The following is a 108,803-nucleotide window of genomic DNA, read 5'->3' as shown; positions in this document are numbered from 1 at the left end:
CCACGTGGTTATGGCCATATTTGATGCTTACGCTGCTCTTTTTCATGCGGGAAATCGTTGTTTCGACCCTGACGCTATAGTGTTTAATTACCGTATAAAGTAAATAATACTTTAGTTTTTGACTATTTAGATGTCGCGTTCAGAAGCGCCTACGTCGTTTGTAAAAATAAATAGCTTGCCGATAAAGGTACATTGAAAGCTACATTTAATAAAAATCGGCAGGGAACCTACGTCATGACAACGCTAAAATTCCAAAATCATCGATTCATCGCCGGTAAAAGTCTCATCGCCGCGCTGGGGCTCGCGATTGTTAGCGGCCAATCGCATGCCCAGTCGTTCAGCCTGGATTTTTCAAATGAATACAACGCAAGCTCAATCCACGCTCAGGGCGACGCCTACTTTATCGACAAGGTAGAGGAACTGACCAACGGTGACATCAGCATTACCCTGCATACCGGTGGCGCGCTGGGGTTTAACTCCGGCGATCACTTCTACGCTGTGGCGGATGGCGCTGTCGATATCGCGGATACGCTTTCAGGCACCATGAGTGGCGTAGACTCCCTCTTTTTGCTCTCCTCCTTGCCGTTTTTGGTCAACGATATCGAGGATGCGCGCCAGCTTTACGATATCGCCAAGCCTTATTACGAAGCGGTGTTTGAAGATAGTGATCAGGTACTGCTTTACGCCTCGCCCTGGCCGCCCAGCGGTATCTGGTCGAAAGACGCGATCGACAGCGCCGATGATCTGAAAAATCTCAAGATTCGCACTTTTGACCGCAGTGGCACTGAAACCTTTAGAAACGTCGGCGCCTCGCCGGTGAGTCTCTCTTGGGGTGATGTAGTGCCGCAATTGGCCACCGGCGGTATTAGCGCCGTGCTGACCTCCGCCGAAGCCGGCGCCAACGGCAGCTTCTGGGAGCATCAAAACCACTTCTCTGCCGTTCAATATGCCATCCCGCTCAACATGGTGCATATGAACAAGGCCGTGTTCGATTCATTCAGCGAAGAGCAGCAGCAGGCAGTACTGGAAGCCGCTCGCCTGACCGACCAACACAACTGGGCCGCCGTTGAAACGCGCACCGCAGAGAACTACCAGACGCTTGCGGAGAACAACGTTGAAGTGAGCGACCCGGTAGCCCAAGACCTGACCGACGCGCTTTCTGATGCCTCGGAAAGCGTGATCGATAACTGGCTTGAAAGCACTGGCGACACCGGCAAGACGATCATGGATGAGTTTCGGAGCCAGCAATGAGGTTTTTCGAACCCATAGAAAAAGCCTCGAAATTGCTTAATCGGGTGGGCGCCTTGATTGCCGTGGCGCTCATCATTTACATGTTTGGCCATATCATCCTCGAAATCGTGATGCGGCTGTTTGGCCGCTCGACCTTTATTTTGGATGAGTATATCGGCTACGCCGTGGCCACCATGGCGTTTATGGGGCTTCCCTACGTGCTCGAAAAGGGCGGCTTGATTCGGGTGTCGCTGCTCATGGAGCGCATTCCCGCATCCAGCCGGTGGCCGCTGGAGCTGTTTAGCAGCCTGGTCACTGCCGGCTGCTTTCTATGGCTCTCCACGTTCTGGCTACAAAACGTCCAGCGCAGCTACCAGCGCGGCGTGGTGAGTGAGACGCTGGCCGAAACGCCTATCTGGCTTCCCGAAGGCGCGATCCTTATCGGCATGTGGCTAATTTCCTTCACGCTGCTGGTGAGATCAATAAAAATCATCTTACTGCGCTCGCGGTATTCACCCAACACGGCCTAGGCCTGGCTAACAGGAACAGACTATGGATATTTTCTGGACGGCCGTTGGTGTGGCGCTGCTGCTGGTGTTTTTCCTGTCCATGGGGACGTGGATATTTGCCTCGATGCTGGCAATTTCCATCGGCTCACTCTGGATTTTCGGAGACTTCAGCGCTGACCGTATCGGTTTGATCTTTTCGCGTATTTTGTATCGTGCCAGCAACAGCTGGGAGCTTTCGGCGATCCCGTTGTTCATCTTGATGGGCGAGCTGATTTTTCGCTCGAATCTTTCGGAGCGCTTGTTCAAAGGGCTGGTGCCCATTACCAGCCGTCTGCCGGGCGGCATTCTGCATACCAATGTGCTGGGCTGTACGCTGTTTGCTGCTGTAAGCGGCTCAAGTGCTGCCACCACAGCCACTATTGGCAAGATAACCACGCAAGAGCTCAAGCAACGCGGCTACGACCGGCACCTGTCGATTGGCTCGCTAGCTGGCGCTGGTAGCCTGGGCCTGCTGATTCCACCGTCGATCGTCATGATCGTATACGGGGTTCAGGCGGAAGTATCGATCAGCCGGCTGTTCATGGCGGGTGTGGTGCCGGGGCTTGTAATTGCGCTGCTGTACAGCGGCTATATTGGCATACGCGCCACGCTTTCACCGGCGCTTGCGCCTAAACAGATAGCGCACGGGCAATCCATCGGCCAGTCGATTCTGCTGCTGTTGCCAATCCTCATATTAATCGCGATCGTGATCGGTTCGATCTACAGCGGTATCGCCACGCCCTCCGAGGCGGCGGCGGTGGGCGTGGCAGCCACGCTGGTGCTGTTGGGCATCGAGCGGCAAATCAATTTGGCCATGCTGACCGAGGCGTTTCGGGGCACGCTGATTACCTCGATCATGGTATGTAGCCTGTTAATTACGGCAACCCTGCTGTCGACGGCGATGGGCTATCTGCACTTGCCGCGCGAGCTTGCCAGCTGGATCGCCGAGCAGAACTTCAGCCCGACCATGCTGCTGCTGGCTCTGGCGGTGTTCTACATCGTGCTGGGGCTCTTTCTGGACGGTATCTCGATCACTGTAATGAGCTTGCCCATTACGCTGCCGATCGTGCTGCTGGCAGGGTTCGATCCGATCTGGTTCGGCATTTTCCTGATCATCATGATCGAGCTTGGCCAGATTACCCCGCCAGTGGGCTTCAACCTCTTCGTGCTGCAGAGCCTGACCGGAGAGAGCATCGGCCGCGTGGCCTGGGCGGCGCTGCCATTCTTTTTGCTGATGTGCCTGGCGGCTATCATCATCAGCGTATGGCCTGACTTGGTGCTTTGGCTGCCGCGCTACATGAACGGCTGAACCGTTAGTGCCGGGTAAATATAAGAACGCCGCCCCATCGGGCGGCGTTCTTGCATGCAGGCTGCATTCAGGGCGTGTTAAATCAGCGACTCCAGGCAGGATTCGATGATATCGAGTCCTTCGTTGAGTACGCTATCGTCGATGGTGATGGGCATTAAGAACCGAATGGTATTGCCGTACATACCGCAGGAAAGCAGGATTAAGCCCTCTTCGCGGGCTTTTTTACACAAGGCACCGGCAAGCTCGGCATTAGGCGTCTTGGCGTGTTTATCAGATACCAGCTCAAAAGCGGCCATGGCGCCCATATGGCGTACGTTATCCACCGCGTCATAACGCGCCTGCCACTGGTGGAAACGCTTTGCGAGCTTCTCGCCCAGAGCCTGGCTCCTCTCCAGGATATTTTCTTCCTCAAAAACATCCATGACGGCAAGCGCTGCGGCACAGGCGGTAGGGCTGCCCGTATAGGTGCCACCCAGCGAGTTCGGGCCTGAAGCATCCATGAGTTTATCAGTGCCCACTACGGCTGAAATCGGCATACCGTCGGCCATGCTTTTAGCCATGGTCATGATGTCGGGCTCAACGCCGCTGTGCTCAATGGCGAACATCTTGCCGGTGCGCCCAAATCCTGACTGCACTTCGTCGATAATCATCAGGATGCCGAGTTCATCGCAGATGATGCGGATCTTTTCCAGAAACGATGTCGGTGCTGGGTAAAAGCCGCCTTCACCCAGCACTGGCTCTAAAATGATAGCCGCCGTATTCGCGGGGCCAGCGTCGGTTTTCAGCGTCATCATCAGGCCGCGAATCGCCTCGTCTTCACTGACGCCGTGGTAGTCCACCGGGTAGGGCGCACGAAACACGGTGCCGGGCATGGGGCCAAAGTCGGTCTGATACGGCGCGACCTTGCCGTTCATCGCCATGGTGAAGAAGGTGCGGCCGTGGTAGCCGCCATCAAAGCAGATAACGTTGGAGCGCCCGGTGGCGGCGCGAGCTATCTTGACCGCGTTCTCCAACGCTTCGGCGCCGGAGTTGGCGAGCATGACCTTGGCATGGCCGCGAACGGGCACTAGGTGGCTCAGCCGTTCTGCAACCCTGACGTAGCCTTCATAGGGCATTACCGTTTGGCAGGTATGCATTACCTTATCGAGCTGTGCTTTCACCGCCGCAACCACTTTCGGATGGCGATGGCCGATATTCAGCACACCGATGCCGCCGGCAAAGTCGATAAACCGGTTGCCGTCGGCATCCCACACTTCGGCATTTTCGGCATGGTCGGCAAACGCTGTGGCAGGGCTCGCTGCGCCGTTGGCAACGTATTTTTGCTTCAGTTTGTTTAGCTCAGCATTGCTCATAACGTTACTCCTCAGGCTGGAGAGTCGATTTAGCATCGCGGGCGCCGATGTTGATTCACCAGGTATGATGATTCACTAGGCAGTGACGGCACCGTTTCCACCGGCCTCCTTGGCTTGATACATGGCGTTATCTGCACGATCCAATAGGCAGCGGTTGGAGGTATCAACGTAGCACGCAATACCGGCGGATACAGTGACGATTAATTGCTGCTTAGTAAAAGGCGTGCTGGCAACGGCATTACACACCCGTTCAATCGCCCGCTGCGCTGCTCTAATATCGACCTGCGGCATGATCACCAGAAATTCTTCACCGCCCAGGCGTACCTGTATATCGGTAGTGCGCAGAGTTTGACTGACCAGTGAGGTGACTTCCTTGAGTACGTCGTCACCAATGCCGTGGCCGTAGGTATCATTGATCGTTTTAAAGCGATCCAGATCGAAAATAGCAACGCTCAACGTGCTTTCATAACGCTGGCAGCGCTGAAGCTCTTCTTCCAGGCGCTTAAGCCCGGCACGGCGGTTGAACAGGCCGGTTAATTCATCGCGATGCGCGAGTTGATCCAAACGCTCGTTGGCCAGCTTTAAACGCTCTTCGAGCTGCTTGCGCTCCGTAATATCGACAATAAAGGTTACCTTGCGCGGTAGGCCGTCATCGCCTTCGATGCGCGCCGCTTCAGCGATGATGGTGCGTGCCTCACCTTTTTTGTTCAGCACTTCCCACTCCTGGCGTAATTCCTGGTTGCTGTCGCCTTGGATAAATTCGTCGTGTAGTGCTGCTAATCTATCACGATAGGTAGGGGAGACCATTTGGGTGAAGTGCTTGCCTATAAGCTCGCTTTCCGTGTAGCCATAAAATTGGCAATAAGCGCTGTTAACCATCTCAAAATAGCCATCAGGGCTGGTAACGCAAATGCCTAGCGGGGCGGTTTGGATAATATTCTCAGTATTGCGTTTTGAGCGGGTGAACAGCTGATAGACTTGCTCAAGATTTATATCAAGCATGTAGACCCCCTTGTTCCCGGCCTAAGCGCACCTCTTCGCGTAGTGAACTCAAACGCACGGAGAGGTCATCCCCCAGTGAGTTAACGACTGGTTTGGCATAATAAAAGCCCTGCTGGCGCATGATGCCGTTGCTTGCCAGCCAAAGCGCCTCGGCGTGGGTTTCTACACCTTCAGCGATGACGACAATGCCCAACTGTTGGGCCAGGGTAATAATTGCTTGCAAAATGGCTTGGCGACGCAGGTCTTGATCGCAGTTCATGACTAGTTGGCGATCAATTTTTAACTTATCAGGAGTAAGGTCGGTCAAGATATCCAGGTTGGCATAACCACTGCCAAAATCATCCAGCGCGGTTTTGAAACCCATTGAGCGATAGGCGTCGATGATATTGCGCAAATGCTGACGATCGATAACGCGCTCGGTTTCAGTAATCTCAAAGATAAGTCGCTTGGATGGCCAGCCTACCTGTCGCGAGATATCCAGCGTTGCCTGAATGCAGGCGGTTGGCTCGTAAACCGCGTTGGGAAGAAAATTAATCGACAGATTGGTCTGCATGCCAAGGTGGCTTGCCATTTCAATGGCTTTGACGCGGCAGGCTTGATCAAACTGGTAGAGCAGATCGTCCGTTACCTGGGAAATAATGCTCCAGGCGGATTCACCATTGGGCCCGCGTACCAAGGCTTCATAGGCATCTACTCGGGCAGTCGAGAGATTAACAATAGGTTGAAATGCCATGGTGAACGCAAAGGGCAATTCACCTTCACAGCGTTTGCAGCTGCCGTTAATGCGTGCACAGTTCCCCATAAAGCCTCCTAGCTTACTGTGTCCGCCCAATCCTTTGTTGCAAACCATTGCTTACAAACGGACACATGGTTGTAAAACAGTGAATAGTGTAGCGGATAAGCGTGGCTTATGATGGACTTCCTAGCCTTTATTGATGGGGTAAAGACTAGGTGGCAATAAAAAGCGCCCCGTTAAGAGCGCTTCAAACGTTAAACCTGCTAATGGACAGTGCTCAATCAAATAATGCCTGCCTCGCGCAGTGCCTGCTGTTGGGCTGGCGTAATGCCTATATCGTTTAATACGTGTTCGGTATGCTCACCCAAGCTCGGCGGCGCGGTGGTAGCGCTTAGCGAATGCCCGTTAATGCGAATAGGGTTGGCGACAAGGTCTACCTGGCCTGCCTGAGTGTGCGGTAGCGTCTGCTTCAAACCGCGCGCTTTGACATGCGGATCATCGAACACGCGGTCAAGCGTATTGATGGGGCCGCAAGGTACGCCTACTGCCTCAAAAGCCGCGAGCCACTCATCAATGGTGCGCTGAGCCAGTGCTGCCTCAAGCAGAGGTACCAGGCTTTCACGGTGATGGACGCGCGCCCCGTTGGTGGCAAACCGCTCATCAGCGGCCAACTGTCCTAACGCAAGCACTTCGCAAAAGCGTCTGAACTGTTCGTCATTACCCACCGCGACAATGATGTGGCCATCCCGAGTGGCAAACGCCTGGTAGGGCACAATGTTGGGGTGGGCATTGCCCAGGCGCTGCGGCACGTTGCCGGAGGTTAGGTAGTTAAGCGCCTGGTTGGCCAGCACGCCTACCTGAACATCCATCAACGCCATATCAATATGGCAACCCACACCGCTGTCACGGCGCTGATAAAGCGCTGACAAAACGGCGTTGGTGGCATACAGGCCGGTGAAAATATCGGTAAACGCCACGCCGCTTTTTACCGGGCCACCGCCGGGCTCGCTGTCGGGCTTGCCGGTCAGGCTCATGATGCCACCCATGGCCTGAATCATGAAGTCGTAACCAGCGCGGTGGGCGTAGGGGCTCTCCTGACCAAAGCCGGTGATTGAGCAGTAGACAAGCTTGGGGTTCAGCTCTTTCAGACTTGCGTAATCCAGGCCGTACTTCTTCAGCCCACCGACTTTAAAGTTCTCGAGCAGCACATCTGACTGACTTACCAACTGCCTGATAAGCGCCTGGCCTTCCGGCTTGGCCATATCAATGGTGATCGAACGCTTACCGCGGTTGGCGCACAGATAATAGGCCGACTCCGTTGTGCCGTTAAGCCAGGGAGGCCCCCAGTGGCGCGTATCGTCACCGGCGACAGGGCGCTCGACCTTGATCACATCGGCGCCCATGTCGGCGAGCATCTGACCACACCACGGGCCAGCCAGCACGCGTGATATATCGAGTACTTTGATGCCAGCTAGCGGTTTGGAAGGAGTGCTCATGGTGGTTCCTTTGGCCTATAGGATAAAGCCGCTTAGAAGAACGACTGAATGCCGGTCTGTGCACGACCCAGAATCAGCGCGTGAACATCGTGGGTACCTTCGTAGGTATTTACCGACTCCAGATTCACCATATGCCGAATCACGCCGTACTCATCGGACACGCCGTTACCGCCGTGCATATCCCGCGACATACGTGCAATATCCAGTGCCTTGCCACAGTTGTTACGCTTGATCAGCGAGACCATTTCCGGTGCCCAGTTGCCGCTGTCCATCAACCGGCCTACCTGCAGTGCAGCCTGGAGACCCAGGGTGATCTCGGTTTGCATATCGGCGAGCTTTTTCTGAATCAGCTGGTTGGCGGCCAGCGGGCGGCCAAACTGCTTGCGATCTAGAGTGTACTGGCGGGCGGCGTGCCAGCAGAATTCAGCCGTGCCCATAACGCCCCAAGCGATGCCGTAGCGCGCTTTGTTCAGGCAGCCAAACGGGCCTTTCAAGCCGCTGACATTAGGCAGCAGGTTCTCTTCGGGCACAAACGCGCTATCCAGCACGATTTCACCGGTAATCGAGGCGCGTAGCGACACCTTGCCTTCAATTTTCGGGGTGGAGAAACCTTCCGTGCCGCGCTCTACGATAAAGCCTTTGATCTGGTTGTCGTGGGCAGCAGACTTGGCCCATACCACGGCGATATCGGCAATCGGGCTATTGGTAATCCACATCTTGGCGCCGGTTAGTCGGTAGCCGCCGTCGACTTTTTCAGCGCGGGTAATCATGTTGCCGGGGTCGGAGCCGTGGTCTGGCTCGGTCAGGCCAAAGCAGCCGACCATTTCGCCGCTGGCAAGTTTGGGCAGGTACTTTTGTTTCTGTTCTTCAGAGCCGTACGTCTCGATGGGGTACATAACCAGCGACGACTGAACGCTCATGGCCGAGCGGTAGCCGGAATCGACGCGCTCTACTTCGCGGGCGATCAGGCCGTAAGCCACGTGGTTGACGCCCGCACCACCGTACTCTTCCGCCACGGTAGCGCCCAAAAGGCCAAGCTCACCCATCTCAGACATGATCTCGCGATCAAAGCGCTCCTCGCGGAAGGCACTCAATACGCGGGGCTGGAGATTTTCTTGGCAGTAGTCATGGGCCGCGTCGCGAATCTGGCGCTCTTCGTCAGTGAGCTGGTGCTCCAGCAGTAGCGGGTCATCCCAGTTGAAATGTGTCATTACGAAGCTCCTGGCTAGTTCTTAAGAAGAATTCTTGAGGAAAGCATTTCGCGTAGACACACCCAGGCGCCCACGGCGATCCATTGATCTAACGTAGTTAAAAATTGATCTACTACGTAGTTAAAAACGGTGCAAGTAAACTCAATGTATCGCCGTTATTTAAAAATATCTACATTTTTTTAAAATGCAGAATTTAGCTGATTCCCCGGTTCTGAAGTACTCGGGTAATAATGGGAACGGGCGTCATCAGATGGTCGCGCATCAAGATCGCGGCCTTTTCAGCATCGCGCGCTAGAATTACGTCGACCAGCGCGGCGTGCTCCTGGCGCTTTTGCTCAAGCGCGGCTGGCGACATGACGGTTTCCTGGAGCCACAAGTGGCGATAGCGCTCAACTTGATCAAACAGCGTATTGCGCATCTGCAGCAGGTGAGGGGAGTTGCAGCCGCTCGCGATGGCGGTATGAAAAGCTTTATGGCGCAGGTCCCAGCCATCCAGCAGCTCATCGGGGGAGCTTATATCGGTCACTTTGGCAAGCCGGTGGGCTGTGGCCAGCACCGACGCTTCCCAGTCGTCGTCACCCCGCTCAATGGCAAGGCGTAGAATCAGGCCTTCCAGCTGGGCACGGGCGTCGTAAATATCGTTGAGTTCGGCAAGAGACATCGGAGCTACGCGGTAACCGCGCTGGCTAATCGCCACCACCAGCCGGTCGGCGACCAGTTGGGAAAGGGCTTCGCGCAGCGGCCCTGTGCTAACCCCGTAGCACTCTTTCAGACGGCTCATTAATAGCTTTTCTTTAGGCGCGTAGCGGCCACGGATAATATCGTGCTTGAGCGTGCTATAAGCGCTAATCGCTAAGTTCTGACGCGGCGCATCTGGCTCCATGGCAACCTCCCTATCAATCACCATGGCAATCGCCATAACAGTTTCCATAACGACGCGACTCCCTGGTGATCTTGTAGCAAATAAGTGAAAGTAGAAGAATAACGGCTATTATCAATAAATTTTAACAATTTGGCACAGGAAGCGTTATTAATGTGGGATTTCATCATTATTGGCGGGGGAATTCTGGGCATGTCGACCGCCATGCAGCTGCAGCAGACGTACCCCGACAAGCGCCTGCTTGTGCTGGAAAAAGAGAGTGGCCCCGCGCAGCATCAAACCGGCCATAACAGCGGCGTCATTCATGCCGGGGTGTATTACACGCCGGGAAGCTTAAAAGCCAAGTTCTGTCTTGAAGGAAACCGCGCTACCCGCGAGTTTTGTGATCAGCACGGAGTGGATTACTCCATCTGTGGCAAGCTTTTGGTGGCCACCAACGCGCTAGAAACCCAGCGTATGCAGGCGCTTTGGGAGCGCACGGCGGCCAATGGGCTTGAGCGCGAGTGGCTAAGCGCTGAAGCACTCAAGGAGCGCGAGCCGAATATCCGCGGGGAGGCGGGGATTTTTGTGCCTTCAAGCGGCATCGTCAACTACGCCCAGGTTACCCGTGCCATGGCGGCGGAGTTCGAGCGCCTGGGGGGTAAAATCCAGTATGGCGTTGAGGTTAAGGGGCTGGAAGAGCGACGTACTGAGGTGGTGGTGACCACCACTAACGATACCTTCTCAAGCCGTTATCTGGTGACCTGTGCCGGGTTAATGGCCGACCGGGTGATTCGCATGCTGGGCCAGGATCCTGGCTTTACCATCTGCCCGTTCCGAGGCGAATACTATCTGCTGCCCGAGAAGCATAATCACATCGTCAACCATCTGATTTACCCCATTCCTGACCCGGCCATGCCCTTTCTGGGTGTACACCTGACCCGTATGATTGATGGCAGCGTAACGGTGGGCCCCAATGCCGTGCTGGCACTTAAGCGCGAAGGTTACCGCAAGCAGGATATGTCGCTGCGTGATATGGGGCAGATGTTCACCCACCCGGGAATTTTAAAAGTGTTGGGCAGACACCTGAAGCCAGGGCTTGGAGAAATGAAAAACTCGTTTTACAAGCGCGGTTACCTGGAACTTGTACGCAAATACTGCCCGCAATTAACGATTGAGGATCTCAAGCCTTATCCGGCGGGCGTTCGCGCACAGGCGGTTTCTAAAGCGGGCAAACTTGTGGATGACTTTGTGTTCGTGAATACACGCCGAACGGTGAACGTCGGCAACGCACCCTCACCGGCGGCCACCTCGGCGCTACCCATTGGTGCGCATATTACTCAGCAGGTCGTCGCACTATTGTCCCATTAACATCAACGCACGAGCCGTGCTAACGTCACTCTATCGCTTCTGATGGAACAGGGGCGGAGCTTCATACCTCCCTATCGTCAAACCATACCTATAAGTCCAAGCAGGACGGAGGCAATACGCATGAAAACATTAAAATATGCAGCCGCAGCATCCATGTTAGCCGTCGCTTTACCGGCCAGTGCTCAACAACTTTCAATTGCAACGGGCGGTACGGGTGGCGTTTATTACCCCATCGGTGGCGGCCTTGCGGAAATGATTAATAACCGTATCGAAGGTGCCCAGGCGACCGCTGAAGTTACCGGCGCCTCGGTTGAAAATATGGGTTTGATCATGCGTGGCGACGCCGACCTTGCCTTGGCCCTGGCCGACACCGTGTATCAAGCGTATACCGGTACCGGTGATTTTGAAGGCCGCCAGATTGAAAATACCCGTGCGCTGGCCTCGGTATATCCCAATGCTGTCCAGCTGGTAACCCTTGCCGAATCGGATATTGAGTCGATTGCCGATCTTGCCGGTAAACGTGTATCTGTTGGTGCACCGGGAAGCGGTACGGAACTTAATGCCCGCGCAGTGCTTGAAGCCAACGGTATTAGCTACGAAGACTTTACCCCCCAGCGCCTTAACTTCAACGAAACCGCCGATGCTATTCGCGACGGCGATATCGATGCCGGTTTCTGGAGCGTTGGCCCGCCGACTAGCTCGATTCTTAACCTGGCAGCCACGCGCGATATCCGCCTGATTGGTTTGTCGGATGAAGAAATCGCCAATGCTCAGGAAGAAGAAGCGGTTTTCGCACCTTACGAACTGGCCGCCGGTATGTACGACGGCATGGATGAAGCGGTTGAGACTATTGGTATCCCCAACGTATTGGTGGTTAACGCCGATATGGATGAGGAGCTTGCGTACCAATTGACCCAGCTGTTGTTTGAAAACACCGATGAGCTGATTGCGGTACACCCGGCCGCTAATGACACCACGGTTGAATTCACTATGAAATCAACGCCAGTACCGCTGCACCCGGGCGCTATTCGTTATTTTGAGGAAATGGATGTCGAAATTCCGGACCGTCTTCGTCCTTAACGGATGGCCTATACAGCTGCTTTTATTAAGCGGCTGTTTTGCAAATAGCTAATAAAGGGCATTTCGCCATGCAGTGGCAACAACGACGACTGATGGCGCTCTTGTTCATATGCTTACCGTTCGCCGGAGCAGGGGCTTCCCCCGCTCCGGCGACTGCGTCTACGCGGTTAGCAGTGGTGACTGAGCAGGGTAAAGCGTTAGTGGACGAAGTGGTGCCCGCCGGGGCACGCTGGTGTATTCAATGGAATCATTCCGTTGAGAAGTTCACGGTGCTGGATTGCTACCGTAATGTGGCAGGCGTGATGCAGTTAGAACGCTCCCACCAGCCAGATTTTGCCGCAGGGCTAGGACATATATTTGGACGTGGTGAACAGGTGTCCGATGGTCACGGTGGATATTGGATCAACGCGATTGATGAGCCGGTTGCCAATAACCGCTACGTTCTCCGGGTCGGCTCGAAAGCGGTCAATCATCAGGTGGTGTGGCCTGACGGCGAACACCCAGCCATTAGTTTAAGCGAGCAGGCAGCCGGCCAGCGGGTAACGATCCAGCTCACAAGCAATGCGCCACGGGCTAACAGTTCGCCGCGCTAAATACGCAAAGCTTAATAAATATGCTGTAAATAAACCCGCAGATAATAAAAACTGCAGCACTACACACTAAGCCGCTAGAGCTTAAGCAACCAAAACACTGGTCAGTACAAACAAGCTAGACAACATTTTCCGAGGACTTCATGAGCGAATCCAATCCACCGCCGGTATTAATGCCAGGCGGTAATGCGATTCAACCGCGCGTGGTGCTGTGGCTTATCACCATCGTGGCGGTAGGACTTTCCCTGTTCCAACTCTACTCCGCCGGCATTCAGCCGTTGGGACTATTTTATCAACGCGGTATTCACCTTGCGCTAATCATGCTGCTGGCGTTTTTAATGTTCCCAGCGTTTGGGCCCAAGCGTAAACGCGGTGTGATTGGCTGGGGAATTGATCTCATATTTTTTGCTGGTGCGTTGATTACCGGCGGCTATTTGGTGTTCTTTTTAGACGAGATTATTAATCGCGCTGGTTTCTGGAGCGAGACCGATATTCTGGTCGCCTGTATCGCTACGGTCACGGTACTGGAAGCCAGCCGTCGCGCGGTGGGCTTTGGCATGACGATTATCGGTGTGTTAGCCATCGTGTATGCGTTTGCCGGTCCGCGCGGTGAGCTGCCTTGGCTTGGCGAGTGGCTGCCTGGCATCTTGAATCACCGTGGCTATACGCTCGACCGGGTCGCCGGGCAGCTCTATCTGGGGCAGGAAGGTATCTTCGGCCTGCCGCTGGGCGTGGCGGCTACCTACATCTTTATCTTTGTGTTGTTTGGCGCCTTTCTGGAAAGTACCGGGGCGGGCAAGTTCTTTATCGATATGGCCTACGCCGCGACGGGCCGTCAGCGTGGTGGGCCGGCCAAAGCCGCTGTGCTTGCCTCGGCGGGTATGGGGTCTATCTCAGGTAGCGCGATTGCCAACGTGGTAACGACCGGCGCCTTTACTATCCCGCTGATGAAAAAACTGGGCTATAAGCCCAAGCAGGCGGGCGGTATCGAGGCAGCCGCCTCAACCGGTGGGCAAATCATGCCGCCATTGATGGGCGCAGGCGCCTTTTTGATTGCCGAATATACCAATACGCCGTACCTGGATATCGTCAAGATCAGTATTCTGCCAGCGATTATGTACTTCGCGACGGTTTACCTGTTTGTACACATTATTGCCCTTAAACAGGGTATGCAGGGCATGCCCAAAAGCGAGCTGCCGCAAATGCGCCAGGTGATGAAAGAGGGCTGGCATTTCCTCCTACCGCTGGCGGTATTGGTGTGGCTTCTGGTGATGAACCTGTCGCCCATGCGGGTAGGTTATTACGCGGTCATTACCATGGTAGCCGTGGCCGTCATACGCTATGCGCTATGGTACTTTTTCGTAGCCCCAGGGCAGGGCCAGCCGGTGACGCTTAGCCGGACCAAGGGCGTTATCTGGGCCGGGTTAACCAAACTGGTGGAAGGGCTTGAACTGGGCGCCCGTAATGCCGTGGCGGTTTCCATGGCCTGCGCAGTGGCGGGTATTATCGTCGGCGTTGTGGGTTTGACGGGCCTGGGGCTCAAATTCTCCTCTATGATGCTGGCATTCTCGGGCGGTAACCTGGTGCTGGCGCTGGTCATGGTGCTGTTGGCGAGCCTGATACTGGGGATGGGACTTCCGGTAACCGCCAGCTATATCGTGCTGATTGTGCTAGTTGGACCCGCGCTGACCTCTGAGTTTGGCGTGCCGCTACTGATTGCACACCTGGTGGTGTTCTGGTACTCCCAGGACTCTAACGTGACGCCGCCCATTGCCCTGGCAGGGTTTGCCGGGGCGGCCATCGCGGGCAGTAAACCCATGGAGACCGGTTTTCAGGCCTGGAAATTCGCTAAAGGGCTTTATCTGATTCCGCTGTTTATGGTGTTTAACCCTGAAATTATTATCGGCGGGCCAGTATTGGTCGTGGTGTGGAACGCGGTGATTGCTATTCTGGCGCTATGCGCCTTTGCGGCGGCGCTGGAAGGGTATCTGTTTACCCGCATGTCATGGCTGCCGCGCCTGGCGATCAGCGCCGCGATCTTTGGCGTGTTCTACCCAAGCCTGCTGACCGAGGTGGCCGGTGTTGTGGTCATGGTGATCGCCATTGGCCTTAATTGGAGAGCCAGCAAGCATGAAGCGCCTATAGCTGCAGCTTAAAGCTTGCAAATAGGCATCTGTCAGTAAGACAGGCGTATAAAAAAGCCCGGAGACCATTAGGTTTCCGGGCTTTTGCGTTTCTTGAGCTAGCTGCTAGCGCTAGTTGTTACTTAGAAGATCGATTCCGCGGTGCCAGAGCCTTGTGAGCCGCTGGCTTCCTCTAGCTCACGGCTGATGCCACGTGGCTGGTAGTCGGGCAAGTGATCTTGGTGGAAGAACTCACTAATACCTCCCGGCTGGCCTTCATGTAAACGACGACCAGAGTTAGGATCTATCCGAGCAGTTACAACAGTAGACGGGCGTTCCGGTATCGCCGACGGTGTGCCTTCCAGCGCTTTACCCATAAAGTCTTTCCAGATAGGTAGCGCTGCATTTGCCCCATATTCCGCAATGGTTTCGTTGCTGTCTTTACCTACCCACACGGTGGTCACCAAATTGCTGTTAAAACCGGCAAACCAGGCATCACGCTGGCTATTGGTGGTACCCGTCTTACCCACGATATCGTCACGGTTGAGGCTTAACGCGCCGCGACCGGTGCCCGAGGTAATAACATCACGCAGCATATCGCGCAGAATATAGGTGGCCGCCGCATCGGCAACGCGCTTGGCAACCGGATATTCACGCCCATCGATCTCGACGGTTTCCTGACCTTCTGCACAGCTGGGGCAGGCAACCTGGGGGGTGGCTTCATCAATAAGCTCGTGATCGTCATTGCGAGTAACGCGTTCGATAAACCAGGGAGCTACCTGGAAGCCACCGTTGGCAAGCACGGAGTAGGCGTTGGTCATTTCCATAGGCGTCAGGCTTGCGCTGCCCAGGGCCAGAGAAAGGCCGTGCGGTAGGCGATCCTGAGAGAAGCCAAAGCCTTTCAGGAATTCGATCGTATGATCCAGCCCCATGGTTTGTAAAACGCGAATGGTGACTAGATTGCGCGAGCGAGCCAGTGCCGGGCGTAAACGCATCGGTCCTTGGAAATCACGGCTGGAGTTGACCGGGCGCCATAGTGAGTTGCTGCCATCATCGAGCACGACCGGTGCGTCGTTGACCACGCTTGCTGCGTTCATTTCACCATCTTGCAGCGCCGCCAGATAAATAAACGGCTTGAAGATGGAGCCTGATTGGCGCTGGGCCTGAACCGCACGGTTGAACTTGCTGGCATTGAAATCAAACCCGCCCTGCAAGGCCAGAATAGCGCCGGTACGCGGGTCTTGGGCAACGATTGAGCCTTCTGCATCTGGCCGCTGTGAAAGGCGTACCGTGCCGTCCTGGGTTTCTAAAATACGCACCAGGTCACCACGTACGGCAATTTGGTCGGCAGAGCTAGGCTCAGCGCCGCGGCTACGCGGGCTTTGATAGGCGCGTGCCCAGCTTAAACCCTCCCAGTTAATGGTATGCAGCTCACCGCCGCGAGCCAATACCTGCATTTCACGGCCACTGCTTTTGACCACAATCGCTGGCTTCAGCAGGCCATAGTTAGGTGTACGCTCCAATACTTGCAGCCAGTTACTAACGTCGCCTTCAACGCCAGTGATTTCCGTTTGACTACGTTCGGCGGCTTGGCGGGCGGTTTGACGAATTTCGGGCGACTCGGAAAGCTCCTCCTCAAGGCCCTGTGTCGCGGTGCGTTCCTGCGCTTCGACCAGGCTCGGGGCGATATCGCGTTGCTCGGCACCGCGCCAGCCGTGACGCAAATCATACTCACGCAGGCCATTGGCCAGGGCGTCACGCGCAAACGGCTGTAGCTTGCTATCCAGCGTCGTATAGATGCGGTAACCGCCGGTGTAGGCTGTATCACCAAAGCGCTCAACCGCGTACTGGCGTGCCATTTCAGCCACGTAAGAGGCGTCTACTTCGGTCTGGGTAAAGTGACGGCGTGCGGTGACGGGGTCCTGTACCGCTGACTGATAGGTGGTGTCATCGATATAGCCCAGTTCGCGCATGCGGAACAGAATCCAGTTGCGGCGAATCAGCGAACGCTCGGAATTGGCCAGCGGGTTAAATGCGGAAGGCGCTTTGGGCAGACCCGCAATCATCGCGGTTTCAGCCAGGGTAAGCTCGGAAAGCGGTTTGTCGTAATAAGTATCGGCGGCTGCTGCAATGCCGTATGCTCGATTTCCTAAGAAAATTTTGTTAACGTAAAGTTCGAAGATTTCCTGCTTGCTCAACACTTTTTCCATCTGCAAGGCAAGCAGGATCTCGCGGATTTTACGGGTAAACGTCTGGTCCAGCGTAAGCATGTAGTTACGCGCCACCTGCATAGTGATGGTCGAGCCGCCTGACTGTATGGCACCGCCGCTCTGGGCAAGCTCTACCGCCGCCCTGGCAAGCCCGCGGGGGTCAACACCCGCGTGATCAAAGTAGTTGGTGTCCTCGGCGGCTATCAAGGCGTTCACCATGTCCTGGGGAATTTCATCAAAATCCACAACGACCCGGCGCTCCTCACCAAATTCACCAATTAGCTTGCCGTCATTGGTGAAAATGCGTAGCGGTGAATGCAGCTCAAAGTTTTGTAGCTGGCGCACATCAGGCAGGCCGGGAGAGAAATAGATAGCAGCGCCCACCACGGCGAGCGCGGTGGCCCCTACTAACGACACGATAAGAAAGAACAGCGACAGAATGAGGGTTCGCAAAAACGTCATGAACAGAGGGCACCCATGAAAAGGAGAATAGGATCGGCATCTAAACGGCCGTATCACGCAATTGGCTGCCATTATAGGAAGGCGAGGCAGCCGCCACCAGTGTTGATATGCCGTAAATTTAACTGCGGACTATTTAACTAATGTGTTTTATCGCCGCACAGCAGGCATATCACAAGGCAGGGCCAAACCGACAATGCGCTTATTGAAAGCCAGTAAAGAGTTGATCGGTATCGATATTACTTCAAGATCCGTCAAGCTGCTGGAACTTAAAAAGAGGCCTGATACCTACCAGGTAGAAAGCTTTGCGATTCACCTGCTGCCGGAGGGCGCGGTGGACGAACAGCGTATTAATAATATAAACGATGTCTCGAATAGCTTAAACCACGCGATTCACCAGGCTAAGCCCACCACCCGCAAAGCCATTGTGGCGATACCGGCCAGCGCTGCTATTACCAAAGTGCTCACCTTCCCTCGGGCTTTGAACGAGCAGGAGATCGAGGAGCGCATTGTGGTCGACTCAGACCAGCATATCCCTTTTCCGTTCAATGAGGTGGCTTTTGATTTCACCTGCTTGGGCGCTGTACCGTTGGCCCCACATTTACAGCAGGTCCTGCTCGTAGCCTGCCGCCAGCAGGATATTTGGCAGATGACCGAAACGCTCGAGCGTGCAGGCCTTGAGCCGGTGGCGGTTGATGTCGACACCTTTGCCATTGAGCGTGGATTTGCCGCCATGCGCGCCTCGTTACCTGTGGACATTGCCGCAGGCGTCGGTCTTGTGGATATAGGCCCGCATAAAAGCGCGCTACATGTTATTCACGAGGGCCGCATCGTCTACTCGCGCACTCAAACTAACGCGCACGATGACCTGCCTGATGACGTTCCAAAAGCGATACTCAGCTCTTTTGGAGATACGCTGGCCCGGCACATCGCTCGCGCCCTGCAGCTTTATTATGTAAGCGACTGGCAGTCGAAGGTGACGCACCTGGTATTAACCGGACGCTTCAGCGCTATTCCTGGGCTGGCCGCCTATCTGGCGAAGGCCACCGGCATGACGGTGACGCTGGCCAATCCGCTTCAGCATATGCAGATCAACAAACGTCTGGATCGCCAGGCGCTAGCCCGAGATTTGCCGGCGCTGCTTACCGCTAGTGGTCTTGCCATGCGGGTGAGGGCGTGACTATCGATATCAACCTGCTGGCGTGGCGCGAAGCACGCCGCGAAAAACACACGCGCCGTTTTTACGCCGTTATGCTGTTGTTGCTCATCATCGGTATTGCTCTGGGTGGTGTGGTCGCCCATGTCTATCAGCGAGCGCTTGCTATTCAGGAGCAGCGTAATGCGCATATTGCGACCCATATAGAACGCTTTGACCATGAAATTGCCGAGGCGGAGCGTTACGTTCAGAAGGTAGAGCAGTTAAGCCAGCAGTTAACTCAGTTTCAGCGCCTGTTTGATGAACGCGTCCAAACGCCCCAGCTATTTAATGCGCTTGCTTCAAGCCTTACCGAGGGCGTGACTTATCGGCGCCTTGAACGGCAAGCGCATCAGATAAGCGTGTCGGCGGTGGCGGACAATGAGCGTCAGGTGTCGGAGCAGCTGCGCCGCCTTGCTGAGATGCCGGGCCTGGGTGTTCCTCTACTATCTGAAGTAAGCAGTGGTCAGGATGGCGGAAGTGTTTTTCACTTTGAAGTGACGCAAACCGGCCAACGCTCAGCATCGGTTGATGGAGGTGGCTCGCCATGAAGTTTAGTCGCCAGCGGTGGCCGAGTGAATGGCAAGGTGAGTGGCAGCGGCTGCGTGCGCTTGACTGGCAAGCGCTTGATCTGCGCGATGCGGGAACCTGGCCGTGGCTTGTGAAAGTGCTGTGTGGCGTACTGGTGTTGGTAGCGGCGCTGGCAGTCAGCAGCGTGTGGTGGGTTAGCGATTACCGCTCGGCATTGATCAGTGCGCAGCGTCAGGAAGTAAGGCTATTAAATAACTACCGCAGCAGCGTTCATGCTGCCGGGTTGCTCAACAACGTGCGTAGCCAACTGACGGACCTGGCCGCGCAGATGGTGAGCATCCACGGCATGTGGACCACCCGCGCCGAGATCCCGTCGCTGCTGGACAGTATTAGTAGCGCCGCTGAACAGAACCAGCTGACCATTGAAGCTATCCATTTACGGCCCACCGTCATCCATCACTTTTATAGCGAGCATCCACTCGATATCAGGGTGCTGGGCAGCTACCACCAGTTGGCGCAGTTTATTAATGATATCAGTTCATTGCCTCGTCTTGTCACACAGCACACTATCACTCTGGCGCCAGCTGAAGGCCCTAGTGATGGATTAACCTTGAGTCTGGTCGCCAAGGCGTACAGCAGCGCTGCGAGCGAAGATTCGCGTCAAGAAGAGCTGAATAGCGGAGTAACAGCCCCATGAAGTGGCTGGCCAGCCTGCTCGCCGCCCTGTGGCTTACAGGGTGTCATGGGCCTGAGCTTGATCAGCTAGACGCAACGCTTGAGGCGCTGCGTCTGTCCCCTAATCCCCAATCTGTTGAAAGTCATGAGCCATTCAGCGTGCCTTCAGTGCCGGGTTATCACTTCGCTGAGCGTCGTAGTCCCTTCCAAGCATCTGCCCGTGTCCCCGAACAAGCGCTTGTTCAAAGCGGTACGCAGGCGCCAGACCCGCAGCGCCCATTAGAGCCTCTTGAATACTATCCGCTTTCTGCGCTGCGCCTGGTAGGCACGCTTACCATGCAAGGGCGGCGAACTGCTCTGATTGAAACCCCTGGAGAAACCGTCATCAGTGCCCAAGTGGGGGCTTTTATAGGCGAAGAGTATGGGCGTATTACCCATATTACCGAGCAAGACATTCGTATTACCGAACGTATCGCAACGCCGCAGGGATGGCAGGAGCATCAGACCTCACTTGCCCTGAAGACATCGCCTTAACCTCTTGCCGGAGTACGCCATGGCCATTGTTATTCGCCGCACGCTGCTAATACTGCTCGCTTTCATGCCTTGTCAGGTTCTGGCATCGGAGTTGACGGATATAGATGTGCATCAGGGAGAGCACGGCGCGCTGGAGATGGATCTGCATTTCAGCGGTGGAGTGGCTGGATTGCAGAGTTACCGTCTGGATAACCCCCCACGTCTGACGCTAGACCTAATCGCTACGCAAAATGGACTGGGGCGCCGTCATATCGAGGTAAATCAGCCGGGGATTGAGCACATTAATGTAGCCGAGGGTAACGGCCGTACCCGGCTGGTAGTCGGTTTAACCCAGCCGATGATTCAGACTTCGCAGGTGATGAGGGATCGGCTGAGAGTTTCTCTGGTGGAACCTGCGGCTACTCGTGCCTTCGTTGCTCAAGAAAGTCCGCCTGTTAGTGAGGCTCAGCAAGAGCATTTTACAGGCGAGCGGCTGAGTTTAAATGTTCAGGACATGGATATTCGCGCCGTACTAACAACGCTTGCTGAGTTCAGCGGGCTTAATCTTATCGCTAGTGAGAGCGTGACCGGGCGTATCACGCTGAGCCTGAATCAGGTGCCCTGGGATCAAGCGCTGGCGTCGATTTTACACAGCCGGGGGCTTTCAAGTCGTGAGCATGGCAATGTGATACTGATCGCCCCAATGGGCGAGCTTGCCGAACTTGAAAGCCAGGAAATAGCGGCGCGTAGCCATCACGAAACGTTGTCGCCGATCGTGAACGAGTTTATTGAAATAAAGTATGCCCGCGCTGAAGACCTGGCCCAATTGTTGCGCGGAGACGATGGCCTGGGGGTTTTGAGTGAACGTGGGCGGGTGAGCGTTGATTCCCGAACCAATGCGCTGATAGTGCGGGATACGGCCGAACAAGTGCGTAGCATTAGGCGCACGCTGGCGCGTTTTGATGTGCCGGTACGTCAGGTACAGATTGAGGCGCGCATTGTGATAGCCCGGGACACCGCCTCCCGCGAGCTGGGGGTTAACTGGGGAGCCTCCAGTACGCGCGGTTTTAAGGATCTGCCCGACGGTACTCAAGGGCCGCGCAATATCAACCCGCGCGGCTTGAACCGGGCACGCGGTGGTTTGGCGGTAGATTTAGGTGCGCCGTCAGGGGCCGGGACCGGGTTTAGCTTTGGCTACTTGTCCGGCGATATTCTACTCGACCTGGAGCTTCGCGCGCTGGAAAGCGAAGGTAAAAGCCAGACTATTTCGCAGCCCCGGGTAATCACCGCGAACCAGCGTACGGCGATTATTCGCCAGGGTGAAGAGCGGGCGTTTCAGAGTGTGGACGTGCAGGGCAATCCGGATACCCAGTTTAAAGAGGCGGAACTGTCGCTTGAGGTAACGCCGCAAATTACCCCGGATAATCGTATTATCATGGATCTGGTGATAAAAAATGATAGTTTCAGGGAGTCGGGTTTTGGCGGTGAACCGCCTATTGATACCAATCAGATTGAAACCCAGGTACTGGTGGATAATGGCCAAACGGTGGTGTTGGGTGGGATTCTAACCACTGAACAGCTGAGCCAAATGGCAAAAACTCCGCTTTTAGGAGATATTCCTTGGCTCGGACGGCTGTTTCGCTATACCGCAGAGAGCAATGAGAAGGTAGAGTTGTTAGTCTTTATTACTCCACGATTACTTGACGATGGCTTGGCGGTTCGCTGATGCAGGATTTACCCAACCTTTTTCTGATCGGCCCCATGGGGGCTGGTAAAAGCACGATAGGTCGCCTGTTGGCGGCAGAGCTATCGCGTACCTTCTATGATAGCGACCACGCCATACAAGATCGCTGCGGTGCCGATATCCCATGGATTTTTGATGTGGAGGGTGAGCCAGGCTTTCGGCTGCGTGAAATGCAGATGATCGATGAGCTGACCCAGCTTTCTAGCGTAGTGGTGGCCACCGGAGGCGGCGCCGTGCTTCGCGAAGATAATCGGCGCGTACTGCGTGAGCGGGGTACGGTGGTTTACCTGATGACCACGGTCGACCAGCAGCTTAAACGCACCGCGAAAGATCGCAATCGCCCGCTTCTCCAGTGCGCTAACCGAGAGCAGGTGCTCAACGATATGTTTGCCACCCGCGACCCTCTTTACCGTGCTACCTCGGATATTACCGTGCGCACTGATCGGCGCAGCCCGCGTGCCGTGGTCAATGAAATCCTGCGCCGGGTACACCGTTTGACCGACCCGCTAGAGCACGCCGTCACGCTTAACTCAAAGGTATCCCCATGACTCAGCCCGCCACTGCCCAGCGTACGTTAAATGTTGCGTTGGGTGATCGCAGCTATCCGATCCATATTGGTTCTGGCTTATTAGATGATCCCCAGGCGCTAACGCCTTATCTGGCGGGCAAGCAGGTAATGGTGGTAACCAATGAAACGGTTGCACCGCTTTACCTGGAAGCGCTCTGCGCACATCTACCCAGCGATGTGGACGTGCGCACGGTCATCCTGCCTGACGGCGAACAGTACAAGACCATTGAGCAGGTTAGCCGCATTTGGGATGCGCTTCTTGAAGCCGGCTTCAATCGTCGCTGCACGCTGGTCGCGTTGGGTGGCGGGGTGATTGGCGATATGGTGGGCTATGCCGCGGCGTCTTATCAGCGCGGCGTTGCCTTTATCCAGGTGCCTACCACGCTGCTTTCCCAGGTGGACTCTTCGGTAGGCGGCAAAACCGGCGTTAATCATCCGCTCGGCAAGAACATGATTGGCGCTTTCTGGCAGCCTAAAGCAGTGCTGATTGATATCGCAACGCTTGCGAGCCTGCCTGCGCGTGAGCTTTCTGCTGGGCTTGCCGAAGTCATTAAGTATGGGCTGATTCGTGATGAGCCGTTTCTCAGCTGGCTTGAAGACAATATGGCCGCGCTACGCCACATCAGCCCAGAGGCGATCATCGAAGCCATTGCGCGCAGCTGTCAGATAAAAGCCGACATCGTGGCGGATGACGAAACCGAGCAGGGCGTTCGGGCGCATCTTAACCTTGGGCATACGTTTGGCCATGCGATTGAGGCCCATCAAGGTTACGGCAACTGGCTGCACGGCGAGGCGGTTGGGGCAGGCATGGCGTTGGCTGCCACGCTCTCCCAGCAGCTGGGCTTTATCAGTGGCGCTGATTTAACGCGTGCCCAGGCGGTGATTGAGAGTGCCGGGCTGCCGCTGGCGGCGCCAACTGATATGCAAAGCGATGACTTTTTAACCCGCATGCGTCTGGATAAGAAAAACGTGGACGCCAAGCTGCGGCTGGTACTGTTACATGCTATCGGCAATGCGTGTATTGATGACACGACCTCGGAGGAGGTCTTGCGCGCTTTGCTGGATAGCTACCCGCGTCTGTAACTCGACTGTAAAAGCGTTGTGTGTTCAATAAGCCCACCTTCACGGTGGGTTTTTTTATGGCTCAACGATACTGCAATGCACACATGTATAATGCAATTCGCATGGCTTATGCGCTATCGGCATGGTGTTTTTAGTGCTCGTTAGACTAAAGTTTAATTCTTGTGGTTTTTCGTTGAAATAACGTTATATGGCTTTGCAAGTGCTTGAAGTGTATATCTTTTTTCCTGTTAACTGGGTTGCAACTGTAGGATTTGAAAAGACTTTCTGTTAATTGTCGTTTTGCAGTGATTGCGCAGGAAGGGGGCGAATCGCTATGCTGAGCGACCATTTTCTTGCAGCAGCGGATCGGGCGGGCGCCCTGTTCTAGGCGGTTAAAAAGCTTCATAAAAAAAGAAAAACCTGCCATTAAACCATAAGAACGCTGCTAATAAAATACCTTGACTAGAGGCACGCCCATGAATAGAGGTCTCCACCAGCCTGGCGAGTTTCGCGATAACTGCGGCTTTGGCCTTATTGCGCATATGGAAGGGCAGGCCAGTCACGACTTGCTGAAAACGGCGATCGAATCGCTCACGTGCATGACACACCGGGGCGGTATCGCTGCTGACGGTAAAACCGGCGACGGCTGTGGTCTATTGCTCAAAATGCCGACCCAGTTTATGCGTGAAGCCGCCCAAGAAGCCTTGGGCGTGGCGCTTAATGAGCAGTTCGCGGTAGGCGTTGTATTTCTGCCTAGCGATGATGCTCAGGCAACTGAAGCGCGTGACACTGTCGAGCGCGAGCTGAGCGCACGTGGCCTTCAGGTGGCGGGCTGGCGTGTGGTGCCTACCGATTCAAGCGTATGCGGCCCGATGGCGCTGGACTGCCTACCGCGTATTGAGCAGGTTTTTGTCGAGCCAGGCAAGAGCGAGCAGTTCACCGTGGACCTCTTCATGGCCCGTCGTTACGCCGAGCAGGCGTTGCGCGGCGATGAAGATTTCTATGTGGCGTCGCTCTCGGCGGAAGTGGTGTCTTATAAGGGACTGGTAATGCCGGAAGATCTGCCGGCATTCTATAAGGACTTGAACGACCCGCGTCTGGAAACTGCTATCTGCGTGTTCCACCAGCGCTTCTCGACCAATACCGCACCGCGCTGGCCGCTGGCGCAGCCGTTCCGCTTATTGGCTCACAATGGTGAAATCAATACCATTGAGGCTAACCGCGGGTGGGCTAACTCGCGCAAGGCTAACTTCGTGAGCGAGTATTTGCCCGATATCGATAAGCTCGATGAAGTCGTCAATACCACCGGTTCCGACTCCTCCAGCATGGATAACATGCTCGAAGTGCTGCTGACCGGCGGTATGGAGCTGCATCGTGCCGTGCGTATGATGGTGCCGCCGGCCTGGCAAAACGTTGAAACCATGGACGCGGAGCTGCGCGCCTTTTACGAATACAACTCCATGCATATGGAGCCGTGGGATGGCCCTGCAGGCGTGGTAATGACCGATGGCCGCCAGGCGGTGTGCATGCTGGACCGCAACGGCCTGCGCCCGGCGCGCTGGGTAATCACTAAAAACGGCTATATCACCCTGGCGTCGGAAGTCGGCACCTATGGCTACAAGCCTGAAGACGTCGTCGCTAAAGGGCGCGTGGGTCCGGGGCAAATGCTCGCTGTCGATACCCAGACCGGCGAAGTGCTGCATACCCAGGATATCGATGACCGCCTGAAATCGGCCTACCCCTACAAGCGTTGGCTCAAGCAGGAAGCCAACTACCTTGAGTCGGCACTCACCGAACTTGCAAGTTTCCAGTCCATGGAAGCCGATGCGCTGAATGTGCAGCAGAAAATGTTCCAGGTCAGCTTTGAAGAGCGCGACCAGGTGCTGCGCCCGCTGGCGGAAAGCGGCCAGGAAGCCGTAGGGTCGATGGGTGACGATACGCCCATGGCGGTACTTTCAAGCCGCCCGCGCCTTTTGACCGACTTCTTCCGTCAGAAGTTTGCTCAGGTAACCAATCCGCCGATTGACCCGCTGCGCGAAGCGATCGTGATGTCGCTGGAAACCTGCTGTGGCGCGGAGCTCAATGTCTTTAAGGCAACGCCCGAGCACGCCCATCGCCTGATTCTTACTACGCCGGTGCTTTCACCGCGTAAATTTACCGCGCTGATCGACCAGGACGACCCGGCGTTTGCAAGCTATACGCTGTCCATGGGTTACGATCCCGAGCAGCAAAGCTTGCAGCAGGCGGTCAATGCGCTTTGCCAGGAAGCCGAAGCCCAGGTAAAAGCGGGTAAAGTACTGCTGGTGCTTACCGATGCGGACCTGCCCAAGGGGCTGATTCCCATTCAGGCACCGCTGGCTGTTGGCGCGGTGCACACGCATCTGGGTCGTCTGGCGTTGCGTCCTAATGCCAATATTATCGTTGAAACCGGCTACGCCCGTGATGCGCACCAAATGGCCGTGCTGTTTGGGATTGGTGCCACCGCCGTGTACCCATGGCTTGCCTATCAGGTTATGGCCGATATGCACCGCACCGGCGAGCTTTCCGGTAATCCGGCCGACGGCCGGGAGAACTATCGCAAAGGCCTGCAGAAAGGGCTGTTCAAGATACTCTCCAAAATGGGTATCTCGACGCTGGCTTCATACCGTGGCTCCATGCTGTTTGAAGCCGTCGGGCTTTCAGATGAAGTGATGAACACCTGCTTTGTGGGTATGGCCTCGCGTATACAGGGCGCAGGCTTCGCTGAACTACAGATGCAGCAAGAGCTGTTGGCCAAGGACGCCTGGATTACCCGTAAAGGTATCTCCCAGGGCGGTATGTTCAAGTATGTGCATGGTCATGAGTACCATGCGTACAACCCTGATGTAGTAAAGTCGCTGCAGGCAGCCGTTCAGGAAGGCAGTTACGCCAAGTGGAAAAAATTCGCGCAGCTGGTGAACGAGCGTCCTGTCGCGACCATTCGTGATCTGCTCACGCTTAAAGCCGCTGAAACGCCAATTCCGCTGGATGACGTTGAGCCGGTTGATGCGCTGCTGCCACGTTTTGATAGCGCGGGCATGTCCCTGGGCGCACTCTCACCAGAAGCCCACGAAGCCCTGGCCCAGGCCATGAACGAAGCCGGCGGACGCTCCAACTCCGGCGAAGGCGGCGAAGACCCCGCACGTTACGGCACCATTCGCAGCTCCAAGATCAAGCAGATTGCCTCGGGCCGCTTTGGGGTCACGCCGGCTTATCTGGTCAATGCCGAAGTGCTGCAGATCAAGGTGGCCCAAGGCGCCAAGCCGGGCGAGGGCGGTCAGTTGCCGGGTGGCAAGGTCAACGCGCTTATCGCTCGCCTGCGCCATGCGGTGCCCGGCGTCACGCTGATTTCACCGCCGCCGCACCACGATATCTATTCAATCGAAGACCTGGCACAGCTGATTTTTGACCTCAAGCAGGTTAATCCAGAGGCGCAGGTATCGGTGAAGCTGGTATCCGAGCCGGGTATTGGCACTATCGCCACGGGCGTTGCCAAGGCTTACGCCGACCTCATCACAGTATCTGGATACGATGGCGGCACCGCTGCAAGCCCGCTCACCTCGATCAAGCATGCTGGTTCCCCCTGGGAGCTGGGCTTGCCTGAGGTGCATCAGGCGCTGCGTATCAATGGCCTGCGCGACAAGATTCGTCTGCAGACCGATGGTGGCCTTAAAACCGGCTTAGACGTGGTCAAGGCGGCCATCCTGGGGGCGGAGAGCTTTGGTTTTGGTACCGCGCCAATGGTAGCGCTGGGCTGCAAGTTCCTGCGTATCTGCCACCTGAACAACTGCGCTACTGGGGTTGCCACCCAGGACGACTTCCTGCGCGGCGAGCATTTCCGCGGCACGGTGGATATGGTCAAAAACTACTTCCGCTTTATCGCTGAAGAAGTGCGTGAGCTGATGGCCATGCTAGGCGTGCGCCAGTTGACCGACCTGATCGGGCGTACCGACCTGCTGGAAGTGTTGGAAGGCAATACGGCAAGCCAGCGCAAGCTCGATTTAATGCCGCTGCTGACGAACGATTTTGTACCTGCTGATGCGCCGCAGTTCTGCAAGGTGGGCCGCAACGTACCTCACGACCCGGGTGCTAAAAACCAGGAAGTATTGGCAGCGCTTAAAGAGGCTATCGAGAGCCAGTCGGGCGGTGAGTTCAGCTTCAACATCACTAACTGTGATCGCAGTGTGGGTGCGCTTAGCTCAGGCGCTATCGCCAAGCGTTATGGGGAAGAAGGCCTGGAAAACGCGCCCGTTACCGCACGCTTTACCGGGGTGGCAGGGCAGAGCTTCGGCGTCTGGAATGCCCGCGGCCTGAATCTGTACCTGGAAGGCGATGCCAACGACTACGTGGGCAAGGGCATGAACGGCGGCAAGATCGTGATCGTGCCACCTAAGGTTAGCCAGTTCGAAAGCCATAAAACCGCGATTATCGGTAACACCTGCCTGTATGGCGCAACCGGCGGCACGTTGATGGCCGCGGGCACCGCAGGCGAGCGTTTTGCGGTGCGTAACTCAGGCGCCACGGCGGTGATTGAAGGCGCTGGCGACCACTGCTGCGAATACATGACCGGTGGTCTGGTATGCGTGCTGGGTGAAACGGGCGTTAACTTTGGTGCAGGTATGACCGGTGGATTTGCCTACGTGCTGGATGAAGACCGTACCTTCGTGGACAAGTACAACCACGAGCTGGTCGAAATTCATCGCATTAGTACGGAAGCCATGGAGGCGTATCGCCGCCATCTTCGCGAGCTGATTACCACCTATGTCGAAGAGACGGGTTCCAGCCGTGGGGCCGCGATTTTAGAAGACTTTAGCGACTACCTGCGTCATTTCTGGCTGGTGAAGCCAAAAGCGGCAAGCCTGGGCAGTCTGCTGGATCAATCTCGGCGTCAGCCGCAATAAACCGCCTGTGTCTACGCTTCGAGGAGAGAAATCATGGCTAACCGTTTAAACAACGATTTCCAGTTTGTTGATGTGGGTCGTCAAGACCCACAGAAAAAAGCCGCCCATACGCGTGCCAAAGAATTCGCTGAGATTTACGAACCGTTCAAACCCACTGATGCGGCAAGCCAGGCGCATCGCTGCCTGCATTGCGGCAACCCTTACTGTGAGTGGAAATGCCCGGTTCACAATTACATTCCCAACTGGCTACAGCTGGTCGTGGAAGGCAACATCATCGAAGCCGCTGAGCTTTCGCATAAAACCAACTCGCTGCCCGAAGTATGTGGCCGCGTATGCCCGCAAGATCGGCTGTGTGAAGGCGACTGCACGCTCAATGACGGCTTTGGCGCGGTCACCATCGGTTCTGTCGAGAAGTACATTACCGATACTGCGTTTGCCATGGGCTGGCGCCCGGACATGTCCAAGGTCGTGTGGACGGATAAAAAAGTCGCGATTGTCGGCGCCGGGCCTGCCGGGCTTGGCTGTGCCGATATTCTGGCGCGCAACGGCGTCAAGCCCGTGGTATTTGATAAGTACCCGGAAATCGGTGGCCTGTTAACCTTCGGCATTCCTGAGTTCAAGCTTGAAAAGAACGTGATGGAGCGTCGTCGGGCGGTATTCGAGGAAATGGGTATCGAGTTTCGCCTGAATACCGAAATCGGTACGGATATCGAGTTCGATACGCTGCTCCAGGAGTACGACGCGGTTTTCCTGGGCATGGGGACGTATAAATACATGGAAGGCGGCTTCCCCGGTGAAGACCTGCCCGGCGTGTACAAGGCGCTCGATTTCCTGATCGCTAACGTCAACCGCTGCCTGGGATTCGAAAAAGATCCCAACGATTACATCTCGATGGAAGGCAAGCGCGTCGTTGTTCTCGGCGGTGGCGATACCGCCATGGACTGTAACCGCACCTCGATCCGCCAGGGTGCTGCGAGCGTTACCTGTGCTTATCGCCGTGACGAAGAGAACATGCCCGGCTCTCGCCGTGAAGTAACCAACGCGCGCGAAGAGGGCGTCGAGTTCCTGTTCAACCGCCAGCCGGTGGCGGTGGTGGGCGAAGAGAAGGTTGAAGGCGTGAAGGTTGTGCGCACTCGACTCGGCGAGCCTGACGAAAACGGTCGCCGCCGCCCTGAGGTGGTACCAGGTTCTGAAGAGATTATTGCCGCCGATGCCGTGGTCGTAGCGTTTGGTTTCCAGGCAAGCCCTGCGCCCTGGTTTGAGGGCTCGCGCATTGATCTGAACGAGCGTGACCTGGTAAAAGCCCCAGAGCACGGCCAGTTCGCCTTTCAGACCAGCAATGAAAAAATCTTTGCCGGCGGCGATATGGTGCGCGGCTCTGACCTGGTGGTCACGGCTATTTATGAAGGCCGCCAGGCCGCAGAAGGCATCATGAACTACCTGGGCGTGTAATTCACCTTTACTCCAGCTGTCCGGGGCCTTAATTGGCTCCGCGACTACCCCGGCATCAGGCAAACGCGAGACTCCCCAGCCTTTGATTCGACATACTGCTAGTGTGCTCCTCGCACCGATTTCGGCGTACAGCCGAAAAACTTTGTGAAGGCGGCAGTGAAATTATTTGGGTGCTGGTAGCCGACCTGATAGGCCGATTCCGATACCCGATATCCTGCGGCCAGTAATTCTTGCGCTCGCTGCATGCGCATTGCTAGCAGGTGTTGGGCAGGGCTTGTGTCATAGGCTTGGCGAAAGCACCCCTTGAGTTTGTATTCACTGATACCAAGTTTGGCGCACAAGTAGGCATTGTTTAGAGGCTGATCCAAGTGCGCACGCATATAGGCTTCGATTCTTTCAAGCAAGTCCACGTCTCGCCCGATAATTCGTTCTTTCTGCCCCTCCGCAGGGGTTAGCAGGTTGAGTTGTTCGCCGAGTAAGCTGAGGGCATGGATACGCTGGCGTAATCCGTCCTGCTCACCTACCCACGGGTGCTTGTAAAAGCTTAGATGTTGACTGGCGCGGCTGTTAACGTGAGATAGTTGGCGAAAGCTTTCATTGTGACGCAAGGGCTTACCGAGCAGTTGGTCACAGCGCTGTGGTCCGATATAACGCCTTAATGCCGATTCCGATACCACTAATCGTAACTGCTGAGTCTGCTTGTCGGCGGCGTAGCGGCGCTCACCACCCCCTTCCTGAAATACAGACACTGTCGTTTGGTTAGCCGAGAAGTGCAGACGATTGCCTGTACGGTCAAGAAACTCTGATTGACCAGATAAGCCGAAAGTAATCACCAGGGTGCGCTCATTGCCTTCGTGTTGACAGACTTCACGTAATACACGTCCAGACGAGATTTTGGAACGAACAACGGAAAAGCCTGCTTCGCAATCCAGCCGCTCAATCAGGGTATGGCGATGGGGTAAATCGCACTTATGGGAAACCCATTCAGTTAGATGTTGAGCAGTGGTCAACGTTGGGCGTGACAAATTATTCACAGCAAAGCCTTCCTTATTTCCATCCTACTGAGTGCTCTCTATTGCAGAGCATCCAATCATTGCAGAACCAGTCGCCTTGTGATTGAGCTCATAAGAGCACAAGCCCCATAGGCATAAAAACAGCCTAGTCGGAATAGGATATGAATAACGCTGGATGCAATATTAAATGAGAATGATGTGTATTTATTTTGAAAGTATCATTCGTTGACTGCTCAGCCAAGTGGAAGTTGCCGCTTACACACCGTCTGAGTTGGTGTTGAGCGGGGAGTGTGTTTTTAGGGCATATCCGTTTCAGTGTATGTGGTCAAAAGAGGAGGAACTGATGATTTCGATCCTTGTAATATCATCGCTGACAGGCAAATACCCATCATTAGTCTCTGCGCTGACTAACGCGAAGGAGAATTCATGAACCCGGTTCTCTGGCGCTTGTCGCGGCCTTTGCGTCCTTCGATTTTACTGGCTGCGTTCGGCCAAGTGGTTGTCACCGCCTGTCATGTTGGTCAGGCGCTATGCTTAGCCAGTGCTTTGGCCGGGCTATTCGCTGACCAGCCATTGTCCGAACTATGGTGGCCGCTGTCGGTTTTTTTTGTTTTTACTTGGCTACGCATCGTGCTGATGGGGTTGTCTGAAGCACTCGCTATGCGTGTGGCAGGGCTTGCCCGGCACTACTTGCGTCAGCGCCTGATTGGTCAGGTATTACGTGTGGCGGCTGATCCGGCCAGCGACCGAGATAGCGGGGAACTGAGTACCACCTTGGTGCAGTCGGTGGAAGCCTTGCAAGCCTATTACAGCCGTTATGTGCCTGCAGTGCTGGGTGCGGTGTTTGGTGGCGGGGGTGTGCTACTGCTAATGGCGTATTTCGATAGCCGTTCTGCCCTTGTGGCTGCTCTTGCTGCGCTGGCGCTACCCTTTACTGATCGCCTCTGGTTGCGTTGGCGGCGCGCTTCTGCAGGTGGGTTGTTCGCGAGTATGGGGCGTTTTTCCGCGTATTTGCTCGACAGCTTGCGCGGCGTCACCACGCTCAAGGCCTTCAATGCTCAGACCCGGCGCCGTCAGGTACTCAGTCAACAGGCACGGGATCTGCGTGAGCAGGCCATGGGTGTGCTTTACGCCATTCTCATGCGTAACGGCGCAACAGGGCTGCTTAGCTTGGGTGGTTTAGCGTTGGTGACTGCGCTTAGCGCTCAGCGCGCCGTTGCCGGTGAGCTATCGCCGTTTGCGTTGTTGGCCGTTGTGCTGCTGGCCCGCGAGGCCTTCGGTACGCTGGAAAAGCTTGATAAGACCTTCCACATTGCATGGTCGGGTAATGCGGCGGCGGCCCCCGTCATTCGTTTACTTGACGCTATACCTGGGGTGCCAGAGCCGATTGAGGCCCGGGCTTTACCGACCCATCATGGAGTGGCCTTTGATAGCGTTAGTTATACCTGGCCGGGTGGCTGCGAACCTGCGTTGCACAATGTGAATTTTACGCTTGAGCCTGGTGAGTTCGTGGCTGTGGTAGGGCCCTCTGGCGCAGGAAAATCGACCCTGGCAGCTCTATTGATGCGCTTTGTTGCACCTGACTGCGGCCGCGTCAGCCTGGGCGGCGTTGATCTTCGCGATTTGCGCGTCAATGACGTATACGAAAACGTCAGTGGCGTGTTCCAACATAGTGTGCTGCTGCATGGCAGCATCGAAGAGAACTTGAGGATGGGGGCTCCTCAAGCCAGTGATGAGGATCTGGCTGAGGCATGCCGGGTAGCGTCACTGGAATCGTGGATTTCAAGTCTTGAAAAAGGCGTTGCCACTGCCGTGGGAGAAGGCGGCGCGCGACTTTCTGGCGGTCAGCGACAGCGCATAGCTATCGCACGTGCTTGGCTAAAAAATACACCGGTCATGGTGTTGGACGAGGCGACCGCGAACGTGGACGTTGCCAGCGAAACCCACATTGGAGAGGCCATCGAGCGGCTTCGCGGTCAGCGTTCGCTACTGGTGATTGCACATCGTCTAGCCAACGTTCGGAATGCCGACCGCATTCTGGTGCTTGATCGTGGTCGTTTAGTTGAGATCGGTGATCACCACAACCTACTGACCCGAAATGGCCTCTATGCGCGCCTCTGGAACCGGCAGCACGCCCACGAAGCGTCGCCCCAAACCGAGGAAGAACTAATATGAAAGTCAATGCCCACGAAATTCCCCAGGGGCCGCGTAGCACATGGGGTGACCTGTTACGCCTTTCCGCTGGCCAGCCGCGCCTGCTAGCACTCACTATCGCTGCTACGCTCATTGCCCAGGCTGGCATGGTGACAAGCCTTGCGTTGGGTGCCTGGCTAGCAGGTTTGGCGCTGACGGGTGCACCGGAGAGCCTCTGGCAACCCGTGCTTTGGGGCATGCTTGTCAGCGCCGTTGCTGGGGCCGGTGGTCGCTGGTGGCAGGCACATATCTCCCATGCCTTTGCTTTTGCTCTGATCGAAACGCTGCAGGTGGGCATTTACGACGGTCTAGAGCGTGCCGCCCCAGGTGGTTTGTCCGACACCCGCAGCGGCGAGCAGGCCAACGTGGCGCTGAACGATGCTCAGGCGCTGGAACACTTTTTTGCCCACACCCTGGCCGATACCATCGCTGCAGTTGTGGTACCGCTGTTGGCACTGCTGGCGCTGGCCTGGATACAGCCTTGGCTTACTTTAGTGTTACTGCCATTTCTGCCGACTCTGACCAGCGTGCCATTCTGGCTGGGGGAGCGTGCTTTTCGCCAGGGGCGCGAGATGAATGCCGCGCTAGCGGGACTAAACGCTGAAGTGATTGAGGGCATTGAGGCGCGTCGAGAGATCCTCTTGTTCAATCAGGAGGCGGCTTGGCGCGCTCGGCTGGGGCAGTATCTGGCGCGGCTGAAGAGCGAGCAGCGTCGTTACGCCTTGCGAACAGGCGCGGAGCAAGGCGGTATAGAGCTGATCCAGTCCTTAGCATTGATCACCGCGCTGGTGGCCAGCGCAGTGTTGCTTGAATATCAAGCCCTAGCGTTGGCTCAAGTTCCGCTATCGGTCGTGCTGGTAGGCGCGGCACTGCTACCTTTGGCAGAGGTAGCGCGCAGTGCCAGCCAACTGGGTGCAGTGCGCGCCAGTGCGGCACGGGTGTTGGCGTTGCTGCATCAGCGTTCGCCGATTCAGGACAATGGCCAGCGATTGCCTAAGGATGCCAGCATCGAATTCAACCAAGTGGTGTTCGCCCATTCCGAGCGCCCTGTGCTGCAGGGTGTCAACTTCCGGGTAGAAACGGGTGAGATGGTCGCACTGGTTGGCCCCTCTGGATCTGGCAAGACCACCTGCGCCAACTTACTAATGCGCTTCTATGAGGTGCAGAGCGGCACAGTGAAGCTGGGCAGCGAAGATCTGCGTGATATTCCCCTATCCGAGCTGCGCCACTGGATCGCCTGGGTTGGTCAGGAGGCCTACTTGTTTGACGACAGTATCGAGGGCAACTTGCGCTTGGGCAAACCAGAGGCGACGCAGCAGGAAATCGAAATCGCTGCGCATCAGGCCCAGGCCCACGATTTCATTCAGGCCCTACCTGAGGGCTACCAAACGCGTTGCGGCGCGAATGGTGCGCGGCTTTCAGGTGGTCAGCGTCAGCGTATCGCCATCGCCCGGGCACTGCTGTCTCAAGCGCCCGTGCTGGTAATGGATGAAGCTTCATCCAGCCTCGATGCTGACAGTGAACATGCCCTGCAGCAGGCCTTGTTGGCGCTTCGTGGGCAGTACACGCTACTGGTGGTAGCACATCGTCCAAGCACCATTGCTCAGGCTGACAGGGTCGTACTCCTGCAGGATGGCTGCATTCTCGATCAGGGCTCTCATGAGCAGTTGCTGCACCGTTGCGAGCAATATGTCCAGTTGCTCGCGCAGCCAGCCAGCGCTTAAAAACACATGCTTAGCAACGAGTACCTTAAGCGTTTAGCTCCAGAAACTTAAAACCTGGGAATACCGACATGAAAGCCCCCGCCATTTCGTACTGGTCGTTGCAGTTGCTGCTCGGCTGGATCAACTTCGCTATGACCGCACCAATGATCTATCTCTACCTAGGGTTACCGCTGGTGATGCGCCAGCAGGGGTGGTCCGGCACCGCCATCGGCCTCTTCCAATTGGCAGGGTTGCCGGCCGTGCTCAAGTTCGTATTGGCTGCTCCGGTAGATCGCTGGGCGCGAGATACCGCCGGTTATCGGCGCTGGAGCTTAGTACTGTTGGTCGGTTATGCCGCAAGCCTTGTAGCGCTGGCGGGGCTCGACATAGGAAAAACGGGCTTCACGACGTTATTCGCCCTGGCGATGCTGGCTAGCTTATTCGGCACTTGGGCCGACGCGCCGGTCAATGCCTTGGCTATTCGCTGTTTACCCGAGACTGAACGTATGCGCGCAGGCACTATCCGTTCAGCCGCCAGTTCATTGGGGGCAGTGTTCGGGGGTGGTGCGATGCTCATTTTGCATGATCGTGTTGGCTGGTCTTGGCCGTTCTTTGTGCTGGGGGTTGGACTGTTGTTGGCCCTTGTCGGACTTTATCTCATACGCCCAGTGCATCTTGATACGATAGCGACACCCAAACGCTCAGAGGTGGGGGTGCGCCAATGGGTTGGCTATTTCGCTTCTGCTCAGCGTCGCCGTTGGGTGGTCGTGTTGATGCTCTATTTCCCCTTTATTGGCACTGCCTGGGTATACCTTAAACCGTTACTGCTCGATCAAGGACTGCCGTCCGGTCAGGTGGCCGTGGTAGCTGGTTTGCTGGGTGGCGTGGTCGGTGCTTTGGGCAGTCTGCTAGGCGGTTATGTCACTTACCGTCGTGGTTTGCACTATGCCCTGCCTGGCTTTGCAATGCTCGCCCTCGTTGCCTTGGCTGCATTATCGGCGGCGTTGGCCAGCCATGCGAGCTTGCCGTTGCTAACTGCCTGCACCGTGCTTCTGGCGCTGGCCATGGGCGCCTCGGCTGGATTAGTGTTTGGCATGATGATGTACTACACCCGTGAAGGTTTGACGGCTGTGGACTATGGTCTGCAATCGAGTCTATTCGTGCTCACGCGTACGGTTGTGCCCATGCTCGCAGGGCTGCTGCTTGACCATTTCGGGTATCTGGGCATGTTAAGCGCTCTGATGGCTGGCATGCTGGGAATAGGTTACTGGAGCCTGCGATTTGTGCGGGGCATGGGCGAGATGCCACCAAAGATGGGGCGTGTCGCCTGATTCCCGAACCGTTGTGGTCACTATAGTGGGGTACTGCGGAGCTAGGTCGGTTGTGCTGAGAACATCGTGATGTTAGCCGTGTCCGGTGTCGACTTCCGGCACCACTGACATGCCGACTTTTAACTGTTGGGCTTGAGGTTGACCTGGATCGATGGCGATGCGCACCGGTAGACGTTGGACGATCTTGGTGAAATTACCTGTGGCGTTGTGGGGTTGAATGGCTGAAAAGCTCACCGAGCTGGCTGGGCCTAGGCTATCCACTCTGCCGGTTAGGGTGATGTTGGGGAGAGCATCGATGGTGAAACTTACCGGTTGGCTGGGCCGCATACGGGCGATTTGTGTTTCACGGAAATTGGCGGTGATATAGAGATTGTCCAGAGGAACTAAGGTCAGCAGCGTTTCACCGATTTTCATATAGCCGCCGAGGCGCACCACTTTCTGAGCGACGATACCTTTCACCGGTGCTGTAATGTGGGTGTAGGATAATGCCAATTCCGCTGCGTCCAGTTTGGCCTGAGCGATGTTTTGCGCCGCTTGGGCTTTCTCTAGGTCGGCCTGCAACACTTCCAACGCCTGTTGGGTAGCGGTATAGGCGGCCTGGTCGCCGATCAGGGTGGCCCTTGATGCAGCTAACTCTGCCTCTGCCCTTTGCAGCGACTGAACGGTACCGGCACCGCGGGCGCGCAGGTTGAGGTAGCGTTCTCGCTCCTGTCGAGCCAGTGTCACTGCGGCCTGATCGACGTCAAGTTTTGCCTGTGCTTGATGAATGCGACTTTCCTGACGCACGATTTGCGCTTGTAGACTGACGATTTCCGCAGCTGCCTGGGCCAGTCCAGCACTTGCTTCTTCCACCTTAGCTCGTGTATCGCTGTCATCGATCTCTACTAGCAGGTCGCCGACGCTCACCGTCTGGTTTTCTTCCACCAGTACCCGCTGTACACGACCGGCAACCTGCGACGCCACCCGTGTTAGATCTGCCTGTATATAAGCATCGTTGGTGGATTGATATCTGGCGGCGCTTTCCGGGCGGTTCAGCGCATAGACACCCGTAATTGCCAGGGCCAGGAGTATCAGAATGAAAGGAGTTCGCAAGCGACGTAATGAGGTCATGGCTATTATTCCGGTGAACGAGAGGGAGGTGACGGTGGCGTTACGGGCGTGAGACAGAGCGTCAGCGGAATCAGCATCAGGGCAAGCACGCTAAGTGCCCGGTAAGCGTCGGCGGTGGCCAGCGTGACGGCTTGGGTAGTGACGGCGTCGGACAACGTCATCAGTTGGTCTTCATGCATTCCTAGGGCGGCGCCAGCTCGAGCCATGCTGTCCAGCAACATGTCGCTGTGAAAATGGCTTTGAATCAGTATCAACTGAGTGACCAGCGCGCTGCCCAGGGCGGTGCCGAAGGCGCGCAGCATATTCACCAGCCCGGATACGAAGGGGCCTTCCATTGGCTGTACCACACTGGTAGCCAGAAATAGCAGTGAGACCACCGCCATTGGCTGGCCGATCGCTTGCAGTGCTTGTACAGCGACGAACTGGTGCCACATCCATTCACTGGTGATTTGGGCGCCTAGCCAGCAGGCTATCGCCACAATCAGCAGGCCAGTGGCAAATACCTTGCGTGCATCCATCCAAGGCTGGTATAGAAGCAGAGCCACCAGGGAGCCGAGCACCAACTGTGGTAGCCCGATGGTGAGCCCAACGGCACTGGATTGCAGTGGTCTATAACCTTGCACTTGGGCGAGAAAATTAAGCGGCAGTAGAGCGCCGGACATCAGCACAACCAACAGCCCAACAAACAGGGTGAAGCCCAGCCCAAGGTTGCGCCGGGAAAGCAGTTGAAGGCGGATAAAAGGGCTGGGATGATGCCACTCGCTGAGCAGACCGGCGAAGGTGGCGATTAGGCCGCCAGCAAGTGCACTGCAGATCAGTGTTGAATGAAACCAGCCAAGACGTACACCCTGACTGAGAACTATCGCAAGCAGCGCTAATCCGGTAACCAGACAAATATGGCCGATCCAGTTGCCCTGACCGAAGCGCTCATGGCGTGGTGGATCCTGAGGGAGGCCCCATGCACATAGCGCTAAGCTGAACATACCCAGCGGAACGATTTGCCAGTAGACCCACCGCCAGTCGAACAACTGATCTGTCCACACGCCAGCCAGCCACACCGCCAGATTGGGTGCTAGGGTGGCAGTCATGGCGAATAGCGCCAAACCGTGCAGGCGAATATGAAACGGCAGAAAACGCAGCGCTGCCATCATCAGTGTCGGGATCAGACCGCCAGCGACGGCACCTTGCAGACCGCGCAGTAGGAGCATGGACGGTAGCGACTGGGCAAAGGGCAGTAGTAATCCGAGCAGCGTGGCAGCGGAGATTAACACCAGTTGATAACGGCGCAGTGATAGGGTGATGGCGAACCAGGCGGCAAACGGTTGTACCGTGATTTCGCCAACGAGATAGACGGTATCCAGCCAGGAGGCAGCGTCGGCACCCAAACCATGGGCGCCGCGAATATCTGGCAATGATAAGGCAGGAACCCGGTTGTTAAATCCTGCCATGATGGCTGCGATGAATACGCCGGTCAGCCCGGCGATAAGCCGAGGGCCAAAAACAGGCTGGGCTGGGGTGGCGGTGCGGGTATTAGGCATGGAGAGCGCTCCGGCGATCACAATCGCCAAGTGAAGCGCATTCCTACCTCCCGGGGCGGGCTGTAGATGGTGACGAAGCCGTTCTGGTAGCCCACGGCGTCATAGCGCTTATCGCCGATGTTGTCGGCGTAGGCGGCGAGCTCCCAATCACCTAACTGATAGCCAGCGACCAAGTTGAGCAGTGCATAGTCGTTACGCTCGTATTGGTTGGCGGCGTCTAGGTAGACTTTGCTGCTACCGACCAGGCTGCCCTGGGTGTACCAGCCTTCTGGATCGTCGTAGCGTAGGCTCAAATAACCGGTAAAATCGGGAGCGAAAGGATTGTGATTACCAGCGTAGTCGGCTGAGCCATCTTGGAATTGATCAAATCGGGTATGGTTCCAGGCTAACCCCCCTTTAATTTGCCACCCATCGCCAAGCAGATAGTCAAGGTCGAGTTCTACCCCTTTAGAGGTGGCTGTGGCAGCATTGGTGATGTACATCATGCCGGCGGTGGGCATTTGCATGACTTGCATGTTGTCGATGTCCATCAGATAGGCGGCGAGAGAGTAACGCAGGCGCCCTTCGGCTAGCCAACCCTTAGCGCCGGTCTCGTAGGACCAAGTTTTCTCTGGACCGAAGGACTGATAGTTCGTTGCGGGGGATAATATATTGAACCCACCGCTACGCACGCCTCGCGAGATACTGGCGTACCACTGATTGCGTGGGCTGATTTCATATTGCAACGCGATCTTGGGCGAAAAGTGCGACCATGATTCCGACCGGCTTGCCGCACCACGTGGGTGTAGTTCCACCTGATTGTGCTCAATGCGCCCACCGGTAGAAAGGCGCCAGTGTTGTGCCAAGGGTAGGTTCCAATGGGTAAACAGGGCTGTCGTTTGGCTTTCCTGATTGGCATGAAGATCCACAGAGCCCATCATATTTTTGCTGATACTATGCAGCCGGTTATCACTGCTATCGCCGTAGACGCCGAGCAACCACTCTGTCTCGCCAAGAGCACCCTCTAAGCGAAGCTCCTGGGATAGCGTGCGTAGCCGGTTGTCACGACCTACGTGCAAGATATCCTCGGCCCTGAAATCGGTATCCTGCTGTATATGATCCCGGAAATCATTCCAGGCAGTGACGGAATGGAGACTCAAGTCCGAGGCGAATTCATGTTCCGCGGTTAGTGCTAGGGTTTGCCCCCAGGATCGGTTCCAACTTGGGGTGCCTGAGGCAACAGTGGCACGATGCGCGCTAGGTGCCCCCCAGCGGGATGCACCATCATCATACTCTTGGCGCGTATAGCGCAGTGCCAAATCAGTCGCATCACCAGGCGTCCAGCGCAGCCCTAGGTTGAGATCGTGCCGATTGCGGTCATCTTCATTACTGCCGGTGTGGATGTTGTCGATAAAACCATCCTCACTCGACGTGCTACCCGCAATACTGGCATAGAGATTGTCCTGAACGATGGGGTGACTGACGGCGAAGCGAACGGCTCGATGGCCATGGTTGCCGGCTTCACCGCTAACAGTGGCGCGAGGTTGGTTGTCCATCGGCTGGGTGTGGATAGCAATGACGCCAGCTTCGGCATTACTGCCATAGAGTGTGGACTGAGGGCCGCGTAGTATCTCGATTCGGTCGACGTTAAGTAGGCTGCTCTCGAATCCCTGAGCAGACAGTGTTGGTACACCATCCACCAGAAGCAACGTTGAGGTGGAAAAGGTGTTGAAGTTAGCCGTTAGTCCCCTCATTACGGGAGAATTCATGCCGGCCTGTCCGAATGGCTGAAACGATAACCCAGGAACCCGTCCCTCTAACTGTTCGAGGCTGGTCAGGCCCGCTGCTTCAATTTCAGAACCATCAATCACCGCGACACTGGCAGCCACATTTTCCAGTGGCTGCTCGGTTTTTTCCGCGGTCACCGTTATCGGTGTGAGGGTGGCGGGGGCTTCACCCTCTGTCGTTATTGCTGAGTTTGTCGTATTCGCCCACCCGGGGACGGCTTGCAGGCAACTCATCATGGCTGCCAAATGGAAAATTCGACGTCGCTTGTGCTGCATCTTTCGTTTCCCCTTATTCCCTTATGTTATTTCATTACGTGCTAATTTCCCCGCTACAATCTCATCGGTACGGGGAATACGCTGAGAACAAGGATACTCTTAAGGCAAATAGCAATCATTGCTATTAAGTATGGTGGTTGGCGGTTTACCTATGAATGTATGCAAGCGCAGGGCTGGGGCAGCTGCCCATTCTGGTTCGGCCGAGCTGATTTTGACTGCTCAGTTCAAATTGAGCCTTGGGGCGTAGTCTGCTATTCTGTCGTCCCATCCTGGTGTGGCTTTCTGTTACGCCTTTTGATCACGTTTCGACAGGTTTTCCATGACACGATATATCTTCGTGACCGGCGGCGTTGTGTCCTCTCTTGGCAAGGGCATCGCGTCGGCCTCGCTGGCGGCGATTTTAGAGGCCCGCGGCCTTAAGGTCACCATGCTCAAGCTCGACCCGTACATCAACGTGGACCCGGGCACCATGAGCCCTTTCCAGCACGGCGAGGTGTTCGTCACCGAGGATGGCGCCGAGACCGATCTGGACCTGGGCCACTACGAACGCTTTATTCGTACCAAGATGACCCAGCGCAACAACTTCACCACAGGCCGTGTTTACGAGCACGTGCTGCGCAAAGAGCGCCGTGGCGATTACCTGGGTGGCACGGTACAGGTCATCCCGCACATCACCGATGAAATCAAGCAGCGCGTTTATGCCGGCGGTGAAGGTTTCGACGTGGCGCTGGTAGAAATCGGTGGCACGGTAGGTGATATCGAATCGCTGCCGTTTTTGGAGTCTATTCGCCAGATTCGTAGCGAGCAGGGTGCTAATCGCGCGCTGTTTATGCACCTGACGCTGGTGCCGTATATCAAGACGGCGGGCGAGACGAAAACCAAGCCTACCCAGCACAGCGTTAAAGAGCTGCGCTCGATTGGTATTCAGCCGGATATTCTGATTTGCCGCAGCGAAGTCGAGCTTGAAGAGAGCGAACGCCGCAAAATCGCGTTGTTTACCAACGTTGAAGAGCGTGCGGTCGTACCGCTTCAGGACGCAGATACCATCTACCGTATCCCGCTGATGCTTCATGAACACGGCCTGGACGATATCGTCTGCGATAAGCTGCGCCTTGATGCCGAGCCCGCCGATCTTTCCGAGTGGGTGAAAGTGCTGGACTCCAAGCTTAATCCGCTCAAGTCCGTAAGTATCGCCATGGTCGGTAAGTACATGGAACTGCTGGACGCGTACAAGTCGCTTAATGAAGCCTTGATTCATGCAGGCATTCAAGGGCGCATCAAAGTCAATGTCGACTATATCGACGCTGAGGACATCGAACGTCACGGCACCGAGCGCCTAGCGGGTAAAGACGCTATTCTGGTGCCCGGCGGCTTTGGTGAGCGAGGCGTGGAAGGCAAAATTATGACCGCCCAGTTTGCCCGCGAAAATAACGTGCCTTACCTGGGGATCTGCTTAGGGATGCAGGTAGCGGTTATTGAATTTGCGCGTAACGTGGCGGGCTGGAAAGATGCCAACTCCACTGAGTTTACCCATGACACTCAGCACCCGGTGGTCGGCCTGATTACCGAATGGCTGAATGCGGAAGGTAAAATTGAGCTGCGCGATGCGGCGTCTGATTTAGGCGGCACCATGCGTCTGGGCGGCCAGATATGTCATCTGACCTCCGGCAGCAAAGCGCGTGAAGCTTACGGCTCTGATGAAATCGTTGAACGTCACCGCCACCGCTTCGAAGTTAATAACCAGTTTATTGACGAGCTGGAAAAAGCCGGCCTGGTAATTTCAGGTAAAAGCGTTGATCAGTCGCTGGTTGAAATGATCGAGTTGGCCGATCACCCTTGGTACGTGGCGTGTCAGTTCCACCCGGAATTTACCTCCACACCGCGTGACGGGCACCCGCTGTTCTCGGGCTTTGTGAATGCAGCGCTGGAGCACAAAACGGCGCGTACCCGATCTCACGCGACACCTCAGGAATAAGGGGGGAAGCCAATGTCTTCTCAAGCACCTTTTCAAGAGCGTCACATCAACATTGCCGGCCTAACCGCCGGCAATTCTTTGCCCTTAATGCTGCTTGGCGGCATGAACGTGCTAGAGTCGGCAGAGCTTGCCGACGAGGTAGCCCAAGCCTACGTCAGCGTGACGCAAAAGCTCGGTATGCCGTATGTATTCAAGGCGAGCTTTGACAAGGCCAACCGCAGCTCGATTCACTCGTACCGTGGTCCGGGTATTGAAAAAGGCTTGCAGATTCTCGCTGATATCAAGTCGCGTTATGGCGTGCCGATCATCACCGATGTTCACGAGCCCTGGCAGGCGGCCCAGGCGGCAGACGTCGCGGATATCATCCAGTTGCCCGCTTTCCTGGCGCGCCAGACGGATCTGGTGGTGGCGATGGCCAAAACCGGTGCCGCGATCAATATCAAAAAGCCCCAGTTTTTAGCACCTCATGAGATGCGCCATATTCTCAGCAAGTTTCAGGAAGCCGGTAATGATCGCCTGATGCTCTGCGAGCGCGGCTCAAGCTTTGGTTACAACAACCTGATTGTCGATATGCTTGGGTTCGGGGACATGAAACAGACCGGCTATCCGGTGTTTTTTGATGTCACCCATGCGCTTCAGCGCCCGGGTGGACGCGCCGACAGTGCCGATGGGCGGCGTGCCCAGGTAGCCGAGCTTGCCCGTTCCGGCGTTGCGGTAGGGCTTGCCGGGCTATTTTTGGAGGCGCATCCAGACCCTGATAATGCCAAGTGTGATGGCCCCTGTGCCTTGCCGCTTGATCAGCTTGAGCCATTTTTAACCCAGCTTTCGCAATTGGATTCACTAGTCAAAAACTTTGCGCCGTTGACCATTCGCTAAGCGGTAGCCAACGCGGTACGTAATCCTTTATTAGACCCACAACCAAGGACACTGTCATGACCAAAATTGTAGATATCAGTGCACTGGAAGTACTTGATTCACGCGGTAATCCGACAGTACAGGCGCGCGTGCGTCTTGAGAGTGGCGCGGTAGGCGAAGCCTGCGCGCCCAGCGGTGCTTCCACCGGTTCGCGTGAAGCGCTTGAACTGCGCGACGGTGATAAAGCGCGCTATCTCGGCAAAGGTGTACTGAAAGCTGTCGATGCGGTCAATGGCAAAATCCGTGATGCGTTGCTGGGAATGGATGCGCGCGATCAGCGCGGTCTGGACGATGCCATGCTGGCGCTGGATGGCACTGACAATAAAGCGACCCTGGGCGCGAATGCGATTCTGGCGGTATCGCTGGCTGCTGCCAAAGCGGCGGCCAATGCCAAGGGCGTGCCGCTTTATGCGCACATTGCCGAGCTTTACGGCCAGCCGGGTCAATACAGCATGCCGGTACCGATGATGAACATCATCAATGGCGGCGAGCATGCGGATAACAACGTCGATATCCAGGAATTTATGGTGCAGCCGGTGGGCGCGCCTAATTTTCGCGAAGGGCTACGCATGGGCGCAGAAATTTTCCATGCGTTGAAGAAAGTACTTCTGGCGAAAGGCCTTTCCACGTCGGTTGGCGACGAGGGTGGTTTTGCGCCTGACTTGGCCTCTAATGCCGATGCCCTGGCGGTTATCAAGCAGGCCGTTGCAGATGCGGGCTATACCCTGGGTAAAGACGTTACGCTCGCGCTCGATTGTGCTTCGTCTGAGTTCTACAAGGACGGCCAGTACAACCTTTCCGGCGAAGGTAAAAGCTACGATGCGCAAGGCTTTACCGACTATCTGGCGGGCCTTTGCGCCGACTACCCGATCGTTTCCATCGAAGACGGTATGGATGAGTCGGATTGGGACGGCTGGAAAGCGCTGACCGATAAGCTGGGTGACAAGGTGCAGCTGGTAGGCGATGACCTGTTCGTGACCAACACCAAAATCCTCAAGCGCGGTATCGATGAGCAGATCGGTAACTCGATTCTGATCAAGTTCAACCAGATCGGCTCGCTGTCTGAAACGCTGGACGCCATCAAGATGGCGCAGGATGCAGGCTTTACCGCGGTTATCTCGCACCGCTCCGGCGAAACCGAAGATACCACCATTGCTGATTTGGCGGTGGGTACCTGTGCTGGCCAGATTAAAACCGGTTCGCTATGCCGTTCTGACCGGGTAGCTAAATATAACCGCTTACTGGTGATTGAGGCTGAGCTAGGTGATGTTAACTACCCAGGCATCAGCGCTATTAAAGGTCAGTAAGGCTTTTTAAGGGGTTGGTTTGTAAGATATGTCTCAAGATTTTGTAAGAGATCTCTTACAAATGCCGACGAAAATCGCTCGTTTTAGGGTAAGAAAATCCGTAATTTTGCCTTAATTAAAATTCATGTGATTGATTTTAAATTGGTTTGAAAAAAAGGGTGAGCCGATAAGGCTTGCCCTCTTCTATTTTGCCCGTCTTGAGAAGCATTCGTTATCTGCCACAATGCATTCAGGACAGGGGAGGCAAGGATGCTTTAGACAGAATGCAATGTAAGAGATGTAAACAGGTACGCGCGGTGCCACATTGATGTGAGGCCTAGCAAGGAAGTTACCTGAGGAGTTTGACACAGGGAGTGGTCAGAGGAAGTGCTTGGAGCGGGCGGCCTATGGGCCGCCTTTTTTTTGTCTGAAAAAAGTATCTCAATGGTCCTTGCTTCAATGGGTCTTTTCTCAATAAGACATTCTGCCGACGACCCAGTGATGAAAATGCTTCCAAGGTTATAAGTAAAATACATTTTTATTGTGTGCCGCTATTAATTACTATGGCGCGCAAGAGTTAGCAGGCTATATTTCTGTTTTACTTATCTTACGGCACATCGTTGATGTGCCGTTTTTTTATTTTTTAGGAGAGGCATTACATGCATGGGTTGATTGCGATCAACGTATTGGTCTTTGCGCTTGCGATCGCACTGCTGGCACGCTGGCAGCGAAACGGCGCAAGCCTTTCAAAGGTGGTGTTAGCCGGTCTTGTCATCGGTGTTGGGTTGGGGACGCTGCTACAGTGGTTGTTTGCGGATTCGGTGGTACTTGACGGTACTATCGACTGGGTCAATCTGGTCGGCGGCGGTTATGTCCAACTGTTGAAAATGATCATCATGCCTCTGGTGCTGGTCACTATTCTGTCCGCCGTAACGCGTCTGCATGATGCCAGTGCGCTGGGTAAAATCAGCCTGGGCGTGCTCGCCATGTTGATGCTTACTACGGCGATCTCGGCGGTTATCGGCATCAGCATGACGCAGCTGTTTGGGTTGTCTGCCGAGGGGCTGGTGCAGGGCGCCCGCGAGCTTGAGCGGGGCCAGGCCATTATTGAACGCAGTGCTCAAGTGGCTGACCTGACCATACCGCAATTGCTGCTATCTTTTATTCCCAGCAATCCTTTTCAAGATTTGGCTGGGTCGCGTCCGACGTCGATTATCAGCGTGGTAATTTTTGCCACGTTTTTGGGCATGGCGGCACTGGGCATCAAGCGTGAAAATGCAGCACTTGGCGATAAGCTAATCGAAGGTATTGATATCGTACAGAAGTGGATCATGCGCCTGGTGCGAATGGTGATTCGCCTGACGCCTTACGGGGTGATGGCGTTGATGACCAAGGTGGTTTCCACATCCAATCTTAACGATATTCTTAATCTGCTTGGTTTCGTCATCGCCTCCTACGTGGGGTTGGCGCTGATACTGGTCATGCATACGCTGTTTCTGATGGGCGCTGGAGTCAATCCCAAACGCTATTTTCAAAAAGTCTGGCCGGTGCTCACCTTTGCGTTTACCTCGCGCTCAAGCGCGGCCACGATTCCTCTGAACATCGAAGCCCAGGTGGACCGCATTGGCGTGCCGCCCGCCATTGCCAACTTCTCTGCTTCCTTCGGGGCAACCATCGGCCAAAACGGCTGTGCCGGGCTTTATCCGGCCATGCTGGCCATGATGATTGCGCCTACGGTAGGGATCGATCCATTTTCGCTGGAGTTTCTGGCAACGCTGGTGCTGGTCGTCACTCTGGCATCTTTCGGGATTGCAGGCGTCGGTGGTGGGGCAACCTTTGCGGCCATCATTGTGCTTTCGACGCTTGATCTGCCGATTGCGCTGGCAGGACTATTAATCTCCATCGAGCCGCTCATCGATATGGGCCGCACGGCGATCAACGTCAACGGCTCAATGACCGCGGGCACGGTGACCAGCCGCCTGCTCAAGCAGCACGATAGCGCGGTCTTTGACTCTAATGATAACGAGCTGGGCGAGCCGAAGCCCGTGTAAGCCAGCAGGTGCATCATGTAACGCAAAGAGCCGCCCCAGGGTGGCTCTTTTGCGTTGTAAGCAAGCATTCGCTAGATGGTCAGACAGAAACAAAAAAACCAGCGCGGACGCTGGTTCTTAGGAAATGCTGTTGCGCCGTTTTTATTAGCGCTCAAGCTTCTCGATCTTGCCGCTCTTGCCATCCCACTCTTCGGCATCCGGCAAGGCATCTTTCTTTTCAGCTATGTTGGGCCATACTTCGGCCAGTTCAGCATTGATCTCGATAAACTGTTCCTGCCCATCCGGCAGCTCATCCTCAGAGAAGATGGCCTCTGCAGGGCACTCCGGCTCGCATAGGGCGCAATCAATGCACTCATCCGGGTGAATCACCAGGAAGTTGGGGCCTTCGTAAAAGCAGTCGACCGGGCAAACTTCGACACAGTCGGTGTATTTGCATTGGATGCAGTTTTCGGTAACGACAAACGTCATCGCGCTATCCCTCTTGCGGGACCGGAGGTACAGTCCGGTCATGGTCAATCGTGAATGGTTATAAAACAGCCGTTTTTTATAAGCTAAAAAGTATGGGCGACATTCTAGTGGTGCCTATACCTAACGGCAAGCTCTGAGCGTCTTCTCTTGCGCCAATTACAGCAGATCCCGCCATTGATAAATCAGCGCCAGCGCTTCACGGGGCGATAAATCGTCTACATCCGCGCGCTCAAGCGCTTCGACAACCGGGTGCGGCGTGCTGGCAAACAAATCGTTCTGCTGAGGCGCGGGTGTTGCCTGAGGGTAATGTTCCGATACGCCAGCAGAGCGTGCCTGATGCGTGTTCACATCGCGCTGTTCAAGCGCAATCAATTTTTCCCTGGCACGTTTGATGACATGCGTGGGCACACCCGCCAGCTGGGCTACCTGCAAGCCATAGCTTTGGCTTGCCGGGCCCGCCTCGATGCGATGCATAAACACAATGCTGTCGCCATGTTCGGTGGCGGTTAAATGAATATTGGCCACGCCTTCGGCCTGGTCAGGCAGCGCTGTCATTTCAAAGTAGTGAGTGGCAAAAAGTGTAAGCGCGTGCGCCTGGGCGAGGTGCTCGGCACTTGCCCAGGCAAGCGAAAGACCATCAAAGGTACTCGTGCCCCGGCCAATTTCATCCATGAGTACCAGGCTTTGTTCGGTCGCATTATGTAAAATATTCGCAGTTTCGGTCATCTCGACCATAAACGTCGAGCGACCACCCGCTAAATCATCCGATGAACCAATGCGGGTAAAGATCCGGTCGATAGGGCCTATTTCAGCCGCATCCGCGGGCACAAAGCTACCGCTATGGGCCAGCAGTGCAATTAGTGCCGTCTGGCGCATATAGGTAGATTTACCGCCCATATTGGGGCCGGTGATAATCAACATATGCCGCTCGGGTGTGAGCACCACATCGTTGGGCACAAATGGCTTATCGCTTACCTGCTCCACGACCGGATGACGGCCTGCGGTAATCGTAATGCCGGTGGCATCGCTTAACGTTGGACGCACCCAGTTGAGCGCCTCGGCGCGCTCGGCAAAAGCGCACAGTACGTCCAGTTCGGCAAGCGCTCGGGAGGTGCCCTGCAAAGCGGTCAGGTTCTCGTTGAGCTCGCCCAATAGGCGATCGTACAGCCACTTTTCACGGGTCAAGGCGCGCGACTTGGCCGATAGCGCCTTATCTTCGAACTCTTTAAGCTCCGGGATGATAAACCGCTCGGCGTTTTTCAGCGTTTGGCGGCGAATATAGTCAGCCGGGGCCTGCTGGGCCTGAGAGCGGGGCAGCTCGATAAAGTAGCCGTGTACGCGGTTGTAGCCGACCTTCAGGTTGGCAAGTCCGGTACGTTCACGTTCACGCAGTTCAAGCTTGACCAGGTAGCTGCCGGCGTTTTCGGCCATGCCGCGGTGCTCGTCAAGCTCAGCGTCAAAGCCGTCGGCAATCACGCCGCCATCGCGGATAACTACGGGGGGGTTCTCAATCAGCGCCCGGTTGAGCGTGTCGGCGATGTCGGGATAGGGGCGGATATGCGGGCGCAGGTTGTCCAGAGCGCTGCCACTTTCAACGTCACTTAGCTGCTGCTCAAGCATGGGTAGGGTATTGAGGGCGTCTCTCAGGCGCGCCAAATCGCGTGGCCGGGCGCTATACAGCGCAACGCGCGACAGAATACGCTCGACATCACCAACATCATTGAGCGTGTCGCGCAGCGTCATATAGGCGGCGTCCAGGCTTAATAGCGCAACGCCGGCCTGGCGGCCCTGTACCGTCTCGCGCTGGCGCAGCGGGCGATTCAGCCAGCGCTTCAGTAGCCTTGAGCCCATTGCGGTGGTGCAGGTGTCCAGCACGCTTGCCAGCGTATTGTCGGCGCTGCCGCCCAGGTTGATATCAATCTCCAGATTGCGCCGACTGGCGCCATCGATCACTACTGCGTCATCGCGGTTTTCGACGCTCAGCGCGGTGACGTGGGGCAGGCGCGAGCGCTGTGTGTCACGCGCGTAATCGATCAGTACGCCAGCGGCGACAAGGGCAGTGGTCAGGTGAGCGCAGCCAAACCCGCGCAAATCCTGCACTTCAAACTGATCGCACAGGCTGCGATTGGCGCTTTCCAGATCAAAAAGCCACTCGCCCTGTCGGCGTAAGCTACGCTTTTGTGACCAAATGTCGGGAAGCGTTAAGCTCTCGGGGATCAGTAGTTCAGCGGGAGAGAGGCGGGTCAGCTCGGCGAGCATTTCAGCTTCGCTGTCTACTTCCAGCACGCTAAAACGTCCGCTGGAAAGCTCAAGCCAGGCAAGTCCCCAGCGATCGCTGCCAGGTGCCAGGGCCACCAGCACGTTGTCACGTCGGGCATCGAGCAGGGCCTCATCGTGCAGGGTGCCGGGTGTCACAATACGCACTACCTGGCGCTCGACGGGGCCTTTGCTGGTAGCTGGGTCGCCAATCTGCTCACAAATGGCGACCGACTCACCGGTAGCTACCAGGCGGGCGAGATAGCCCTCGGCGCTATGATAGGGGATGCCAGCCATGGGGATCGGTTTGCCGCCTGACTGGCCGCGCTGGGTGAGCGTAATGTCCAGCAGGGCTGAAGCGCGTTTGGCGTCGTCGAAAAACAGCTCGTAAAAATCCCCCATGCGGTAGAACAGTAGTACCTCGGGGTGTTCACGTTTGATCTTTAAATACTGCGTGATCATTGGCGTGTTGGGGGGAATGGCCTGTGACATGGGCGTCCTGATTGAGCGTGGCGCAGGCCAGCGTGGCTTGCGGCATGTTCTTGAAATATGTGCTTTGAAATACGCTCTTTACTACCTTTTTAACTACATTCTTGGGTTACGTACTTTTGAGCGATTTCTTTGAGCGATTTCTTTGAGAAAGCTAAACGCAGTATTCTACGCTGAACTGATGTCCTACATGAAGGAGCGACCATGCCCCCTAGCGTATCCAGCCTTAAAAATCTTGATTTGTCACTTCTGGCGCAGCGGCTTGGGCGGGTCTGTCAGCAGCGTCAGATAGAAATAACCGCGGCGGAGTCATGTACGGGCGGTGGCATCGCCAGTGCCATTACCTCGGCGGCGGGAAGCTCGGCTTATTTTACAACGGGCTATATTACCTATGCGAATACGGCAAAAACACGCCTGCTGGGTGTGTCAGCCGCTACACTGGAAGCTGAAGGTGCTGTCAGTGAGGCGGTGGTAAAAGCTATGGTAGTAGGCGCCTGCCAGGAAAGCGGTGCTCAGCTAGGTGTTGCAGTAAGCGGTGTGGCGGGGCCTGATGGGGGCAGTCCAGAAAAACCAGTGGGCACCGTTTGGCTTGCCTGGGGAGATATGGCCCATCAGCAGGCGGAATGTTTTCATTTTCCCGGAGACCGTCAGGCAGTACGCGAGCAGGCGGTACGCGAGGCGTTGGCAGGCCTGGTAGCGCGCCTGGATGCTTCTGGGGAAGGCGAGGTTGAGAAATAATCGTTAAAAACGACGTTGAGGATTTGTTTACCAGCAAATTTTTGGCATAATACTGTGTAATTATACAGTTTGTGATGAGGGTGTTTGCATGGCTCAGGATGACAACCGTACGAAAGCGCTAAACGCCGCACTTAGTCAGATCGATCGCCAGTTTGGTAAAGGCACTGTGATGCGCTTGGGCGACGCTCCGCGTGTCGTCATGCCGTCAGTGTCTACTGGCTCGCTAGGCTTGGACATCGCTCTTGGCATTGGTGGTTTGCCCTTTGGCCGGGTTGTAGAGATTTTTGGACCGGAATCGTCGGGTAAGACCACGCTGACCCTGTCGGTCATTGCTCAAGCACAGAAGCAGGGCAAGGTATGTGCGTTCGTTGATGCCGAGCACGCCCTTGATCCAAGCTATGCAGAAAAACTGGGTGTTAACCTGGATGACCTGCTGGTATCTCAGCCGGACACCGGTGAGCAGGCGCTTGAAATCACCGATATGCTGGTCCGCTCGGGCGGCGTTGACGTGATCATTATCGACTCCGTTGCCGCGCTGACGCCGCGTGCTGAAATCGAAGGCGAAATGGGTGATACCCATGTAGGTCTGCAGGCGCGTTTGATGTCTCAGGCGCTGCGTAAAATCACCGGTAATATCAAAAACGCCAACTGCCTCGTGGTGTTTATCAACCAGATCCGCATGAAGATCGGCGTGATGTTTGGTAGCCCGGAAACCACGACGGGCGGTAACGCGCTGAAGTTTTACTCCAGCGTGCGGCTCGATATTCGCCGTACCGGTTCCGTAAAATCGGGTGATGAAGTCACCGGTAACGAAACCCGCGTTAAAGTGGTTAAAAACAAGGTAGCACCGCCGTTCCGTCAGGCCGAGTTCCAGATCCTGTACGGCAAGGGTATTTACCATGCTGGTGAGGTAGTTGATCTGGGCGTGCAGTGCAACCTGGTCGACAAGGCAGGCGCCTGGTACAGCTATAAAGGCAACAAGATTGGTCAGGGTAAGGCAAACGCCGCCCAGTACCTTGAAGAGCATCCGGAAATCATGCAAGAGATCGAAAGCCAGATCCGGGAGCAGTTGCTTGCCAAGCCTGACCCGAAAAAAGAAGAAGCGCCAGCGGCTGATGTCGCCGCTGATGCTGACGACGACCTGCTGTAAATCGTATGTTTGCTTCGTCACGTGATGCAACCCCACGCGACATAGCACTTCAGCTGCTATCTCGGCGCGAGTATTCTCGCGCTGAGATAGCGCAAAGACTAACCAAGAAAGCTTTCGAGAACGCAGACATTGAGGCGTGCCTGGATACCCTGGAAGAACAGGGGCTTCAGTCGGATGTGCGCTTTGCCGAAAGTTTTATTCGTTCACGTATTATTCGTGGTCAAGGCGTCATACGCATTAAAGGTGAACTCCGCCAGCGTGGCATTGATCAGGAAATTTTAAGCAACGCGCTCGTCGCCGTGGAAGAAAACGAAGGCGTTGACTGGTTTGAGCTTGCCAGTGCCACCCTGGCGCGGCGCTTCTCCTCCCCCGGTGATACCCCAAAAGAACGCGCCAAACGTGAGCGCTTTCTTGCCTCGCGTGGTTTCGATTTTGAACAAATTCGTTACGCGCTCTCTTGCTTGTAAAGCCTTCTTTTATCACTATTGTGCCTGATCGTTTTCTTACGTCTTTAGCTATTAGCCACTAACTGCCGCTTTAGTCGTTTGACAACTGCGCTATAATGGCGCTTTTGCGACCCCAGCGGGTAGCGGCGACAGCGCCCTGGGGCATCATGCTTTAATGTTACGGATACCCTATGAGAAGCGCAGAGATTAGACAGGCTTTTTTATCCTTTTTTGAAGAGCAGGGACATACTATCGTCCCCACAGGCTCGCTGGTGCCGGGTAACGACCCCACACTGCTGTTTACCAATGCAGGCATGGTGCCGTTCAAGGATGTCTTCCTTGGCCGCGATCCACGCCCCTATGTGCGTGCAACTTCTGCCCAGCGCTGTGTGCGCGCGGGGGGGAAGCATAATGATCTGGACAACGTCGGCTACACGGCGCGCCACCATACGTTTTTCGAAATGCTGGGTAACTTCAGCTTTGGCGATTACTTCAAGCATGATGCCATTCGCTTCGCGTGGACATTTTTAACCGAAACTTTAGGACTTCCCAAAGAGAAGCTTTGGGTGACGGTACACATTAGCGACGACGAAGCCGAGCGGATCTGGAAAGACGAAATCGGTATTGATCCGGAACGCTTCTCCAGGCTGGATGAAGATAATTTCTGGCAGATGGGCGATACCGGCCCTTGCGGCCCCAGCTCGGAAATCTTCTTTGATCATGGTCCTGACGTATGGGGCGGACCTCCCGGCAGTGCCGATGAAGATGGCGACCGCTATATCGAGATCTGGAACCTGGTCTTCATGCAGTTTGACCGCGACGCCCAGGGTACGCTGAACCCGCTGCCTAAGCCGTCTATCGATACCGGCATGGGCCTTGAGCGGGTCGCCGCGGTAATGCAGGGCGTTCACTCCAACTACGAGATCGACCTGTTCCAGAACCTGCTTCAGGCGGCCGCCAAAGCGACCGGACATGCGGATACCGCGACACCTTCGCTGCGCGTTATTGCAGACCACATTCGTTCGTGTGCTTTCCTGATTGCCGACGGTGTACTGCCGTCTAACGAAGGCCGTGGCTACGTGCTGCGGCGTATTATCCGTCGGGCAATTCGCCATGGCCACAAGCTGGGCGCGACCAAGCCGTTCTTCCATATGCTTGTGGATGCGCTGGATGCCGAGATGGGCAAAGCCTACCCTGAGCTTCGTGAGGCGCGTGCGCAGATTGCCCGCGTTCTATTGAAAGAAGAAGAGCAGTTTGCCCGTACCCTTGACCACGGAATGGGATTGCTGAACGCGGCGCTTGAAGAGCTTGAGGGCAATATGCTCTCCGGTGAAACGGTATTTAAGCTTTACGATACCTACGGCTTCCCGTTTGATCTCACTGCCGATGTTTGCCGCGAGCGTAACGTCACGCTGGATGAAGAAGGTTTCCAGCGTGAGCTTGAAGCGCAGCGTGAGCGTGCTCGTGCTGCCAGCCAGTTCGGTGCCGACTACAGTGCCTCTATCGAGCTTGACGGCGAAACCAGCTTTACCGGCTATGACCGTCTGGAAGACCAGTCCACCGTAACCGCCATTGTGGATAGCGAAGGCAATGCCCTGGCGGCGCTGGAAGCCGGCCAGAAGGGCACCGTGGTGCTGGATCGTACGCCGTTTTACGGTGAGTCCGGCGGCCAGGTAGGCGATACCGGCTACTTATATGTGGAAGGCGGCCGCTTTCAGGTCACCGACACGCAAAAGCAGAGCGGTCATCACCTGCATCAGGGTGTCATGGTGGAGGGCGCGCTTAACGTTGGCGCAAGCGTGAAAGGGCAGGTCGATGCCAGCCTGCGCTCGGCAACGATCCGCAACCACTCAGCCACCCACCTGCTGCATAAAGCCCTGCGTATGGTGCTGGGTGATCACGTTCAGCAGAAAGGCTCGCTGGTCAATGCTGAGCGTCTGCGCTTTGACTTTAGCCATTTTGAGCCAATGACCGCCGAGCAGTTAGCGGAAGTTGAGCGCCTGGTAAATGAGCAGATTCTTGCCAATGCGCCAACGAAAACCGAGCAGATGAGCCTGGATCAAGCCAAGGCTAAAGGCGCGGCCGCGCTGTTTGAAGCCAAATACGCGGAAAACGTACGCGTGTTGACCATTGGTGCAGACGGCTTCTCTATTGAGCTGTGTGGCGGTACCCACGTAAGCCGAAGTGGTGATATCGGCTGTTGCCACATTATCAGCGAAGTCGGTATCGCATCCGGCGTTCGCCGGATTGAAGCTATTACCGGCGAGAATGCACTGGCCTACTTCCGTGAGCAGGAAGCCCGCGTGCAGCGTCTGGGCGAGCGTTTGAAAACCAAGCCTGAGCAGGTCGAAGGCCGCGTCGAGTCGCTAGTTGAGCGTAACCGCAGCCTGGAAAAAGAGCTTGAACAGTTAAAAGCCAAGCTTGCCAGCGCCGCAGGCAGCGATATGTTGAGCCAGGCGCAAGAGATCCACGGCGTTAAGCTGCTGGCGACCCAGCTGGAAGGCGTTTCCGGTAAAGATCTGCGCGGCGTGCTCGATCAGCTGAAAAATAAAATCGGCTCAGGCGTGATTATCCTGGGTGTGGCTGATAAGGCTGCCGGTAAAGTCAGCCTAATTGCAGGCGTGACGCAGGATCTTACCCAACGTGTGAAGGCGGGTGAGCTGGTTAACCATGTTGCCTCGCAGGTAGGAGGTAAAGGTGGTGGCCGTGCCGACATGGCGCAGGCAGGGGGCAGCCAGCCAGATGGCTTACCCGACGCCTTGAGCAGTGTCCCGGCGTGGCTTGAAAATATACTTAGCTAAACCCAAGGCCGGTGGCATTATAGCGACCGGCCTTTTGTTCATTTAAATTACGTTTCATCCTCCATTCCCGAACGAATAGGAAAAACGGCATATGGCACTATACGTACAGAAGTTCGGCGGCACCTCGGTGGGCTCTGTCGACCGTATTAAGGCCGTAGCGGAAAAGGTTAAAGGCTTTCGTGATCAGGGACACCAGATCGTCGTGGTGGTCTCTGCAATGAGCGGAGAGACTAACCGACTAACCGATATGGCCCATGCGTTAAATGAGGACCCCGCCCCGCGTGAGATGGATATGCTGCTCTCAACCGGTGAGCAGGTAACGATTTCGCTTCTTGCCATGGCGCTTCAGCAGATCGGCGTGCCGGCGACCTCGCACACGGGGGCCCAGATCGGTATTCATACCGACAGCGCGCATACCAAGGCGCGTATCCAACGCATTGAAACCGATGATCTTAAAGCCGATCTTGATGCTGGACAGGTAGTGGTCGTCGCGGGTTTTCAAGGCGTTGATGAAGAAGGCAATATCACAACGCTTGGCCGTGGTGGCTCCGATACTACCGGTGTTGCACTAGCCGCTGCGCTTAATGCGGACGAGTGTCAGATTTATACTGATGTCGATGGGGTTTACACCACTGATCCCCGCGTGTGCACTAAAGCGCAGCGTCTGGAAAGCATTACGGTTGAAGAAATGCTCGAGCTTGCAAGCCTGGGCTCTAAAGTACTGCAAATCCGTGCCGTAGAGTTTGCCGGCAAATACAACGTTCCCCTGCGGGTACTGTCGAGCTTTGAAGATGGCCCCGGTACCTTAATTGTTGCAGATTCTGACCAAGACGAGGACTCCATGGAAGAACCGCTGATCTCAGGAATCGCGTTTACCAAAAACGAAGCCAAACTGACCCTGCTCCATACCCCTGATGTTCCGGGTGTTGCCTCACGTATTCTGGGTCCTATCGCCGATGCCAATATCGAAGTCGATATGATCGTGCAGAACGTGGCGCCGGCAGGTGATTACACCGATTTCACCTTTACGGTTGCCAAAGGCGATTACAAAGCCACCAAGAAGCTGATCGAAGAAACCGTCATTCCCGATTTGGGCGGTGGTGAGCTGCGTGGCGATGATAATATCGCTAAAGTATCCCTGGTCGGTGTCGGCATGCGCTCGCATGCAGGCGTTGCCTCGAAAATGTTCCGTGTATTGGCCGACGAAAACGTCAATATTCGTATGGTTTCCACCTCTGAGATTAAAATTTCAGTCGTGATTGATGAAAAGCATATGGAATTAGCAGTTAATGCCTTACACAAAGCATTTGGTTTGGATAAAGCAAATATAGAATCTGAATAACATTTATGCCTTAAACCTTCTACGCTGAAGAGGTACTCGCTACCGTTGGTGGTGAGCTTTCTTTCAACGGGAGGTTTAGGTGTCATGGAGCCAGAGCCATTGGTGAAGGCGCTGCTATGCCGCATAATGGCGTAGTGGCGCTTCTGGCGGACACAACCCGTTGTATAAAAACGTCTGAGAAGGAGATCAGCCATGCTCATCCTAACCCGCCGTGTTGGCGAAACGCTGATGATCGGTGATGAAATCACCGTCACAGTGCTAGGTGTGAAAGGTAACCAGGTACGTATTGGCGTTAACGCGCCGAAAGACGTTGCTGTACACCGTGAAGAGATTTATCAGCGCATTCAGCGTGAGCGCAATAGTGAAAGCGAAACAGAGTAAATGGCCGCCTTTATTACGCCTACTACAGGGCGTCTAAACGGCAAACTAAAGCCGGTGCGAAAAAAAATCGACATAAGTATGGACAGCAGCTGCTGAAATCGGTAATATTCGCGCCGTGCCGTTGAGGAGAGGTGGCCGAGTGGCTGAAGGCGCTCCCCTGCTAAGGGAGTATAGGGTTTATAGCCCTATCGAGGGTTCGAATCCCTCTCTCTCCGCCAATAGCACAATAGAAGATGCGCCCGTAGCTCAGCTGGATAGAGTACCTGACTACGAATCAGGGGGTCGGAGGTTCGAATCCTCCCGGGCGCGCCATCTTCTAACTTGATGTAAAGCATTAAGTCACTATGTACTTTGTAAGCACTTGCATCACCTAAAGCGCCCGTAGCTCAGCTGGATAGAGTACCTGACTACGAATCAGGGGGTCGGAGGTTCGAATCCTCCCGGGCGCGCCAGATTTCAAACCCGTTCTCTTCAATGAGAGCGGGTTTTCTGTTTCTAGCCTGATCGTGGCGGCTCGCGCCACGTTCTTGGATCGTTTAGAGCGCCCCGCGTATTGCGAGGGCGCTTTTTTTTGTCCAGAGGGTTAGATGCTGACAGCGAGCCGCTCAGCAGGCGTTGTATCAGGCACCAAGCTTTGAAGCAGGGTGTCCAGGTCGGTTAGGCGTTTAACGCGCTGAAAATGCTGGTTGGCCTCTTCATTGCCTTGACGCATTTGGGCAAGCCACTGTTTCACCAGTGACACCACGATGCGGTCAGGCAAATGTTGGCGCTGTAGGCGAGCGTACTCTTTGATCACGCTGGCGCGCATCGGCCATGTCGTTTCAGGCAACCGCTCGCCGGTTTGCTGCCAATGCCGAATGCGTGGCGCAAGCCAGGGGTCGGCTAGCGCGCTACGCCCTAGCATCACATCAGAGCAGCCTGACAGCGTACGCGCTTTCCAGTACGCCTCCAGCGTCCAGATATCCCCATTGGCGACCACCGGTATCGACACTTGCTGACGCACCCGGCCAATCCACTCCCAATGCGCTGGCGGGCGATAGCCTTCATCGCGTGTACGCCCATGCACTACCAGCCGGGAGGCGCCGCCCGCCTGAGTCGCCTGGGCACAGGCGACCGCCAGCTGACGGTTGGAAAAGCCCAGACGAATCTTGGCGGTGACCGGTATCTGGCCTTCAAGAGCATCCGCTACCGCCTTGACTGCCTGATAGACGCGTTCAGGTCGGCGCAGAAGGGATGCGCCGCCATCGTGACGGTTAACCAGCTTGGCAGGGCAGCCAAAATTCAAATCCACGCTTAAAGCGCCCAACGCTAACGCCTGACGCGCGTTTTCGGCAAGAGCGGTTGGGTCAGAGCCAAGTAGCTGTAAATGCACAGGAATGCCGCTAGGGGTGGCTACCGGGCGTTTTTCAAGCTCAGGGCAGTGTTTATAGAACACCCGGGGCGGAAGGCGCGTATCAACGACGCGCACAAATTCTGTGACGGTCCAATCAAAGCCAGCCCGACGCGTTAATAAATCGCGGGTAAGGGCATCAATAACGCCCTCCATCGGAGCGAGACCTATCTTTCCACTTTGTAGTAAATTAACAACCATGACTTCCACTATGGCGCGATTGCAATCTATGCTGAGTGTGGCAGGTTAGAGTATTACTTACATTACGCCAAGGAGCTTTTATAGGACTTTGGCACATGATTAGCGCCTAATAACAGGAGAGGGGTTATGCAGGATTCAGAGCTGCTCCAGGAAGGCCTTGCCATTATGGGCTTGGGGATGGGGTTTGTTTTTGTTTTCCTTACGGTTTTAGTCATCAGTGTCACGCTGTTGTCAAAACTGATGGGGCGTTTTCAGCCGCTGCCCACACCGGTCATGCCGGCGCCGCAGAGTGTACGCACGCCTGCACAGGCCGATACGGATGCCGAAGTGAAGGCAGCGATCAGTGCTGCAGTGCATCGTTACCGTTCTTCGCCGTCGAAATAAGCGACACGCATTTTGTTCGCTGCGACAATTAAATCGGCTTTTTTTGTTAGTTTTACTACATATCTATAATTTTAACGTGTGAGCTATCGCCATGAACGAGACAAAACGCCCGCTGGGGATTACCGATGTTGTGCTGCGTGACGCCCATCAGTCGCTGTTTGCAACCCGACTGCGTCTTGAAGACATGCTGCCTATTGCCGAAAAACTGGACCGTGTCGGCTATTGGTCGCTTGAAACCTGGGGCGGCGCTACCTTCGACGCGTGTATTCGTTATCTGGGCGAAGACCCATGGGAGCGTATCCGGGCGCTAAAAGAAGCCATGCCTAACACGCCGCAGGCGATGCTGTTACGCGGCCAGAATCTGCTTGGCTATCGCCACTACGCTGACGATGTAGTCGACAAATTTGTCGAACGTGCCAAGACTAACGGCGTGGACGTTTTTCGTGTGTTTGACGCCATGAATGACCCCCGAAATCTGGAGCGTGCCATTAAAGCGGTGCGTCAGGTGGGTGGGCATGCCCAAGGGACCATTTCCTATACGGTCAGTCCGGTACATACCCTGGATAGCTGGGTCGATCTTGCAAATACTATTGCGGCAATGGGCGCAGACTCGTTGGCTATCAAGGATATGGCGGGACTGTTAACGCCCTACACGGCGTTTGAGCTGGTAACCCGTCTGAAGAAAAACCTGTCTATTCCAGTCCATCTACACTGCCACGCTACTACCGGGCTTTCTACCTCGACCATTCTTAAGGCGGTAGAAGCCGGTATTGATAACGTGGATACCGCTATTTCCTCCATGTCGATGACCTATGGCCATAGCCCCACTGAGTCCGTTGTGGCGATGCTCAAAGACACCGGCCGCGATACCGGGCTGGATCTTGAGCTGCTGGAAGATATTGCCGGTTACTTCCGTGAGGTGCGCAAAAAGTACGCGGCTTTTGAAGGCTCGCTACGCGGCATTGATTCGCGCATTCTCGTGGCTCAGGTGCCCGGTGGCATGCTGACCAATATGGAAGGCCAGCTCAAAGAGCAGGGCGCCGGTGATAAGCTGGATGATGTGCTCAGCGAGATTCCGCGTGTGCGCGAAGACCTGGGGTTTATTCCTCTGGTGACGCCGACGTCGCAGATTGTCGGCACCCAGGCGGTCATGAATGTCATGATGGGCGAGCGTTACAAATCAATTTCTAAAGAAGTTCAGGCGCTGCTTAAAGGCGAGTATGGCGCGGCGCCCGCACCGTTTGATACCGAACTTCAGGCCCGCGTACTGGAAGGCGGTCAGCCAATCACCTGCCGTCCGGCGGATAATCTTACGCCTGAGATGGACAAGTTGGCGGCGGAGCTTAAGCAGAAAGCCAGTGCCGACAACGTGCGTTTGGCAGAAGGGGAACGCGAGATTGACGATGTTTTAACCTACGCGCTGTTCCCGCAAATTGGCCTGAAATTTCTTAAAAACCGCGATAACCCCGAGGCCTTCGAGCCCGCGCCTCAGGCGGCAGAAAACCAGCCCACCAAGGCCCCGGTAGCCCCCCAAGCCAGTACGCAAGTGGCGGCGCGCGGCCCTGAAACCTACACCGTAAAGCTCAACGGCAAAGCGTTTGTGGTGGAAGTTTCTGAAGGCGGCGATATTGGTCAGGTGCAAGAGCAAGCCGCTCCTGCGGCAAGTGCAGCGCCAGCACCGGCGGTTGAAAGTAGCGGTGAGCGTATCGAGGCACCGCTTGCCGGCAATATTTTCAAAGTGAACGTACGCCCAGGCGATCAGGTGGCGGAAGGGGATGTGGTGATCATCCTTGAAGCAATGAAAATGGAAACCGAAATCCGCGCCAGCAGTGCCGGCACGGTATCGAAAGTTAACGTTAGCGAAGGTGACAGCGTAGCTGTTGGTGACGCACTGATTGAGCTTTAAGGGCATATCGGGAATGGAAAAATTAATCACCTTATGGGAAGGCTCTGGGCTTTATAATCTTGAGCTTGGTCAGGCGGTCATGATCGGGGTCGGGCTACTGCTGCTTTATTTGGCGATCCATAAGAAATTTGAGCCGCTGCTGCTGGTGCCTATTGGCTTTGGGGGCATTCTTGCCAATATCCCCGAAGCCGGCCTTGCGATTTCAGCGCTGGATCAGGCCATTGAAGTGGCCAAGCCTGCCGTGCTTCAGCAGATTGGCGCAGCGCTCGGGGTCGCGCTAGATCCTTTGGCCGGTATTGAAGGCTGGCGTGAAGCGCTCAAGGCGCTGGCTCATAGCGACGTAGCGCCGGACCAATTGCGTGCCGCCAAAGATGTTGCCGCGAGCGTCGGTTACAGTAATGGCATGCTGTATAACTTCTATACGGTTGCCATTGCCTCGGGCATTGCGCCGCTGCTGATCTTTATGGGCGTCGGCGCGATGACCGATTTTGGGCCGCTCCTTGCCAATCCGCGCACGCTGTTTTTAGGCGCGGCTGCTCAGTTTGGTATTTTCGCCACGCTGTTTGGCGCCGTTGTGCTGACCTCCATGGGCGTAATGGATTTCTCGCTTAATCAGGCAGCCGCGATCGGGATTATCGGCGGGGCAGATGGTCCAACGTCGATCTATGTCGCAAGCATGCTTGCCCCTGAGCTGTTGGGAGCGATCGCGGTGGCGGCCTATGCGTATATGGCGCTGGTGCCGCTGATTCAGCCGCCCATCATGCGGCTGTTGACCACCGAAAAAGAGCGTCAGATCAAGATGACGCAGCTGCGTCCGGTGTCCAAGCTGGAAAAGATTGTTTTCCCGCTGATGCTGTTGATTCTTGTGGCGCTGTTCCTGCCCGACGCCGCACCGCTTCTCGGCATGTTCTGCTTTGGTAACCTGATGCGTGAGTGTGGCGTGGTCGAGCGGCTTTCCGATACCGCTCAGAATGCGTTGATCAATATCGTAACAATCATCCTGGGGCTTTCGGTGGGCTCAAAGCTGATGGCCGAGAGTTTTCTGTCGGTTGAAACCTTGGGTATTCTGGGGTTGGGCATCGTGGCCTTCGGAATTGGCACGGCCGCCGGGGTATTAATGGCGAAGCTAATGAACCTGATGAGCCGTATGCCGATTAACCCACTGATTGGTGCCGCCGGCGTATCGGCAGTACCCATGGCTGCGCGGGTAGCCAATAAAGTCGGGCTTGAAGCGAATCCGCATAACTTCTTGCTGATGCATGCCATGGGCCCGAACGTGGCTGGTGTGATCGGTTCTGCCGTGGCTGCCGGGGTCATGATTAAATATTTGGGATAGGGCGGAGCTAGGCCCGGGACATATCGGAAATAGATCAGCGGGTGTAAACGTAATTACTCGCTACGCGGCTTACGGTTGACTCCGTAAGCCGTTTTTTTTGGAGGAGATTTGGGGGATAGTGGGCTTGGAATAGAATCAAAAAGTGGGGGTAGTGACCGGGCTAACGTCCAGGGTGCACTTTAAGCGGTTTTCCAGCGGGGATAGGTCGAACGTGTGATCGCGAGGCCAGCCGATGGTTAGCTTGACGCCTTCGCCATCATAGTCGACCTGCTCAATGGGGATCATCTGCTCATCGCACCAAGCGCGGGCAATGGCTTCGCTGGCAAAGGTAAGGCGCAGCGCGTAGGCGTCTCGCTCGATCACTTCACGGGTTGGCAGGCTTTCCAGCGCATGGCTGACCGCTTGAGCATAGGCGCGAGCCAAGCCGCCGGTGCCGAGTTTGGTGCCCCCAAAGTAGCGAATTACCACGCAGCCAATTTCACCCAGCTGGCTGCCCTGAAGTACCTGATACATCGGCCTGCCCGCCGTGCCGCCCGGCTCACCATCATCCGAAAATCCAATCAACGTTTGCTCGCCGGGAGGCCCGGCTATATAGGCAGTGCAGTGGTGGCTGGCATTGGGATGGGCGGCTCTGGCGGCCTCAAGCAGCGCACCGAAAGCGCCAACGTCGGGCGCATGGCATAGCCACGCCAGAAACTGGCTCTTTTCGACGTCGATTTCAGCGGTGTGCCACTGCGCGGCAGGTAAATCCGGGACTCGGTAACGCAATCAATGCTCCATGGGACCATAAGAATCGGTAGCCAGGTGGTGGGCGTTATCCTGAGCCACCCCCATTACCATTCCTAACACTTGAATATCGCGATTGTGCAAAAAGAGATCCGGCGCCTGGGCGTCAGCAGGCCATAAATGTACTCCAAAGCGGCTGATAGAGAGCTGCTTTAAAGCGACTTGCTGCTGGTTGATCTGCGCAACGGCGGTTTCTTCATGGGCATCGCGTTGAAAACGCCGAATAATAATGACATCCCCATCGAATAAGTTGCAATCGCGCAGTCGGTTGCCGCGTATTTTAAGCGCGTAAGTATTGTGCCTTTTCATACGGCCTGAAGCGGACACGGCACGTGCAGAGGACGTGCTTTTTGAAGCGCCAAGCCCCGCGCCTAATACTGAACGGCAAGCAGGTGTTGGTGCTGACATCGATATATTCATATTGGGTTCTCCAATGCAGCGCCCTTTCCCTAGGCATGAGTCGTAGTAAATCAGACTTTATTAATATGTGTTTTCATACAGTGGTTTCAGTATACAGCTGTTTTTGCATACAGTGGTAGTGCTGTTTTTGTCAATTCATCATGAACCGTGTGGTTTGCTCACATTGTTAGCGTGCTTGATTAATTGCTGAAGCAATCGGTACCTGGCTGGCGATAAAGCGGCTTTGCGTGTAGAGTTTTGGCCATTATTAATGCGCTGGGAGAGACGTTTGAGCCTGTGCCTGGAAGCACGACAATTAGCCTGCGAGCGCGATGGGCGCTGGTTATTTGAAGGGCTCGATCTAAAGATTCGCAGTGGAGAAATCCTGCGAATTGAAGGCCCCAACGGCAGTGGCAAAACCACGCTGCTTAAAATTTTGGCGGGTCAACTAGGCGAGTATGAAGGCGAGCTTTACTGGAACAGCACACCACTGCGTAAAGCCCGTGAGCAGTTTCTTGCCAATCTGCTTTATCTAGGTCATTCCCCCGGCGTTAAGGCCGGGCTTTCGCCATTGGAAAACTTAGCTTGGTATCAAGCGCTCAATGGCGATAAAGGCAGTGAAGAGCAGCGCTTGGAAGCGTTAGCCAAGGTGGGTCTCAACGGCTTTGAAGATGTCGTTGCTGGGCAGCTGTCGGCGGGTCAGCAACGCCGTGTCGCCCTGGCTCGCTTAACGCTTACTCGGCGTGCGCTCTGGGTGCTGGATGAACCATTTACGGCCATTGACCGCCAGGGTGTGACGGCGTTGGAAGCCCAGCTGGCGGCCCACGTTCAGGCGGGGGGCTGCGTTTTATTGACCACGCACCATGCGCTTGCGGTAACGTCCACCGTCAGATGCGTTCAGTTGGGGTAGAAGATGTCGTTGCAACGCACCAACGCTGCGCCAGCCGTCGTGATTGTCGAAGCGCCTGCTCAAGGCAGCCTTTGGATCGCCTTTAAAGCTACGCTTGAGCGCGATTTAACGCTGATGCTGCGGCGGCGCGGCGAGCTACTCAATCCGCTGGTATTTTTTGCACTGGTGGTGACGCTGTTTCCTATCGGTATTTCACCCGACCCCGACATGTTGGCGCTTATTGCCCCTGGGCTTTTATGGGTGGCCGCGCTTTTAGCCGCGCTGCTGTCTCTGGATAGCCTGTTTCGCACCGATTATGACGATGGCAGCCTGGAGCAACTGCTGTTAGCGCCTCAACCACTGGCCATATTGAGCTTGGCCAAAGTGGCCGCGCATTGGCTATTCACCGGGCTACCGCTTGCGCTGATGGCACCGCTGCTCGGCATCATGCTGGCACTACCGGCCGGAAGTTACGCGGTTCTTTCGCTTTCACTGGCGATAGGCAGCGCCAGTTTGAGTTTGATTGGTGCCATTGGGGCCGCGCTAACGGTGGGGATCGCCCGCGGTGGCGTGCTGCTGTCGCTGTTGATACTGCCGCTGTATATCCCGGTGCTTATTTTTGGCGTAGGCGCGGTGCAGGCCGCCCTTCTTGGTGAAGGCGTTGCCGCCCATCTGGCGATGTTGGGAGCACTTTTAGCCGCGTCCCTGTTACTGGCACCCTGGGCGATAGCCGCTTCGCTACGCATCAGCATTAACGGTTAAGGAAAGACACGCCATGTGGACCTTTATCCATAAGTGGGGCTCCCCCAAATGGTTCTACTCAATGAGTGGAAAATTACAGCCCTGGTTCTGGACGGTCTCGCTGCTTTTGATCGCTGTCGGCACGCTATGGGGGCTGGCCTTCGCGCCGGCGGATTACCAGCAGGGCAATAGTTTTCGAATCATTTACGTGCACGTGCCCGCAGCCTTTTTAGCGCAGTCGATTTTTGTCTCCATGGCCGCGGCGGCGCTGGTGTTTATGGTCTGGAAGATCAAGATTGCCGACATGGCAGCGACCGTTATGGCGCCTTTGGGGGCAGTGATGACGTTTGTCGCCCTATTCTCCGGCGCGGTGTGGGGCGTACCTACCTGGGGCACCTGGTGGATGTGGGACGCGCGACTTACCTCGATGTTGATTCTGCTGTTTTTATTTTTGGGCGTCATTGCCTTGCGCGGTGCTTTTACAAGCCGTGACAGCGGCTCGCGGGCCGCCTCGGTGCTTGCCATGGTCGGGGTGATTAATATCCCGATTATCAAATATTCGGTTGATTGGTGGTTTACCCTGCATCAGCCTGCAACCTTTAGGGTAACCTCAAGCCCGACCATGCCCGCTGAAATGTGGTTGCCGTTGTTGATCATGGTGCTAGGCTTCTACTGCTTCTTTATCGCCCTGACGCTGATGCGCACGCGCAGTGAAATCCTGCGCCGTGAGGCCAATAAGCGCTGGGTCATGGATTTGATCAAGGAGGCGCACTGATGGCGTTTTCCTCGTTCTCGGCGTTTTTGGCCATGGGAGGGCATGCGCCTTATGTATGGGCCGCCTGGGGCGTCACGGCGCTATTAATGATTGCCAGCGTTGGGCATGCACGCATGGAGCGCCGCCTGCTGATCCGTGATTTAAAGCGCCGGGCCCGGCGTGAAACAACGCGTCCGCTCCCAAGCACCAGTACCGCGCCGAACTCACTTCAAGCGAGCCATAGCGATGACACCTAAACGTCGCCAAAAGCTGTTGATCATCCTCGGCGGCATCGTGTTAGCCGGGCTTGCCATTGGGCTGACGCTCTATGCGTTACGTGCCAACATCAATCTGTTTTTCAGCCCGGTGCAGATCGCCCAGGGCGATGCGCCTATTGAGCGCTCCATACGCGCGGGGGGCCTGGTCAAAGAGGGCTCGGTATTTCGCGACCCGCAAAGCCTGGATGTCGAGTTTCGGATTACCGACTACGTCGATGAGCTGGGCGTCTCTTACAACGGTATCCTGCCGGATTTATTTCGAGAGGGGCAGGGCGTGGTGGTGGTCGGCAAGCTTCAAGCCGACGGGCGGTTTGTGGCGGATAAGGTGCTTGCCCGCCACGATGAAAACTATATGCCACCCGAGGTGGCGCAGGCCTTGGAAGACGCTGGTTATTCACCCGCCGATTATCAAGAGAAGGCCGCCGAAGTGGGCAAGCGCCTGAATAAGCAAGCGTCTGAATGAGTAAGCGCCTGAATGCATAATGGAAATGCTTGATGAATGCCGTAAGCCTTAGGGCCAGTGCTAGGTTGGAGCGCCGATGTTGGTAAAAATGATCCCTGAACTTGGCCATTTCGCATTGATTATTGCCGTGCTAATGGCTGCGGTACAGGCGGTAATGCCATTAGCCGGGGCCAAGACGCGAAGGCCTTTATGGATGGCTTATGGCCACCCCATGGCGGTGGGGCAGTTTCTGTTTATCGCGCTGGCGTATGTGTGCCTGACCACAAGCTACCTGCTGGATGACTTCAGCGTGACCAACGTGGCCAACAACTCAAACTCGCTGCTGCCCTGGTACTACAAGATGAGCGCCGTGTGGGGCAACCACGAAGGCTCGGTGCTTTTGTGGAGCTTTATGCTGGCGGGCTGGGGCTATGCTGCCTCACGCTTTTCCGGTGGCCTGCCCCGCGATATGGTGGCTCGAGTGCAGGGCGTCATGGGTTTGGTTAGCCTGGGCTTCTTACTCTTTATCCTGCTGACCTCCAATCCCTTTGAACGGCTTTTACCCAACGTGCCTCACGATGGCGCGGATCTTAACCCGCTGCTTCAAGATATTGGCCTGATTGTTCATCCGCCGATGCTGTATATGGGCTATGTCGGATTTTCAGTGGTGTTTGCCTTTGCGATTGCCGCGCTTTTGGGCGGACGGTTGGACGCCGCCTGGACCCGCTGGGCGCGCCCCTGGTCCAATATTGCCTGGGCTTTTTTAACCGTAGGGATCGCGCTGGGCAGCTGGTGGGCTTACTACGAACTTGGCTGGGGCGGCTGGTGGTTTTGGGACCCGGTAGAGAACGCTTCGCTTTTGCCCTGGCTGACCGGCACGGCGCTGATTCACTCTCTGGCGGTCACTGAAAAGCGCGGCTCGTTTAAAAGCTGGACCGTGTTGCTGGCCATCTTTACCTTTTCGCTGTCACTGCTGGGTACTTTTCTGGTGCGCTCTGGCGTACTTACCTCGGTACACGCGTTTGCCAATGACCCCTCGCGCGGCTTGTTTATCCTGGTGTTGCTGGCGGTCACGGTGACGCTTTCACTGCTGGTGTTTGCTCTGCGCGCGCCCAGGGTCAGCCACCAGGTTAGCTTCAGCTGGCTTTCACGGGATGCGCTGCTGCTGATCAACAATATCGTGCTGGTCATCATGACCGTGACTATATTGCTGGGCACCCTCTACCCGCTGATTCTGGATTCGCTCAACCTGGGTAAAATCAGCGTGGGGCCGCCTTACTTTAACGCCCTGTTTGTACCGCTGACCGTGGTGATGTGCATCTTCATGGGCCTGGGGCCGATGGCCCGCTGGAAAAGCATGGAGGCCCGCGAGCTTAAGCGCAAACTGTGGCTTGCAGGGGCAGTGGCGCTGGTATTGGGTGTGTTACTGCCATTTATATACACCGGTGAGTGGAACCTATGGGCGTCGCTCGGCATTGTGACAGCACTCTGGATTGTGCTGCCGATGGGGCGTGATTTAATCGATAAAACCCGCCACGCCCGCAGCCGGTTGGCCGGATTACGCAAGCTGTCGCTGGCCTACTGGGGCATGGTGCTTGGCCATATGGGCATCGCCGTAACGATTGTCGGGGTGGCGGTCGTTTCCAACTATGCCAGTGAACGCACCATACGTATGGCACCCGGCACAACAGTCGAGGTCGCCGGGTATCAGTTCACCATGACCGAACTGACCAGCCGTCGGGGCGCCAACTTTCTGGCCGACACGGCGGTGCTTGAAGTGCAAAATATCGACTCTGAGCGCGGCTTTTTAATGCGCCCGGAAAAACGCTTTTATCTAGCCACCGGCATGCCCATGACGCAGGTGGCGCTGCGAGCTGGCCTGTTTCGCGATCTTTACGTGGCCATGGGTGAGGATCTGAACGACGGCAGCTGGGCCATGCGCATTCAATATAAACCCTTTGTACGCTGGCTGTGGTTGGGTGGCCTGTTGATGGCGCTCGGCGGTGTGCTGGCGATTGTGGATAAGCGTTATCGCCGTGTAAAAGCGACGAATAAAGCCTCAGCCGCTACGCCTAGTCAGTCTGAGCCGCAGGAGGCCACGCTATGAGCCGCCGGCTATTGCTACTACTCTTGCCCGTGAGTTTTCTACTGGTGGCGCTGTTTCTGTATCAGCGACTGCAGCATGATCCGGCACAGCGCGACTCAGCGTTGATGGCGCGGGAATTCCCAGCGTTTGAAGCTACTACTCTGCGTGACGAGCAGCAAATGGTCGATCAATCACTCTTGAAAGGTGAGGTCACGCTGGTCAACGTGTGGGGCGAGTGGTGCCCGGCGTGCAAGCAGGAAATGCCGCAGCTATTGGAGCTCGCCGATCAGGGTATCCGTATGGTCGGGGTCAACTACCGCGATACGCGTGAGAAAGGCATGAGCTTTCTCAACCAATACGGCGACCCTTTTGAGATGAATATCTTCGACCCTGAAGGCAGTCTGGGGTTTGATCTGGGCGTATATGGCGCCCCGGAAACTTTCCTGGTCGATGCCGAGGGGATTATCCGCTACCACCATAAAGGCTATATCTCGCCTCAAGACGTTTCAGAGCGCATTTTGCCGGAGGTGGCCAAATGGCGTTAATACGTATCGTCACAGCGGCCATTCTGTTGGCTCTTTCGATAAGCGCAGCGGCCGGAGGGATCGAGCTACGCGAGTTTGACGATCCGGTGCTTGCGCAGCGCTATCACGACTTAACTGCCTCCATGCGCTGTCCGCTGTGCGAGAACCAGGCAATTGGCGATTCCGACTCGCCGATTTCCGGCGATATGCGTGAGCGGGTGTATCAAATGCTGCAAGACGGGCGCTCGGACAGTGAAATTGTAAGCCACATGGTGGAGCGCTTTGGCGACTATATCCTTTACAACCCCCGCCTGGAGAAGCGTACCTATTTGCTGTGGGGGCTGCCGGTGGGGTTGGGTATCCTGGGCTTTGTACTTCTGCTGCTGATAATCCGCACCCGGCGTAAATCCTCGGCCAAGGCTCTGAGCGCTGAAGAGCGTGCCCGCCTGGACGCCTTGATTCAGCGCAGGAGGTCGTCATGACACTGTTATGGATTGCCATGGCCCTGGTAATGCTACCGGCGATTGTCTGTTTACTCGCTCCGCTGCGTAAGGCGGGAGCGCTTTACGCCGAACAGCATGCCTTTGAAGCTAATGATACGGCTGCCGAGCAAAACGTCGCGATCTTTACGCGCCGCCTGGCATCGCTTGAAGCCGCTCATCGCCGCGGGGATATCAATACCGCCGCGTTTGAAGAGAGCCGCCTGGAGCTTGAGCGCAGCCTGCTCGAAGATACGCATACTCAGGCTATGCGGCCGCTAAAGTCGCCCCGCGCGGGTCGATTGGCGGTGCCTTTGATTGCGGTGGGTTTTGCCGTGCTAAGCCTGTTTTGGTATCTAGAAGAGGGCGCGGAAGGAGATCTTGCCCTCTACGAAGTTCAGCAGACACTCCAAAACGACCCTACTGCCACCGCGGATACGTATATCGCTCGAATAGAAGGGCAGGCGTCGCTCCAGCCCAATAACCCGAACGTGTGGGCCATGCTTTTTCCGCTGTATCGCGATACGGGCCATCAGGAAAAAGCCGTTGATGCTTTGGAGCGGCTGATCGCCCTTGAAGGCCGCCTCCCTGGGCTGCTGGCACAGCTGGCGCAACTTCGCTTTTTTATGGCGAACCGTGAAATGACTGCAGAAGTGCAGTACCTGGTGGATGAAACGCTGGCCCAGGACCCGCGCCAACCAACGGTATTAGGCTTATTGGGCATTCACGCGTACGATAACGGCGACTTTAACCGTGCCATTGATCGCTGGCGCCGGGCGCTGGCAACCGTGGAAGACCCCAACACGGCAGCCTCGCTACGTGAAGGTATTCGCGCAGCCCAGGAACGCCTGACCGATGTATCCGAGAAGGCTGCGGTCGATGAGTAGTCAAGCCCTGAGTCACTACACCGCTGCCGAAGTCTTGATTAACCGTGTATTTTGAATACCCCCTCATGTTCATCAATAAACTCTTTGTAGGATCGGCATGCGCTTAACCTCTATTCGCCTTGTTGGGTTCAAGTCGTTTGTCGACCCGGTCACGGTGCCCTTCGACGGTAATATGACCGCGATCGTGGGCCCTAACGGCTGCGGAAAATCCAATATCATCGATGCCGTGCGCTGGGTAATGGGCGAGTCTTCCGCCAAAACCCTGCGTGGCGAGTCCATGGCCGACGTTATCTTCAATGGCTCTACCGGGCGCAAGCCGGTGGGCCAGGCATCTATTGAGCTCAAGTTCGACAACCGCGACGGCACCATGGGCGGCGTGTATGCCCAGTACGCGGAAATCGTGGTCAAACGGTTAGTGACCCGCGACGGCCAGTCCAACTACTTCTTCAATGGCCAGAAGTGCCGTCGGCGGGATATCGCCGACCTGTTTATGGGCACCGGTCTAGGCCCGCGCTCTTACGCGATTATCGGCCAAGGCATGATTTCAAGGCTGATCGAAGCCCGCCCGGATGACCTGCGCTCCACACTTGAGGAAGCCGCGGGCATTTCCAAATACAAGGAGCGCCGCCGGGAAACCGAAAACCGCATGCGGCGGACTCAAGAAAACCTCGAGCGCTTGGACGATATTCGCGAGGAGCTGGATAAACAGCTTGAGCGCTTAAAGCGCCAGGCCGAGGCGGCTAAGCGCTATCAGGAGCTGAAACAACTGGAGTACCGGCTGAAAGGCGAGCTGGCGCTGCTGCGTGGGCGTACTCTACGCGCCGAGCAGTCGCAGCAGGAGAGCCGGGTTCGCGAGCTGGAAATCTCGGTTGAAAAAGATGTGTTTGGCGTACGTCAGTGTGAAACCCGCCTGGAGCAGGCCCGCGAGCAGCATGACGAGCTTGCCGAAGTACTTGAGCGCCACCAGCAGCAGTTTTTCGAAACCACCACACGCATCGCCAGACTCGAGCAGGATCAGGCGCATCGGCGTAGCCGTGAGGCCCAGCTGGCTAACGACATCGCCACCGCCCGGCGGGAGTTGGACGAACAGCGCCGGGTCAGCGAAGGCGACCGCGAGCGCCTGAGCGTTATCGACGAGCGCTTTGAAGCGCTTTCGCCCGAACACGAAGCGCTGGAAGAGCAGCTGGAAGCCCTGGAGCAGGCGCTTGCCGATGCCACCCCTGCCATGGAAGCCGCCGAGCAGCAGTGGTCTGAAGCCGAAAACCGCTGGCGGGACTCAAGCCGCGAGGCCGATCGCAGCCAGGACCAGCTACGCGATTTAGAGCAGCGCATTCAACGCCTGCAGGCAGAAGGCCAGCGACGTCGCCAGCAGCGCGGTGATTTAGCGGATCTTAGCGCGCTACGTGAAGAACACGCTCAGTTTCAGGCCCAGCTGGCGGAAGCAGAAGAGCGCTCCGAAGCCTTCACCAAAACCCGTGAACAGTGGCAGCAGCAGTACAGCGATGCCAAAAATGCCTATCAGCAGGCCACACGCACCCGCGATGACCAGCGCGCCAGTTTGAGCCAGCGCCAGGGCGAGCTGGCCTCGCTCCAGGCGCTGATTGATGCTGCACTGGCCGACCATGACCCGGATATCGAAGCAACCCTGGCGACCCACGGGTTGAGTAATGCCCCGCGCCTGGGTGAAACGCTAAACGTCACGCCCGGCTGGGAAACGGTCATTTCCTGGTTGCTCGCCCCCTGGCTAAATGCCCGCCTTGTGGCAAGCCATCAGCTTGCCGCGCTGCCGGAAGCCCTGGCGACCGACTGGTGCCTGATCGATGAAAAAGCGCCCGCTGTTTCAACTGGCAGCCAGCATCTGGATTCACTGGTAAGCGGCGCCGGTGCGCTGGGTGAATGGTTAGCGAGTATTCACTACGTTGAATCCGGCGCGGAAGCCGAGCAGCTTGCGCCAAGCCTCGCCCCGGGGCAAAGCGTGGTCAGCCGGGATGGCGTCTGGTACGGGCGAGGCTGGCTGCATCAGCAGGCCAACGGTCAAGGCGTCGATGGGCTGCTGCTGACCCGCCGCCGGTTTAACGAGCTGGATGCCCAGCGCGAACAGGATGAAGAAGTCCTGGCGCTAGCTGAAGAGCAGTGCGAGACGACCAGTGAAGCGATCGAAGCGCTGGAGCTTGCCCGCGAGCAGCAGGCCGAGCAGGAACGCAGCCACGCGGCAAGCCTTCAACAGCTGGCGATTAAAGAGCGCAGCGCCGCCCAGAAGCTTGAACATCTGCAAGGCCGGGCCACGGAACTTGATGCCGAACTTAGCCAACTGCAAGAGGATGAGGCGGAGTTAACGCTTACTTTGGAAGAGCAGCGTGCCCGCTGGCATATCGCCATGGAAACGCTGGAAGCGGCTTCAGAGGCGCGGGAAGTAGCCACCGAGCTGCGCGGCCGTCAGCGCGAGCAGCGCGAACGGTTGACCCGAGAGCACGCGCCGCTGAAAACTCAGCAGCAGACGCTGGCCCTGGAGCGCGAACGCTTAACCGCTGAGCGCGATAGCCTGCGCTCCCAACAGGCGCGCTCAAGCGACAGCGAAGAGCGCTTGACGCTACGCATAGCAGAACTCGAAGAGTCGCGGGAAATGCTGCTTGAACCGGATGAGCTGGCCGGTGAAGAGCTTGAAGAGCTACTCCATCAGCGCGAACAGCAGGAGCGCAGGCTTAACGAAACCCGTCAGCAGGCTCAGTCACTGGCGGAGCAATTGCGCAACGACGAACTGGCCCGCCAGCAGCACGAGCGCAATCTTGAACAAAGCCGCGAGCAGCTTCAACAGCGGCGCATGGACGTTCAGGCGCTGGCCCTGAAGGCGGCGACCCAGGATGAGCATCTGGCTGAATTGGGCCACGACGCCGAAGCTTTGGCCGAGACTCTGCAAAGCGATGCCAGTGAGCAAACCTGGCAGGAAAAACTGGAAAGCACCGGCGAGAAGATCCGCCGTTTGGGCGCGATTAACCTCGCAGCGATTGAGGAGTACGATCAGCAGGCCGAACGGCGCAACTACCTCGAAGCCCAGCACGCCGAGCTTACCGAGGCGCTTGAAACGCTGGAGCGAGCCATCAAGCGGATCGATCAGGAGACGCGGGTACGCTTCCGGGAAACCTTTGATCAGGTGAATAGCGGTTTGCAGGAACTCTTCCCACGCGTGTTTGGCGGTGGTGCTGCCTGGCTGACGCTAACCGGCGACGACCTGTTGGAAACCGGCGTTGCGATCATGGCGCGCCCGCCGGGCAAGAAGAACAGCACGATTCACCTGCTTTCCGGTGGTGAAAAGGCGCTCACGGCGCTTTCATTGGTGTTCTCCATCTTCCAGCTCAACCCCGCGCCGTTCTGTATGCTCGATGAGGTCGACGCACCGCTGGATGATGCCAACGTGGGGCGTTATGCGAAGCTCGTGAAAGAGATGTCGGAAAACGTCCAGTTCATCTATATCACCCACAACAAGATCGCCATGGAAGCCGCCGAGCGTCTGATGGGGGTCACCATGCAGGAGCCCGGCGTTTCGCGTCTGGTATCGGTGGGGATTGATGAAGCGGCCGCGCTGGTGGACTAGGCGAGCTTGGATTCTAGCTTAACCTTCGCCCAGCTCACGCATCACCGCATACAGCTTGGATTTGGCTTCAAAGCCCACGCCGGGGGTGTCCGGCAGGCCGACGTAGCCATTTTCAACCTGAATGCCGTCGGCAAAGCCCCCAAACGGCTGGAATACGTCAGGGTAGGATTCGTTGCCGCCCAGGTGCAGGCCAGCGGCGATGTTAAGGGACATCTGGTGGCCACCGTGGGGTACCACGCGGCGCGATGACCAGCCAAGTTCATCCATCACCTTGAGCGTGCGCATGTACTCCACCAAGCCGTAGGAGAGCGCGCAGTCAAACTGTACGAAGTCACGGTCGGCACGCATACCGCCATGGCGCAGCAGGTTGCGGGCATCCTGATGCGAAAACAGGTTTTCGCCGGTCGCCATGGGTAGCTCATAGTGATTGGCAAGCTCCGCCTGAAGTGCGTAATCCAGCGGATCACCGGCTTCTTCGTACCAGAAGAGGTTATACGGTTTCAGCGCCTCGGCGTAAGCAATGGCCGTTTCTAGATCAAAGCGCCCGTTGGCATCTACCGCTAGACGGCTGCCATCGCCGACTACTTCAAGCACGGCTTCAATACGCCGAATATCTTCCTCAAGCGGCGCGGCGCCAATCTTCATTTTTACCACGTTGTAGCCACGCGCCAGGTAGCTCTTCATTTCGTCCTGCAGCTTGGTGTGGTCTTTACCGGGATAGTAGTAGCCGCCAGCGGCATACACCCAGACTTTATCGTCGGCTTGGCCATTGCGATAACGCTCGGCAAGCAGCCGGTAGAGCGGTTTGCCTTCAATTTTGGCCACCGCGTCCCACACTGCCATGTCGATGGTGCCAACGGCTACCGAGCGCTCGCCGTGGCCGCCGGGCTTTTCGTTTTTCATCAGGGTATCCCAGATGGCAAATGGGTCCAGGTTGTCGCGCTCTTGGTCGATCAGCGTGTCGGGGTTGGCTTCGGTGATTCTATCCAGAAAGCGGTCACGCATTAGCGCGCCCTGACCGTAGCGGCCGTTGGAGTTAAAGCCGTAGCCAATCACTGGCTTGCCATCGCGGATCACATCGGTGACCACGGCCACCACCGAACAGGTCATCTTGGAAAAATCGATATAGGCATTGGCAATCGGGGAGGCGATCGAAACGGTTTTCTCGCGAATATCCACAATACGCATGGCAAGCTCCTTAAACGGTTAAGAGCTTAACCCTATGCGTGACAAGCGCCGCTGCCCAATGCTATTACTGCGTTACCTCATGCTGAAACGGCATTGCCCTATGGAACTTGTCTGGCTTGAAGACTTTACCGCCCTTGCCGAGCACGGCAGCTTTGTGCGCGCCGCCGAGGCTCGTCATATCACTCAGCCGGCGTTTAGCCGACGCATTCGCGCGCTAGAGCAGTGGATGGGCGTTAGCCTGTTTGTGCGTACCCCCCAAGGCACTACGCTGACACCTGCTGGTCGGCATATTCAGGCGAGCGCCTTTGAAGCCATAGGTCGGCTTTACCGATTGCGTGCTGAAGCCCAGGAAATTGAAGGCAAGGCGACCAAGACGCTGCAGTTTGCGGCCACGCATTCGCTTTCATTTACGTTCTTCCCGCGCTGGGTAAGAACCCTGGAGCAGGGCGCGCCCATGGAGGCGGTACGGCTGCATTCAGATACCATGGCTGCCTGTGAACAGTTGCTGCTGCGTGGCGATAGCCAGTTTTTACTAAGCCACCACCATGTCGCCGTGCCTTCTTTGCTCTCTTCGGAGCATTTTGAAAGTATCCAAATAGGCGAGGACACGCTGATTCCGTTAATGGGTAAAGAAATGGGTAACACTCGGACGCTGGAAGAGATGCCGTATCTGGCCTATGCCGATGCGTCGGGGCTGGGCCGCGTGGTAAATCACTGGCTTAAGCAACATGCAGGCGACCGGATATTCACTCCCCGCTTTAGTAGTCATCTAGCCGCGGTACTGATGTCAATGGTAATAGAAAACAAGGGCTTGGCATGGATACCTAAAAGCCTGGCGGAGCAGGAAATAGCGGAGGGAACGCTGGTTCGGGCACTCGGTGAAGCCTGGGATATCCCGTTGGAAATTCATCTTACTCGGCCACGCGTATTAGCAAGCACCTTTGCCGATGCCTTTTGGCACAGGCTCATCAAGCGTTAAGAAACCGCTACAAGCATTAACATTTATCGTTAAATTGATAAAAAAATGTGTAAAAAGGCTCAACTTATCTATATTGATCATTATAAAATTGTGGTTAATGCTATGGTGTAGTAGCTGAAACTGGTACAGCTAAAGCATAGCAATAATGATAAGCTGTTTATGCATACAGTGATTGGTTGGTTAGTTTTCAAGTTGTTTATGATTTAACGTTCTGAGTTTAAGTAAACATAACGTTAAGTGTAAAAGGTACTGCCTTATTTATATTAAACAGCAAATTTATGGCACTATTAATCGCCGCAAGGGTCTAGTTGCGATCAGCGTCAAAAATTTGCTCAAAAACGTTAAAAACTGTGCCATAACGTGAAGATTGCCCAATAAGTGGCCCTTTTTGTAGCAACCGCGCTATGCTGGTGATAATTATTAATCACCTTGAAGGCCAGCATCTTCAGGTATGGCGCTTTAGCAACCGGTAAGATGACCCATGGAATGTTCGACATGGAACTAAGAGAGTGGCTAATTATTTTAGGTTTGGCGTTGGTATCGCTCATCGTAGTCGACGGTGTAAGGCGACTCCAGCGCCAGCGGCGTGTCCCACGTCTAGATCAAGCGGTTAAGGATCTTCCCGAAGCGAAGCTAACCGACCTTGATGACGAAGCTAAAGAAGCAGAGATTAACTGGGAACTGCCTAACGGTGGTGCGCGGGTCGTTAAACCTGCTGACTATACTGGCCTGGGTTCAAAACCCAAGCTAGAGCGTCAGGATCATCCCGGGCCTTCCCGCGTACTATCCGAGTTCAGACGCTCCTTCGCCAATGCCGTGCCCAAGCGTAAAACAGCTGCCGCATCGCAAGCCGCCGCAACGCATGCTGCACCCACTGCGTCTAGAGCCGCGTCTGCTGCTTCACCAGCGGCTACGTCACCAACAGATTATGAGCGTCGTGAACCCAGCTTCTCTTTAGATAGTGCTTCTACTTCTACTAGTAGTACTTCAAATAGTGCTTCAAATAGCGAGCCGTCCGTCACTCACGCTAAGCCCGCTAAAGCACAAGCGCCTCACGAACACACCCAGCCCATGCCGACAGCTGCCCAGGAAAGCCCTTCAGCGCCTGCGCCCGCCCAAAGCGAACGCCACATTGATGAGCCGTCTATCTCTTTATCTGCTACCAATCAATCGACTACCGATGAGCTGTCCGTTACTGATGAATTAACCACTGGCGATGCAGAAGTCGCCTCGGTTAATAAGGTAGATGCGTTTAACGAGGTAGATAAAGAGAGCGTCGCAGACCCTGCGCTGTCCACCGCCGCTACGCCAGCTGAGCCTGTTTTACGTGCCGAGCCAGAAGACGCCGTGTTTGCCAAGCAGGATGCGCCCAAGCGTCGCCAACTGCGCGAAGATACGGTTGGCGAGTACGACGAGCTTAATGATGATGAAGTCGACGAATACCGGTTGGTCGATTTTGAAGGTATCGGCCGCTCCTTTAAGCGTCGTTTGATTATCCGTCGTAAAGAGAAGGCGCGTAAAAAAGCTGAAAAAGCCATACGTGCTGAAGCGCTGGCCAAGCAGAAGGCTGAGCGTAAAGCGCTGGAAGCCGAACAGCGCCGTGAAGCGAAAGAAGCCGCCGAAGCAGAAAAAGCCCGTATCGCTCAGGAGCAGGCAGAGGCACACGAGGCCGCTGCTCTCGCCGCTGCCGCTCAAAAAGCCGCCGCGCCTCGATATGACGAACCAGAGCCCGCTTATGCGTATGACGAGCCGAGCGAAGAGTACGAAAATTACGAGTCTTATGATGACGCGCCGGTTCGTGCTCAGCGTGACTCGGTAGTACGTACTCACCCAACGCTTGAAAAAGCGTTACGTCATGATGTGTCTGGCGAGCATGCCAAAGAGACGCTTTCCAATGCTGATGAAGTCATCGTAATCAGCGTGCTTTCTCGTGACCCGGAAGGCTTTGATGGCAGCAAGTTGCTTGATCTCATTATGGCGTGCGGCCTGCGTTACAGCCGCCCGATGGGTGTCTTCCACCGCTTTGAAACCGAGAGCCCCGATAGCGAGCTGCAGTTCTCGATGATCAATGTGGTCAAGCCTGGCACCTTCCCGATCGAGGAAATGGGCGAGTTTGTGACTCCAGGCGTTACTTTCCTGATGCCCTTGCCGGGAGCGGTCGACAGCTCAGCCGCTTTTGAAGCCATGGTCGAAACCGCCATGGTAGTGGTACGCCATATGGGCGGTGAACTGAAAGATGAACACCGCAGCGTCATGACGGCGCAAACCATCGAGTTTGCCCGTCAGCGGGTACGCGATTTCGAGCGGCGCCATCGTCTGCATCGCCATATGCAAGCCCACTAAGTAACGCTTGCGATTAAACACCCGCCTTCTTGCAGAAGGCGGGTGTTTTTGTTCTAAGATGTGTCTTTTTTGTGATCGCTTTTAGCCTGTACGATGGAAACCAACGTTAATGAGTCAGCCTGACCCCCAATTGCTGGAAGAAGTCACCCAGCTGCGCGCCGAGCTTGATGAAGCCAACTACCGTTACTACGTATTGGACGAGCCAACGTTAACGGATGCCGACTACGATCGTAGATTGCAGCGTTTAAAACAGTTGGAAGCCGAAAACCCCTCGCTTATCTCACCGGATTCACCTACTCAGCGAGTAGGTGCCGCCCCAGCCGATGGGTTTCCCTCGGTTGCCCATGCTATTCCCATGCTCTCATTGGATAACGCGTTTAACGCAGAGGATATTATCGCCTTTGCCCAGCGCGTGGCCGAGCGCCTGGAGTGCGAGGCTGATGAGGTCGAGTTTACCTGTGAGCCTAAGCTTGATGGTGCGGCGGTATCGCTGGTCTATGAGCAGGGCGTATTGGTTAGCGGCGCCACCCGTGGCGATGGCCGTACCGGGGAGGGCATTACCTCTAACCTGCGCACGCTGCGCTCGGTGCCTTTAAAGCTGATGGGCAAGCAAATCCCTGAGCTTTTGGAAGTGCGCGGTGAAGTTATCATGCGCCACAAAGGCTTTGAGGCCCTCAACGAGCGCGCCCGGGAAGAAGGCAGCAAGGTCTTTGCTAACCCACGTAACGCTGCAGCGGGCAGCCTGCGCCAGTTAAACCCCCAGATTACCGCGACCCGCCCGCTTGAGTTCCACGCCTACCAGGCGGCACGCCTTGAGCCCGACATGGGCGATGCGACACATAGCGAACTGATGGCCCGCCTGATCACACTGGGTTTTCGCTCAAGTGCCGAGTTAAAAGTGCTGACCGGCCCGCAGGCTGTGGTCGAGTATTGCGAGCAGCTGGGCGCGAAACGTGATCAGCTGGGCTACGATATCGACGGCGTGGTGATCAAGGTCAATGCGCTGCGCTACCAGCGCGAGCTGGGGTTTGTGGCCCGAGCCCCCCGCTGGGCCACCGCGTTTAAATACCCTGCTCAGGAAGAAGTCACCACGCTCAACGACGTTGAATTTCAGGTCGGCCGTACCGGTGCCATCACCCCGGTGGCAAGGCTTGAACCGGTGAGCGTGGCGGGCGTTATCGTTTCCAATGCCACGCTGCACAACGCCGATGAAATCACCCGGCTGGACGTCATGATCGGCGATACGGTCACCATTCGGCGCGCAGGCGATGTTATCCCTCAGGTAGTGCGGGTGGATGTGGACAAGCGCCCGGCCGATGCGCAACCGATTGTGTTCCCCGAGCACTGCCCGGTATGTGGCTCGGATATCGAGCGTGTGGACGGTGAAGCCGTTGCCCGCTGTTCGGGCGGGCTGTACTGCGCCGCGCAGCGTAAGGAAGCGCTTAAACACTTTGCCAGCCGCAAGGCTCTGGATGTAGATGGCCTGGGCGTGAAGCTGATCGATCAGCTGGTGCAGCTTGATTGGGTGAAAACCCCCGCCGATCTTTTCCACCTGACCGTTGAGCAGCTGCAGAGCCTGCCGCGTATGGGCGAAAAGTCATCGGTGAATCTGGTCAACGCGCTGGATAAAGCCAAACACACTACGCTCGCCCGGTTTATCTACGCGCTGGGGATTCGTGAAGTGGGTGAGGCCACGGCGGCCAATCTGGCCAGCCACTTTGGTACGCTGCAGGTACTTCAGGCGGCCGAGCTTGCAGCGCTTGAGGCGGTGAATGATGTGGGCCCGATTGTGGCAGCCCACGTGCATACGTTTTTCCGTCAGCCGCACAACCAGGAAACGATTGCCGCGCTGATTGAAGCAGGCGTTACCTGGAAGGAAGCCGAAGTCGCCCAAGGTCCCACGCCGCTTGAAGGCCAGACCTGGGTGCTGACCGGCGCGCTGGAAAGCATGACCCGCGATGAAGGCAAGGCGCGGCTGCAGGCGCTGGGTGCCAAAGTGGCGGGCAGCGTTTCGAAAAAGACCACGGCGCTGGTGGCTGGCGAAGCGTCAGGCAGCAAGTTAACCAAAGCTGAACAGCTAGGCGTTGAAGTGGTCGATGAAGCGACCTTTATCGAACGCCTTTCGCAGTGGGAGCAACCTGAATGAGCCGTTTTATTGAAGTACCCGCCCGCATGCTGCCCCCGGAAACCCTTGATGCGCTGCTGGAGGCCTTTGTTACCCGACAGGGTTATGACACCACGGATACTGGTGAGGGAATGAAAGGCTGGGTGGCTGAGCTTAAAAAGCAGCTGGCGCGCAGCGAGTTGATTATTGCCCACGACCTGAAGCTTGAAATGACCGAAGTAATGACCCTGGCGCAGTGGCGTTCCTTCGGTCGGGATCTGGCGGATGATGAGGAAGAGGGCGACTACTGACCGCGAATGATCGCGCTGATAATACGCCGCCCGGCGTGAAGGTGATCGACCAGCGGCGCCTCCAGAGGCATGGGGTCATCGCACAGTCGGGAGGCGATCACCTCAGCGCATAGCGGCGCGCTTGAGAGCCCACGCGAGCCGTGAGCGGTCGATATCCACAAGCCGGGGTAGTGTTCGCCAGCTACATCCGGTGCCCGCGAGGCATCTTTACCCAGCACGGCATACGCTGACTGCCAGGCAGAAGCGTCGGGCACCGGGCCCGCATAGGGCGTTTTATCCGGGCTTGCAGCGCGCACCGCCGCACGCCCTTCAAGCGCCTGTGGGGTCAGTTGGGCGCCTGTGCTTTCCAACGCTGTCTCAAGTTCTGCCACCAGTGCCGGGAGCGTTTGGCGAAGCTCCTCGATATTGCGCTGATGGTCGGTATCGGTCACTTCGGTAGAGTCATTGTTAGGCACAAAGCTTGCGCCAAAGGTCAGCACGCCTTCAAACGCCGGTGATACATAGCCACCCGCGCACACGACCCGCTCAGGGCCTTTTACGCCGACGGGCAGTGTCACTTCACTAACCTGGCCGCGCACCTGCTGTAGGGGCGCAAAGGCCGTCTGAGTAAACGTGTTGGCGTAGTGAGCGCTTGCAATCACCACGTGGTCAGCATTTATCGTACGCCCATCAGCAAGCTTCAGCTGCCAGTGTTCATGCTCACGGTTAAGCGACGTTACCTCACCTTGGGTAAGGGTAATGTTGGGGCTTTGAAGTAAGTGTTCACATAGCGCCTTGGGCCGCACCCAGCCCGCCTGTGGATAAAAAAGCGCGTGCTGGGCGTCAATGGTAACGCCGGCCGCCTCGCTAAGCCCTTGGGTAAGCGGTGACACCACCACGGCTTCGGGCAGCGCATGCTGCTCGCTAAAGCGTTGCTGGCGCTTGGCTTCTTTAGCGTTTGTTGCCAGCTGAACCACGCCGCAGGGTTGCCAAAGTGAAGGCGCTTTTAATTGGCTAAGCCAACGCTGGCTGTATAACAGGCCGGAGAGATAAAACCGGCTCTGGTGGTTGGTATCAGCGGCAAGCTTTACATAAAGCGCCCCCTGACGATTACCCGAACCGCCTGCCCCCGGCGCCGTGCGCTCAATCACGCTAACCTTGATGCCGCGCCTGGCAAGCGCCGCCGCCACGCTACACCCGGCAATCCCTGCACCAATTACCGCCACATGCTGAGTTTTGAGAGGCGCCGGTGGTGTAAACCAAGGCGTTGCTTCACGGCGTTTATCAACAGGCGGTGTTTCAATCATGCCCGCGAGAATTTCGCGCTTACGCCCGCAGCCGGGGACTTTTTTCCAGGTAAAGCCTGCCGCTTTCAAGCCCCGCTTAACGATGCCTGCGCAGGTGAATGTGGCAAAGGTGGCCCCTGGCCGAGAGCGCGCCGCCATGGCTTCAAACAGCTCGGGTTGCCACATCTGAGGATTTTTGGAAGGCGCAAAGCCGTCTAGAAACCAGGCATCGACCTGGCCGTCTAAAAGCGCCAGACGCTCGGTGGTATCGCCATAATGCAGGTCCAGCGTAACGCGGTCGCTCAGGTGTAGGCGGTGTACGCCGCTAACCGATGCGGGCCACTGCTCACAAAGCACCTGTGAATAACCCGCAAGCGACGGCCAGGCGCGCAGGGCGCGCTCAAGTGACGTCCGATCCAGAGGATACTTTTCTGTGGATAACAGATGCAGCCGCGCCCCGGCGGGTGCGTGCTGTTCAAAGCAGGCCCAGGCGCACAGCATATTGAGCCCCGTCCCAAAGCCGGTTTCCCCGATTACAAACGCCCGCGTGCTTTCCCAGGCGGCAAAGCGTTCAGGTAAGCGGTTGGTATTTAAAAAAACGTGCTCGGTCTCTTCAAGGCCACCCTCACGGGAAAAATACACGTCATCGAAGTCATCCGAGTGCGGTGAAGTGTCACTCCAGGTGAGTAAAGGCGCGCTTAACGCCGTTAGAGGAGGCAAAGCAGTAGGGCGTTGAGGCACGCGGGTATCCGTAATGAGAGAAGTGGTTAAAAAATAGCCAATTTGTTAATCGGGGCGTTATCTCTGGCTTAGCGCAAAGCGTCCGCTGGGTTTGCACAGAGTTTTCCACAGGCTCTGTGAATTAGCTGGCGGACCCTCCACACTAGCGACTTTCGGTCAAGGCAAAACTTTCTTGAACGGCTTAACAATTACCTTGGCATAGACACCTGCAATGATGTATGGATCAGCGTCAGCCCAGCTTTGAGCGGCTTCTAGGCTGTCGAATTCCGCCACGATCAAGCTGCCGCTAAAACCCGCATCACCGGGGTTTTCGGTATCGACCGCCGGATGCGGTCCCGCCAATACCAGGCGGCCTTCATCGCGCAGCGCTTCAATACGGGCCAGGTGATCTGGGCGGGCGGCCATACGGCGCTCCAGGCTATTCGATACGTCTTCACTAATAATCGCGTAAAGCATGGGGATAACTCCTTAAAAGCATGCAGTAAAGCGCTCTATGCGGCATTGACCGCACTCGTATAAGCGCGCACCATGGCGAGCATTCGTGCACCGTCCCATACAGAGCATTATGAACACACAGCATTATGCCTGTTCGTGTACGACATCCCTATTCTGACAAACTCGCCACACGACGTCATGCCCATGCCCTTGATCCCCACGTTACTTCCTGCGGTGTTTGATGCAGATCAGCGCTATTCGGCTGATCTGCACATGCACTCAACGGCGTCCGACGGCGCGTTAACCCCCACTGAGCTGGTAGCGCTATGCGCTGAGCGCGGCCTTACCCACATGGCGTTGACTGACCACGACACCATGGACGGTATCGACGAAGCCGGGCAGGCCGCCCAGCAGGCCGGGATTTGTCTGGTACCCGGCTGCGAGTTATCCACCCGCTGGCAGGGTATCAATATTCACGTGGTCGCACTCATGCCGGGTGGCCTGCAGGGGCCGTTGGTGGAAGGGCTTGAACAGCAGCGTCTGGCGCGTATTCAGCGCGCAGAAGTGATTGCTGAGCGCTTGGAAAAGGTGGGCCTGCCCAACGCCCTGGCAAAAGCCCGTGAGCAGGCGGGCAGCGACCGCCCGTTGGGGCGGCCTGATTTCGCCCGCGCGCTGGTCGCCGAGGGTGTAGTGGCCGATTGGGCTACCGCGTTCAAACGTTACCTGGGTAGCGGCAAGAAAGGCGATGTTAAAGCCCACTGGCCGGAAATTAGCGAAGTCGTTGAGTGGGTGGTGGCTTCCGGCGGCGTAGCGGTCATCGCGCACCCGTTACGCTATGGGTTAACCCGGCGTAAACGGGGTCTTTTAATGGATACCTTTCAGGCGGCGGGCGGAGACGCAGCTGAGTTGGTCAGCGGCCAGCAGAATCCGGATGTCACGCGTGACTTGGCCCGCCAAATGGTCGAGCGTGGGCTTTACGCTTCATTAGGCAGCGACTTTCACTTCCCCGGCAGCCACGCCGCGCCCGGCAGCATGAGCATGGTGCCGCGCACGGCCGCCCCGCCTATCTGGCAGCACCCCCGGTTGTCGCATCTGCGCGACGCTCCCGCTGGGCCATTAGCCGCTTCGTCAGCTATGGTATGAGTACGCGTATAAATAAGTAAGTGAACACCCCAATGGATTGAAATGAGCCCACGGGCAGGAGCAGACTATGAGTCAGTATTTTCAGATTCACCCCGAAAACCCGCAAAAGCGTCTGATCGATCAGTCTATCGAGATTATTCGCAAAGGCGGGGTGGTGGCTTACCCAACGGATTCGGGCTATGCGCTGGGCTGCCACCTGGGTGAAAAGAAAGCGATTGAAAAGATAAAGTGGCTGCGCTCGCTGGATGACAAGCACAACTTTACGCTGATGTGTTCGGACCTTTCAGAAATTGGCACTTATGCCAAGGTGGATAACGCCGTTTTCCGGCTGCTGAAAGCGCATACGCCAGGGCCGTATACCTACATCCTGGATGCCACCACCGAAGTGCCGCGCCTGCTATTGCATCCCAAGCGCCGCTCGATTGGCGTGCGCGTACCCGATCACCGGATTACCCACGCGCTGCTTGAGGCCCTGGGCGAGCCGCTGATGAGCGTGACGCTGATTCCGGTAGGAGATGACCTACCCATGAGCGACCCCGAAGAAATTCGCGAGCGCTTTGGAGCACATCTGGATCTAATTATTGATGGCGGCGCCTGTCATCTCGACCCCACCAGCGTAATTGATTTGCGTGAACTGCCGCCCAAAATTGTGCGTGAAGGACGCGGCGATATTACCCCGTTTGAAAGCTAAGTCCTGGAAAGCTAAGTCCTGGAAAGTTAAGTCCTGGAAAGCTAAGCCCTGGCTTAGCGCCATGCCCACGCGAGCGTGGCCATGGCGCTACCAGATATTTTGAGTAGCCAGCCAAGCTAGGGTTCTTTCTGCAGGTCTTCTTTGTGCGGGTCTTCCGTTGTTTCATCCAACCAGGTACCGCAGCGCAGGCAATAACGAGCACGCTTTTCGTGACGGTCATGGCCGCAGCCCGGGCACGCCTCATCGGAGTAGCGGTCTTCACGAATAGAGCGGATTACCTGGGCGGAAAAAATACCCGTGGGCACCGCGATGATCGAGTAACCAATCAGCATCAGAACCACGGTAATCGCTTTGCCCACCGCTGTACCGGGAACGATATCGCCATACCCTACCGTGGTAACGCTTACCACTGCCCAGTAAATCGACATGGGAATGCTGGTAAAGCCTGTCTCCGGCGACTCGATGGTATACATAAGCGCGGCGAACATAGTAACGACCATCAAGATGCTGCAGAAGAACAGCAGTACCTGATGAAAACTACGTTTTAAGGCATCGATCAGCAGGCGTCCTTCACCCACAAACTCCATCAGGCGCAGAATACGAAAAATTCGCAGCACCCGTAGGATGCGAATAATCACCAGCGCATGAAAACCCGGCATTAGTAATACCAGCCAGGCGGGCAGAATAGAGATCATATCCACCACGCCGTAAAAGCTTTTCAAGTAAATAGACGGACGCTCAAGGCAGTAAATACGCACGGCAAGTTCCAGCGTAAACAGTATCGTGAACGCCCACTCCAGGTAATAAAACAGCCAGCCGTACTCCTGGGAGACATCTTGAACGCTACCCAGCAAAATCACCCCAACACTGGCCATGATCATTACGATCAGCGCAATATCGAATCCTTTGGCAGCCGGGGTATCGGATTCAAAGATAATATGAAAAAGCTGGGTGCGTAGGCCCTCAGCTGCAGGTGTCAGGTTGAAGCTCATAGCAATCCCAGTGAAATAAACAATCACTTATCTGGTGATTTAGCCTATTGGTAAACATTCTTGATATACAGTACGTGTTTCAAGCCCGCATGGTCTGAACCGATGTCGCTTAAAACAGTATGAATGTCAGCTTAGCGCGCTTTGCAGCGCTAAACGATGTGAAAGCGTCAATAGATTAACGCCATAGGCAATGCTGGGCTGGCCATCGCCCAGAAGCGCTGCCGGTAAGGCTTTAGCCTGCATCTGCATGTCGGCAGACAAACCTGGATGTTCGGCCAACTGGGCTAACGCGTCCTGGGCCACGTTAAGGTAGTGGCCTTGCTGGCTATCGTGATAGGCATCCAGAGCAAGCGTTGCCCGGTGAAGCCATTGCGCGGGAGTGGTAGCCTCGGGTAGTGGCCACTGCTGGGCAGCCAAGGCGTTGCCGCGGGATGCTTTACTGCTGTCAGACGGGCGAAGCGGGATCTTTTCGGCAAGCGCGATGGCTAACGACCACAGGGTTTCCGGATCACCGGCTTTTAACTCCAGCTCTAGCTCACAAATAGGCGTGCGATAAGCGCCGCTCTCGATCTCGCCTTCATCCATTACCAACTCAATATGACTGCCTTGCCAGGTCAACTGCCAGCTACGCCGGATAAAATCGGTGCGCAGCTTGGGGGCAAGGCTTGCCAGCCGCTCGGCCAGCTCGCCTTGAAAGGGCGGTAGTGCGGCCAAGCCTTCCTGATCCAACTGGTTGCCAGTGACAGGCCATTCCCACTCTTGGCGACTGGATAACCCGCCCCCACCTTTGCCTGCCGTTTTCACGGTTTGCAGTACGCGCTCATCTATCTGGCGCAGACGAACGGCCACGCGGGCGTTGGCTAAGTCGTTGGTTGGGGTATCGAAATAGGTATTGGCGAGGGTTTGGGTGAGCGGTGGTTGAGACGCGAGTAACGGGTGGCTTAACAAGGCCCCAATGCTTGCAGGCGCAAGGGCAAGCTTTAATTCTACTTCAATAGGAGTTGCATTTTTCATGACAATAGCCACTCTTAAACGTGAAATGCTGATGAAATTTTTGCTACCAATATGAACTTTTCATGACGGCGGCGAGCGCACTCTTTATACTGGCGTCGCCATTTCCAGGCTCCCCGAAAACAGGCTAAAAGGCACTATGGTTACCTCCAATCCTTTTTCTGCGATGTTTGGCCGCTCGCCATTCCAGCCGTTGCTGGCCCACATCGTCAAGGCCAATGAATGCGCCGATCAGTTGTTGCCATTTTTTGAAGCATCCCTTGCTGGCGACTGGGATAAAGCTGCTGAGCTGCGTGAAAACGTGACCCGCTTAGAGCACGAAGCCGATGTGCTGAAAACGGACCTGCGGCTTAACCTGCCCAGCACCATGTTTTTGCCGGTTTCCCGGTCCGATCTGCTGGATTTGATTAGTGTGCAGGACAAAATCGCCAACAAGGTGCGCGACATTACCGGCATTATGCTGGGGCGTAAAATGCGCGTGCCTGACGAGCTCGCCGAGCCGATGCGCGATTATATGATCACTAGCGTGGCATGTGTTGCTCAAGCGCGCCAAGCACTTGAAGAGCTGATGGAACTCCTTGAGTCCGGCTTTGGGCGGAATGTTTCCGATGTTATGCACAACATGATTCGCGAACTGCATAACTTTGAACACCAGGCGGACGCTCAGCAGGTCGCCATTCGTCGGCAGCTTTTTCAACTTGAAAGCCAGCTGCCACCCGTCGATGTGATCTTTCTTTACAAGATCATCGAATGGGTAGGTGAAGTGTCCGACCGCGCTGAGCGTGTGGGCAGTCGCTTGCAGATTTTGACCGCTCGCTAAGGGGATTTCATGCATATTATTGCCCAGCACGGTGATATTTTTATCATCCTGGCCTGTTTGTTTGGCTTTTTTATGGCTTGGGGGGTCGGTGCAAACGATGTCGCCAACGCCATGGGAACCTCGGTGGGGTCGAAAGCGATCACCATCAAACAAGCTATTATCATTGCGGTTGTTTTTGAATTTTTAGGTGCCTGGCTTGCCGGTGGTGAGGTAACGGCCACCATCCGTGGCGGAATCATCGACGCCAACCTGCTTGAAGCGAACCCACAGTTTCTGGTTTACGGCATGCTGTCTGCGCTCTTGGCTGCCGGTATCTGGTTAATGGTGGCTTCCGCCCGCGGTTGGCCGGTTTCCACCACGCACTCGATTGTCGGCGCTATCGTGGGTTTTGCCGCAGTCGGCCTGGGCGTGGATGCAGTTGCCTGGGGCAAAGTGGGCCAGATCGCTTCCAGCTGGGTCGTCTCGCCGCTGATCGCCGGTACCATCGGCTATATGCTGTTTAAGTCGGTGCACCACCTGATATTTGAAAGCTCAGACCCGTTTGCGGCGGCCAAGCGCTATGTGCCGGGCTATGTGTTTTTAGTCGGCTTTATCGTGTCTATGGTGACGCTCACCAAAGGGCTTTCCCATGTTGGCTTACACCTTACCTTTAGCCAGAGCCTGTTGCTGTCGATCTTGATTGGCGTGTTGATTATGGGCCTTGGCATCATCATGCAGCGGCGTATCAAGTACACCCAGAATGCCAACGATCATTTTGGCTATGCCAATGTAGAGCGCGTGTTTGGTGTGTTGATGATCTTTACCGCGTGTGCCATGGCGTTCGCCCACGGTTCTAACGATGTGGCCAACGCGGTTGGCCCGCTGGCCGCCGTCATTAGCGTGGTGCGCAGCGAAGGCATGATCGATAGCGCCGCGCTGGTGCCCTGGTGGGTGCTAGTGCTGGGCGGTGGCGGTATTGTGTTTGGCCTGGTGACTTACGGGCATAAAGTCATCGCGACCGTAGGCACCGGGATTACTGAGCTAACCCCGAGCCGTGGCTTTGCAGCAACGCTTGCCGCTGCCAGCACCGTGGTGGTTGCCTCCGGCACGGGCCTGCCAATTTCGACGACTCACACTTTGGTCGGCGCGGTACTCGGTGTCGGCTTGGCACGCGGTATGGCGGCACTTAACCTGCGCGTTATCGGCACGATCGTTATTTCGTGGCTGATTACGCTGCCGGCTGGCGCGGGTCTGGCCATCGTGTTCTTCTTCATGTTTAAAGGCATGTTCGGCTAGCAGTAAACGCCTGACTCTCAGCGGCACCTTCATGCAGATTTGCGTTAGCCAATTTGCAATAGAAGGTGCCGCTGTTTTTTGTGCTCTGGTAAAGTAGCGAGTAGATTTTAAACGCAGAGTTTTTCTTTCACTTGCTGCCGGAGAGCGGCCTTGGATAAGCACTTCCCCTTTGTTGATTGGTTTCGTAACGCTTCCCCCTACATTAATGCGCACCGGGGGCGAACCTTTGTCATCTTGATTGAAGGCGAAGCCATGGCGTCTGGCCGCGGGGAACAGCTCATTCAGGATTTAGCCCTGCTGCATACGCTGGGCGTGCGATTGGTCGTGGTATTCGGCACGCGCCCCCAGGTACAGGAAGCGCTTACCCAGGCAAACGTTGAGCCTACGCGCATTAACGGCCGCTGGGTGGCCGACCGTGCGGTGATGACTCACGTAGAGCAGGTCGCCGCGCACCAGCGGCTCTGGCTTGAAGCACGCCTGTCACTCGGCCTACCCAGTACGCCGCTTCACGGCGTTGAACTCAGCGTGATTTCCGGCAATCTGGTCACCGCCAAGCCCTTGGGCGTGCGTGAAGGGGTCGATTTTGACCATAGCGGCGAAGTACGCCGCGTGCGCGCAAGCGCGATTGAAGGGCTGCTGGATAAAGGCTCGTTAGTGCTTCTGCCGCCGCTGGGCTTTTCAAGCACGGGGGAAGTATTTGACCTGGATGCCGCAGAAGTTGCCCAGCACGCCGCCGTGGCGCTCAAGGCCGATAAGCTGATACTGCTGGGCGACTCGGAAGGCCTGCAGGATGAAGAAGGTGCCTTGCTGCGCCAGCTAACCCCTGCCGATGCCGAACCCAGACTTGAGAGCGCGCTGCCCGGCAGCGAGCTTGCCCGTCACCTTCAGGCAGCGTGTAACGCCGCACTTGAGGGTGTGGCCCGCACGCACTTGTTGTCGTGGCGCAACCACGACGCGCTGCTGGGGGAGCTATTCACCCGGGACGGCGTGGGCACCATGATCACCCAGCACCGCTACGAGCAGCTACGCCCGGCCAAGCTAAACGATATTGCCGGGCTGCTTGAGCTGCTTGAGCCTCTGGAGCGCCGCGGCATGCTGGTGGCCCGCTCGCGCGAGCGCCTGGAGCACGAAATTGATGACTATATGGTCATCGAGCGTGACGGCATGGTGATTGGCTGCGCCGCGCTGCACCTGTTCCCCGAAACCACGATTGCCGAACTGGCCTGTGTAGCGGTACACGGCAGCTACCGAGGGGGCGAGCGCGGAGAGCGTTTGATGGAAGCCCTGGAGCGCCGCGCCCGCCAGCGTGGGCTAACCGCCATATTTGTGTTAACCACCCACACGGCCCACTGGTTTGTGGAACACGGCTTTCAAACGGCCAGCCTGGATGATTTGCCGCCCTTGAAGCGCGAAGCCTATAACCACGCACGTAAATCGAAAGTGTTGGTGAAGAAGTTGGCGGGATAGGGGGATGGTGAATGATGAGTTGGGAATAGTGAGTTGTGAAATCGGGGGCTGTTAGGGGCGGGGCGGCCTTTGGCTGGCCCCGCCCGGTTGGTCATCAGGTGTTTAGAATAACCCCGCCGTTAAGGTGCAAGGTCTGCCCGGTCATATACGAAGAATCTTCGCTTGCCAGATACACATAAGCGGGGCCCATTTCGCTGGGCTGGCCCGCGCGATTCATTGGCACTTGGCCGCCAAACGAGGCCACTTTCTCATCATCGAAGCTTGCTGGAATCAGCGGGGTCCACACTGGGCCTGGCGCCACGGCGTTAACGCGAATGCCGCGATCCATCAACGACATGGCCATCGAGCGCATAAACCCTTGAATCGCCCCTTTGGTGGCACTGTAGTCAATCAGCGTATCGTTGCCTTTAAAGGCGTTGATAGAGGAGGTCTCGATGATGGTGTCGCCTTTTTGCAGATGCGGCAGCGCGGCTTTCGTCACATAGAAGTGGCTGAAGATATTGGTCTGGAAGGTGCGCATTATCTGCTCATCTGGCACCTCGGTCAGATCGTTCCAGTCGTACTGCTCGGCGGCATTATTGACCACAATATTGAGCTTGCCGAAGTGATCCAACGTCTTCTTGACTATCTCACGGCAAAACTCAGGGTCACCGACATCGCCCTTTAGCACCAGGCAGCTGCGGCCTTCGGCCTCTACCAGCGCTTTAGTATCCTCAGCATCTTTATCCTCCTCCAGATGAACAATAACGCTATCGGCGCCTTCGCGAGCGTAGTGCACCGCAACGGCACGTCCAATACCGCTATCGCCGCCGGTAATAAGAGCGACCTTATCTTTAAGCTTTTGAGTTCCTTGATAGCTATCGCGAATGAACTCAGGTTCGGGGCGCATTTCATGCTCATCGCCTGGCTGTTCGTCCTGATGCTGAGGCGGTAGTTTTTGCTCGCTCATGTGCAATTACTCCTTGTTGGCACAGTAATCTTTCCAACACCGCAGGCGATGACGCCCAGGGGCCGTTACGTCAATATTTACCCTAGCGCACCCCTGTAAAGAGAGCCAAATTGAAAGCTTACTAAGCTGGCTTTTTTATTAATGTTAGTGGTTAACGCTACTCTAATAGTGGTGGCATTAAATAATCGATTTTTTAATGCTGGGGCTCTAAATGGCGTTGTTGGTATTTAGCCAAGCTTGAAATCAAGATTACACGGAGAGACGGTTAAGCTATTAATAAAGATGCCTTAATAAAGTAGGGGCGCAATAAAAGAGTAATCAGTGTCTTGTGGGCAAGGGAATTCATTGGCGTTGAAAAATAATTTATAAAGTTATCGATCATATATTAAATCTTGTGCCTGGATTTATTTAAGTGTTTGTAATTTATAAGTAAAATTAAAATAAATGGCGCGTTGTAAGGTTTTTAATATAGGTTAATAAATTTGTTTTGATAATGATTAAAGTTATTCGCTATTAGGAGGAGGGTGGGGGTATAAATTGACAGGGTAAGGAGGCGCACTATATTGAAAAGACGCTTAAATTAAGAGTTCCATTAAATATCTAACGGAATGCTTTATAAAGCGCTTATTAATGTAGCAGTGGTCCAGTTCGTTTTGTTTCACCTAGCGTACTTGTTCGATACAGTCGCTAATGAGTGAAGCGACAAGGAGGAAGTGACTAATGATTGATCATGGAAAACAGGCTGACCCAGGTTCTTCATCTACGCCGAATACGGCTACCGGTTCGCCTCAATCGAATAACGGTACAGCGCATTCTCCCAATAGCGACCATCTAAAGCAGCAAGGTCGGGATGCCGTTCATGATGTAAGTGATGCAGCCCAGCATCAGGCTGAACACTTTTATAACCAACAGCGTGATACCGCTGCCGAGCAGACGCAAAAATTTACCAGCGTCTTTTATAAAATGGCCGATGAGTTCGACAATCAGCAGCAGCCCTATTTCTCCCAACAGGTTAGAAAGCTTGCTGATACCGCTGATCGTCTCTCAAATAAACTGCGTGACAAGGACTTAAAAAGTATTTGCCAGGAAGCGCAAAGCTACAGCCGTCGCGAGCCAGCTCTTTTCTTTGGTGGCGCGATTGCTGCAGGCTTTTTGCTAACACGCTTTTTACGCAGTTCTGGTCAGCATTCGCATTCATCAAATGATCATTCTCACCCGTCCAGCGGTTACTCCAACCAGCCTTCGGGCGCATATTCCAGCCATTCGTCGCCAACGCCTGACAATCCCTCGGCAGGCATTATGCACGGCGCTTCTACCGGGGTGGCGCATGACCCAACCCAGCAAAGCTCGTCGCTGCAGGGGACTTCACGCGGTCCAACAGTAAATCCCGGGGCTTCGTCCAGTACTTCTCCCAGTACGTCGCCAGGCTCATCACAAGGCTTGGCCAATGACCCCTTGGGTGGTGCAGGTTCAGTGAACAAACCCAGCGGTCCCGGTGGAAGTATCTGACGGTTTAAAACAGCCTCTATGCAATGTGATAGTAGCTCTAAGGCGCTTTGATTAACCCCTTATGAGCTACTGCTTAACCCAGGCCAGGTTTAGAACCGTTGAGCGTCTAAACATCTAGCTAAGCGCCCTGACTACCGGGCAAAGGAGGTTACGAATGGATTCAGATCATAAAACTTCATCGCAGGGATCGTCTGTCGGGTCGCTTTTATCGACGGTCATGCAGGAAATAACGTCTCTAGTGCGCAATGAAGCTGAGCTTGCCAAGGCCGAGGTGTCGGAAAAAACGCATCAGGTAATGGCGAGCATTGCGACCATTGCAATTGCTGGCGCAGTGCTGCTGGGCGGCTTTCTTACGCTGCTTGCCGCGCTGGTATTTGTGCTAAACGAAGTGCTGCCACCCGATATGACGCCATGGCTATCCGCGATCATCGTGGGTGTCGTCGTGACACTGATCGGCTTCATTATGCTTAAAGGCGGTATGAAACAGCTTCAGGCGCGCAATCTAATGCCTAATCGCACGATCAGTAGCTTGCGTCACGATAAGGAATTCGCCAAGGAGCATCAGCGCAACGTCAAGGAGGAGCTAAAATGAGTGACCACGATCACGATCATAAGCGCAGTGACCATACTCACGATGAGCGCCATGATCATCGCCCCGATCATCGAAGTACGGAAGAGATCGAAAAGGATATCCATCGTTCGCGTGAACGCCTTGACTCCACTCTGCACGAAATCGAGGAACGCTTCTCTCCTCAGCAGCTTTTCAATACGTCCTATGAGTATATCCGGCAAGGTGGCGCCAACGAGTTTGTGTCCAACCTGGGTAATACCATCAAGCAAAACCCAGTGCCTTTTTTAGTGACTACTGCGGGTCTTGGCTGGCTGATGATGGCCCAGCGTAATCCGAACCAGGGGCATCGCTATCAGCGTGGACCGTCGCATCACTATATGGATGAGCATGCGTCTACCGGATATAGCGGCTCTCACGGCTCGCCGGGTGTTCCCGTTCATGAAGGCACGCATACGCATGGCGGTACGCAGAACTATACCAGTACGCCAGGCTACGTCGCCGGTAACCCTGAGCCCCATGGCGATAGCAAAGGCCGGATGAGCAGCGTGAAAGAGGGCGCCAAAGATAAAGCCCATCATTTCAGTGAAAAAGCCAAAGACGTTGCGCATCAGATAGGTGATAAAGCGCATCATCTTGGCGAAAAGGCACAGCATATGGGAGGCAGTATGCGCGATTCTACATCCCACCTTCAGCACGGTACGCGGGATCATCTTCACAACATGTCTGAACGCGCCCGCCACATGGGCAGTAGTTCATCTGATTTTGTTCAGGAGCATCCGCTAGTGGTAGGCGCCTTAGGCGTTGCTCTGGGCGCTGCCTTGGCAAGCCTGTTTCCGACCACGCGCAAAGAGGATGAATACATGGGCGAATACCGTGATCGCGCCCTGCACAGAGCGGCGGAAGCGGGGCAGGAGCAGGTAGATAGAGCCCAGGATAAGATCCATGAAAAGGCGGAGCATATGAAAGACGATACGCATGGTAATCAGCATTCATCGTCCAGCGATAACGATCAGTCAATGTCTCGCTCCACCACGCCGGGAAGCCCTTCGTCCAGCAGCCAGGCTCCAGGCCATAACTCGGCCTCAGGCATTAGCTCAAGCACTACCGGCACCACGCCGGACACCTCAAAGGGCGTTAGAGAACCAGGCTTGGCGGGCTCGAACACGCCTTCCGGCAACACCCAGGGCTCAGGTACCAATAAAGCCCCGTAAGCGGTAAGCGTTATCCTCTTATGAAAAGTAGTGCCCGGCCCAGGCCGGGCACTTTTTTATGTGCGGTACTTTCGCAGGTACTTTCGCAGGTACTTTCGCAGCGCCAACGCTGGCTAAAGCGATACTGCTCATTCCCGCCTAGGGAGCGTATTTGAGTAGGTATTAAAACGAGCCAGGTGATCATCAGCGTCCTGCAGGGCTTTCAATGCCGAAGGGCGATCGAGCTCGGCCAGCAGCGTACAGAGCACTTCCGATACGGCCAGGGCAGGGGCCAGTGTGTGAAAGAAACTGTAGCTCTCCGTGGCGCAGTAAATCGTATGCTCGGAAATTCCCGCCAGCGGTGATACCTCACTATCGGTAATCGAGAGAATAGACAGGCCTTTCTCTTTTGCCAGCTGCGCAAGCGTCAGCGTATCCAGCGCGTAGGGTTTTATGGATACGACCAGCACCACCTCATCCGGTTTTGCACGAATCAAGGCGTCGCCGCCCGTTCCGGCAGGGCCATCAAGATGAACCGAGCGCTCGCCTAAGAGTGACATCACGTAATGAAAATGCCAGGCCACCACATGACTTGAGCGTAACCCCAACACATAGACTTTTTTGGCCGCCGCGAGCCTTTCGGCCATGGCGGTTAAGCGCTTGAGCTGCTCGGGCTCGCAGAGCGCTGCCATCTGGGCGCTTAACCCGTGCAACATGTGATAGGCGATATCACTGCCTGGGGGGCTCGCCGCCTGAGCATCGCGTTGGCGTACCTTCGCCGCAAAGCCATCGTTTCGCTGACGCACCGTTTGTGCGTAGTGGGCGCGAATTTCGTTATAGCCCTGAAAGCCCAGCACTTTGGCAAGCCGCGTCATGGTGGCTGGCTGAACCGCCGCCAAACGCGCCAATTCGCGCATGGACACCAAGGCCACTTCTTCCGGATGCTCAAGCACGTAGCGCGCTGCCTGTTGCAGCTGGGCTGACATACCATCGAACTGAGCAATGATCTGCTCTCTTAGCGGATCGCTCTGTGAAACAGGGCTTTGTGGCATAGGAAGGTGCCTCTTAACACGCCTAGGGCTTGAGATGATTGCGCACGAGTGTAAACGCGGCTTTTCAACGAAAACAATGATCCGTTTGTTTTAATAAATTATATAATGATTGTATTGTTGCATTAATGGGTTGGAACGTGCCACTCTTGCGCTGAACGTAGCGTTTGAAAAGGAACGATAATAATGGCGCGTATTCTTCATCGCAGTATTGGCCAGGCGTTGCCGCACGCGGCGTCAGCGCAAGGCGTCTATATCACTGATACCCAAGGGCGCCGCTACCTGGATGGTTCGGGCGGGGCGGCGGTGACGAGTGTGGGGCACGGCCACCCGGAAGTGCTGGCGGCCATGCGCGCCCAGATTGATAACCTCTGCTACGCCCATACCGGATTTTTCACTACGGACGCCGCCGAGGAACTGGCCGAGAAGCTGGTGAACCTGGCCCCAGATGGCCTGGATTACGTTTACCTAGTCTCCGGCGGTTCAGAAGCGGTAGAGGCCGCGTTAAAAATGGCCCGCCAGTATTTCGTTGAAACCGGCAGGCCAGAGCGGCGGCATATTATCGCCCGGCGCCAGAGCTATCACGGCAATACCCTGGGCGCGCTTGCCACCGGCGGCAACGCCATGCGTAGGCAGCAGTTCCAGCCGCTTTTGCCCCAAACCCATCATGTCTCGCCCTGTTATGCCTATCGTGACAAGGCAAGCGACGAATCTTTTGAGGCGTATGCCGCAAGGCTTGCCGATGAGCTTGAAGCCAGGATTCTCGAGCTGGGCCCTGAAAGCGTGATGGCGTTTGTGGCCGAACCCGTGGTGGGGGCTACGCTTGGCGCCGTGGCCTCTGAGGCGGATTACTTCAAGCGGGTGCGGAAAATCTGCGATCAGTACGGCGTGTTGCTGATTCTCGATGAAGTCATGTGCGGAATGGGGCGCACGGGCACCATGTTCGCCTGCGAGCAGGACGGCATCACGCCCGATATTCTCACCGTGGCCAAAGGCCTGGGCGGCGGCTACCAGCCGATTGGGGCTGTGCTATTGTCCTCCGCTATTTATGATAGCTTCGCCAACGGCTCCGGCCTTTTCCAGCATGGGCATACGTACCTTGGCCACCCGGTCGCGGCGGCTGCGGCGAATAAGGTTGTCGAGATCATCGCGCGGCCTGAAACGCTGGCGAATGTAAACGCCATGGGCGCGCGCTTGCAAAGCGGTCTTGAAGCGGCGCTGGGTGCATCACCTTACGTAGGCGATATTCGGGGTAGGGGATTGTTTCGGGGCATTGAGCTGGTGGCCGACCGCGAGCTAAAGACCCCGTTTGACCCCGCTCGAAAGATTCACGCCAAAATTAAACGCCAGGCCATGGCACGCGGCCTGATCAGCTATCCCATGGGCGGCACCATTGATGGCGTGTATGGCGATCATGTGCTGCTTGCACCCCCATATACCATCCAGGCGGACGAGATCGATCTACTCATTGAGCGGATCACTCAAGCGGTTGACGCCGCAATAGCCGAATAACCTGGCGCGATAGCCAAATAATCCAAGAGGAAATACCACGATGAAGCAGTCACCCTGCCCGCCGATGACCGATGCCGACTGGCCAGAAGAGTCTGCGGAATTACGCGAAGGTTTTGCCGGGCGCTTGAACGTTTACCGCACCATGGCGCACCATCCGGCCCTGCTAAATGCCTGGGCGCCGTTGCGGCAGCACGTGGTGAAGGACAATGCCCTGGGCCCCGAGTTAACCGAGGTGGTGATTCTGCGTGCAGGCTTTCGCCTGGGGTCTGCCTATGAGTGGGCGCACCATATCAGCCGTGCGCTGGCGCTAGGGTTTTCCGAGGCGCGGATTGACGCTATTCGTGGCGTGCCGGAAGCGATTGATGGCGTTGATGGCCTGATTGTTAACGCAGTGGATGCGCTACTCGACGAGCGTATGCTGGCAAGCCACCAGGAAGAAGCGTTGGCTGAGGCGATAGGGCGTAAGGCCGTGATCGACCTGATGGCCATGGTCGGCTTCTACTCGGTGCTGGGATATCTACTCAAGACCTACGACACGCCGATTGATGAGGCTATTCAAGCCGAGGCCCGGTCGAATCCAGGGCTGTTTTCACTAACACCGCCGCCTGTATAGCAAGCTAAGGTCTCGGGCTGCTTACTTAAACCGCCGCTTTACCTCAACACTCAGCCTGCCTTCACCCAAGCGTAGCGAGAGCTTCTGACCTGGCTGGGTCTCCTCGGCACGGCGCACGACCTGGCCCTTGTCATCCTGAGCAATCGCATAGCCCCGGCCCAGCACCGCCAGCGGGCTGATGGCATTAAGCTCCCGCGCCGCACTGGTTAAACGCGCCTGCTGGCGTTGAAGCTGGCGCTGCATGGCGTTTTCCAGACGGCGGTTCAGTTGACTCACCCGTTCGCTTTCGGCGCGGTGCAGGCGCGCCATGTCCTGGCTCGCCAAGCGCTTGCCCAGTTGCGTTACCCGTGCCTGCTGCTGGGCAAGGGTTTGCTGCATGGCGCGAGTTAAACGCTGAGCAAGCGTTGCCACGTGCTGGCGCTGGCGGTTTAACTGCTCGCCGGGGTGCCTGAGCCGGGCACGCAGGCTATCCAGCTGTTGGCTATCGCGCTCCAAGCGGCGCTGCATGGCGCGGTGCAGGCGGCTTTGCTGGTCAGCCAACTGGCGCTTCAAAGCGTGTTGATCCGGCACCAGGCGCTCGGCGGCGGCCGAAGGGGTTGGGGCGCGAACATCGGCGGCAAAATCCGCGAGCGTGACATCCACCTCGTGGCCTACCGCCGACATCACTGGCAGGCGTGAATGAAAAATCGCCCGGGCCAAATGTTCGTTATTAAACGCCCATAAATCTTCCAGGCTGCCGCCGCCCCGGGTGATGAGTACCACATCGCGCTCAGGGTCCAGCCGTGCCTGGCGGTTGAGTAGCCCAAGTGCTGCGATCATTGCCGGTGCCGCTTCCACACCCTGCACTGGCACCGGGATTAGTGTGACATCCGCCAAGGGCCAACGAGCCGCCAAAACGGCCAGCACATCGCGAATGGCCGCGCCGGTGGCCGAGCTTAAAATCAGAATCTTGCGCGGCGGAAAGGGCAGGGTGCGCGTATTGGCAAACACGCCTTCACCGTCCAGCTGGGCTTTGAGGCGCTCAAACGCGGCCAGCAGCTCGCCAAGCCCTGCCGCCTGCACGGCTTCGGCAATCAGTTGGTAGTCACCGCGTGGCTCAAACAGCGACACCCGCCCGCGCAGTTTTACCTGGTCACCATCGCGCATGGGCGCCGACACAAAGCGCGCCCGCTGACGAAACAGCGCGCAGCGCACCTGGGCGCGGTCATCTTTAAGCGTGAAGTAGATATGCCCCGAGGCCGGGCGCGAAACGTTAGAAAGCTCGCCTTCCACCCACACCTCGCCCACATCGCGCTCAAGCGCCTGGCGGGCCTGCTTGTTTAGCTCGCTGACAGAAAGGGCGGTGGATGTTGCTGGGTTCATGGTCGTCCCTTGCACTGGGGTTCAGGTATCTTTGCGGCTAACCGCGTAACATGGCGATGTTATTACACAATATCATTGTATTACCCAAGGCGAGCACGAGGAAATGCCATGAGCCACCACACCACACCGCTTATCGATTTTTACCGTGGCGAGGCAACGGATCATCAGGGGCGCTACATCGATGCTATCTGGGCCTTATCGCCTTTCTGGCTGGAGCATACCCACGACTATATTCAGTGGCTTTTTCCGATTCCCGAGGTTGGCCGTTTTAATGGTTTTGCGCCCCCGCTAACGGTTATTGAAAGGGATGCCTTTAAAGACGATAGCGCGTTACGTGAACGCCAGCGAACGTCGCTGGATGTGATGCTGAGCTTTTTAGGCCTGGCGCGAGATGGGTTTACGATCACCGCCCAGCCGGGACTTAATATGCGCGAACATATTTGGCTCAAGGCGGGAGGGCATAATCACCTGCGTATTTCGCGCATGATTCGCTCTTTGGCACATTGCCATCAACAGGCGCTAGCACTTGCCCTGCAGGAAGCCGTAGTGCGCATTGGTTCTGAGCAAGGCATCGTCTCGGATGCGTCTATTCAATACTGGCTTAGCGCGCATCAGTAGTCGGCGCATGACATAAAACACGGATCATCACGCGTTTTCCCGTCAGGCGTAAGGCAGTGACTTAACAGCAAACGCACATGGCTTATTAGCCATAGGTATAAATTCAGCAGCGTGACGACATTGCTGGGGCGCCCCTCAAAACGCTATAATGGGGGATTAACTTTTCACGCCCCTTCTTCCCACATCACATTGGGTGTTGCCGCTATGCTACGTATGGCCCAAGAAGCGCTTACGTTCGATGACGTACTTCTCGTTCCTGGCTTCTCCGATATCCTCCCCAAGGATGTCAGTCTCAAAACCCGCCTGACCCGCAATCTCTCGCTTAATATCCCGCTCGTTTCTGCTGCAATGGACACCGTGACCGAAGCGCGTCTGGCGATTGCGATGGCTCAGGAAGGCGGCATCGGCATCATCCACAAGAACATGACCATGACCCAGCAGGCTACCGAAGTCCGCAAGGTCAAAAAGCACGAAAGCGTCATTGTTAAAGACCCGGTCACCGTTAGCCCCAAGGCCAAGCTTGAAGACCTTCTCGCGATGGCGAAAGAGTACGGCTTCTCAGGCTTCCCGGTGGTGGAAGGCGAAACGCTGGTGGGTATCGTGACCGAGCGTGATATGCGCTTTCAGCCGAACGTCGGCGACAGCGTGGCCGATATCATGACCCCGCGTGAGCGGCTGATTACCGTTAAGGAAGGCACCGACCTTGAAACCAGCAAAGCCAAAATGCGCGAACACCGCATTGAGAAAATGCTGATTGTCGATGACGCCTTCCATCTGCGTGGCCTGGTGACTTTCCAGGATATCGAAAAAGCCCGCACCTACCCGATGGCCGCTAAAGACAGCGATGGCCGCCTATTAGTAGGCGCTGCCGTAGGTACCGGCCCGGAAACCCCGGACCGCGTTGCTGCGCTTGCCGAAGCTGGCGTTGACGTCATCATCGTCGATACCGCTCACGGCCATTCCCAAGGCGTTATCGACCGCGTTAGCTGGATCAAAGAACACTTTCCGGACATTCAGGTGATCGGTGGCAACATCGCTACCGCCGCCGCTGCTAAAGCACTGGCCGAAGCCGGTGCTGACGGCGTGAAAGTAGGCATCGGCCCGGGTTCCATCTGCACCACGCGTATTGTGGCAGGTGTGGGCGTGCCGCAGATCACCGCGGTTTCCAACGTGGCCGCTGCGCTTAAAGAGTACGACATTCCGTTGATTGCCGACGGTGGCGTACGCTTCTCTGGCGACTTGGCCAAGGCAATTGCCGCTGGCGCCAGTGCCGTAATGGTCGGCGGCCTGCTGGCCGGTACCGAAGAAGCGCCGGGCGAAGTCGAGCTGTTCCAGGGGCGTACTTATAAAGCCTACCGTGGCATGGGTTCCATGGGCGCCATGGCGCAGAACCAGGGCAGCGCCGACCGCTACTTCCAGGATAAGGATGCCGGTGCCGAGAAGCTGGTGCCCGAAGGCATCGAAGGCCGCGTACCTTATAAAGGCATGATGAGCGCCATCGTTCACCAGATGATGGGCGGGCTGCGCGCCTCCATGGGCTACACCGGCTGCCGCGATATTCAGGAAATGCGCACCAAGCCGGAATTTGTCCAGATTACCGGTGCTGGCTTTAACGAATCCCACGTTCACGACGTGCAGATCACTAAAGAAGCTCCCAACTACCGGGTGAGCTAACCAGCGCTTTTAGTTGAATGGCGGCGGGCTTTGCCCCGCCGCTTGCTTTTTAGCCTTACCAGCAGCACCTCCACTGCTTACTCGAGACACCGCCATGAATGATATCCACGCTCACAAGATCCTGATTCTCGACTTCGGCTCACAGTACACCCAGCTGATCGCCCGCCGGGTACGCGAAATCGGCGTATTTTCTGAGGTTCGCGCCTTCGATATTACCGAAGAAGAGATCCGCGAGTACAACCCCAACGGCATCATCCTGGCCGGTGGCCCCGAGTCCGTGACCGAGCTGGATTCCCCGCGTGCGCCGCAGTGCGTGTTCGAAATGGGCCTGCCCGTGTTTGGCGTTTGCTACGGCATGCAGACCATGGCCGAGCAGTTGGGCGGTAAGGTGGAAGGCTCCAACAAGAGCGAGTTTGGCTACGCGCAAATCAGCATTGACGCTGAAAACGTGCTGTTCAAAGACATCAAAGACCACGTAGACGCCGCCACCGGCAAAGCCCTGCTGGACGTATGGATGAGCCACGGCGACAAGGTAGCCAAGGCGCCTGCCGAGTTCACCATCACTGCCTCCACACCCAGCTGCCCGATTGCGGCGATGGTCTGGGAAGAGAAGCAGTTCTACGGCGTACAGTTCCACCCGGAAGTGACTCACACGCTGCAAGGCCAGCGGATTCTTGAGCACTTCGTGCTGGATATCTGTAAAGCCGAAAAGCTGTGGACGCCTGCCCAGATCATCGAAGATCAGGTACAGCGCGTACGCGAGCAGGTAGGCGACCGTCACGTACTGCTCGGCCTCTCCGGCGGCGTGGACTCTTCTGTAGTAGCAGCACTTCTACACAAAGCGATTGGCGACCAGCTGACCTGCGTATTCGTCGATAACGGCCTGCTGCGTAAGCAAGAGGGCGACCAGGTAATGGAAACCTTCGCCAAGCACATGGGCGTGAAGGTCATCCGTGTAGACGCTGAAGACCTGTTCCTGGGCAAGCTAAAAGGCGAGAAAGACCCGGAAGCCAAGCGCAAGATCATTGGCAACACGTTCATCGATGTGTTCGATGAAGAAGCCAGCAAGATTGAAGGCGTCGAGTTCCTGGCCCAGGGCACCATCTACCCGGACGTGATCGAATCCGCTGCCTCCAAAACCGGCAAGGCGCATGTGATCAAATCCCACCACAACGTGGGTGGCCTGCCGGAAACCATGAAACTTAAGCTGGTCGAGCCGCTGCGCGAGCTGTTCAAGGATGAAGTGCGCAAACTCGGCCTGGAACTCGGCCTGCCCTACGACATGGTTTACCGCCACCCCTTCCCGGGGCCGGGCCTGGGCGTGCGTATTCTGGGTGAAGTGAAGAAAGAGTACGCCGACATTCTGCGTGAAGCTGACGCCATCTTCATCGAAGAACTGCGCGCCTCCGGCTGGTACGAAAAAACCAGTCAGGCATTCGCCGTGTTCCTGCCGGTGAAATCGGTAGGCGTCGTCGGCGACGGCCGCCGCTACGAGTGGGTCATCGCCATCCGCGCGGTAGAAACCATCGACTTCATGACCGCCCGCTGGGCGCACCTGCCCTATGAGCTGTTGGAGACCGTTTCCAACCGCATCATCAATGAGTTGGGTGGGGTTTCGCGGGTGACTTATGATGTGAGTAGTAAGCCGCCTGCTACTATTGAGTGGGAGTGAGTACCAGCTTAATATTTGCATGGGATGCCATTTATGTAACCTGGCAAAAAATCTTTAATGCTGGGTCTACGCTTAGTATTGAAGATAGGTAAGGATGAAATTGTGGCTCTGAACGGTGGAAAAGGATGCTGCCGTTCTTGCTAGAGGCGGGGGGAGGTTATTACTTATGCACCCTGCTTGGTTCGAAGTGGACGGCTTAAGTAGGAGAAGGAACATTTATAGTACATCGCAACTGTCCGCCTTGACTCGACTGTTCTCCGCCGCTGTTTTCCGCGAGATGGCGAAAAAAGGCCAATCTAGCTTATTCCGTCGGCTGCTCGGGCAAGCCAATCTGCTTGAGCATGCCGACCCATATGGGACTGTGGGCGATACATTCGACTCTGCATTCGAGATTTTAAAGGTCGTGGGACAGCGCGACGAATATATCTATCGAGCAGCGATTAGCCAGAAAGTGTTAATGGGAAAACATTCCCTGCGCACAGCTTCGATGCTCAATGAGTTTCGTGCAGGCAGTAGTAAGGCTGATCTCGTCATTTTGAATGGCACTGCCACCGTCTATGAAATCAAGTCGGAGCGTGATTCTCTTGCACGCCTTGACCATCAAGTCGAGGATTACAAACGAGTTTTCGCCAAAGTGAATGTGATCGCTAGTGAAGGTCATGTAGCAGGAATAATGCGAACGGTTCCGAGCGATGTAGGTGTAATGTGCCTTTCAAACCGCTATCGAATCACAACGGTGCGCGAAGCGGTAGACTGCCCGGCGCGAATCTGCCCAGTAACCGTTTTTGAGTCGTTGCGCATGGCTGAAGCTATCACAATTTTGCAAGCAATGGGTGTTATAGTGCCGGAGGTTCCCAATACGCAGAGACATGCGATGTTGCGAGCCTTTTTCGCTGAGCTAGACCCGGTTGCGTTACATGCAGAGATGGTGCGTACGCTCAAACGGACGCGCAATCTTGCACTACTAAGCGACTTCGTTGATAGTTTGCCTAAGTCCTTGCAAGCTGCGGCGCTGTCTATATCGGTGCGTCGTTCGGATCATTCGAGACTGATCGATGCCATTAAGACTCCGCTACATCGAGCTATGACTTGGAGCTGACATACGTATGTATTATCCATACTTCCGCGGAAAACAATTCGAACTCATTACTATTCGCGAAATGTCAGAATTACTCGCTGAAAAGAGTTTTGTACCTGTAATTGAACCAGTAAGGGAGTCGCTTAATAGTCTTAAGAAGACCTTGACTGCAATATGCGACGCCGGTGGGCACGCTATTGTGATTGTAAACCCTTATCACGGTGACCATAAGGAAGACGGAGCGAGTATCACCGGTCTCCTCCAAGTAGACTTTAGCGGCGTTGATAATATCTCCGCAGGCATTTTGCTACGTAATGACATGAATGCCGACGAAGTGATGGCCTGCTATGACCAACATGCCGATCATCGTCCCGTATTAGTCCACGGGGGATTTACAGCCCCCAAGGCGCTGGCGGTTGTGCTGGAGAATGACATGCCCAGCCTCACCAACGTCTTCATCGAAGACCATGCAAAGCTGCTCTACCGTAAGCATTTTGATCAGAGCAAGCGCATTCTCGTGCGCGATGGCTTCAAGCGGCAGCGCAATGCCGATTATCCGCCTATAGAGGAATTTTCAGACCTCCATGTCACTTGTGGTGAACTTGGTATGGCGGGCTTCGGTGACTTTCTGATTGCGGGTGACGTTTACAGCGAGAGTGGTGGCCCGGCTTATGCTGTAGCGATCCACTTAACCTTCATCGATCCTGACAAGGACGATGTCATGTACATCTATCATTTTGTCTCGAATACAAATGACACTCCAACCGACCCTGCTGGCAAGTTCGCTCAGGCGTTGGAAAAGTTGATCGCAAAACTAGATAGCGGCACCTCCCACATTCGCGAAACCGAGGCGATTAAGGAATTTCGCGCCCTTCATGCTAAAGGCCATTTTCCAGGCCTCGGTTACATTAAAAAGCTCTCGATGAAGCACCACATTGAGACGCTTGCCAACTATTGTGGCTGAGTTCTATGTCAAAGCGATTCTGTTGTCCGGAGTGCTTCGATGATCGTGCCTTGCGTGATGAGCTCTTCCCGTCTCTCGATCCCGATCATGGAACCTGCGATTTCTGTGGCACCGCAGATACCCAACTGGTAGAGCCTTTTAAGCTCGCCAATTATTTTGAACTCCTAGTTAACGTCTATGAGCCTAGTGAGGGTGGTAAGCTACTGGTTGAATGGATGAAGGAGGATTGGCAGCTTTTCAGTCATAGGCGCATGGACACCGCCCACGCTAAGGAGCTGCTTGGCGAGATTCTCGATGATGGTGAAATCGTAAGAAAAGGTTTTGCACCGTCTTCAAGCTATATCAGTGAAGGCCTCGCGCAGTGGGATAAGCTGCGTGACGAGATGATGTATGCCAATCGCTGGTTTCTTGATGTTGAAATCGACCAAGAGCGTCTCCGTGAACTCCTCGAGATGCTGTTGGCGCGGCAATTGCCCCGGCAATGGTATCGAGCGCGCATCCGAACCGAAGACGAGGTTTTTCAAATTGAAAAGATGGGGGCGCCACCGAAAAGACGCTCATCACATGGCCGAGCTAATCCAGCAGGCATTCCCTATCTTTATCTGGGATCACTCCCCGAAACTGCAGTGGCCGAGATCAGACCTCATACCGGTGAGATTGCTTGCGTTGCCGATTTCACGATCCCAGAGATTAAAGCAGTGGACTTGCGCAATCCGCGCAAGCTCGTTTCACCTTTCATCTTTTCCGAGTCTAGTGCAATTGACCAACTGCGCGCCGATTTGCCATTCCTTGAGCGTCTTGGCGAGGAATTGACTCGACCTGTTCAGCCGACTGGTGCGGCAATCGACTACATTCCGAGCCAGTATCTGTGTGAGTTTATTAAGAAGAAAGGGTTCGACGGTGTGGTCTATCGTAGTTCAGTTAGCGACGGCATCAATCTCGCACTGTTTGATCCCGAAAAGGCTGTCGGCGGGGAAGTGGAACTCTACAGCGTGTTCAAAGTTTCGGTCAAAGTAGCCGCCCTCTGAAATAAACGCACATTCTTATAGCTACGGTTCTGGTGAGCGTCAGCTTCAATCACCAATGAAAGATCGTTTTTATCATTAGTTTGAAGTGCCACTGACCTCCCCCTAGATTAGTACAACTCGCTCAATGAGTTTTTCCACATTATGCCGCTTTTCGAGCATACTTAACTAATGGCTGCTTTCCAGGTCGAAGTACGTACATTGGTAGCCGAGTGGGATATTCTTTCTTTTTCCTGTACCAAAACGGTTTAATTTTGATAAATACGTTGAGATGAACCTAGGGCCCGTTGATGTTTCACTCATTGCCGCGCTGGTGCCCGTTTTTATTCGCGGCAAGGCAGAAGGAGAGCGGTTTGTTTATTCCAAATCAACGACGATTAACGCCGCCGCGAGTAAAATGGGCCCAGCCCTTTGTGGTGCAATGCGGTTCACGATGAAGCACAGGTCCTCCTGAAGACTGGAGTAAAGTGATAAATCTCTTTTCCGCTGCGCCAAGACACAGTTGGCATAGCTACGCGATATGTTTCTACCCTGGCTCAGATAAACCATACTTTCTATCAAAAGATTGTGCATCGTTTAGTGTGGGCCCTCCATTGCGAAGTGGAAAGTTCAGAGGTCTTTTCGACGTTATGTGGTTGTGATGGCTTAACGTACTAAAAAAATGCATGATACGCTAAATATTCATGTGTCTATCATCCTGCCAGGGGCATTTTGGTTATGCGGGTACTTAAGCGGGTTCAGCCAACACCCGAGCAAATCACTATAGTCAGGCGGATTCAGACCGGAGCTTCGCTCATTCGCGGTGCTGCCGGAAGTGGCAAGACTACTACTGCGTTGCTGGCGCTTAGGGCTGCGACAGGCGCAGCAGTAAATCAACTGCGTAACGATAATCGATTGCCAGCAAACGTATTAGTACTCGCTTTCAACAACTCATTGCGTAGCTATTTACAAGTCGTTGCTGAAGATGAAATGGCGGATTATGCGGGCGATGTGCGCATGTTTATTTCGACTTTCGATAGGTGGGCAATAGACACACTAAATACATTAGGGATGAATAGCGCGAATGAAGCACGAAGATATCTTAGCCAACTTGCCATTTCATTTCCCCGCGACACATCATTTGTTGTAGACGAGGTTGAGTATTTACTGGGAAGGCTCCCACCTGAGCGTCTGGATGAATATCCAATGATCAGGCGTAGTGGTCGCGGCGGATCTCCTGCGATGCCGAATGATGTGCGCAGGAAATTGCTAGATGAGGTTGTAGTTCCCTACCTTGAGTGGAAGCAATCGAACGGTGTTAGAGATTTCAACGATCTCGCCGTGGATATGATGCGAGCCGAACCTAGATTCAAGTATGACGTGATCGTTGTAGACGAGGCGCAGGATCTTTCCGCCAATCAACTACGCGCGGTTGTCCGCCACGCTGCAGAAGACGCTACTATCACAATCGTTACAGACTCAGCACAACGAATATATCCACGAGGAGCACCTTGGTCGGAAGCTGGTATTGAAATAGTACCCACACGGAGCTTTAGGCTAAACATAAATTATCGAAATACTCGTGAGATTGCGACACTCGCTGCCTCGCTCTCTGACGGAATCAATATAGATGATGATGGGAGTCTTCCCGATCCTGAGGCCTGCCAGCGGAATGGTCGACTACCAACTTTGATACTTGGTAAGTTTGGGCATCAGTTGGCCTATGTGGTTGACCG

Annotated in this window: 87 protein-coding genes and 3 tRNA genes; 66 read left to right on the top strand and 24 right to left on the bottom strand. The window is 55.8% G+C overall.

Annotation, left to right across the window (positions count from 1 at the left end):
- Positions 1 to 234 precede the first annotated feature (234 nt).
- The 3 genes from ACT3XD_RS06680 to ACT3XD_RS06670 are packed head-to-tail and all read left to right on the top strand — an operon-like array spanning position 235 to position 3,087.
- Entirely contained in the window at positions 235 to 1,251 is a 1,017-nt protein-coding gene (locus ACT3XD_RS06680; RefSeq protein ID WP_192537428.1) for a TRAP transporter substrate-binding protein, read from the top strand.
- Positions 1,248 to 1,760, top strand: coding sequence for a TRAP transporter small permease (locus tag ACT3XD_RS06675; RefSeq protein ID WP_192537427.1), 513 nt, complete (start codon positions 1,248 to 1,250; stop codon positions 1,758 to 1,760). The genes ACT3XD_RS06680 and ACT3XD_RS06675 overlap by 4 nt, the downstream gene beginning before the upstream one ends.
- Before the next feature lie 22 nt (positions 1,761 to 1,782).
- Positions 1,783 to 3,087 carry a TRAP transporter large permease gene (locus ACT3XD_RS06670; RefSeq protein ID WP_192537426.1) on the top strand — a complete coding sequence of 435 codons (1,305 nt, stop codon included), beginning with the start codon at positions 1,783 to 1,785 and terminating at the stop codon, positions 3,085 to 3,087.
- A 77-nt stretch (positions 3,088 to 3,164) separates the two neighbouring features.
- Here ACT3XD_RS06670 and gabT read toward each other — a convergent pair whose 3' ends face one another.
- From gabT to csiR, 6 genes are all read right to left on the bottom strand, one after another.
- Entirely contained in the window at positions 3,165 to 4,439 is a 1,275-nt protein-coding gene (gene gabT, locus ACT3XD_RS06665) for a 4-aminobutyrate--2-oxoglutarate transaminase (RefSeq protein WP_192537425.1), read from the bottom strand.
- Positions 4,440 to 4,514: 75 nt separating this feature from the next.
- Complete coding sequence (locus ACT3XD_RS06660; RefSeq protein ID WP_192537424.1) at positions 4,515 to 5,441, bottom strand: sensor domain-containing diguanylate cyclase; 927 nt, start codon at positions 5,439 to 5,441, stop codon at positions 4,515 to 4,517.
- Entirely contained in the window at positions 5,434 to 6,243 is an 810-nt protein-coding gene (locus ACT3XD_RS06655) for an EAL domain-containing protein (RefSeq protein ID WP_192537423.1), read from the bottom strand. Before ACT3XD_RS06655 ends, ACT3XD_RS06660 begins: the two co-directional genes overlap by 8 nt.
- A gap of 215 nt (positions 6,244 to 6,458) precedes the next feature.
- Positions 6,459 to 7,673 carry a CaiB/BaiF CoA transferase family protein gene (locus tag ACT3XD_RS06650; RefSeq protein ID WP_192537422.1) on the bottom strand — a complete coding sequence of 405 codons (1,215 nt, stop codon included), beginning with the start codon at positions 7,671 to 7,673 and terminating at the stop codon, positions 6,459 to 6,461.
- A 32-nt stretch (positions 7,674 to 7,705) separates the two neighbouring features.
- Positions 7,706 to 8,884, bottom strand: coding sequence for an acyl-CoA dehydrogenase (locus tag ACT3XD_RS06645; RefSeq protein ID WP_192537421.1), 1,179 nt, complete (start codon positions 8,882 to 8,884; stop codon positions 7,706 to 7,708).
- Between the two features lie 193 nt (positions 8,885 to 9,077).
- Positions 9,078 to 9,767, bottom strand: a complete 690-nt coding sequence (gene csiR, locus ACT3XD_RS06640) for a DNA-binding transcriptional regulator CsiR (RefSeq protein ID WP_192537432.1) — start codon at positions 9,765 to 9,767, stop codon at positions 9,078 to 9,080.
- Positions 9,768 to 9,917: 150 nt separating this feature from the next.
- Between csiR and lhgO the strand changes: the two genes are divergently transcribed.
- From lhgO to ACT3XD_RS06620, 4 genes are all read left to right on the top strand, one after another.
- Complete coding sequence (gene lhgO / locus ACT3XD_RS06635; RefSeq protein ID WP_192537420.1) at positions 9,918 to 11,114, top strand: L-2-hydroxyglutarate oxidase; 1,197 nt, start codon at positions 9,918 to 9,920, stop codon at positions 11,112 to 11,114.
- 120 nt (positions 11,115 to 11,234) lie between these two features.
- Positions 11,235 to 12,194 carry a TAXI family TRAP transporter solute-binding subunit gene (locus ACT3XD_RS06630; RefSeq protein ID WP_192537419.1) on the top strand — a complete coding sequence of 320 codons (960 nt, stop codon included), beginning with the start codon at positions 11,235 to 11,237 and terminating at the stop codon, positions 12,192 to 12,194.
- 68 nt (positions 12,195 to 12,262) lie between these two features.
- On the top strand, positions 12,263 to 12,787 hold the full coding sequence (locus ACT3XD_RS06625; protein WP_192537418.1) for a DUF1850 domain-containing protein: 525 nt from the start codon (positions 12,263 to 12,265) through the stop codon (positions 12,785 to 12,787).
- 140 nt (positions 12,788 to 12,927) lie between these two features.
- Entirely contained in the window at positions 12,928 to 14,940 is a 2,013-nt protein-coding gene (locus ACT3XD_RS06620; RefSeq protein WP_192537417.1) for a TRAP transporter permease, read from the top strand.
- 110 nt (positions 14,941 to 15,050) lie between these two features.
- Here ACT3XD_RS06620 and ACT3XD_RS06615 read toward each other — a convergent pair whose 3' ends face one another.
- Positions 15,051 to 17,579 carry a penicillin-binding protein 1A gene (locus ACT3XD_RS06615; protein ID WP_192537416.1) on the bottom strand — a complete coding sequence of 843 codons (2,529 nt, stop codon included), beginning with the start codon at positions 17,577 to 17,579 and terminating at the stop codon, positions 15,051 to 15,053.
- 193 nt (positions 17,580 to 17,772) lie between these two features.
- On the opposite strand from ACT3XD_RS06615, the gene pilM reads away from it, so the two are divergent.
- The 9 genes from pilM (at position 17,773) to ACT3XD_RS06570 (ending at position 30,235) form a co-directional block, all read left to right on the top strand.
- The gene (gene pilM, locus ACT3XD_RS06610; RefSeq protein ID WP_192537415.1) at positions 17,773 to 18,756 is read left to right on the top strand and encodes a type IV pilus assembly protein PilM; all 984 of its coding nucleotides are present in this window, start codon (positions 17,773 to 17,775) and stop codon (positions 18,754 to 18,756) included.
- Positions 18,753 to 19,322: a PilN domain-containing protein gene (locus ACT3XD_RS06605; protein ID WP_192537414.1), complete on the top strand. Its 570-nt coding sequence runs from the start codon at positions 18,753 to 18,755 to the stop codon at positions 19,320 to 19,322. Before pilM ends, ACT3XD_RS06605 begins: the two co-directional genes overlap by 4 nt.
- Positions 19,319 to 19,999, top strand: a complete 681-nt coding sequence (locus ACT3XD_RS06600) for a type 4a pilus biogenesis protein PilO (protein ID WP_192537413.1) — start codon at positions 19,319 to 19,321, stop codon at positions 19,997 to 19,999. Before ACT3XD_RS06605 ends, ACT3XD_RS06600 begins: the two co-directional genes overlap by 4 nt.
- Positions 19,996 to 20,511, top strand: coding sequence for a pilus assembly protein PilP (locus ACT3XD_RS06595; protein ID WP_192537412.1), 516 nt, complete (start codon positions 19,996 to 19,998; stop codon positions 20,509 to 20,511). Before ACT3XD_RS06600 ends, ACT3XD_RS06595 begins: the two co-directional genes overlap by 4 nt.
- A 19-nt stretch (positions 20,512 to 20,530) precedes the next feature.
- Positions 20,531 to 22,216: a type IV pilus secretin PilQ gene (locus ACT3XD_RS06590; protein ID WP_192537411.1), complete on the top strand. Its 1,686-nt coding sequence runs from the start codon at positions 20,531 to 20,533 to the stop codon at positions 22,214 to 22,216.
- Positions 22,216 to 22,782 carry a shikimate kinase AroK gene (gene aroK, locus ACT3XD_RS06585; RefSeq protein ID WP_192537410.1) on the top strand — a complete coding sequence of 189 codons (567 nt, stop codon included), beginning with the start codon at positions 22,216 to 22,218 and terminating at the stop codon, positions 22,780 to 22,782. Before ACT3XD_RS06590 ends, aroK begins: the two co-directional genes overlap by 1 nt.
- The gene (gene aroB / locus ACT3XD_RS06580) at positions 22,779 to 23,885 is read left to right on the top strand and encodes a 3-dehydroquinate synthase (protein ID WP_192537409.1); all 1,107 of its coding nucleotides are present in this window, start codon (positions 22,779 to 22,781) and stop codon (positions 23,883 to 23,885) included. Before aroK ends, aroB begins: the two co-directional genes overlap by 4 nt.
- A 455-nt stretch (positions 23,886 to 24,340) precedes the next feature.
- Positions 24,341 to 28,783 carry a glutamate synthase large subunit gene (gene gltB / locus ACT3XD_RS06575; RefSeq protein WP_192537408.1) on the top strand — a complete coding sequence of 1,481 codons (4,443 nt, stop codon included), beginning with the start codon at positions 24,341 to 24,343 and terminating at the stop codon, positions 28,781 to 28,783.
- Positions 28,784 to 28,816: 33 nt separating this feature from the next.
- The gene (locus tag ACT3XD_RS06570) at positions 28,817 to 30,235 is read left to right on the top strand and encodes an FAD-dependent oxidoreductase (RefSeq protein ID WP_192537407.1); all 1,419 of its coding nucleotides are present in this window, start codon (positions 28,817 to 28,819) and stop codon (positions 30,233 to 30,235) included.
- 98 nt (positions 30,236 to 30,333) lie between these two features.
- Here the strand turns inward: ACT3XD_RS06570 and ACT3XD_RS06565 are convergent, their stop codons facing one another.
- The gene (locus ACT3XD_RS06565; RefSeq protein ID WP_192537406.1) at positions 30,334 to 31,269 is read right to left on the bottom strand and encodes a helix-turn-helix transcriptional regulator; all 936 of its coding nucleotides are present in this window, start codon (positions 31,267 to 31,269) and stop codon (positions 30,334 to 30,336) included.
- A gap of 405 nt (positions 31,270 to 31,674) precedes the next feature.
- Between ACT3XD_RS06565 and ACT3XD_RS06560 the strand changes: the two genes are divergently transcribed.
- From ACT3XD_RS06560 to ACT3XD_RS06550, 3 genes are all read left to right on the top strand, one after another.
- Positions 31,675 to 33,423 carry an ABC transporter ATP-binding protein gene (locus ACT3XD_RS06560; protein WP_192537405.1) on the top strand — a complete coding sequence of 583 codons (1,749 nt, stop codon included), beginning with the start codon at positions 31,675 to 31,677 and terminating at the stop codon, positions 33,421 to 33,423.
- Positions 33,420 to 35,165 carry an ABC transporter ATP-binding protein gene (locus ACT3XD_RS06555; protein WP_192537404.1) on the top strand — a complete coding sequence of 582 codons (1,746 nt, stop codon included), beginning with the start codon at positions 33,420 to 33,422 and terminating at the stop codon, positions 35,163 to 35,165. The genes ACT3XD_RS06560 and ACT3XD_RS06555 overlap by 4 nt, the downstream gene beginning before the upstream one ends.
- A 68-nt stretch (positions 35,166 to 35,233) precedes the next feature.
- Positions 35,234 to 36,475: an MFS transporter gene (locus tag ACT3XD_RS06550; RefSeq protein WP_087107926.1), complete on the top strand. Its 1,242-nt coding sequence runs from the start codon at positions 35,234 to 35,236 to the stop codon at positions 36,473 to 36,475.
- 72 nt (positions 36,476 to 36,547) lie between these two features.
- Here ACT3XD_RS06550 and ACT3XD_RS06545 read toward each other — a convergent pair whose 3' ends face one another.
- Genes ACT3XD_RS06545 through ACT3XD_RS06535 form a run of 3 tightly spaced genes read right to left on the bottom strand, consistent with a single transcriptional unit; the run spans position 36,548 to position 41,165 of the window.
- Positions 36,548 to 37,567: an HlyD family secretion protein gene (locus ACT3XD_RS06545; RefSeq protein ID WP_225736082.1), complete on the bottom strand. Its 1,020-nt coding sequence runs from the start codon at positions 37,565 to 37,567 to the stop codon at positions 36,548 to 36,550.
- Positions 37,568 to 37,590: 23 nt separating this feature from the next.
- Positions 37,591 to 39,123, bottom strand: coding sequence for an MFS transporter (locus tag ACT3XD_RS06540; RefSeq protein ID WP_087107930.1), 1,533 nt, complete (start codon positions 39,121 to 39,123; stop codon positions 37,591 to 37,593).
- 17 nt (positions 39,124 to 39,140) lie between these two features.
- The gene (locus ACT3XD_RS06535; protein WP_225736081.1) at positions 39,141 to 41,165 is read right to left on the bottom strand and encodes a TonB-dependent receptor; all 2,025 of its coding nucleotides are present in this window, start codon (positions 41,163 to 41,165) and stop codon (positions 39,141 to 39,143) included.
- A 319-nt stretch (positions 41,166 to 41,484) separates the two neighbouring features.
- Between ACT3XD_RS06535 and ACT3XD_RS06530 the strand changes: the two genes are divergently transcribed.
- From ACT3XD_RS06530 to ACT3XD_RS06515, 4 genes are all read left to right on the top strand, one after another.
- The gene (locus ACT3XD_RS06530; RefSeq protein WP_192537403.1) at positions 41,485 to 43,140 is read left to right on the top strand and encodes a CTP synthase; all 1,656 of its coding nucleotides are present in this window, start codon (positions 41,485 to 41,487) and stop codon (positions 43,138 to 43,140) included.
- A 12-nt stretch (positions 43,141 to 43,152) separates the two neighbouring features.
- Positions 43,153 to 44,016 carry a 3-deoxy-8-phosphooctulonate synthase gene (gene kdsA, locus ACT3XD_RS06525; RefSeq protein WP_192537402.1) on the top strand — a complete coding sequence of 288 codons (864 nt, stop codon included), beginning with the start codon at positions 43,153 to 43,155 and terminating at the stop codon, positions 44,014 to 44,016.
- Between the two features lie 56 nt (positions 44,017 to 44,072).
- Positions 44,073 to 45,362: a phosphopyruvate hydratase gene (eno, locus tag ACT3XD_RS06520; RefSeq protein WP_192537401.1), complete on the top strand. Its 1,290-nt coding sequence runs from the start codon at positions 44,073 to 44,075 to the stop codon at positions 45,360 to 45,362.
- Positions 45,363 to 46,000: 638 nt separating this feature from the next.
- Positions 46,001 to 47,392, top strand: coding sequence for an L-cystine transporter (locus tag ACT3XD_RS06515; protein WP_192537400.1), 1,392 nt, complete (start codon positions 46,001 to 46,003; stop codon positions 47,390 to 47,392).
- Positions 47,393 to 47,536: 144 nt separating this feature from the next.
- Here the strand turns inward: ACT3XD_RS06515 and fdxA are convergent, their stop codons facing one another.
- Positions 47,537 to 47,860: a ferredoxin FdxA gene (gene fdxA, locus ACT3XD_RS06510; protein ID WP_192537399.1), complete on the bottom strand. Its 324-nt coding sequence runs from the start codon at positions 47,858 to 47,860 to the stop codon at positions 47,537 to 47,539.
- Between the two features lie 156 nt (positions 47,861 to 48,016).
- Positions 48,017 to 50,608, bottom strand: coding sequence for a DNA mismatch repair protein MutS (gene mutS, locus ACT3XD_RS06505; protein ID WP_192537398.1), 2,592 nt, complete (start codon positions 50,606 to 50,608; stop codon positions 48,017 to 48,019).
- Between the two features lie 201 nt (positions 50,609 to 50,809).
- Between mutS and ACT3XD_RS06500 the strand changes: the two genes are divergently transcribed.
- The 9 genes from ACT3XD_RS06500 to ACT3XD_RS06460 all read left to right on the top strand — a co-directional run bounded on the left by ACT3XD_RS06500 (position 50,810) and on the right by ACT3XD_RS06460 (position 57,915).
- Entirely contained in the window at positions 50,810 to 51,343 is a 534-nt protein-coding gene (locus ACT3XD_RS06500; protein WP_192537397.1) for a CinA family protein, read from the top strand.
- Positions 51,344 to 51,431: 88 nt separating this feature from the next.
- Complete coding sequence (gene recA, locus ACT3XD_RS06495; protein ID WP_192537396.1) at positions 51,432 to 52,493, top strand: recombinase RecA; 1,062 nt, start codon at positions 51,432 to 51,434, stop codon at positions 52,491 to 52,493.
- A gap of 5 nt (positions 52,494 to 52,498) precedes the next feature.
- On the top strand, positions 52,499 to 52,960 hold the full coding sequence (locus ACT3XD_RS06490; protein ID WP_192537395.1) for a regulatory protein RecX: 462 nt from the start codon (positions 52,499 to 52,501) through the stop codon (positions 52,958 to 52,960).
- Positions 52,961 to 53,130: 170 nt separating this feature from the next.
- Positions 53,131 to 55,740, top strand: a complete 2,610-nt coding sequence (alaS, locus tag ACT3XD_RS06485) for an alanine--tRNA ligase (protein ID WP_192537394.1) — start codon at positions 53,131 to 53,133, stop codon at positions 55,738 to 55,740.
- 91 nt (positions 55,741 to 55,831) lie between these two features.
- A complete protein-coding gene (locus ACT3XD_RS06480; RefSeq protein ID WP_018918038.1) occupies positions 55,832 to 57,082 on the top strand; it encodes an aspartate kinase in 1,251 nt (416 codons plus the stop codon).
- 192 nt (positions 57,083 to 57,274) lie between these two features.
- Positions 57,275 to 57,463 (top strand): carbon storage regulator CsrA, encoded by a 189-nt coding sequence (csrA, locus tag ACT3XD_RS06475; RefSeq protein ID WP_018918037.1) that lies wholly within the window; start codon positions 57,275 to 57,277, stop codon positions 57,461 to 57,463.
- A gap of 125 nt (positions 57,464 to 57,588) precedes the next feature.
- A tRNA-Ser gene (locus ACT3XD_RS06470) sits at positions 57,589 to 57,681 on the top strand.
- A gap of 17 nt (positions 57,682 to 57,698) precedes the next feature.
- Positions 57,699 to 57,775: transfer RNA gene (locus tag ACT3XD_RS06465), tRNA-Arg, on the top strand.
- A gap of 63 nt (positions 57,776 to 57,838) precedes the next feature.
- Positions 57,839 to 57,915, top strand: a tRNA-Arg gene (locus tag ACT3XD_RS06460).
- A 131-nt stretch (positions 57,916 to 58,046) separates the two neighbouring features.
- On the opposite strand, the gene ACT3XD_RS06455 is transcribed toward ACT3XD_RS06460, so the two are convergent.
- On the bottom strand, positions 58,047 to 59,054 hold the full coding sequence (locus ACT3XD_RS06455; protein WP_225736080.1) for a tRNA dihydrouridine synthase: 1,008 nt from the start codon (positions 59,052 to 59,054) through the stop codon (positions 58,047 to 58,049).
- 126 nt (positions 59,055 to 59,180) lie between these two features.
- Between ACT3XD_RS06455 and ACT3XD_RS06450 the strand changes: the two genes are divergently transcribed.
- The 3 genes from ACT3XD_RS06450 to ACT3XD_RS06440 all read left to right on the top strand — a co-directional run bounded on the left by ACT3XD_RS06450 (position 59,181) and on the right by ACT3XD_RS06440 (position 62,680).
- Entirely contained in the window at positions 59,181 to 59,438 is a 258-nt protein-coding gene (locus tag ACT3XD_RS06450) for an OadG family protein (protein ID WP_192537393.1), read from the top strand.
- A 91-nt stretch (positions 59,439 to 59,529) separates the two neighbouring features.
- Complete coding sequence (gene oadA, locus ACT3XD_RS06445; RefSeq protein ID WP_192537392.1) at positions 59,530 to 61,344, top strand: sodium-extruding oxaloacetate decarboxylase subunit alpha; 1,815 nt, start codon at positions 59,530 to 59,532, stop codon at positions 61,342 to 61,344.
- A gap of 13 nt (positions 61,345 to 61,357) precedes the next feature.
- A complete protein-coding gene (locus tag ACT3XD_RS06440) occupies positions 61,358 to 62,680 on the top strand; it encodes a sodium ion-translocating decarboxylase subunit beta (protein WP_192537391.1) in 1,323 nt (440 codons plus the stop codon).
- Positions 62,681 to 62,815: 135 nt separating this feature from the next.
- Here ACT3XD_RS06440 and ACT3XD_RS06435 read toward each other — a convergent pair whose 3' ends face one another.
- Entirely contained in the window at positions 62,816 to 63,448 is a 633-nt protein-coding gene (locus tag ACT3XD_RS06435; protein ID WP_192537390.1) for an IMPACT family protein, read from the bottom strand.
- A complete protein-coding gene (locus ACT3XD_RS06430) occupies positions 63,449 to 63,886 on the bottom strand; it encodes a LexA family protein (RefSeq protein WP_018918031.1) in 438 nt (145 codons plus the stop codon).
- A gap of 268 nt (positions 63,887 to 64,154) precedes the next feature.
- Between ACT3XD_RS06430 and ccmA the strand changes: the two genes are divergently transcribed.
- From ccmA to smc, 10 genes are all read left to right on the top strand, one after another.
- Positions 64,155 to 64,775: a cytochrome c biogenesis heme-transporting ATPase CcmA gene (gene ccmA / locus ACT3XD_RS06425; RefSeq protein WP_192537389.1), complete on the top strand. Its 621-nt coding sequence runs from the start codon at positions 64,155 to 64,157 to the stop codon at positions 64,773 to 64,775.
- A 3-nt stretch (positions 64,776 to 64,778) separates the two neighbouring features.
- Positions 64,779 to 65,516: a heme exporter protein CcmB gene (gene ccmB, locus ACT3XD_RS06420; protein ID WP_192537388.1), complete on the top strand. Its 738-nt coding sequence runs from the start codon at positions 64,779 to 64,781 to the stop codon at positions 65,514 to 65,516.
- Between the two features lie 13 nt (positions 65,517 to 65,529).
- Entirely contained in the window at positions 65,530 to 66,270 is a 741-nt protein-coding gene (locus tag ACT3XD_RS06415; RefSeq protein ID WP_192537387.1) for a heme ABC transporter permease, read from the top strand.
- Positions 66,270 to 66,506, top strand: a complete 237-nt coding sequence (gene ccmD / locus ACT3XD_RS06410; RefSeq protein ID WP_192537386.1) for a heme exporter protein CcmD — start codon at positions 66,270 to 66,272, stop codon at positions 66,504 to 66,506. Before ACT3XD_RS06415 ends, ccmD begins: the two co-directional genes overlap by 1 nt.
- A complete protein-coding gene (gene ccmE / locus ACT3XD_RS06405) occupies positions 66,496 to 66,990 on the top strand; it encodes a cytochrome c maturation protein CcmE (RefSeq protein ID WP_192537385.1) in 495 nt (164 codons plus the stop codon). The genes ccmD and ccmE overlap by 11 nt, the downstream gene beginning before the upstream one ends.
- A 76-nt stretch (positions 66,991 to 67,066) precedes the next feature.
- Positions 67,067 to 69,076, top strand: coding sequence for a heme lyase CcmF/NrfE family subunit (locus ACT3XD_RS06400; RefSeq protein ID WP_192537384.1), 2,010 nt, complete (start codon positions 67,067 to 67,069; stop codon positions 69,074 to 69,076).
- On the top strand, positions 69,073 to 69,600 hold the full coding sequence (locus ACT3XD_RS06395) for a DsbE family thiol:disulfide interchange protein (RefSeq protein WP_192537383.1): 528 nt from the start codon (positions 69,073 to 69,075) through the stop codon (positions 69,598 to 69,600). The genes ACT3XD_RS06400 and ACT3XD_RS06395 overlap by 4 nt, the downstream gene beginning before the upstream one ends.
- Positions 69,591 to 70,061 carry a cytochrome c-type biogenesis protein gene (locus ACT3XD_RS06390; protein ID WP_192537382.1) on the top strand — a complete coding sequence of 157 codons (471 nt, stop codon included), beginning with the start codon at positions 69,591 to 69,593 and terminating at the stop codon, positions 70,059 to 70,061. Before ACT3XD_RS06395 ends, ACT3XD_RS06390 begins: the two co-directional genes overlap by 10 nt.
- Entirely contained in the window at positions 70,058 to 70,945 is an 888-nt protein-coding gene (gene ccmI, locus ACT3XD_RS06385; protein ID WP_192537381.1) for a c-type cytochrome biogenesis protein CcmI, read from the top strand. The genes ACT3XD_RS06390 and ccmI overlap by 4 nt, the downstream gene beginning before the upstream one ends.
- 97 nt (positions 70,946 to 71,042) lie before the next feature.
- Positions 71,043 to 74,537, top strand: a complete 3,495-nt coding sequence (gene smc, locus ACT3XD_RS06380) for a chromosome segregation protein SMC (RefSeq protein ID WP_192537380.1) — start codon at positions 71,043 to 71,045, stop codon at positions 74,535 to 74,537.
- A gap of 18 nt (positions 74,538 to 74,555) precedes the next feature.
- On the opposite strand, the gene ACT3XD_RS06375 is transcribed toward smc, so the two are convergent.
- Positions 74,556 to 75,725 (bottom strand): mandelate racemase/muconate lactonizing enzyme family protein, encoded by a 1,170-nt coding sequence (locus tag ACT3XD_RS06375; RefSeq protein WP_192537379.1) that lies wholly within the window; start codon positions 75,723 to 75,725, stop codon positions 74,556 to 74,558.
- Positions 75,726 to 75,825: 100 nt separating this feature from the next.
- On the opposite strand from ACT3XD_RS06375, the gene ACT3XD_RS06370 reads away from it, so the two are divergent.
- The 4 genes from ACT3XD_RS06370 to ACT3XD_RS06355 all read left to right on the top strand — a co-directional run bounded on the left by ACT3XD_RS06370 (position 75,826) and on the right by ACT3XD_RS06355 (position 81,462).
- On the top strand, positions 75,826 to 76,704 hold the full coding sequence (locus ACT3XD_RS06370) for a LysR family transcriptional regulator (RefSeq protein WP_192537378.1): 879 nt from the start codon (positions 75,826 to 75,828) through the stop codon (positions 76,702 to 76,704).
- A 495-nt stretch (positions 76,705 to 77,199) separates the two neighbouring features.
- Positions 77,200 to 79,047 (top strand): cell division protein ZipA, encoded by a 1,848-nt coding sequence (zipA, locus tag ACT3XD_RS06365; RefSeq protein WP_192537377.1) that lies wholly within the window; start codon positions 77,200 to 77,202, stop codon positions 79,045 to 79,047.
- A 109-nt stretch (positions 79,048 to 79,156) separates the two neighbouring features.
- Positions 79,157 to 81,193, top strand: a complete 2,037-nt coding sequence (gene ligA, locus ACT3XD_RS06360; RefSeq protein ID WP_192537376.1) for an NAD-dependent DNA ligase LigA — start codon at positions 79,157 to 79,159, stop codon at positions 81,191 to 81,193.
- Complete coding sequence (locus tag ACT3XD_RS06355) at positions 81,190 to 81,462, top strand: YheU family protein (protein WP_192537375.1); 273 nt, start codon at positions 81,190 to 81,192, stop codon at positions 81,460 to 81,462. Before ligA ends, ACT3XD_RS06355 begins: the two co-directional genes overlap by 4 nt.
- Here ACT3XD_RS06355 and mnmC read toward each other — a convergent pair.
- Positions 81,456 to 83,468, bottom strand: a complete 2,013-nt coding sequence (mnmC, locus tag ACT3XD_RS06350; protein WP_192537374.1) for a bifunctional tRNA (5-methylaminomethyl-2-thiouridine)(34)-methyltransferase MnmD/FAD-dependent 5-carboxymethylaminomethyl-2-thiouridine(34) oxidoreductase MnmC — start codon at positions 83,466 to 83,468, stop codon at positions 81,456 to 81,458. The two genes, ACT3XD_RS06355 and mnmC, sit on opposite strands and share 7 nt — an antisense overlap.
- Positions 83,469 to 83,624: 156 nt before the next feature.
- Positions 83,625 to 83,924, bottom strand: coding sequence for a YciI family protein (locus ACT3XD_RS06345; protein ID WP_018918013.1), 300 nt, complete (start codon positions 83,922 to 83,924; stop codon positions 83,625 to 83,627).
- Positions 83,925 to 84,107: 183 nt separating this feature from the next.
- Here ACT3XD_RS06345 and ACT3XD_RS06340 point away from each other — a divergent pair, with 183 nt between their 5' ends.
- Together ACT3XD_RS06340 and ACT3XD_RS06335 are read left to right on the top strand one after the other, a co-directional pair.
- Positions 84,108 to 85,046, top strand: a complete 939-nt coding sequence (locus ACT3XD_RS06340) for a PHP domain-containing protein (protein ID WP_192537429.1) — start codon at positions 84,108 to 84,110, stop codon at positions 85,044 to 85,046.
- A gap of 67 nt (positions 85,047 to 85,113) precedes the next feature.
- Positions 85,114 to 85,737 (top strand): L-threonylcarbamoyladenylate synthase, encoded by a 624-nt coding sequence (locus tag ACT3XD_RS06335; protein ID WP_192537373.1) that lies wholly within the window; start codon positions 85,114 to 85,116, stop codon positions 85,735 to 85,737.
- Between the two features lie 116 nt (positions 85,738 to 85,853).
- Here the strand turns inward: ACT3XD_RS06335 and ACT3XD_RS06330 are convergent, their stop codons facing one another.
- Positions 85,854 to 86,729 carry an ion transporter gene (locus ACT3XD_RS06330; RefSeq protein ID WP_192537372.1) on the bottom strand — a complete coding sequence of 292 codons (876 nt, stop codon included), beginning with the start codon at positions 86,727 to 86,729 and terminating at the stop codon, positions 85,854 to 85,856.
- Between the two features lie 126 nt (positions 86,730 to 86,855).
- The gene (locus ACT3XD_RS06325) at positions 86,856 to 87,743 is read right to left on the bottom strand and encodes a CYTH domain-containing protein (protein WP_192537371.1); all 888 of its coding nucleotides are present in this window, start codon (positions 87,741 to 87,743) and stop codon (positions 86,856 to 86,858) included.
- Positions 87,744 to 87,879: 136 nt separating this feature from the next.
- Here ACT3XD_RS06325 and ACT3XD_RS06320 point away from each other — a divergent pair, with 136 nt between their 5' ends.
- From ACT3XD_RS06320 to argA, 3 genes are all read left to right on the top strand, one after another.
- Positions 87,880 to 88,560: a TIGR00153 family protein gene (locus ACT3XD_RS06320; RefSeq protein WP_018918008.1), complete on the top strand. Its 681-nt coding sequence runs from the start codon at positions 87,880 to 87,882 to the stop codon at positions 88,558 to 88,560.
- A 9-nt stretch (positions 88,561 to 88,569) separates the two neighbouring features.
- On the top strand, positions 88,570 to 89,835 hold the full coding sequence (locus ACT3XD_RS06315) for an inorganic phosphate transporter (protein WP_192537370.1): 1,266 nt from the start codon (positions 88,570 to 88,572) through the stop codon (positions 89,833 to 89,835).
- A 150-nt stretch (positions 89,836 to 89,985) separates the two neighbouring features.
- On the top strand, positions 89,986 to 91,302 hold the full coding sequence (gene argA, locus ACT3XD_RS06310; protein WP_192537369.1) for an amino-acid N-acetyltransferase: 1,317 nt from the start codon (positions 89,986 to 89,988) through the stop codon (positions 91,300 to 91,302).
- Between the two features lie 94 nt (positions 91,303 to 91,396).
- Here argA and ACT3XD_RS06305 read toward each other — a convergent pair whose 3' ends face one another.
- Positions 91,397 to 92,251 carry an SDR family oxidoreductase gene (locus ACT3XD_RS06305; protein ID WP_192537368.1) on the bottom strand — a complete coding sequence of 285 codons (855 nt, stop codon included), beginning with the start codon at positions 92,249 to 92,251 and terminating at the stop codon, positions 91,397 to 91,399.
- A gap of 720 nt (positions 92,252 to 92,971) precedes the next feature.
- On the opposite strand from ACT3XD_RS06305, the gene ACT3XD_RS06300 reads away from it, so the two are divergent.
- The 3 genes from ACT3XD_RS06300 to ACT3XD_RS06290 all read left to right on the top strand — a co-directional run bounded on the left by ACT3XD_RS06300 (position 92,972) and on the right by ACT3XD_RS06290 (position 95,542).
- The gene (locus tag ACT3XD_RS06300) at positions 92,972 to 93,760 is read left to right on the top strand and encodes a hypothetical protein (RefSeq protein WP_192537367.1); all 789 of its coding nucleotides are present in this window, start codon (positions 92,972 to 92,974) and stop codon (positions 93,758 to 93,760) included.
- Positions 93,761 to 93,914: 154 nt separating this feature from the next.
- Positions 93,915 to 94,352: a phage holin family protein gene (locus ACT3XD_RS06295; protein WP_192537366.1), complete on the top strand. Its 438-nt coding sequence runs from the start codon at positions 93,915 to 93,917 to the stop codon at positions 94,350 to 94,352.
- On the top strand, positions 94,349 to 95,542 hold the full coding sequence (locus ACT3XD_RS06290) for a DUF3618 domain-containing protein (RefSeq protein ID WP_192537365.1): 1,194 nt from the start codon (positions 94,349 to 94,351) through the stop codon (positions 95,540 to 95,542). Before ACT3XD_RS06295 ends, ACT3XD_RS06290 begins: the two co-directional genes overlap by 4 nt.
- A 128-nt stretch (positions 95,543 to 95,670) precedes the next feature.
- Here the strand turns inward: ACT3XD_RS06290 and ACT3XD_RS06285 are convergent, their stop codons facing one another.
- Entirely contained in the window at positions 95,671 to 96,573 is a 903-nt protein-coding gene (locus tag ACT3XD_RS06285) for a MurR/RpiR family transcriptional regulator (RefSeq protein ID WP_192537364.1), read from the bottom strand.
- A gap of 183 nt (positions 96,574 to 96,756) precedes the next feature.
- Here ACT3XD_RS06285 and ACT3XD_RS06280 point away from each other — a divergent pair, with 183 nt between their 5' ends.
- Positions 96,757 to 98,082, top strand: a complete 1,326-nt coding sequence (locus ACT3XD_RS06280) for an aspartate aminotransferase family protein (RefSeq protein ID WP_192537363.1) — start codon at positions 96,757 to 96,759, stop codon at positions 98,080 to 98,082.
- Positions 98,083 to 98,122: 40 nt separating this feature from the next.
- Complete coding sequence (locus tag ACT3XD_RS06275) at positions 98,123 to 98,695, top strand: carboxymuconolactone decarboxylase family protein (protein WP_192537362.1); 573 nt, start codon at positions 98,123 to 98,125, stop codon at positions 98,693 to 98,695.
- A 21-nt stretch (positions 98,696 to 98,716) separates the two neighbouring features.
- Here ACT3XD_RS06275 and xseA read toward each other — a convergent pair whose 3' ends face one another.
- The gene (gene xseA, locus ACT3XD_RS06270) at positions 98,717 to 100,057 is read right to left on the bottom strand and encodes an exodeoxyribonuclease VII large subunit (protein ID WP_192537361.1); all 1,341 of its coding nucleotides are present in this window, start codon (positions 100,055 to 100,057) and stop codon (positions 98,717 to 98,719) included.
- A gap of 108 nt (positions 100,058 to 100,165) precedes the next feature.
- Between xseA and ACT3XD_RS06265 the strand changes: the two genes are divergently transcribed.
- From ACT3XD_RS06265 to ACT3XD_RS06235, 7 genes are all read left to right on the top strand, one after another.
- Positions 100,166 to 100,675, top strand: coding sequence for an opioid growth factor receptor-related protein (locus ACT3XD_RS06265; protein ID WP_192537360.1), 510 nt, complete (start codon positions 100,166 to 100,168; stop codon positions 100,673 to 100,675).
- A gap of 204 nt (positions 100,676 to 100,879) precedes the next feature.
- On the top strand, positions 100,880 to 102,349 hold the full coding sequence (guaB, locus tag ACT3XD_RS06260) for an IMP dehydrogenase (protein WP_192537359.1): 1,470 nt from the start codon (positions 100,880 to 100,882) through the stop codon (positions 102,347 to 102,349).
- Positions 102,350 to 102,443: 94 nt separating this feature from the next.
- Positions 102,444 to 104,021, top strand: coding sequence for a glutamine-hydrolyzing GMP synthase (gene guaA, locus ACT3XD_RS06255; RefSeq protein WP_192537357.1), 1,578 nt, complete (start codon positions 102,444 to 102,446; stop codon positions 104,019 to 104,021).
- Between the two features lie 166 nt (positions 104,022 to 104,187).
- A complete protein-coding gene (locus tag ACT3XD_RS06250) occupies positions 104,188 to 105,120 on the top strand; it encodes a sce7726 family protein (RefSeq protein ID WP_192537354.1) in 933 nt (310 codons plus the stop codon).
- 7 nt (positions 105,121 to 105,127) lie between these two features.
- Positions 105,128 to 106,063 carry a sce7725 family protein gene (locus ACT3XD_RS06245; RefSeq protein WP_192537352.1) on the top strand — a complete coding sequence of 312 codons (936 nt, stop codon included), beginning with the start codon at positions 105,128 to 105,130 and terminating at the stop codon, positions 106,061 to 106,063.
- 50 nt (positions 106,064 to 106,113) lie between these two features.
- A complete protein-coding gene (locus ACT3XD_RS06240; RefSeq protein ID WP_225736079.1) occupies positions 106,114 to 107,091 on the top strand; it encodes an RES family NAD+ phosphorylase in 978 nt (325 codons plus the stop codon).
- Between the two features lie 714 nt (positions 107,092 to 107,805).
- Positions 107,806 to 108,803 (top strand): UvrD-helicase domain-containing protein (locus tag ACT3XD_RS06235; RefSeq protein WP_444280548.1); only part of this gene is annotated, 998 nt, incomplete at its 3' end.

This window comes from Halomonas sp. AOP7-B1-5, from assembly GCF_052353045.1.
GTDB classification, from domain to species: Bacteria; Pseudomonadota; Gammaproteobacteria; order Pseudomonadales; family Halomonadaceae; genus Vreelandella; species Vreelandella colorata.
The sequence above is the reverse complement of the archived record's forward strand: the minus strand, read 5'-3'. Positions and strand labels throughout refer to the sequence as shown.

Bases quoted from the DNA above. Each gene is read 5' to 3' on its own strand.
- ACT3XD_RS06680 (WP_192537428.1), top strand. From the start codon at position 235: ATGACAACGCTAAAATTCCAAAATCATCGATTCATCGCCGGTAAAAGT.
- ACT3XD_RS06675 (WP_192537427.1), top strand. From the start codon at position 1,248: ATGAGGTTTTTCGAACCCATAGAAAAAGCCTCGAAATTGCTTAATCGG.
- ACT3XD_RS06670 (WP_192537426.1), top strand. From the start codon at position 1,783: ATGGATATTTTCTGGACGGCCGTTGGTGTGGCGCTGCTGCTGGTGTTT.
- gabT (WP_192537425.1), bottom strand. From the start codon at position 4,439: ATGAGCAATGCTGAGCTAAACAAACTGAAGCAAAAATACGTTGCCAAC.
- ACT3XD_RS06660 (WP_192537424.1), bottom strand. From the start codon at position 5,441: ATGCTTGATATAAATCTTGAGCAAGTCTATCAGCTGTTCACCCGCTCA.
- ACT3XD_RS06655 (WP_192537423.1), bottom strand. From the start codon at position 6,243: ATGGGGAACTGTGCACGCATTAACGGCAGCTGCAAACGCTGTGAAGGT.
- ACT3XD_RS06650 (WP_192537422.1), bottom strand. From the start codon at position 7,673: ATGAGCACTCCTTCCAAACCGCTAGCTGGCATCAAAGTACTCGATATA.
- ACT3XD_RS06645 (WP_192537421.1), bottom strand. From the start codon at position 8,884: ATGACACATTTCAACTGGGATGACCCGCTACTGCTGGAGCACCAGCTC.
- csiR (WP_192537432.1), bottom strand. From the start codon at position 9,767: ATGGAGCCAGATGCGCCGCGTCAGAACTTAGCGATTAGCGCTTATAGC.
- lhgO (WP_192537420.1), top strand. From the start codon at position 9,918: ATGTGGGATTTCATCATTATTGGCGGGGGAATTCTGGGCATGTCGACC.
- ACT3XD_RS06630 (WP_192537419.1), top strand. From the start codon at position 11,235: ATGAAAACATTAAAATATGCAGCCGCAGCATCCATGTTAGCCGTCGCT.
- ACT3XD_RS06625 (WP_192537418.1), top strand. From the start codon at position 12,263: ATGCAGTGGCAACAACGACGACTGATGGCGCTCTTGTTCATATGCTTA.
- ACT3XD_RS06620 (WP_192537417.1), top strand. From the start codon at position 12,928: ATGAGCGAATCCAATCCACCGCCGGTATTAATGCCAGGCGGTAATGCG.
- ACT3XD_RS06615 (WP_192537416.1), bottom strand. From the start codon at position 17,579: ATGACGTTTTTGCGAACCCTCATTCTGTCGCTGTTCTTTCTTATCGTG.
- pilM (WP_192537415.1), top strand. From the start codon at position 17,773: ATGCGCTTATTGAAAGCCAGTAAAGAGTTGATCGGTATCGATATTACT.
- ACT3XD_RS06600 (WP_192537413.1), top strand. From the start codon at position 19,319: ATGAAGTTTAGTCGCCAGCGGTGGCCGAGTGAATGGCAAGGTGAGTGG.
- ACT3XD_RS06595 (WP_192537412.1), top strand. From the start codon at position 19,996: ATGAAGTGGCTGGCCAGCCTGCTCGCCGCCCTGTGGCTTACAGGGTGT.
- ACT3XD_RS06590 (WP_192537411.1), top strand. From the start codon at position 20,531: ATGGCCATTGTTATTCGCCGCACGCTGCTAATACTGCTCGCTTTCATG.
- aroK (WP_192537410.1), top strand. From the start codon at position 22,216: ATGCAGGATTTACCCAACCTTTTTCTGATCGGCCCCATGGGGGCTGGT.
- aroB (WP_192537409.1), top strand. From the start codon at position 22,779: ATGACTCAGCCCGCCACTGCCCAGCGTACGTTAAATGTTGCGTTGGGT.
- gltB (WP_192537408.1), top strand. From the start codon at position 24,341: ATGAATAGAGGTCTCCACCAGCCTGGCGAGTTTCGCGATAACTGCGGC.
- ACT3XD_RS06570 (WP_192537407.1), top strand. From the start codon at position 28,817: ATGGCTAACCGTTTAAACAACGATTTCCAGTTTGTTGATGTGGGTCGT.
- ACT3XD_RS06560 (WP_192537405.1), top strand. From the start codon at position 31,675: ATGAACCCGGTTCTCTGGCGCTTGTCGCGGCCTTTGCGTCCTTCGATT.
- ACT3XD_RS06555 (WP_192537404.1), top strand. From the start codon at position 33,420: ATGAAAGTCAATGCCCACGAAATTCCCCAGGGGCCGCGTAGCACATGG.
- ACT3XD_RS06550 (WP_087107926.1), top strand. From the start codon at position 35,234: ATGAAAGCCCCCGCCATTTCGTACTGGTCGTTGCAGTTGCTGCTCGGC.
- ACT3XD_RS06540 (WP_087107930.1), bottom strand. From the start codon at position 39,123: ATGCCTAATACCCGCACCGCCACCCCAGCCCAGCCTGTTTTTGGCCCT.
- ACT3XD_RS06535 (WP_225736081.1), bottom strand. From the start codon at position 41,165: ATGCAGCACAAGCGACGTCGAATTTTCCATTTGGCAGCCATGATGAGT.
- ACT3XD_RS06530 (WP_192537403.1), top strand. From the start codon at position 41,485: ATGACACGATATATCTTCGTGACCGGCGGCGTTGTGTCCTCTCTTGGC.
- kdsA (WP_192537402.1), top strand. From the start codon at position 43,153: ATGTCTTCTCAAGCACCTTTTCAAGAGCGTCACATCAACATTGCCGGC.
- eno (WP_192537401.1), top strand. From the start codon at position 44,073: ATGACCAAAATTGTAGATATCAGTGCACTGGAAGTACTTGATTCACGC.
- ACT3XD_RS06515 (WP_192537400.1), top strand. From the start codon at position 46,001: ATGCATGGGTTGATTGCGATCAACGTATTGGTCTTTGCGCTTGCGATC.
- fdxA (WP_192537399.1), bottom strand. From the start codon at position 47,860: ATGACGTTTGTCGTTACCGAAAACTGCATCCAATGCAAATACACCGAC.
- mutS (WP_192537398.1), bottom strand. From the start codon at position 50,608: ATGTCACAGGCCATTCCCCCCAACACGCCAATGATCACGCAGTATTTA.
- ACT3XD_RS06500 (WP_192537397.1), top strand. From the start codon at position 50,810: ATGCCCCCTAGCGTATCCAGCCTTAAAAATCTTGATTTGTCACTTCTG.
- recA (WP_192537396.1), top strand. From the start codon at position 51,432: ATGGCTCAGGATGACAACCGTACGAAAGCGCTAAACGCCGCACTTAGT.
- ACT3XD_RS06490 (WP_192537395.1), top strand. From the start codon at position 52,499: ATGTTTGCTTCGTCACGTGATGCAACCCCACGCGACATAGCACTTCAG.
- alaS (WP_192537394.1), top strand. From the start codon at position 53,131: ATGAGAAGCGCAGAGATTAGACAGGCTTTTTTATCCTTTTTTGAAGAG.
- ACT3XD_RS06480 (WP_018918038.1), top strand. From the start codon at position 55,832: ATGGCACTATACGTACAGAAGTTCGGCGGCACCTCGGTGGGCTCTGTC.
- csrA (WP_018918037.1), top strand. From the start codon at position 57,275: ATGCTCATCCTAACCCGCCGTGTTGGCGAAACGCTGATGATCGGTGAT.
- ACT3XD_RS06455 (WP_225736080.1), bottom strand. From the start codon at position 59,054: ATGGTTGTTAATTTACTACAAAGTGGAAAGATAGGTCTCGCTCCGATG.
- ACT3XD_RS06450 (WP_192537393.1), top strand. From the start codon at position 59,181: ATGCAGGATTCAGAGCTGCTCCAGGAAGGCCTTGCCATTATGGGCTTG.
- oadA (WP_192537392.1), top strand. From the start codon at position 59,530: ATGAACGAGACAAAACGCCCGCTGGGGATTACCGATGTTGTGCTGCGT.
- ACT3XD_RS06440 (WP_192537391.1), top strand. From the start codon at position 61,358: ATGGAAAAATTAATCACCTTATGGGAAGGCTCTGGGCTTTATAATCTT.
- ACT3XD_RS06430 (WP_018918031.1), bottom strand. From the start codon at position 63,886: ATGAATATATCGATGTCAGCACCAACACCTGCTTGCCGTTCAGTATTA.
- ccmB (WP_192537388.1), top strand. From the start codon at position 64,779: ATGTCGTTGCAACGCACCAACGCTGCGCCAGCCGTCGTGATTGTCGAA.
- ACT3XD_RS06415 (WP_192537387.1), top strand. From the start codon at position 65,530: ATGTGGACCTTTATCCATAAGTGGGGCTCCCCCAAATGGTTCTACTCA.
- ccmD (WP_192537386.1), top strand. From the start codon at position 66,270: ATGGCGTTTTCCTCGTTCTCGGCGTTTTTGGCCATGGGAGGGCATGCG.
- ccmE (WP_192537385.1), top strand. From the start codon at position 66,496: ATGACACCTAAACGTCGCCAAAAGCTGTTGATCATCCTCGGCGGCATC.
- ACT3XD_RS06400 (WP_192537384.1), top strand. From the start codon at position 67,067: ATGTTGGTAAAAATGATCCCTGAACTTGGCCATTTCGCATTGATTATT.
- ACT3XD_RS06395 (WP_192537383.1), top strand. From the start codon at position 69,073: ATGAGCCGCCGGCTATTGCTACTACTCTTGCCCGTGAGTTTTCTACTG.
- ACT3XD_RS06390 (WP_192537382.1), top strand. From the start codon at position 69,591: ATGGCGTTAATACGTATCGTCACAGCGGCCATTCTGTTGGCTCTTTCG.
- ccmI (WP_192537381.1), top strand. From the start codon at position 70,058: ATGACACTGTTATGGATTGCCATGGCCCTGGTAATGCTACCGGCGATT.
- smc (WP_192537380.1), top strand. From the start codon at position 71,043: ATGCGCTTAACCTCTATTCGCCTTGTTGGGTTCAAGTCGTTTGTCGAC.
- ACT3XD_RS06375 (WP_192537379.1), bottom strand. From the start codon at position 75,725: ATGCGTATTGTGGATATTCGCGAGAAAACCGTTTCGATCGCCTCCCCG.
- ACT3XD_RS06370 (WP_192537378.1), top strand. From the start codon at position 75,826: ATGGAACTTGTCTGGCTTGAAGACTTTACCGCCCTTGCCGAGCACGGC.
- zipA (WP_192537377.1), top strand. From the start codon at position 77,200: ATGGAACTAAGAGAGTGGCTAATTATTTTAGGTTTGGCGTTGGTATCG.
- ligA (WP_192537376.1), top strand. From the start codon at position 79,157: ATGAGTCAGCCTGACCCCCAATTGCTGGAAGAAGTCACCCAGCTGCGC.
- ACT3XD_RS06355 (WP_192537375.1), top strand. From the start codon at position 81,190: ATGAGCCGTTTTATTGAAGTACCCGCCCGCATGCTGCCCCCGGAAACC.
- ACT3XD_RS06345 (WP_018918013.1), bottom strand. From the start codon at position 83,924: ATGCTTTACGCGATTATTAGTGAAGACGTATCGAATAGCCTGGAGCGC.
- ACT3XD_RS06340 (WP_192537429.1), top strand. From the start codon at position 84,108: ATGCCCTTGATCCCCACGTTACTTCCTGCGGTGTTTGATGCAGATCAG.
- ACT3XD_RS06335 (WP_192537373.1), top strand. From the start codon at position 85,114: ATGAGTCAGTATTTTCAGATTCACCCCGAAAACCCGCAAAAGCGTCTG.
- ACT3XD_RS06330 (WP_192537372.1), bottom strand. From the start codon at position 86,729: ATGAGCTTCAACCTGACACCTGCAGCTGAGGGCCTACGCACCCAGCTT.
- ACT3XD_RS06325 (WP_192537371.1), bottom strand. From the start codon at position 87,743: ATGAAAAATGCAACTCCTATTGAAGTAGAATTAAAGCTTGCCCTTGCG.
- ACT3XD_RS06320 (WP_018918008.1), top strand. From the start codon at position 87,880: ATGGTTACCTCCAATCCTTTTTCTGCGATGTTTGGCCGCTCGCCATTC.
- ACT3XD_RS06315 (WP_192537370.1), top strand. From the start codon at position 88,570: ATGCATATTATTGCCCAGCACGGTGATATTTTTATCATCCTGGCCTGT.
- ACT3XD_RS06305 (WP_192537368.1), bottom strand. From the start codon at position 92,251: ATGAGCGAGCAAAAACTACCGCCTCAGCATCAGGACGAACAGCCAGGC.
- ACT3XD_RS06300 (WP_192537367.1), top strand. From the start codon at position 92,972: ATGATTGATCATGGAAAACAGGCTGACCCAGGTTCTTCATCTACGCCG.
- ACT3XD_RS06295 (WP_192537366.1), top strand. From the start codon at position 93,915: ATGGATTCAGATCATAAAACTTCATCGCAGGGATCGTCTGTCGGGTCG.
- ACT3XD_RS06290 (WP_192537365.1), top strand. From the start codon at position 94,349: ATGAGTGACCACGATCACGATCATAAGCGCAGTGACCATACTCACGAT.
- ACT3XD_RS06285 (WP_192537364.1), bottom strand. From the start codon at position 96,573: ATGCCACAAAGCCCTGTTTCACAGAGCGATCCGCTAAGAGAGCAGATC.
- ACT3XD_RS06280 (WP_192537363.1), top strand. From the start codon at position 96,757: ATGGCGCGTATTCTTCATCGCAGTATTGGCCAGGCGTTGCCGCACGCG.
- ACT3XD_RS06275 (WP_192537362.1), top strand. From the start codon at position 98,123: ATGAAGCAGTCACCCTGCCCGCCGATGACCGATGCCGACTGGCCAGAA.
- xseA (WP_192537361.1), bottom strand. From the start codon at position 100,057: ATGAACCCAGCAACATCCACCGCCCTTTCTGTCAGCGAGCTAAACAAG.
- ACT3XD_RS06265 (WP_192537360.1), top strand. From the start codon at position 100,166: ATGAGCCACCACACCACACCGCTTATCGATTTTTACCGTGGCGAGGCA.
- guaB (WP_192537359.1), top strand. From the start codon at position 100,880: ATGCTACGTATGGCCCAAGAAGCGCTTACGTTCGATGACGTACTTCTC.
- guaA (WP_192537357.1), top strand. From the start codon at position 102,444: ATGAATGATATCCACGCTCACAAGATCCTGATTCTCGACTTCGGCTCA.
- ACT3XD_RS06250 (WP_192537354.1), top strand. From the start codon at position 104,188: ATGCACCCTGCTTGGTTCGAAGTGGACGGCTTAAGTAGGAGAAGGAAC.
- ACT3XD_RS06245 (WP_192537352.1), top strand. From the start codon at position 105,128: ATGTATTATCCATACTTCCGCGGAAAACAATTCGAACTCATTACTATT.